This window comes from Actinomadura rifamycini DSM 43936 (genome assembly GCF_000425065.1).
GTDB classification, from domain to species: domain Bacteria; phylum Actinomycetota; class Actinomycetes; order Streptosporangiales; family Streptosporangiaceae; genus Spirillospora; species Spirillospora rifamycini.
Window position 1 is genome coordinate 490,433 of sequence record NZ_KE384300.1, and the last position, 113,370, is coordinate 603,802.

Annotated in this window: 112 protein-coding genes and 1 riboswitch (2 of these 113 only partly in view); of the genes, 82 read left to right on the plus strand and 30 right to left on the minus strand. The window is 74.9% G+C overall.

What is annotated here, in order from left to right; genetic code table 11:
• A protein-coding gene (coaBC, locus tag H505_RS0135680; protein WP_026405773.1) for a bifunctional phosphopantothenoylcysteine decarboxylase/phosphopantothenate--cysteine ligase CoaBC crosses the window boundary here: on the plus strand, nt 1-434 show its 3' portion. Its footprint begins 796 nt before the window's first position; the window shows 434 of its 1,230 coding nt (coding positions 797-1,230); the start codon falls outside the window, past its left edge; it ends in the stop codon at nt 432-434.
• 117 nt (nt 435-551) lie between these two features.
• A complete protein-coding gene (gene metK, locus H505_RS0135685; RefSeq protein WP_026405774.1) occupies nt 552-1,757 on the plus strand; it encodes a methionine adenosyltransferase in 1,206 nt (401 codons plus the stop codon).
• 52 nt (nt 1,758-1,809) lie between these two features.
• Here metK and H505_RS46520 read toward each other — a convergent pair whose 3' ends face one another.
• Nucleotides 1,810-3,477: an MFS transporter gene (locus H505_RS46520; RefSeq protein ID WP_245592718.1), complete on the minus strand. Its 1,668-nt coding sequence runs from the start codon at nt 3,475-3,477 to the stop codon at nt 1,810-1,812.
• A 205-nt stretch (nt 3,478-3,682) separates the two neighbouring features.
• Between H505_RS46520 and H505_RS0135695 the strand changes: the two genes are divergently transcribed.
• The 16 genes from H505_RS0135695 to H505_RS0135770 all read left to right on the plus strand — a co-directional run bounded on the left by H505_RS0135695 (nt 3,683) and on the right by H505_RS0135770 (nt 18,561).
• A complete protein-coding gene (locus H505_RS0135695) occupies nt 3,683-5,770 on the plus strand; it encodes a primosomal protein N' (RefSeq protein WP_084551182.1) in 2,088 nt (695 codons plus the stop codon).
• Between the two features lie 16 nt (nt 5,771-5,786).
• Complete coding sequence (locus H505_RS46525; RefSeq protein WP_157433254.1) at nt 5,787-7,568, plus strand: hypothetical protein; 1,782 nt, start codon at nt 5,787-5,789, stop codon at nt 7,566-7,568.
• Nucleotides 7,569-7,635: 67 nt separating this feature from the next.
• Nucleotides 7,636-8,181, plus strand: coding sequence for a peptide deformylase (gene def, locus H505_RS0135705; protein ID WP_026405776.1), 546 nt, complete (start codon nt 7,636-7,638; stop codon nt 8,179-8,181).
• Nucleotides 8,181-9,110, plus strand: a complete 930-nt coding sequence (gene fmt, locus H505_RS0135710; RefSeq protein WP_026405777.1) for a methionyl-tRNA formyltransferase — start codon at nt 8,181-8,183, stop codon at nt 9,108-9,110. The genes def and fmt overlap by 1 nt, the downstream gene beginning before the upstream one ends.
• Nucleotides 9,110-10,555 carry an RsmB/NOP family class I SAM-dependent RNA methyltransferase gene (locus H505_RS0135715; protein WP_026405778.1) on the plus strand — a complete coding sequence of 482 codons (1,446 nt, stop codon included), beginning with the start codon at nt 9,110-9,112 and terminating at the stop codon, nt 10,553-10,555. Before fmt ends, H505_RS0135715 begins: the two co-directional genes overlap by 1 nt.
• 60 nt (nt 10,556-10,615) lie before the next feature.
• A complete protein-coding gene (locus tag H505_RS52590) occupies nt 10,616-11,578 on the plus strand; it encodes a phosphatase PAP2 family protein (RefSeq protein WP_051301526.1) in 963 nt (320 codons plus the stop codon).
• 12 nt (nt 11,579-11,590) lie between these two features.
• Nucleotides 11,591-12,268 (plus strand): ribulose-phosphate 3-epimerase, encoded by a 678-nt coding sequence (rpe, locus tag H505_RS0135725; protein ID WP_026405779.1) that lies wholly within the window; start codon nt 11,591-11,593, stop codon nt 12,266-12,268.
• A gap of 5 nt (nt 12,269-12,273) precedes the next feature.
• A complete protein-coding gene (locus H505_RS0135730) occupies nt 12,274-12,909 on the plus strand; it encodes an HAD-IA family hydrolase (RefSeq protein WP_034521614.1) in 636 nt (211 codons plus the stop codon).
• A gap of 329 nt (nt 12,910-13,238) precedes the next feature.
• Nucleotides 13,239-13,463, plus strand: a complete 225-nt coding sequence (locus tag H505_RS0135735) for a hypothetical protein (protein WP_026405781.1) — start codon at nt 13,239-13,241, stop codon at nt 13,461-13,463.
• A complete protein-coding gene (locus H505_RS46535; RefSeq protein WP_051301527.1) occupies nt 13,460-13,843 on the plus strand; it encodes an STAS domain-containing protein in 384 nt (127 codons plus the stop codon). Before H505_RS0135735 ends, H505_RS46535 begins: the two co-directional genes overlap by 4 nt.
• A gap of 135 nt (nt 13,844-13,978) precedes the next feature.
• Nucleotides 13,979-14,109: riboswitch (FMN riboswitch) on the plus strand.
• Between the two features lie 71 nt (nt 14,110-14,180).
• Nucleotides 14,181-14,774: a riboflavin synthase gene (locus tag H505_RS0135745; RefSeq protein WP_026405782.1), complete on the plus strand. Its 594-nt coding sequence runs from the start codon at nt 14,181-14,183 to the stop codon at nt 14,772-14,774.
• A complete protein-coding gene (gene pnuC, locus H505_RS46540; RefSeq protein WP_034521343.1) occupies nt 14,771-15,424 on the plus strand; it encodes a nicotinamide riboside transporter PnuC in 654 nt (217 codons plus the stop codon). The genes H505_RS0135745 and pnuC overlap by 4 nt, the downstream gene beginning before the upstream one ends.
• Nucleotides 15,421-16,692 carry a bifunctional 3,4-dihydroxy-2-butanone-4-phosphate synthase/GTP cyclohydrolase II gene (locus H505_RS0135755; protein WP_084551184.1) on the plus strand — a complete coding sequence of 424 codons (1,272 nt, stop codon included), beginning with the start codon at nt 15,421-15,423 and terminating at the stop codon, nt 16,690-16,692. Before pnuC ends, H505_RS0135755 begins: the two co-directional genes overlap by 4 nt.
• Nucleotides 16,689-17,201 carry a 6,7-dimethyl-8-ribityllumazine synthase gene (ribH, locus tag H505_RS0135760; protein ID WP_026405784.1) on the plus strand — a complete coding sequence of 171 codons (513 nt, stop codon included), beginning with the start codon at nt 16,689-16,691 and terminating at the stop codon, nt 17,199-17,201. The genes H505_RS0135755 and ribH overlap by 4 nt, the downstream gene beginning before the upstream one ends.
• Before the next feature lie 45 nt (nt 17,202-17,246).
• Nucleotides 17,247-18,122: an ATP phosphoribosyltransferase gene (gene hisG, locus H505_RS0135765; RefSeq protein ID WP_026405785.1), complete on the plus strand. Its 876-nt coding sequence runs from the start codon at nt 17,247-17,249 to the stop codon at nt 18,120-18,122.
• Nucleotides 18,115-18,561 carry a PH domain-containing protein gene (locus H505_RS0135770; RefSeq protein ID WP_026405786.1) on the plus strand — a complete coding sequence of 149 codons (447 nt, stop codon included), beginning with the start codon at nt 18,115-18,117 and terminating at the stop codon, nt 18,559-18,561. The genes hisG and H505_RS0135770 overlap by 8 nt, the downstream gene beginning before the upstream one ends.
• A gap of 16 nt (nt 18,562-18,577) precedes the next feature.
• On the opposite strand, the gene H505_RS0135775 is transcribed toward H505_RS0135770, so the two are convergent.
• Nucleotides 18,578-19,219 (minus strand): hypothetical protein, encoded by a 642-nt coding sequence (locus H505_RS0135775; protein ID WP_026405787.1) that lies wholly within the window; start codon nt 19,217-19,219, stop codon nt 18,578-18,580.
• A gap of 138 nt (nt 19,220-19,357) precedes the next feature.
• Here H505_RS0135775 and H505_RS0135780 point away from each other — a divergent pair, with 138 nt between their 5' ends.
• The 4 genes from H505_RS0135780 (at nt 19,358) to H505_RS0135795 (ending at nt 23,325) form a co-directional block, all read left to right on the plus strand.
• On the plus strand, nt 19,358-20,242 hold the full coding sequence (locus H505_RS0135780; RefSeq protein ID WP_026405788.1) for an AAA family ATPase: 885 nt from the start codon (nt 19,358-19,360) through the stop codon (nt 20,240-20,242).
• Nucleotide 20,243: 1 nt separating this feature from the next.
• Nucleotides 20,244-21,371 (plus strand): vWA domain-containing protein, encoded by a 1,128-nt coding sequence (locus H505_RS0135785; RefSeq protein ID WP_026405789.1) that lies wholly within the window; start codon nt 20,244-20,246, stop codon nt 21,369-21,371.
• Nucleotides 21,372-21,617: 246 nt separating this feature from the next.
• Entirely contained in the window at nt 21,618-22,748 is a 1,131-nt protein-coding gene (locus H505_RS0135790) for an XdhC family protein (protein ID WP_026405790.1), read from the plus strand.
• Nucleotides 22,738-23,325, plus strand: a complete 588-nt coding sequence (locus H505_RS0135795) for a nucleotidyltransferase family protein (protein ID WP_026405791.1) — start codon at nt 22,738-22,740, stop codon at nt 23,323-23,325. The genes H505_RS0135790 and H505_RS0135795 overlap by 11 nt, the downstream gene beginning before the upstream one ends.
• On the opposite strand, the gene H505_RS0135800 is transcribed toward H505_RS0135795, so the two are convergent.
• The 4 genes from H505_RS0135800 to H505_RS0135815 all read right to left on the minus strand — a co-directional run bounded on the left by H505_RS0135800 (nt 23,303) and on the right by H505_RS0135815 (nt 26,932).
• Nucleotides 23,303-23,761, minus strand: coding sequence for a MarR family winged helix-turn-helix transcriptional regulator (locus tag H505_RS0135800; RefSeq protein ID WP_026405792.1), 459 nt, complete (start codon nt 23,759-23,761; stop codon nt 23,303-23,305). The genes H505_RS0135795 and H505_RS0135800 overlap by 23 nt on opposite strands.
• A gap of 40 nt (nt 23,762-23,801) precedes the next feature.
• Complete coding sequence (locus H505_RS0135805) at nt 23,802-25,019, minus strand: DUF6986 family protein (protein ID WP_026405793.1); 1,218 nt, start codon at nt 25,017-25,019, stop codon at nt 23,802-23,804.
• The gene (locus tag H505_RS0135810) at nt 25,016-25,921 is read right to left on the minus strand and encodes an aldose 1-epimerase family protein (RefSeq protein ID WP_026405794.1); all 906 of its coding nucleotides are present in this window, start codon (nt 25,919-25,921) and stop codon (nt 25,016-25,018) included. The genes H505_RS0135805 and H505_RS0135810 overlap by 4 nt, the downstream gene beginning before the upstream one ends.
• Before the next feature lie 69 nt (nt 25,922-25,990).
• Nucleotides 25,991-26,932 carry an oxamate carbamoyltransferase subunit AllH family protein gene (locus H505_RS0135815; protein WP_026405795.1) on the minus strand — a complete coding sequence of 314 codons (942 nt, stop codon included), beginning with the start codon at nt 26,930-26,932 and terminating at the stop codon, nt 25,991-25,993.
• Nucleotides 26,933-27,152: 220 nt separating this feature from the next.
• Between H505_RS0135815 and H505_RS0135820 the strand changes: the two genes are divergently transcribed.
• Together H505_RS0135820 and H505_RS46545 are read left to right on the plus strand one after the other, a co-directional pair.
• Nucleotides 27,153-28,895 (plus strand): PucR family transcriptional regulator, encoded by a 1,743-nt coding sequence (locus H505_RS0135820; protein ID WP_034521347.1) that lies wholly within the window; start codon nt 27,153-27,155, stop codon nt 28,893-28,895.
• 141 nt (nt 28,896-29,036) lie between these two features.
• The gene (locus tag H505_RS46545; protein ID WP_034521350.1) at nt 29,037-30,482 is read left to right on the plus strand and encodes a uracil-xanthine permease family protein; all 1,446 of its coding nucleotides are present in this window, start codon (nt 29,037-29,039) and stop codon (nt 30,480-30,482) included.
• Between the two features lie 121 nt (nt 30,483-30,603).
• On the opposite strand, the gene H505_RS0135830 is transcribed toward H505_RS46545, so the two are convergent.
• The 5 genes from H505_RS0135830 to H505_RS0135850 all read right to left on the minus strand — a co-directional run bounded on the left by H505_RS0135830 (nt 30,604) and on the right by H505_RS0135850 (nt 34,507).
• Entirely contained in the window at nt 30,604-31,443 is an 840-nt protein-coding gene (locus tag H505_RS0135830) for a polysaccharide deacetylase family protein (RefSeq protein WP_026405797.1), read from the minus strand.
• A 223-nt stretch (nt 31,444-31,666) separates the two neighbouring features.
• Nucleotides 31,667-32,512, minus strand: coding sequence for an ABC transporter permease (locus tag H505_RS0135835; RefSeq protein WP_233617937.1), 846 nt, complete (start codon nt 32,510-32,512; stop codon nt 31,667-31,669).
• Entirely contained in the window at nt 32,491-33,408 is a 918-nt protein-coding gene (locus H505_RS46550; protein WP_051301528.1) for an ABC transporter ATP-binding protein, read from the minus strand. The genes H505_RS0135835 and H505_RS46550 overlap by 22 nt, the downstream gene beginning before the upstream one ends.
• Before the next feature lie 99 nt (nt 33,409-33,507).
• Nucleotides 33,508-33,882 carry an FKBP-type peptidyl-prolyl cis-trans isomerase gene (locus H505_RS0135845; RefSeq protein WP_026405799.1) on the minus strand — a complete coding sequence of 125 codons (375 nt, stop codon included), beginning with the start codon at nt 33,880-33,882 and terminating at the stop codon, nt 33,508-33,510.
• Nucleotides 33,883-33,925: 43 nt separating this feature from the next.
• Entirely contained in the window at nt 33,926-34,507 is a 582-nt protein-coding gene (locus H505_RS0135850) for a uridine kinase family protein (RefSeq protein ID WP_026405800.1), read from the minus strand.
• Between the two features lie 49 nt (nt 34,508-34,556).
• Between H505_RS0135850 and H505_RS0135855 the strand changes: the two genes are divergently transcribed.
• The gene (locus H505_RS0135855) at nt 34,557-35,951 is read left to right on the plus strand and encodes an acyl-CoA synthetase (protein ID WP_026405801.1); all 1,395 of its coding nucleotides are present in this window, start codon (nt 34,557-34,559) and stop codon (nt 35,949-35,951) included.
• Nucleotides 35,952-35,976: 25 nt separating this feature from the next.
• On the opposite strand, the gene H505_RS0135860 is transcribed toward H505_RS0135855, so the two are convergent.
• A complete protein-coding gene (locus H505_RS0135860; RefSeq protein WP_026405802.1) occupies nt 35,977-36,552 on the minus strand; it encodes a TetR/AcrR family transcriptional regulator in 576 nt (191 codons plus the stop codon).
• Between the two features lie 89 nt (nt 36,553-36,641).
• Between H505_RS0135860 and H505_RS0135865 the strand changes: the two genes are divergently transcribed.
• The 14 genes from H505_RS0135865 to aroQ all read left to right on the plus strand — a co-directional run bounded on the left by H505_RS0135865 (nt 36,642) and on the right by aroQ (nt 49,039).
• Nucleotides 36,642-37,301 carry an NAD(P)-dependent oxidoreductase gene (locus H505_RS0135865; protein ID WP_026405803.1) on the plus strand — a complete coding sequence of 220 codons (660 nt, stop codon included), beginning with the start codon at nt 36,642-36,644 and terminating at the stop codon, nt 37,299-37,301.
• Nucleotides 37,302-37,431: 130 nt separating this feature from the next.
• The gene (locus tag H505_RS0135870) at nt 37,432-38,379 is read left to right on the plus strand and encodes an ABC transporter ATP-binding protein (protein WP_026405804.1); all 948 of its coding nucleotides are present in this window, start codon (nt 37,432-37,434) and stop codon (nt 38,377-38,379) included.
• A complete protein-coding gene (locus H505_RS46555) occupies nt 38,376-39,215 on the plus strand; it encodes an ABC transporter permease (protein WP_051301530.1) in 840 nt (279 codons plus the stop codon). The genes H505_RS0135870 and H505_RS46555 overlap by 4 nt, the downstream gene beginning before the upstream one ends.
• 39 nt (nt 39,216-39,254) lie before the next feature.
• Complete coding sequence (locus tag H505_RS48400; RefSeq protein WP_051301531.1) at nt 39,255-40,499, plus strand: sensor histidine kinase; 1,245 nt, start codon at nt 39,255-39,257, stop codon at nt 40,497-40,499.
• Entirely contained in the window at nt 40,496-41,101 is a 606-nt protein-coding gene (locus H505_RS0135885) for a response regulator transcription factor (RefSeq protein ID WP_026405806.1), read from the plus strand. Before H505_RS48400 ends, H505_RS0135885 begins: the two co-directional genes overlap by 4 nt.
• Before the next feature lie 62 nt (nt 41,102-41,163).
• Nucleotides 41,164-42,327: a pyridoxal phosphate-dependent aminotransferase gene (locus H505_RS0135890; RefSeq protein WP_026405807.1), complete on the plus strand. Its 1,164-nt coding sequence runs from the start codon at nt 41,164-41,166 to the stop codon at nt 42,325-42,327.
• Nucleotides 42,328-42,410: 83 nt separating this feature from the next.
• Nucleotides 42,411-42,956, plus strand: a complete 546-nt coding sequence (locus tag H505_RS46565; protein WP_034521356.1) for an RNA polymerase sigma factor — start codon at nt 42,411-42,413, stop codon at nt 42,954-42,956.
• Nucleotides 42,953-44,125, plus strand: coding sequence for a CU044_5270 family protein (locus H505_RS0135900; protein ID WP_026405808.1), 1,173 nt, complete (start codon nt 42,953-42,955; stop codon nt 44,123-44,125). Before H505_RS46565 ends, H505_RS0135900 begins: the two co-directional genes overlap by 4 nt.
• Before the next feature lie 69 nt (nt 44,126-44,194).
• Nucleotides 44,195-44,893, plus strand: a complete 699-nt coding sequence (locus tag H505_RS0135905) for an SseB family protein (protein ID WP_026405809.1) — start codon at nt 44,195-44,197, stop codon at nt 44,891-44,893.
• A 42-nt stretch (nt 44,894-44,935) separates the two neighbouring features.
• The gene (locus H505_RS0135910) at nt 44,936-45,691 is read left to right on the plus strand and encodes a phytanoyl-CoA dioxygenase family protein (RefSeq protein WP_026405810.1); all 756 of its coding nucleotides are present in this window, start codon (nt 44,936-44,938) and stop codon (nt 45,689-45,691) included.
• A gap of 99 nt (nt 45,692-45,790) precedes the next feature.
• Nucleotides 45,791-46,969, plus strand: coding sequence for a chorismate synthase (aroC, locus tag H505_RS0135915; RefSeq protein WP_026405811.1), 1,179 nt, complete (start codon nt 45,791-45,793; stop codon nt 46,967-46,969).
• Nucleotides 46,970-46,998: 29 nt separating this feature from the next.
• Entirely contained in the window at nt 46,999-47,511 is a 513-nt protein-coding gene (locus H505_RS0135920; protein WP_026405812.1) for a shikimate kinase, read from the plus strand.
• Nucleotides 47,511-48,587, plus strand: a complete 1,077-nt coding sequence (gene aroB, locus H505_RS0135925) for a 3-dehydroquinate synthase (RefSeq protein WP_034521638.1) — start codon at nt 47,511-47,513, stop codon at nt 48,585-48,587. Before H505_RS0135920 ends, aroB begins: the two co-directional genes overlap by 1 nt.
• Nucleotides 48,584-49,039, plus strand: a complete 456-nt coding sequence (gene aroQ, locus H505_RS0135930; protein ID WP_026405814.1) for a type II 3-dehydroquinate dehydratase — start codon at nt 48,584-48,586, stop codon at nt 49,037-49,039. Before aroB ends, aroQ begins: the two co-directional genes overlap by 4 nt.
• Here aroQ and H505_RS0135935 read toward each other — a convergent pair.
• Nucleotides 49,036-49,611, minus strand: coding sequence for a TetR/AcrR family transcriptional regulator (locus H505_RS0135935; protein WP_026405815.1), 576 nt, complete (start codon nt 49,609-49,611; stop codon nt 49,036-49,038). The two genes, aroQ and H505_RS0135935, sit on opposite strands and share 4 nt — an antisense overlap.
• A 158-nt stretch (nt 49,612-49,769) precedes the next feature.
• Here H505_RS0135935 and H505_RS0135940 point away from each other — a divergent pair, with 158 nt between their 5' ends.
• A complete protein-coding gene (locus H505_RS0135940; protein WP_026405816.1) occupies nt 49,770-50,435 on the plus strand; it encodes an enoyl-CoA hydratase-related protein in 666 nt (221 codons plus the stop codon).
• Between the two features lie 82 nt (nt 50,436-50,517).
• Nucleotides 50,518-51,564 (plus strand): LLM class F420-dependent oxidoreductase, encoded by a 1,047-nt coding sequence (locus H505_RS0135945; RefSeq protein ID WP_026405817.1) that lies wholly within the window; start codon nt 50,518-50,520, stop codon nt 51,562-51,564.
• Between the two features lie 83 nt (nt 51,565-51,647).
• On the opposite strand, the gene H505_RS0135950 is transcribed toward H505_RS0135945, so the two are convergent.
• A complete protein-coding gene (locus H505_RS0135950) occupies nt 51,648-53,150 on the minus strand; it encodes a flavin monoamine oxidase family protein (protein ID WP_034521358.1) in 1,503 nt (500 codons plus the stop codon).
• A gap of 122 nt (nt 53,151-53,272) precedes the next feature.
• Here H505_RS0135950 and H505_RS0135955 point away from each other — a divergent pair, with 122 nt between their 5' ends.
• The 6 genes from H505_RS0135955 (at nt 53,273) to H505_RS0135980 (ending at nt 58,183) form a co-directional block, all read left to right on the plus strand.
• Complete coding sequence (locus H505_RS0135955; protein WP_026405819.1) at nt 53,273-54,361, plus strand: M24 family metallopeptidase; 1,089 nt, start codon at nt 53,273-53,275, stop codon at nt 54,359-54,361.
• A 40-nt stretch (nt 54,362-54,401) separates the two neighbouring features.
• Nucleotides 54,402-54,959, plus strand: coding sequence for an elongation factor P (gene efp, locus H505_RS0135960; protein ID WP_026405820.1), 558 nt, complete (start codon nt 54,402-54,404; stop codon nt 54,957-54,959).
• 33 nt (nt 54,960-54,992) lie between these two features.
• A complete protein-coding gene (nusB, locus tag H505_RS0135965; protein WP_026405821.1) occupies nt 54,993-55,409 on the plus strand; it encodes a transcription antitermination factor NusB in 417 nt (138 codons plus the stop codon).
• A 114-nt stretch (nt 55,410-55,523) separates the two neighbouring features.
• Entirely contained in the window at nt 55,524-56,309 is a 786-nt protein-coding gene (locus H505_RS0135970) for a class I SAM-dependent methyltransferase (RefSeq protein ID WP_084551186.1), read from the plus strand.
• A gap of 32 nt (nt 56,310-56,341) precedes the next feature.
• Complete coding sequence (locus H505_RS0135975) at nt 56,342-57,607, plus strand: DNA polymerase IV (RefSeq protein WP_026405823.1); 1,266 nt, start codon at nt 56,342-56,344, stop codon at nt 57,605-57,607.
• A gap of 147 nt (nt 57,608-57,754) precedes the next feature.
• Nucleotides 57,755-58,183 (plus strand): DUF3040 domain-containing protein, encoded by a 429-nt coding sequence (locus H505_RS0135980; protein ID WP_026405824.1) that lies wholly within the window; start codon nt 57,755-57,757, stop codon nt 58,181-58,183.
• An 84-nt stretch (nt 58,184-58,267) separates the two neighbouring features.
• Here H505_RS0135980 and H505_RS48405 read toward each other — a convergent pair whose 3' ends face one another.
• The 4 genes from H505_RS48405 to H505_RS0135995 all read right to left on the minus strand — a co-directional run bounded on the left by H505_RS48405 (nt 58,268) and on the right by H505_RS0135995 (nt 63,092).
• A complete protein-coding gene (locus tag H505_RS48405) occupies nt 58,268-58,585 on the minus strand; it encodes a hypothetical protein (RefSeq protein ID WP_051301532.1) in 318 nt (105 codons plus the stop codon).
• Between the two features lie 178 nt (nt 58,586-58,763).
• Complete coding sequence (locus tag H505_RS46570) at nt 58,764-60,812, minus strand: transglutaminase TgpA family protein (RefSeq protein WP_051301533.1); 2,049 nt, start codon at nt 60,810-60,812, stop codon at nt 58,764-58,766.
• A 53-nt stretch (nt 60,813-60,865) separates the two neighbouring features.
• Entirely contained in the window at nt 60,866-62,152 is a 1,287-nt protein-coding gene (locus H505_RS0135990) for a DUF58 domain-containing protein (RefSeq protein ID WP_026405825.1), read from the minus strand.
• Between the two features lie 4 nt (nt 62,153-62,156).
• The gene (locus H505_RS0135995) at nt 62,157-63,092 is read right to left on the minus strand and encodes an AAA family ATPase (protein ID WP_051301575.1); all 936 of its coding nucleotides are present in this window, start codon (nt 63,090-63,092) and stop codon (nt 62,157-62,159) included.
• A 520-nt stretch (nt 63,093-63,612) separates the two neighbouring features.
• On the opposite strand from H505_RS0135995, the gene mraZ reads away from it, so the two are divergent.
• From mraZ to H505_RS0136090, 19 genes are all read left to right on the plus strand, one after another.
• Nucleotides 63,613-64,044, plus strand: a complete 432-nt coding sequence (gene mraZ / locus H505_RS0136000; protein ID WP_026405827.1) for a division/cell wall cluster transcriptional repressor MraZ — start codon at nt 63,613-63,615, stop codon at nt 64,042-64,044.
• A 233-nt stretch (nt 64,045-64,277) separates the two neighbouring features.
• A complete protein-coding gene (rsmH, locus tag H505_RS0136005) occupies nt 64,278-65,276 on the plus strand; it encodes a 16S rRNA (cytosine(1402)-N(4))-methyltransferase RsmH (RefSeq protein ID WP_051301576.1) in 999 nt (332 codons plus the stop codon).
• Entirely contained in the window at nt 65,273-65,983 is a 711-nt protein-coding gene (gene ftsL / locus H505_RS48410) for a cell division protein FtsL (protein WP_051301534.1), read from the plus strand. Before rsmH ends, ftsL begins: the two co-directional genes overlap by 4 nt.
• Nucleotides 65,984-66,537: 554 nt before the next feature.
• The gene (locus H505_RS0136015) at nt 66,538-68,253 is read left to right on the plus strand and encodes a peptidoglycan D,D-transpeptidase FtsI family protein (RefSeq protein ID WP_482146153.1); all 1,716 of its coding nucleotides are present in this window, start codon (nt 66,538-66,540) and stop codon (nt 68,251-68,253) included.
• A 93-nt stretch (nt 68,254-68,346) separates the two neighbouring features.
• Nucleotides 68,347-69,882 (plus strand): UDP-N-acetylmuramoyl-L-alanyl-D-glutamate--2,6-diaminopimelate ligase, encoded by a 1,536-nt coding sequence (locus H505_RS0136020; RefSeq protein WP_026405830.1) that lies wholly within the window; start codon nt 68,347-68,349, stop codon nt 69,880-69,882.
• Entirely contained in the window at nt 69,879-71,318 is a 1,440-nt protein-coding gene (locus tag H505_RS0136025) for a UDP-N-acetylmuramoyl-tripeptide--D-alanyl-D-alanine ligase (RefSeq protein ID WP_026405831.1), read from the plus strand. The genes H505_RS0136020 and H505_RS0136025 overlap by 4 nt, the downstream gene beginning before the upstream one ends.
• Complete coding sequence (gene mraY / locus H505_RS0136030) at nt 71,315-72,370, plus strand: phospho-N-acetylmuramoyl-pentapeptide-transferase (protein ID WP_026405832.1); 1,056 nt, start codon at nt 71,315-71,317, stop codon at nt 72,368-72,370. Before H505_RS0136025 ends, mraY begins: the two co-directional genes overlap by 4 nt.
• Nucleotides 72,355-73,827, plus strand: coding sequence for a UDP-N-acetylmuramoyl-L-alanine--D-glutamate ligase (murD, locus tag H505_RS46580; RefSeq protein ID WP_051301535.1), 1,473 nt, complete (start codon nt 72,355-72,357; stop codon nt 73,825-73,827). Before mraY ends, murD begins: the two co-directional genes overlap by 16 nt.
• 11 nt (nt 73,828-73,838) lie before the next feature.
• A complete protein-coding gene (ftsW, locus tag H505_RS0136040; RefSeq protein ID WP_026405833.1) occupies nt 73,839-75,122 on the plus strand; it encodes a putative lipid II flippase FtsW in 1,284 nt (427 codons plus the stop codon).
• A gap of 25 nt (nt 75,123-75,147) precedes the next feature.
• The gene (gene murG / locus H505_RS0136045) at nt 75,148-76,242 is read left to right on the plus strand and encodes an undecaprenyldiphospho-muramoylpentapeptide beta-N-acetylglucosaminyltransferase (RefSeq protein ID WP_026405834.1); all 1,095 of its coding nucleotides are present in this window, start codon (nt 75,148-75,150) and stop codon (nt 76,240-76,242) included.
• The gene (gene murC / locus H505_RS0136050) at nt 76,239-77,660 is read left to right on the plus strand and encodes a UDP-N-acetylmuramate--L-alanine ligase (RefSeq protein WP_026405835.1); all 1,422 of its coding nucleotides are present in this window, start codon (nt 76,239-76,241) and stop codon (nt 77,658-77,660) included. The genes murG and murC overlap by 4 nt, the downstream gene beginning before the upstream one ends.
• A gap of 229 nt (nt 77,661-77,889) precedes the next feature.
• Nucleotides 77,890-78,678 carry a cell division protein FtsQ/DivIB gene (locus H505_RS0136055; protein ID WP_245592719.1) on the plus strand — a complete coding sequence of 263 codons (789 nt, stop codon included), beginning with the start codon at nt 77,890-77,892 and terminating at the stop codon, nt 78,676-78,678.
• A 476-nt stretch (nt 78,679-79,154) separates the two neighbouring features.
• Complete coding sequence (gene ftsZ, locus H505_RS0136060; RefSeq protein WP_026405837.1) at nt 79,155-80,684, plus strand: cell division protein FtsZ; 1,530 nt, start codon at nt 79,155-79,157, stop codon at nt 80,682-80,684.
• Nucleotides 80,685-80,689: 5 nt separating this feature from the next.
• On the plus strand, nt 80,690-81,472 hold the full coding sequence (gene pgeF, locus H505_RS46585) for a peptidoglycan editing factor PgeF (protein ID WP_051301577.1): 783 nt from the start codon (nt 80,690-80,692) through the stop codon (nt 81,470-81,472).
• Nucleotides 81,469-82,182 carry a YggS family pyridoxal phosphate-dependent enzyme gene (locus H505_RS0136070; protein ID WP_026405838.1) on the plus strand — a complete coding sequence of 238 codons (714 nt, stop codon included), beginning with the start codon at nt 81,469-81,471 and terminating at the stop codon, nt 82,180-82,182. The genes pgeF and H505_RS0136070 overlap by 4 nt, the downstream gene beginning before the upstream one ends.
• A 102-nt stretch (nt 82,183-82,284) precedes the next feature.
• Nucleotides 82,285-82,812 (plus strand): cell division protein SepF, encoded by a 528-nt coding sequence (locus H505_RS0136075; protein ID WP_026405839.1) that lies wholly within the window; start codon nt 82,285-82,287, stop codon nt 82,810-82,812.
• Between the two features lie 21 nt (nt 82,813-82,833).
• Nucleotides 82,834-83,118 carry a YggT family protein gene (locus H505_RS0136080; protein WP_026405840.1) on the plus strand — a complete coding sequence of 95 codons (285 nt, stop codon included), beginning with the start codon at nt 82,834-82,836 and terminating at the stop codon, nt 83,116-83,118.
• A gap of 49 nt (nt 83,119-83,167) precedes the next feature.
• Complete coding sequence (locus H505_RS0136085) at nt 83,168-84,100, plus strand: DivIVA domain-containing protein (RefSeq protein ID WP_026405841.1); 933 nt, start codon at nt 83,168-83,170, stop codon at nt 84,098-84,100.
• A gap of 143 nt (nt 84,101-84,243) precedes the next feature.
• Nucleotides 84,244-85,581: a hypothetical protein gene (locus tag H505_RS0136090; RefSeq protein WP_026405842.1), complete on the plus strand. Its 1,338-nt coding sequence runs from the start codon at nt 84,244-84,246 to the stop codon at nt 85,579-85,581.
• Between the two features lie 42 nt (nt 85,582-85,623).
• On the opposite strand, the gene H505_RS46590 is transcribed toward H505_RS0136090, so the two are convergent.
• Both H505_RS46590 and ileS read right to left on the minus strand, forming a co-directional pair.
• Entirely contained in the window at nt 85,624-86,343 is a 720-nt protein-coding gene (locus tag H505_RS46590) for a DUF1707 SHOCT-like domain-containing protein (RefSeq protein WP_125620263.1), read from the minus strand.
• A gap of 172 nt (nt 86,344-86,515) precedes the next feature.
• Nucleotides 86,516-89,695: an isoleucine--tRNA ligase gene (gene ileS / locus H505_RS0136100; RefSeq protein WP_026405843.1), complete on the minus strand. Its 3,180-nt coding sequence runs from the start codon at nt 89,693-89,695 to the stop codon at nt 86,516-86,518.
• A gap of 658 nt (nt 89,696-90,353) precedes the next feature.
• Here ileS and H505_RS0136105 point away from each other — a divergent pair.
• From H505_RS0136105 to H505_RS0136115, 3 genes are all read left to right on the plus strand, one after another.
• The gene (locus tag H505_RS0136105; protein WP_026405844.1) at nt 90,354-90,752 is read left to right on the plus strand and encodes a TraR/DksA family transcriptional regulator; all 399 of its coding nucleotides are present in this window, start codon (nt 90,354-90,356) and stop codon (nt 90,750-90,752) included.
• A gap of 68 nt (nt 90,753-90,820) precedes the next feature.
• Entirely contained in the window at nt 90,821-91,438 is a 618-nt protein-coding gene (gene lspA, locus H505_RS46595; protein WP_051301536.1) for a signal peptidase II, read from the plus strand.
• Nucleotides 91,438-92,370: an RluA family pseudouridine synthase gene (locus H505_RS0136115; protein ID WP_026405845.1), complete on the plus strand. Its 933-nt coding sequence runs from the start codon at nt 91,438-91,440 to the stop codon at nt 92,368-92,370. The genes lspA and H505_RS0136115 overlap by 1 nt, the downstream gene beginning before the upstream one ends.
• Nucleotides 92,371-92,376: 6 nt before the next feature.
• On the opposite strand, the gene H505_RS0136120 is transcribed toward H505_RS0136115, so the two are convergent.
• From H505_RS0136120 to H505_RS0136130, 3 genes are all read right to left on the minus strand, one after another.
• Entirely contained in the window at nt 92,377-92,688 is a 312-nt protein-coding gene (locus H505_RS0136120; RefSeq protein WP_026405846.1) for an AzlD domain-containing protein, read from the minus strand.
• On the minus strand, nt 92,685-93,401 hold the full coding sequence (locus H505_RS0136125) for an AzlC family ABC transporter permease (protein WP_425248280.1): 717 nt from the start codon (nt 93,399-93,401) through the stop codon (nt 92,685-92,687). Before H505_RS0136125 ends, H505_RS0136120 begins: the two co-directional genes overlap by 4 nt.
• 94 nt (nt 93,402-93,495) lie before the next feature.
• Nucleotides 93,496-93,924 (minus strand): chorismate mutase, encoded by a 429-nt coding sequence (locus H505_RS0136130; protein ID WP_084551190.1) that lies wholly within the window; start codon nt 93,922-93,924, stop codon nt 93,496-93,498.
• Between the two features lie 305 nt (nt 93,925-94,229).
• Between H505_RS0136130 and H505_RS46600 the strand changes: the two genes are divergently transcribed.
• Together H505_RS46600 and dnaE are read left to right on the plus strand one after the other, a co-directional pair.
• Nucleotides 94,230-95,093, plus strand: coding sequence for an AraC family transcriptional regulator (locus H505_RS46600; protein ID WP_341849586.1), 864 nt, complete (start codon nt 94,230-94,232; stop codon nt 95,091-95,093).
• Nucleotides 95,094-95,219: 126 nt separating this feature from the next.
• Nucleotides 95,220-98,750 carry a DNA polymerase III subunit alpha gene (gene dnaE, locus H505_RS0136140; RefSeq protein WP_026405849.1) on the plus strand — a complete coding sequence of 1,177 codons (3,531 nt, stop codon included), beginning with the start codon at nt 95,220-95,222 and terminating at the stop codon, nt 98,748-98,750.
• A gap of 85 nt (nt 98,751-98,835) precedes the next feature.
• On the opposite strand, the gene H505_RS0136145 is transcribed toward dnaE, so the two are convergent.
• Nucleotides 98,836-99,537, minus strand: a complete 702-nt coding sequence (locus H505_RS0136145; RefSeq protein ID WP_026405850.1) for a DUF6882 domain-containing protein — start codon at nt 99,535-99,537, stop codon at nt 98,836-98,838.
• 128 nt (nt 99,538-99,665) lie between these two features.
• On the opposite strand from H505_RS0136145, the gene H505_RS50420 reads away from it, so the two are divergent.
• A complete protein-coding gene (locus tag H505_RS50420; protein ID WP_233617918.1) occupies nt 99,666-100,268 on the plus strand; it encodes a hypothetical protein in 603 nt (200 codons plus the stop codon).
• Here the strand turns inward: H505_RS50420 and ybaK are convergent.
• Together ybaK and H505_RS0136160 are read right to left on the minus strand one after the other, a co-directional pair.
• Complete coding sequence (gene ybaK / locus H505_RS48415; protein WP_026405851.1) at nt 100,152-100,658, minus strand: Cys-tRNA(Pro) deacylase; 507 nt, start codon at nt 100,656-100,658, stop codon at nt 100,152-100,154. The two genes, H505_RS50420 and ybaK, sit on opposite strands and share 117 nt — an antisense overlap.
• A 75-nt stretch (nt 100,659-100,733) precedes the next feature.
• Nucleotides 100,734-101,396, minus strand: coding sequence for an LON peptidase substrate-binding domain-containing protein (locus H505_RS0136160; RefSeq protein WP_026405852.1), 663 nt, complete (start codon nt 101,394-101,396; stop codon nt 100,734-100,736).
• 240 nt (nt 101,397-101,636) lie between these two features.
• Here H505_RS0136160 and hisD point away from each other — a divergent pair, with 240 nt between their 5' ends.
• Genes hisD through H505_RS46610 form a run of 8 tightly spaced genes read left to right on the plus strand, consistent with a single transcriptional unit; the run spans nt 101,637 to nt 107,821 of the window.
• A complete protein-coding gene (gene hisD, locus H505_RS0136165; protein ID WP_026405853.1) occupies nt 101,637-102,944 on the plus strand; it encodes a histidinol dehydrogenase in 1,308 nt (435 codons plus the stop codon).
• Nucleotides 102,941-104,029, plus strand: coding sequence for a histidinol-phosphate transaminase (locus H505_RS0136170; RefSeq protein WP_026405854.1), 1,089 nt, complete (start codon nt 102,941-102,943; stop codon nt 104,027-104,029). The genes hisD and H505_RS0136170 overlap by 4 nt, the downstream gene beginning before the upstream one ends.
• Nucleotides 104,026-104,619, plus strand: a complete 594-nt coding sequence (hisB, locus tag H505_RS0136175) for an imidazoleglycerol-phosphate dehydratase HisB (RefSeq protein ID WP_026405855.1) — start codon at nt 104,026-104,028, stop codon at nt 104,617-104,619. The genes H505_RS0136170 and hisB overlap by 4 nt, the downstream gene beginning before the upstream one ends.
• A gap of 2 nt (nt 104,620-104,621) precedes the next feature.
• Entirely contained in the window at nt 104,622-104,792 is a 171-nt protein-coding gene (locus H505_RS50845; protein WP_169528906.1) for a hypothetical protein, read from the plus strand.
• A complete protein-coding gene (gene hisH / locus H505_RS0136185; RefSeq protein ID WP_026405856.1) occupies nt 104,789-105,430 on the plus strand; it encodes an imidazole glycerol phosphate synthase subunit HisH in 642 nt (213 codons plus the stop codon). Before H505_RS50845 ends, hisH begins: the two co-directional genes overlap by 4 nt.
• 42 nt (nt 105,431-105,472) lie before the next feature.
• Nucleotides 105,473-106,192: a bifunctional 1-(5-phosphoribosyl)-5-((5-phosphoribosylamino)methylideneamino)imidazole-4-carboxamide isomerase/phosphoribosylanthranilate isomerase PriA gene (gene priA, locus H505_RS0136190; RefSeq protein ID WP_026405857.1), complete on the plus strand. Its 720-nt coding sequence runs from the start codon at nt 105,473-105,475 to the stop codon at nt 106,190-106,192.
• A complete protein-coding gene (gene hisF / locus H505_RS0136195; RefSeq protein ID WP_026405858.1) occupies nt 106,189-106,950 on the plus strand; it encodes an imidazole glycerol phosphate synthase subunit HisF in 762 nt (253 codons plus the stop codon). Before priA ends, hisF begins: the two co-directional genes overlap by 4 nt.
• Nucleotides 106,951-106,975: 25 nt before the next feature.
• Nucleotides 106,976-107,821, plus strand: a complete 846-nt coding sequence (locus tag H505_RS46610; RefSeq protein ID WP_034521371.1) for an ATP-grasp domain-containing protein — start codon at nt 106,976-106,978, stop codon at nt 107,819-107,821.
• Here H505_RS46610 and H505_RS0136205 read toward each other — a convergent pair whose 3' ends face one another.
• Nucleotides 107,822-109,567: a CocE/NonD family hydrolase gene (locus H505_RS0136205; RefSeq protein ID WP_051301537.1), complete on the minus strand. Its 1,746-nt coding sequence runs from the start codon at nt 109,565-109,567 to the stop codon at nt 107,822-107,824.
• A gap of 273 nt (nt 109,568-109,840) precedes the next feature.
• Between H505_RS0136205 and H505_RS0136210 the strand changes: the two genes are divergently transcribed.
• A complete protein-coding gene (locus H505_RS0136210) occupies nt 109,841-110,428 on the plus strand; it encodes a hypothetical protein (RefSeq protein ID WP_125619589.1) in 588 nt (195 codons plus the stop codon).
• Nucleotides 110,429-110,476: 48 nt separating this feature from the next.
• Here the strand turns inward: H505_RS0136210 and H505_RS0136215 are convergent, their stop codons facing one another.
• Nucleotides 110,477-111,667, minus strand: coding sequence for a winged helix DNA-binding domain-containing protein (locus H505_RS0136215; RefSeq protein WP_026405861.1), 1,191 nt, complete (start codon nt 111,665-111,667; stop codon nt 110,477-110,479).
• A 19-nt stretch (nt 111,668-111,686) separates the two neighbouring features.
• Nucleotides 111,687-112,031: a hypothetical protein gene (locus H505_RS0136220; protein ID WP_026405862.1), complete on the minus strand. Its 345-nt coding sequence runs from the start codon at nt 112,029-112,031 to the stop codon at nt 111,687-111,689.
• 142 nt (nt 112,032-112,173) lie between these two features.
• Here H505_RS0136220 and H505_RS48420 point away from each other — a divergent pair, with 142 nt between their 5' ends.
• Nucleotides 112,174-112,800 (plus strand): phosphorylase family protein, encoded by a 627-nt coding sequence (locus H505_RS48420; protein ID WP_051301538.1) that lies wholly within the window; start codon nt 112,174-112,176, stop codon nt 112,798-112,800.
• 90 nt (nt 112,801-112,890) lie between these two features.
• Here H505_RS48420 and H505_RS0136230 read toward each other — a convergent pair whose 3' ends face one another.
• A protein-coding gene (locus tag H505_RS0136230) for a hypothetical protein (protein ID WP_245592720.1) crosses the window boundary here: on the minus strand, nt 112,891-113,370 show its end. It continues 843 nt past the right edge of the window; the window shows 480 of its 1,323 coding nt (coding positions 844-1,323); its start codon lies beyond the right edge, outside the window; the stop codon is at nt 112,891-112,893.

Below are 113,370 nucleotides of genomic sequence, written 5' to 3' on the forward strand. Positions count from 1 at the left end.
CCGTCCTGGAGGCCGCCGGGGACGCCGACGCGGTCGTGATGGCCGCGGCCGTGGCCGACTTCCGGCCCGCCGCCTACCAGGGGTCGAAGATCAAGAAGACGCCGGGCGGCGAGCCGGAGCCGATCGCGCTCGTCAAGAACCCCGACATCCTCGCCGAGCTCGGCGAGCGCCGCCGCCCCGGCCAGGTGATCGTCGGGTTCGCGGCCGAGACCGACGACGTCCTCGCCAACGGCCGGGCCAAGCTCGTCCGCAAGCGCAGCGACCTCCTCGTCGTCAACCAGGTCGGCGAGAACCTCGCGTTCGGGACGCCCGACAACGCGGCGGTGGTGCTCGACGCGGACGGCTCCAGCGTCGACGTGCCGCGCGGCGCGAAGGAGGAACTGGCCGACACCGTGTGGGATCTGGTCGCCGCCCGCCTGAAACCTCGATCCTGATCGGTCCCGCTAGACTGCTGGGACCCTCGGGTCGCCCGGGCGAGGCGACCCCCGCCGAACCGAAGAACCATCCGTCCTGCGACGTCAGTCAGCAGCCGCTGCAAGGAGTTCACGTACGTGTCTCGCCGCCTGTTCACCTCCGAGTCCGTCACCGAAGGACACCCGGACAAGATCGCGGACCAGATCAGTGACGCGATCCTCGACTCGATGCTCAAGGACGACCCGACGAGCCGGGTCGCCGTCGAGACCATGATCACGACCGGCCAGGTGCACGTGGCCGGCGAGGTCACCACCGAGACCTACGTGGACATCCCGAGCATCATCCGGGAGAAGATCCTCGAGATCGGCTACGACTCGTCCAAGAAGGGCTTCGACGGCCACTCCTGCGGCGTGTCGGTGTCCATCGGCGCCCAGTCGCCCGACATCGCGCAGGGCGTCGACGACGCCTACGAGACCCGCTCGGGCGACGACCGCGACAAGCGCGGCGACGAGCTGGACCGGCAGGGCGCGGGCGACCAGGGCCTGATGTTCGGCTACGCCACCAACGAGACCCCCGAGCTGATGCCGCTGCCGATCACGCTGGCGCACCGGCTCGCGCAGCGGCTGTCGGCCGTCCGCAAGGAGGGCACCGTCCCCTACCTGCGCCCGGACGGCAAGACGCAGGTCACCATCGAGTACGACGGCGACCGCGGGGTCCGCCTCGACACCGTCGTCGTGTCGTCGCAGCACGCCCCCGACATCGACCTCAAGGAGCTCCTGACGCCCGACGTCAAGGAGCACGTGGTCGACCCGGTGCTGGCCGCGTTCGAGCTCGACACCGAGGGCTACCGGCTGCTGGTGAACCCGACCGGCCGCTTCGAGATCGGCGGCCCGATGGGCGACGCGGGCCTCACCGGCCGCAAGATCATCGTGGACACCTACGGCGGCATGGCCCGCCACGGCGGCGGCGCCTTCTCCGGCAAGGACCCGTCCAAGGTCGACCGCTCCGCCGCGTACGCGATGCGCTGGGTCGCCAAGAACATCGTGGCCGCCGGGCTCGCCGACCGCGCCGAGGTCCAGGTCGCCTACGCGATCGGCAAGGCGCACCCCGTCGGCGTGTTCGTCGAGACCTTCGGCACCGAGAAGGTCGACCCGGAGAAGATCGAGAAGGCCGTCGACGAGGTCTTCGACCTGCGTCCCGGCGCGATCGTCCGCGACCTCGACCTGCTCCGCCCGATCTACTCCCAGACGGCCGCCTACGGCCACTTCGGCCGTTCCGAGCCCGACTTCTCCTGGGAGTCCACGGACCGCGCGAAGGCGCTGGCCGCCGCCGCCGGACTCTGACGGACGCACCCGGCCCCGGACGCACCGCGCGTCCGGGGCCTTCGGCGCGCCCTCAGGACGGGCAGCGCGCGCCGTGCCGCAGGGCGCCGTACCGGGCCGCGAGCGTGTAGCGGCCCGCCGCCGGGGCCTCCAGCCGCACGAACCGGCCCTCGCGGCGCAGGCACGCGCCGCCGCCGACGTCCAGCCACGGCGACCAGGCGACCCGCACCGGCACCGACCCGGCGGCGGGCATGTCCACGACGAGCCGCCCCGCGTCCAGCCGCGCCACCGTGCCGGGCGCCCCCACCAGCGGCGTCGCGTGCCGCACGCGGAACAGCCGCCAGTGGTCGTCGCGCCACACCTCCGCCAGGTACGCCGGCTCCGACCGGACGAGCGCGGCCTCCTCCTCGGCCGCCCAGTCGACCTCCTGCGCCGGGAGCACCACCCACTTGACCGCCCACTCGTGCAGCCAGTCGCGGTACGACTCGGCGGTGAGCGCGCCCTCCTCGTAGAACAGCCCGTGCCGTTCTGCGTCGACCTGCCGGTTCCACCCCCGCGCCAGGACGAACCCGCGGGCCAGACCCGACGACTCCCAGTGCGACCGCAGCGGCACGACCTCGATGCGGCTCTCGTCCGCGTCCAGCGCCTCCAGCTCGGCGACGAGGCCGCGCGCGTGGTCGGCGGCGCGGGCCGCGGGCTCGGTGTGGACGAGGTCGTCCACGGGCTTCACGACCTGCCAGGCGGCCGTCACGACGAACGCCAGCGACAGCGCGGCCAGCCGCGCCCGGCCCCGCACGCACCCGACGGCGACCAGCAGGAACATGCCGCCGAACAGCAGCGACAGGCGCTCCACGTTGCTGCCCACCGGCGAGGGGATCAGCCACGTCAGCAGGATCCCGGCGAGGTACACGCCGGCGCCCAGCCGGACGAACCGCCACGTCGCGGGCGCGCAGACGAGGATCGCGAGGACGCTCGCCACCGTCGGGAGCACGATCGCGTCGAACGAGATCGGCTGCACCCCGCCGAACGGGAACAGCACGCTCGTCGTCCCGGACACCACCGGCAGCCCCGCCCCGACGGCGGCCGCGGCGCGGAACCGCCGGGTCAGCACCAGCGTGCCCGACAGCACCAGCAGGAACAGCCCCGCCACCGGGCTCGCCAGGGACGCGAGCAGGCTGCACGCGACCATTCCGGCGCCCCGCCGCGCGGGCGTGCCGCGCCGCGTGAACACCAGGGCGGTCGCCGCGAGCGCGAACGTCAGGCCGAGCCCGAACGTCGTCCGTCCGGAGGCGCTGTTGCAGGCCAGCGCGAACGCCGCCCACACCGCCGCGGGCAGCGCCACCGGCGCGCGGAACCGCACGAGCAGGTGCGCGGTCAGCACGGCCGACAGGACGCCCGTCACGGTCGCGACCGTCCGGATCCCGAACAGCGCCATCACGTACGGGGAGAGGACGCTGTAGGAGACGGGATGCATCCCGCCGTACCAGGAGAAGCTGTACGCGGCGCCGGGGTGCGCGGCGGCGAAGTCCGTCCAGGCGGCCTGCGCGGCGAGGTCGCCGCCCTCGGTCGCGAGCAGCAGCGCCCACGCCAGGTGCAGCACCAGGGCCGTCAGCGCCGCCGCCGTCACCGGATGCCGGGCGCTCGCGTACCGCCGCCACCCGGGCGCCGGCGGGCCGGGACGCCCCGCCCGCACGTCCCCGGCCAGGTCCTCCGCCCGCCCGGGCGCCCGCGCGACGCTCACGGGACCTGCCGGGACACGGTGGGGGAAAGGGGGAGGGGAGGCATCCGCCAATGATTCACGCAACCGCTCCCCGGCACAAAACGGACCGCTCGTCCCTTCCCTGCCCAGTCCGGGAAAGATCCCGCCTGTAGGCGGTGGGACGCGGGGGGCGCGGGCAGGGAGCGGTCCGGCGTCGGAGGTCGGAGGGGTCTGATAGGACGGGGACGTGACCAAGGCGGCCGGGGGAGACAGCGGGGGAGCGGAACTGATCCCCGGGCTCGCCGACCTGCCGCGGACGCCGGCGAAGACACCCGCCAAGACACCGGCGAAGCCGCCCAAGAAGGGCGCGAAGGCGCCCGCCGCGGAGCTGCCGGTCGCGCGGGTCGCCGTCGACATCCCGCTGCCGCACCTCGACCGGCCGTTCGACTACCTGGTGCCCGCGAAACTCGACGCCGAGGCGGTGCCCGGGTGCCGGGTGCGGGTCCGGTTCCGGGGCCAGCTCGTGGACGGCCTGCTGCTCGAGCGGGTCGCCGAGAGCGACCACCGGGGCGCCCTGATGTACGTGGAACGGGTCACATCGCCCGAACCGGTCCTCACTCCGCAGGTCGCCGCGCTGGCGCGGGAGGTCGCCGACCGGTACGCCGGGACGTTCGCGGACGTCGTGCGGCTCGCCGTCCCGCCGCGGCACGCCCGGGTCGAGGCCGAGCCGCCGCCGGACCCGCCGCCCCCGCTGGAGGAGGACGCGGGGCCGGGCCCGTGGGCCGAGTACCCGGCCGGGCCGTCGTTCCTCACCGCGCTGGCCGAGGGGCGGGCGCCGCGCGCGGTCTGGACGGCGCTGCCCGGGCCCCGCTGGACGGACGCGATCGCCCGGGCCGCCGCGACGGCGCTGCGCGCCGGGCGGGGCGCGCTGGTCGTGCTGGCGGACGGGCGCGACGTCGCGCGCGTGGACGCGGCGCTGGCCGAGGAGCTGGGGGAGGGGCGCCATGTCGCCCTCACCGCCGAGACCGGGCCCGCGGAGCGGTACCGCAGGTGGCTGGCGGTCCTGCGCGGCACGGCGCGCGCGGTCGTGGGGACGCGCGCGGCGATGTTCGCGCCCGTCGCCGACCTCGGCCTCGTCGTCCTGTGGGACGACGGCGACGACGTGCACGCCGAGCAGCACGCCCCCTACCCGCACCCGCGCGAGGTGCTGGCGCTGCGGGCGCACCGGTCGGGCGCGGCGGCGCTGTTCGGCGGGTTCACCCGGACGACCGAGGCGACCCGGCTGGTCGAGACCGGCTGGGCGCACGCGCTCGCCCCCGACCGGGCGCGGATCCGGCAGGTCATGCCGCGCGTCCGGTTCGCGGGGGAGGACGGGGAGCTGGCGCGGGACGCCGCCGCCCGCACGGCGCGGCTGCCGAACATGGCGTTCCAGGCGGCCCGGCGCGCCCTCGACGGCGGGCCGGTGCTGGTGCAGGTGCCGAGGCGCGGGTACGTGCCGGGGCTGGCGTGCGTCCGGTGCCGGACGCCCGCGCGGTGCGGCGCCTGCCAGGGGCCGCTGGCGCTGCCGTCGTCGCACGCCGCGCCGTACTGCCGGTGGTGCGGGCGGATCGCGGGCGACTGGCGGTGCGGGGAGTGCGGGTCCCCGCGGCTGCGCGCGATGGTGGTGGGCGCCAAGCGGACGGCCGAGGAGCTGGGCCGCGCGTTCCCCGGGGTGCCGGTGCGCACGTCGGGGCGGGACGCGGTCCTCGACCGGATCGGCCCGGAGCGGGCCCTGGTGGTGGCGACGCCGGGCGCGGAGCCGGCCGCCGAGGACGGGTTCGCGGCCGCGCTGCTGCTGGACGGCTGGGTCCTGCTGGGCCGCCCGGACCTGCGGGCCGCCGAGGAGGCGCTGCGCCGCTGGATGAACGCGGCGGCGCTCGTCCGCCCCGGGGGGCCGGTGGTCGTGGGGGCGGACGGGACGCTGCCGCCGGTGCAGGCGCTCGTCCGGTGGGACCCGGTGACGTTCGCGGAGCGGGAGCTGGCCGAGCGCCGCGAGGCGGGGTTCCCGCCGGCGGTGCGGATGGCGTCGCTGACCGGCGCGCCCGCCGCGATCCGCGAGCTGCTGGCCGACGCGCGCCTCCCGGACGGCGCGGAGGTGCTGGGGCCCGTGCCGGTGGCGGCGGCGCCCGGCGGGCAGCGGGCCGAGGGCCCCGAGCGGGAGCGCGCGCTCGTCCGCGTCGCGCCGCGCGACGGTGCGGCGCTGGCGCGCGCGCTGAAGGAGGCCCGCGGCGTTCGCAGTGCGCGGAAAGCGGCGGAGGCCGTACGCGTCGAGATCGACCCCCTGGAGCTGATCTGACCAATAGGGTGATCCGGTGGCCGATAACTGGGTGGAGTCGACCGACCGCGACCTGCGGCGGTGGGCGGACGAGCGCGGAGAGAAGCTCGACGAGCAGGGCACGCGGATCCTGCTGGAGCTGATGCGGGACGAGCTGGGACTGCCGGGCCCGGGGGAGCTGACCCCCGAACGGCTCCGGAGCCTCCTGCTGGAGGTGTTCCCCGAGGCGGTCGTCGCGGCCGCCGACGACGTCCCCACCGTGCTGGCGGCGCTGCGCGGCGTCGTCGCGTACCTGCGCGACTCCGGGGCGGTCACCGCGCCGGACGCGGCCGCGCTGGAGATGGAGATCGACCGCGCCGCGCCCGAGTTCACCGAGATCGTCGGCGACTTCGACGCCGCCGAGCAGCAGGCCGCCGCGGAGGTCGTGGCGGGGCTGATGCGGGCCGACGGCGTCGCCATGGACGACCGGGAGGCCGTGGAGAGCTGGGTGCGCGAGTTCGACAGCCTCCCGGAGGCGGAGCGGTTCGCGCGCACCGAGGAGTACCTGCGGGAGGTCGAGGAGCGCGTCGTCCCGCCGGTGCGGATCGCGCCGGAGGCCGAGCTGGCCGCGGCGGCGCGCGCGTCCCGGCTCACCGCGGCGGTCGTCGCGCTGGCCGAGTGGACGGGCGAGCGGGAGCTGACCGAGCACGAGACCCTCACCGACGGCGACGCCGCGGAGGCGCGCCGCGTCCTCGGGCTGAAGGCGCCGGACGACGGGGGCGACGGCGAGCTGGAGCGGCTCTGGTGGGCGGCGGCCGCCGCCGAGGCGATCGACGTCGAGGGCGGCCGCGCCGCGCCCGGCGCGGCGCTGGCGGGGCTGCGGTCCGCCGACGACGCCGTGCTGCTGGCCGCGTGGCTGCCGCTGTTCGACGCCGTCGCGGTGCCCGAGCACGACTACGAGGACGGGCTCGACGCCGGCGAGCTGGTGCAGAACGCGCTGACCGGCGTCCTGATCCACCTGTACGAGCAGGACGAGCCGACCCCGCCGGACGAGCTCGTCGCCGCGATGATCGACCACATCGGGGAGCAGTACGTGGTCGAGGAGGAGGGCGCGGCGATGTCGCGGCTCCTCGCCGACGCGTTCCGCCGCGAGCTGGACGTCCTGGCGGAGTGGGGGATCGTCGAGCCGGCCGGGGACGCGGGCGGCCGCGCGCTGACGCCGCTCGCCGTGTGGGCCGTCCGGGAGCTGCTGGTGGCCGACGGGTTCCTGGCGCCGGTCGTCGGCGACCTGGCGGACGCGACGGCGGCGGAGCTGGTCGCGGGCCTCGTCTGGCATCGCCCCGACACGGCCGACGAGGAGATCGGCGGCTGGCTGGACGGCCGGGACGCGTCCGCGGCCGCCGCGGAGCTCCTCGACGTCATGCGGACCGGCGGTCCGGGCGCCCGCAGCCTCGCGGCGTCCGTCCTGCACCGCATCGGCGCGGAGGCCGCGCCCGTCGTGCGCGCCGCGGCCGGGCATCCGCTCGCCGCGCCGTACGCGGCGATGTGGCTTTCGGCGGCGGGCGACCCGGAGGGCCGGGAGCTGACCCGCGGCGAGTACCTGTGGGTGTTCGTCGACACCGTCGCCGGGATGATGGAGGCCGCCGACCCGGCCGAGGCCGTCGAGGCCGCGCTCGCCGACGTCCCGGCGGACGCCGACATGGCGGCCATGGTGGACGAGCTGTGGCGGATCGAGCACCCGGACCTGGTCGAGGTGCTGGAGGCCCTCGGGGACCACCACCCCGACCGGACCGTCGCGAAGACCGCCCGCACCGCCGCCTACAAGGCGCGATCCGCCTGACGCCTCCGTAAACTGGACGGTACGTCCCACGATCGAGCGTTCGACCCTGCAGGAAACGGAGCCCTCCTTGGCCGTCAAGCCCATCCGCCTCTTCGGCGACCCCGTGCTGCGCACCCCCGCCGAGCCGGTGAAGGACTTCGACAAGGAGCTGCGCAAGCTCGTGAAGGACCTCACCGACACGATGATCGACGCCCCCGGGGCGGGGCTGGCCGCGCCGCAGCTCGGCGTCGGCCTGCGGGTGTTCACCTACTACGTGGACGACCGCCTCGGGCACGTCGTCAACCCCACCCTCGACCTGTCGGACGAGCAGGAGACCGACGACGAGGGCTGCCTGTCGCTGCCCGGCCTGGCGTTCCCGACGCCCCGCGCCGTCGGGGTCGTCGCGAAGGGCTTCAACATGCACGGGGAGCCGATCACGCTGGAGGGCACGCACCTGCTGGCGCGCTGCGTCCAGCACGAGACCGACCACCTGGACGGCGTGCTGTTCATCGACCGGATGGACCCGGAGCAGCGCAAGGCCGCGATGAAGGCGATCCGCGAGGCCGAGTGGTTCGGCGAGCCGGCGCCGGTCGTGAAGGAGTCGCCGCACCGCACGCTCGGGAAGGCGCTCTGATGAAGCTCGTCTTCGCGGGCACGCCCGGCACGGCGCTGCCGTCGCTGGACGCGCTGCTGGCCTCCGACCACGAGGTCGCCGCCGTCGTCACCCGGCCGGACGGGCGGTCGGGCCGGGGCCGCCGCGTCACCGCGAGCCCCGTCGCCGAGCGCGCCGCCGCCGCCGGGATCGAGGTGCTCAAGCCGGCGAAGGCCCGCGACCCCGAGTTCCTCGACCGGCTGCGGGAGATCGCCCCCGACTGCTGCCCGGTCGTCGCCTACGGGGCGCTGCTGCCCCGGGAGGCGCTCGACATCCCCCGGCACGGCTGGGTGAACCTGCACTTCTCGCTGCTGCCCGCGTGGCGCGGCGCGGCGCCCGTCCAGCGCGCCATCCTGCACGGCGACGACGTGACGGGCGCGGCCACGTTCGAGATCGAGGAGGGGCTCGACACCGGCCCGGTGTACGGGGTGCTGACCGAGCCGATCCGGCCGGACGACACCTCCGGCGACCTGCTCGGACGCCTCGCCGTCGCGGGCGCGGGCCTGCTGCTGGACACGATGAACGGCATCGAGGCGGGGGTGCTGGAGGCGCGCCCGCAGCCGGGCGAGGGCGTGTCGCACGCCCCGAAGCTCACCCCCGGCGACGCCCGCGTCGACTGGACGTCCCCGGCGCGGCACGTCGACCGGCTCGTCCGCGCGTGCACGCCCGCGCCGGGCGCGTGGACGGAGTTCCGGGACGCGCGGCTGAAGCTCGGCCCCGTCCGCCCGGCGCCGCCCGACGCGGCGCCGCTGCCGCCGGGGCGGCTGCGGGCGGGCAAGGCGGAGGTGCTGGTCGGGACGGCCACGCACCCGGTCGTCCTCGGCGAGGTCCAGCCGCCCGGCAAGCGGCCGATGCCCGCCGCCGACTGGGCGCGGGGCGCCGCCATCGACGGTGAGGACGCGCTGCACTGATGCCGCACACCACCCGCGGACACGGCGGAAACCGGAACGGCCGCGGCCGGGGCCGGGGCGACGGCGGCGCCGGGCGGCGCCCCGGCGGCCCGCGCCGCACCGGACGCCCGCAGGACCTCGTCCGCCGCACCGCCTTCGACGTCATCCGCGCCGTCGAGACCCGCGACGCCTACGCCAACCTGCTGCTGCCGGCCCGGCTCCGCGACCGCGACCTCACCGGGCGCGACGCCGCGCTCGCCACCGAGCTGACCTACGGGACGCTGCGCGGCCGCGGCACCTACGACGCGGTCCTGGCGCTGTGCAGCGACCGCGAGCTGCGCCGCATCGACGCCCCGCTGCTGGACGTCCTGCGGCTCGGCGCCCACCAGATCCTCGCGACCCGCATCCCGCCGCACGCCGCCGTCGGCACGACCGTGGAGCTGGCGCGCTCGGTCGCGGGGCCCGGCCAGGCGAAGTTCGCGAACGCGGTGCTCCGCAAGGTCGCCGGGCGCGACCTCGCCGGCTGGCTCGCGATCGTCGCGCCGCCGGACGCCGAGCCGGTCGCGCGGCTGTCGGTCGCGCACAGCCACCCGAAGTGGATCGTGTCGGCGCTGCGCGACGCCGTGGGCGCCGCCGAGATCGAGGACCTGCTCGCCGCCGACAACGCCCGCCCGCGGGTGACGCTCGTCGCCCGCCCCGGCCGCGCCGAGGTCGCCGAGCTGGTCGAGGCGGGCGCCGAACCGGCCCCGTTCTCGCCGTACGGCGCCGTCCTGCCGGACGGCGACCCGTCCGCCGTCGCCGCCGTCCGGGAGGGCCGCGCCGCCGTCCAGGACGAGGCGAGCCAGCTCGTCGCGCTCGCGCTCGCCGAGGTCCCGGTGGAGGGGCGCGACGCGCGCTGGGCCGACGTCTGCGCGGGCCCGGGCGGCAAGGCGGGCCTGCTGTCGGCGGTCGCGACGCGGCGGGACGCGCGGCTGGTCGCCGCCGACGTCCAGCCGCACCGGGCGGGCCTCGTGCGGGGCGCCGTGGACGGCCGCGCCGGGGTGCTCGCCGCCGACGGCACCGCGCCGCCGTGGCGGCCCGGCGCCTTCGACCGGGTCATGGTGGACGCGCCCTGCACCGGCCTCGGCGCGCTGCGGCGCCGCCCGGAGGCCCGGTGGCGGCGCGGTCCCGAGGCGGTCGCCGAACTCGGCCCGCTGCAGCGGCGGCTGCTCGCGGCCGCGCTCGACGCGACCCGGCCGGGCGGGGCGGTGGCCTACGTCACGTGCTCGCCGCATCTCGCGGAGACCCGCGTCGTGGTGGACGACGTCGTCCGCGAGCACGGCGGCGCCGAGCGGCTCGACGCGCCGGCCGTCCTGGCGGGGATCGCGCCGGGCCTCGCCGGCCTGGGCGACGGCCCGTACGCGCAGTTCTGGCCGCACCGGCACGGCACCGACGCGATGTTCCTGGCACTCCTGCGCCGGGTCTGACGTTCACCCTGACGAGGGCCCGGGTTCGCCGTCCAGCCCGGCCGCCGAGGAGGGGGGTCCGTGCTCACCGGCTTCATGCACGCGGTCTCGGCCGCGGGGAGCGCGGCCTTCTACGTCCCGCTGCTGGTGCTTTTGTACTGGTGTGTCGCACCGCGGCTCGCGGCGCGCGGCGCGGTGCTCCTGCTGCTGAGCGCGGTCCTGAACACGCTGCTCAAGCTGGTGTTCCACGATCCGCGGCCGTTCTGGACGGACCCGTCGGTCGAGGGGCTCGCGGCGCACTCGTCGTTCGGGATGCCGTCCGGCCACGCCCAGAACGGGATCGTCGCGTGGGGGTTCCTGGCGTCGCGGGCGCGGCGGCCGCTGCCGTGGGCGGGCGCCGTCGTCATGATCGTCCTGATCGGTGTCTCCCGCGTGTACCTGGGCGCGCACTCGGTGTGGCAGGTGCTGGCGGGCTGGGCGATCGGCGGGGCGCTGCTGCTGCTCGCGCTGACGGCCGGCCCCGCCGTGGTCGCGTGGTGGGGGCGGCAGCGCGTGCTCGCCCAGACGCTGCTGTCCCTGGGGGCGTCCCTGCTGCTGCTGGGCGTCACCTGGGTCGCGTTCCAGCCCGTCGAGGACTTCCGCTACCCCGCCGAGTGGCGGCGGGCCATCATCGAGGCCGGGGGCGACATCGAGGCGCCGAGCCTCACCCAGGCGGCCATGATCACCGGCGCCCTGGCCGGGCTGCTCGCCGGCCTGTCCATCGCCGCGCGGCGCGGCCTGCCCGGCCCCGGCGGGACGGTCCCGCGCGGCCTCGCCCGGATCGGTGTCGGCGTCGCGGGCGCCCTGCCGCTGCTCGCGCTGAACCTGCCGTTCGGGGGCCCGGACCCGGCCCGGGCGTTCGCCGTCCAGGCGCTCGTCGCCCTGTGGGTGACGGCCGGGACGGCCGCGGCGTTCGGCCGCCTGGGCCTCGCGGAGCGGGCGCGGCCCGATGTCGCCCCCGCCGTCACCCGACCGGGTGACGGACCGCCCGGCCCCCGGCAATAGACTCGTCGCATCATGGCTCCGCAGATCTCACCCAGCATCCTGTCCGCCGACTTCGCCCGACTGGCGGAGGACGTCGCGCGCATCGCCGACTCCGCCGACTGGGTGCACGTGGACGTCATGGACAACCACTTCGTCCCGAACCTCACCCTCGGGCTCCCGGTCGTCCGGTCGCTGCTCGAGAGCAGCGCTCTCCCGCTCGACTGCCACCTCATGATCGAGGACCCCGACCGCTGGGCCCCCCAGTACGCCGAGGCGGGCGCGGGCAGCGTCACCATCCACGCCGAGGCCGCCAAGGCCCCGATCCGCACCCTGCGCGCCATCCGCGCCGCCGGGGCGCGCGCGGGCCTCGGGGTGAACCCGGCCACGCCCGTCGACGGCTTCGAGGACCTCCTCGGCGAGATCGACATGCTGCTGCTGATGACCGTCGAGCCGGGCTTCGGCGGCCAGAAGTTCCTCGACGTCGTGCTGCCGAAGGTGCGCCGCGCCCGCGAGCTGATCAAGGGCCGCGACCTGCCGGTCTGGCTGCAGGTCGACGGCGGCGTCAGCGCCGAGACGATCGAGCGGTGCGCCGAGGCGGGCGCCGACGTGTTCGTCGCGGGCAGCGCCGTCTACGGCGCCGACGACCCGGCCGAGGCCGTCCGCCGCCTGCGCGGCCAGGCGGAGGAGGCGACCGCCAAGGCCGACTGGTGACGGGCGTGACGCGCCTGCCGTGCGCCGCCGTCCTGTTCGACGTGGACGGCACCCTGATCGACTCCACGCCCCTCGTCGAGCACGCGGCCCGGCGGTGGGCGCCCGAGTACGGCATCGACGCCGACGTGTTCCTCGCCGGTTCGCACGGCCGCCGCACCGGCGACCGCATCGCCGACTTCCTGCCGCCGGACCGCGTCGCCGAGGCCGCCGCGCGCCTCGACGCCCTGGAGGCGGCCGGGACCGACGGCATCACCGCCCTCCCCGGCGCCGTCGACCTCCTCACGGGCATGGACGGGCTGCCCTGGGCGCTCGTCACGTCCATGGACCGCGGGCAGCTCGCCGCCCGCGCCGCCGCCGCGCGGATCCCGCTGCCCGACGTGGTGGTCACCGCGGAGGACGTCCGGCACGGCAAGCCCGACCCCGCCGGCTACCTGCGCGCCGCCGGGCTGCTCGACGCCGACCCGGCCGCGTGCGTGGTCGTCGAGGACGCCCCCGCCGGGGTGGCGGCCGGGCGCGCCGCGGGCGCGACCGTCGTCGCCGTCACGACCAGCCATCCGCGCGAGGCCCTGGGCGAGGCCCACCACGTCATCGAGGGCCTGACGGCCGTCGCGCCGGGCCCGGACGGCCTCACCCTCGCCTGACGGCCCTCGCCTGCCCGCGGAGCGCCCGGCCGCGCACGTCCGGCCGCGCACGTCCGGCTGCGGGCGCGCGGCGGCGAAGCGACGACGGTGGGCCTCCACCGCCGCCGCTCCCCCCGCATCGACGCCGGGCCACCCGGCGGAAGGGGCGGCCGGGACCGGCGGAGTCACGCGCCGCCGCCGTCCCGCCGGCCTCCCTCGGGTTCGCCGACCGCGCAGACAACAACTAGCGTGAAAGTTGCCATAGGGCAACAGAGTCCGCCGCGCGGCGGGTTCCCGCGGAATCCGGCCGAAACGCGGTACGGGCGGGAACCGGAGGGCATTTCACCGTCATGAGACTGCGTTCCCCGGGTGCGACCGTTCCGGACGGCGCCGCCCGGACCGCGTGGCGGTCCCGAAGCGGCGGGGGCGGGCCCGGGGCCCCGGAGACCGTCACCGGAAGCCACGGCGAGGCGGCGTTCCTCGCCACGACCGCGTCCCCGGGCCCGGCGGGCGCCGGCGGCCGCGCCGGGCCCGGCACGCGCCCGTCCCGGACGGACGAGGAGGGAGAACCGTGAGCATCGCGCTGGACGTGACCGTCGTCGAGCGGCACGGACCGATCGCCGTGCTGGCCGTCGCGGGCGAACTCGACCTGAACAACGGCCCGCTGCTGGCCGACGCGGCGCTGGACGCCGCGGGCCAGGGGCACCCGCACGTGGTCCTGGAGCTGTCGCGGGTGCCGTTCTGCGACTCCAGCGGCCTGAACGCGCTCATCCGGCTCTACCGCCGGCTGCGCGCCGAGCAGGGCTCGCTGACGCTGGCCGCGGTGCCCGCCCGCCTCACCCGGCTGCTGAGCATGACCGGCATCGACCGGATCATCCCCGCGCACGCGGACGTCCCGGAGGCGGTGGAGGCGCTGCGGGCCGCGGCGGACCAGACCGACGCGGAGGCCCGCTGACCTGCCTTTTCTCCGTTCCGCGGGGCGGTCGGCCCGCCCTCCGGCGTGCCCGTGGAGGGCGGGCGCGGCCCCGGTCGTGGCGATTTTCACAGAAGCGGGGAATGCGAGGCATGGCACACTGGTTGGCAAGCATGAACGCGTGCTCCGGGGTCGGTGCAATTCCGAACCGGCGGTGACAGTCCGCGACCCGGCCGAAACCATCGGCCGGTTGACCCGGTGGAACTCCGGGACCGACGGTGAAAGTCCGGATGGGAGGCAGCGCGCGGTACGCCCCTGTTCAGGGGTGTAGTGGGCATATCTGCCGTACCCCGGAGCCTTTCGAGTAGGAGGCCCGGGAGTGTTCACCGGCATCGTCGAGGAGCTCGGCGAGATCGCGTCGATCGAGCCCCAGGGGGACTCGGTCGCGCTCGCGATCCGCGGCCCCCTCGTCACCCAGGACGCCGTCCACGGCGCGTCGATCGCGGTCAACGGCGTCTGCCTCACGGTCGTGGACGTCCGGGACGGCGTCTTCACCGCCGACGTCATCAAGGAGACCCTCGACAAGTCGAGCCTCGGCGCGCTCGAACCGGGCTCGAAGGTGAACCTGGAGCGTCCCGTCCGGCTGTCCGACCGGCTCGGCGGGCACCTCGTCCAGGGCCACGTGGACGGCGTGGGCGCGATCATCTCCCGGGAACCGGGCGAGCGCTGGGACGTCGTCACGGTGTCCCTGCCGGCCGACCTGGGCCGCTACCTCGTCGACAAGGGCTCGATCACGGTGGACGGCATCAGCCTCACCGTCGTCGAGGCCGGCGCCGACCGGTTCAGCGTCGCGCTGATCCCGACGACGCTCGCGCTCACCACGCTCGGCCGCAAGGAGCCCGGCGACCCGGTGAACCTCGAGGTCGACGTCGTCGCCAAGTACGTCGAGCGCATGCTGGGCGACCGCGCATGAGCTGGCTCGACGCGAGCTTCACCGTCTTCGGCGAGCACGTCCTGTGGACCGATCTCATCGGCAACGCGCTCTCCCTCGCCGTCGTGTGGCTCGCGATGCGCAAGACGATCTGGACGTGGCCGGTGCAGCTCACCGGCGCGCTCCTGCTCCTCGCGGCGTCCCTGCACGCCGACGTCCCCGGCAACGCGCTCAAGCAGGTGCTGTTCTGCGGCCTGGCCCTCTACGGGTGGCACCGCTGGACGAGCGGGCGGCGCGGCGGCGAGGGGCTCGTCGTCCGGCAGGCCACGGCCCGCGAGCGGATCGTGCTGGTCGCGGTGCTGCTGCTCGGCACCGCGGTCGTCGCTCAGCTGTTCACCCACCTGGCCTGGCTGGAGATCGCCTGGTCGCCGTGGGCGAACGCGTACATCTTCGTCGGCAGCGCGGTCGCGACGTTCGCGCAGAGCCGCGCACTGGTCGACTTCTGGGTCGTGTGGGTACTGGTCGACCTCGTCGGCGTCCCGCTGGCCCTCCAGTCCGGGCTGTACGTCTCCGGCGCCGTCTACGGGATCTTCTTCGTGATGGTGATGGCCGGGCTCCGCAACTGGCTCCGCGAGTCCCGGGAGGTCCGGGCCCCGCGCACAACCCCCGAGGACAAGGCGGTGACCGCATGAGCGGCAACGGGACCATCGACAACGGGATCATCGGCAACGGGACCGTCGGCAACGGAAACGGCGTCTTCGACGACATCGAGGCGGCGGTCGCCGACATCGCGGCGGGACGTCCCGTCGTGGTCGTCGACGACGAGGACCGCGAGAACGAGGGCGACATCATCTTCGCCGCCGCCAAGGCGACGCCGGAGCTGCTGACGTTCACGATCCGCCACACCAGCGGGGTCATCTGCGTCCCGATGGAGGGCGCCGACCTCGACCGGCTGCAGATCCCGCTGATGACCGCGCAGAACACCGAGCGGATGCGCACCGCCTACACCGTCAGCGTCGACGCCCGCGACGGCGTCACCACCGGCATCTCCGCCGCCGACCGCGCGAAGACGATCCGGGCGCTGTGCGACTCGGCGTCCGAGCCGCGCGACCTCGTCCGTCCCGGGCACATCTTCCCGCTGCGCTACCGCGAGGGCGGCGTGCTGCGGCGGCGCGGCCACACCGAGGCCGCCGTCGACCTCGCCCGGATGGCGGGCCTCGCCCCGGCGGGCGTCCTCGCCGAGGTCGTCAACGAGGACGGCACCATGGCGCGCCTCCCCGAACTGCAGGTGTTCGCCAAGGAGCACGGCCTCAAGCTGATCTCCATCGAGCAGCTCGTCGACCACCGGCGCCGCACCGAGCCGCTCGTCACCCGGGTCGTGGAGACCCGGCTGCCCAACCGGTACGGGACGTGGCGCGCCGTCGGGTTCTCCAGCGCCGTGGACGGCGGCGAGCACGTCGCGCTCGTCCTCGGCGACCTCGGGGACGGCGCCGACGTGCTGGTCCGCGCGCACTCCGAGTGCCTCACCGGGGACGTCCTGCACTCCGAGCGGTGCGACTGCGGCACCCAGCTCGACGCCGCGATGGAGCGCATCGCGCAGGAGGGCCGCGGCGTCGTGCTGTACCTGCGCGGCCACGAGGGCCGCGGCATCGGCCTGCTGGCCAAGCTGCGCGCCTACGCCCTCCAGGACGCCGGCTCCGACACCGTCGACGCCAACCTGGAGCTCGGCCTGCCCGCCGACGCGCGCGAGTACTCAAACGCCGCGCACATGCTGCGCGACCTGGGCGTACGCTCGATACGGGTGCTCACCAACAACCCGGCGAAGCTCCGCGGCCTGCACGGCTTCGGCCTGGACGTGCTGGACCGCGAGCCCATGCCGGTGGTGGTCACCGAAGACAACCGGCGCTACCTGACGGTCAAGCGCGACCGTCTCGGACACGACATCGAGGGACTCTCATGAGCGGCGCGGGACGCCCCGAGGACACCGTCGTCGACGCGGCCGGGCTCACGCTCGGCGTCGTCTGCACCCGCTGGCACGAGCCGATCACCGACCCGCTGCTGGAGCGGTCGCTCGCGGCCGCGAAGGCGTGCGGGATCGACCAGCCCGTGGTCGTCCGCGTCGCGGGCGCGCTGGAACTGCCCGTCGTGGCGCAGCAGCTCGCCCGCGACCTGGACGCCGTCGTCGTCCTCGGCGCGGTCATCCGGGGCGAGACGGCCCATTTCGACTACGTGTGCGACTCGGTGACGGCCGGTGTGACACGCGTCGCGCTCGACGAGTCGACTCCGGTGGGCAACGGAGTCCTCACATGTGACACCATTGAGCAGGCAATGCAGCGCAGCGGGCTGCCCGGCAGCCGCGAGGACAAGGGATGGGAGGCGACTGTGGCCGCACTCGACACGGCACTGACCCTGCGAGGTCTGCGGCATCACGGTCACGCCGGGTACGGCCTGGAGCATTCGGGCTCCTGAACGTCCCCGGAATCCCGTAACGCATCCCATCGAAAGGCAACTTCCGTGCTGTCACTCGTCCTGCCCAAGGGGTCGCTGGAGAAGGCGACCATGCAGCTGTTCGACGCCGCCGACCTCACCGTCCGGCGCGCCTCGGACCGCGACTACCGCGCCTCCATCGACGACCCGCGCATCGACCGCGTCCGCGTCCTGCGGCCGCAGGAGATTCCGACCTACCTCGAACAGGGCCTGTTCGACCTCGGCATCACCGGCCGCGACTGGATCACCGAGACCGACTCCGACGTCGTCAGCCTCGGCGAGCTGAAGTACTCCAAGGCCACGTCCAACCCGGTCCGCGTGATCATGGCGGTGCCCGAGGACGCGCCCTGGCAGAGCGTGTCCGACCTGCCCGAGGGCGTCCGGATCTCCACCGAGTTCCCCGCGATGACCGAGCGCTTCCTCGAGAAGCACGGCGTGAAGGCCCGGGTCGTCCCGTCCTACGGGGCGACCGAGGCGAAGGTCCCCGACATCGTCGACGCGATCGTCGACCTCACCGAGACCGGCTCGTCGCTGCGCAAGAACGGCCTGCGGATCCTCGACACGCTCCTCACGAGCTACACCGAGCTGGTCGCCAACCGCGAGGCGTACGAGGACGCGCAGAAGCGCGCCGCGATGGAGGACGTCGCCCTCCTGCTGCAGGGTGCGATCCGCGCGCGGGGCAACGTCCTGCTCAAGCTGAACGTCGCGCAGTCCGACCTCCAGGCCGTCCTGGACATCATGCCGTCGATGTCGTCGCCCACGGTCACGTCGCTCGCGGGGGGCGAGTCCAACGCGGTCGAGTCGGTCGTCGCCAAGCGCGGCGTGAACACGCTGATCCCGGCGCTGAAGGCCGCGGGCGCCCACGACATCCTCGAAATCCCCATCTCCAAGATCGTTGACTGAGACCCCGGCCCTGCCGACCGCGTGGCGTCCCCGCACCACCCGGCTCGTCGCCTACGCCACGGCGGGCGCGATCATCCTGGCGATGATCGTGCTCGCCGTGTTCGTGGCACCCCAGTTCACCGTCGTCGACCGCGTCCTGATGGTGCTGTTCGGCCTCGGCCTCGCGTGGGTCCTGCACATGCTGGCCCGCTGCCGCGTCACGGCGGACGAGGCGGGCCTCACGGTCGTCAACGCGTTCCGCACCCGGCGCCTCGAGTGGCCCGAGGTCCTCGACGTCACGATGACCGTCGGCGACCCCTGGCCGCGCCTCGACCTGTCCGACGGCACCGCGCTCGGCGTGATGGGCATCAACGGCGCCGAGAAGAAGCTCGCCGCCCGCCAGGTCGCCGAGCTGGCCGCGCTCCTCAAGGCCCGCGCCGAGGCGCCCGACCCCGACTGACCCGCCGCGGAAGGCGTCAGGCGGCCGTGGCGAGCGTGAAGGCCCCGGCGATCAGCAGGGCGGCCGCCCAGAGGCGGTCCAGGTCCCACCACGTGCGCTTCAGGATCGCCGAGCCGACGAGGTCGTAGACGAGCACCGCGACGACGCCCGCGACGGCGAACATCGCGAGCGTGTGCACGCCCGTCACGAAGATCCCCGCCGACAGCGCGCCGCCGGACGCGTCCGCGAGCCCATGGTGGTGGTGGCCCGCGGCGGGTGCCGCCGACGGGGCGAGCAGCGGCACCAGCATCAGCCCCGCGCCGTGCGCGGACGACATCACGAAGGACCAGCCCGCGAGCTGCCACAGCCCCACCGGGGCGGGGGCGCGGTGCGCCGCGCGGCGCCCGAGCAGCAGCCACGCCCCGAAGCCGACCAGCACGAGCCCGCCGCCCGCGGCCAGCGCGCGGGCGGGGACGACCGCGCCGAGCAGCGCGACGGCGACCGCGACGGCGCCGATGGACGCCGCGTGCCCCGCGGCGATCGCGGGCAGCGCCTGCACCACGAGCGGGCGGCTGCGCTCCTGCAGGCCGCGCGTCACCGCGAACAGCCAGCCCATCGCCGGGTTCAGCCCGTGGAACGCGCCGAGCGCCACGAGCGCGGCGAGCGAACCGTCGCGCATGCCCGTCCCTCTCCGTGCACCGTCCGTCGCGGTCAGCGTCCGACGGGGGGCGCGGGTTGTCCACCGGCGCGGAGGTGACAGTCGGGAAACCGCCCGCGCGCTCTGGGCGGGCGCGGTCACGGTGTATAGCCTGGCGATGTGGTGGCGGACACGGTGCCGGGCGGGGCGGTCGCCTCGCCGGCGGAGCTGGCGGGCCTGCTGGACCGGCACGACTACCTCTGCGACGAGGGGCTCGCCACGGCGTGCTTCCTCGCGCTGCGGATGGGGCGGCCGCTGTTCCTGGAGGGCGAGGCCGGGGTCGGCAAGACCGAGCTGGCCAAGACGCTCGCGCGGGCGCTGCGCGCGCCGCTGATCCGGCTGCAGTGCTACGAGGGGCTCGACGCGTCGCAGGCGCTGTACGACTGGGACTTCCCGCGCCAGATCCTGCACCTGCGGGCCGCCGAGGCCGCCGGGACGGCCGACGCCGCCCGGCTCGAGGGCGAGCTGTACGACCGCCGGTTCCTGCTGGCCCGCCCGCTGCTCCGCGCCCTGGAGACGACCCCGAGCGTCCTGCTGGTGGACGAACTGGACCGCGCGGACGACGAGTTCGAGGCGTTCCTCCTCGAGATCCTCAGCGACTTCACGATCACCGTGCCCGAGCTCGGGACGATCCGCGCCGAGCGCCCGCCGGTCGTGGTCGTCACGTCGAACCGCACCCGCGAGGTGCACGACGCGCTGAAGCGCCGCTGCCTCTACCACTGGCTCGAGCATCCGCCGTTCGAGCGGGAGGTCGCGATCATCCGGCGGCGGCTGCCGGACGCGACCGCGCACCTGGCGGGGCAGGTCGCGGACGCCGCGCGGCGGCTGCGCGGCGGCGGGCTGCTGAAGCCGCCGGGCGTCGCCGAGACCATCGACTGGACCGAGGCGCTGCTCGCCCTCGGCGCCCGCGAGCTCGATCCGGACGCGGCGGCGGTGACGCTCGGCGCCGTCCTGAAGTACCGCGAGGACCAGGAGCGCGGCGGCGCGCTGCTGGCCGGGGGCTGACATGGCCGGTGCCGACAGGGCGGGCACGGACGTGACCGGGACGCTCGCCGGGTTCGCCCGGACGCTCCGCGCGGCGGGGGGCGCCGCCGACCCCGCACGCCTCCAGGCGATGGTCGCGGCGCTGCGGCACCTCGACGTCCTCGACCCGTCCGACGTGTACTGGGCGGGACGCCTCACGCTGTGCGCGGGCCCGGACGACCTGCCCCGCTACGACCGCGCGTTCGCCGCGTACTTCTCCGGCGAGGCGCCCCGCCCGCCGCGCCGCCCCCCGGTGGCCGTGCGCCCCGCGCCGGTACCGGTGCCGGAGGCGGGCGGCGGCGACGCCGGGGACGCCCGGTCGGTCACCGCGAGCCCCGCCGAGGTGCTGCGGGACCGGGACGTGGCGCGGCTCGGGCCCGCCGAACGCGCCGAGGTCGCTCGCCTGATCGCGCTGCTGGACGCGGGCGCCGAGCTCCGCCGCTCGCGCCGGTTCGCGCCCGCGCCCGCCGGGCGGCCGGACCCGCCCCGGACCGTCCGCGAGACGCTCCGGCGCGGCGGCGAGACGGCGCTGCTGCGCCGCCGCGCGCCCCGCCCGCGCCCCCGCCGGCTCGTGCTGCTCGTCGACGTCAGCGGCTCGATGGCCCCGTACGCGGACGCGCTGCTGCGGTTCGCGCACGCCGCGGTGCGGTCCGGCGGCCGGACGGCGGAGGCGTTCACCGCCGGGACGCGCCTCACCCGCGTCACCCGGGAGCTGGCCGCCCGCGACCCGGACGCGGCGCTGGCGGCGGCGTCCGCGGCGATCCCCGACTGGAGCGGCGGCACCCGCCTCGGCGAGGAGCTGCGCGAGTTCCTCGACCGGTTCGGGCATCCCGGCATGGCCCGCGGCGCGATCGTCGTCATCGCGTCCGACGGCTGGGAGCGCGGCGACGCGGCCCTGCTCGGCGGGCAGATGGCCCGCCTGCACCGGCTCGCGCACCGGGTGATCTGGGCGAACCCGCACCAGGCCCGCCCCGGGTACGAGCCCCTCACCGCGGGGATGGCCGCGGCGCTCCCGCACGTCGACGCCTTCACGTCCGGGCACAGCCTCGCCGCCCTGGAGCACCTGGCCCGCCTCGTCGCGGGCACCGGAAGGACGGCCCCCCATGCCTGACGGCCCCCACCGCACCCGCAGCCGCCCGGCGGCAGAAGGCCGCGCCCCCGACCGCGCGGGCCGGCCGAACGCCGCACCCCCGCGCCGCCCGTTGCGCCATGCGGGGTTCGGGCGTGCCTGCCGGTGCGTGCGGGGAGCGACCTTTTTCGGTGCAGGGCGCGGTGGTGCCGGGTTGGCGGGGAAGATGGCGTGCGATGAGTGAAGTGCCGGACGACGTGGGTGGGGCCGTCGGGAGCGGAGGCGGTCATGCGTGACGTGCTCGGGGACGTGGGCGGGTGGTTCGCCGCCGGGGAGACGTTCGGGCTGGCGACCGTGGTGCGGACGTTCCGCAGCGCGCCGCGCCCGGCGGGGGCCGCGATGGCGGTGTCGGCGGGCGGGGAGGCGGCCGGCAGCGTGTCCGGCGGGTGCGTCGAGGGCGCGGTGTACGAGGTGGCGCGGGAGGTGCTGGCGTCCGGCGAGGCGGTGGTGCGGCGGTACGGGGTGAGCGACGACGACGCGTTCGCCGTCGGGCTGACGTGCGGCGGGATCCTGGACGTGCTGGTGGAGCCCGTCGGCCCGGAGTCGTTCCCCGAGTTCGGCGAGGTCGCCGCGGCCGTCGGGAAGGGCGATCCGGTCGCGGTCGCGACGGTCGTCGGGGGTCCCGGCCGGGTCGGCGCGCGGCGGGTGGTGTGGCCGGACCGGGCGTCCGGGACGCTCGCGCCCGGCGCGGCGCACGCGGCGCGGCTGGACGCGGCGGTCGACGACGACGCGCGGGGGATGCTCGCGCAGGGCGTCACGGGGGTGCGGCGGTACGGGCGGGAGGGGGAGCGGCGGCTGGACGAGCTGGAGGTGTTCGTGCACGCGTTCGCGCCGCCGCCCCGGCTGCTGGTGTTCGGGGCGATCGACTTCGCGGCGGCCGTCGCGCGGATCGGCCGGTTCCTCGGGTACCGGGTGACGGTGTGCGACGCGCGTCCGGTGTTCGCGACGCCGAAGCGGTTCCCGGACGCCGACGAGGTGGTCGTCCGGTGGCCGCACCGGTATCTGGCGGAGGAGCCGGTCGACGAGCGGACGGCGATCTGCGTGCTGACGCACGACCCGAAGTTCGACGTGCCGCTGCTGGAGATCGCGCTGCGCACGGAGGCCGGGTACGTGGGCGCGATGGGGTCGCGCCGGACCCACGACGACCGGCTGGCGCGGCTCCGGGAGGCGGGGCTCGGCGAGGACGAGCTGGCCCGGCTGCGGTCGCCGATCGGGCTGGACCTCGGCGCGCGGACGCCGGAGGAGACGGCGGTGTCGATCGCGGCGGAGCTGGTGCAGCTCCGCTGGGGCGGGTCGGGGCGGCCGCTGACCGAGACCGGGGGCCGGATCCACGGCGCGGAGCCGCCCGATGCCGGGTGAGGCGCCCCCGGCCGGGCTGCTGCTCGCGGCGGGGGCGGGCCGCCGGTTCGGCCGTCCGAAGGCGCTGCTGGAGCTGGACGGCGAGCGGCTCGTCGACCGGGGCGTGCGGATGCTGCGGGCGGCGGGCTGCGCGCCGGTGCTCGTGGTGTCGGGGGCCGCGGCCGTGGAGGCGGTCGGCGCGGTCGTGGTGCCGAACCCGGACTGGCGGGAGGGCATGGGGTCGTCGCTGCGCGCGGGGCTGGGCGCGCTGCCGCCCGGCTGCCCGGCGGTGGTCGTCGCGCTCGTCGACCAGCCGGGGGTGACGGCCGCGGCGGTCCGGCGGCTGATCGCCGCGTACCGGGACGGCGCGCGGATCGCGGTGGCGACCTACGGCGGCGCGCCGCGCAACCCCGTCCTGCTGGCGGGCGAGCACGTCGCGGCGGCGGCCGGGTCGGCGGTGGGCGACCGGGGCGCGCGGGCGTTCCTGCGCTCCCGGCCGGACCTGGTGACGCCCGTGCCGTGCGACGGCGTCGCGGTGCCCGACGACATCGACACCCCCGCCGACCTGGATGCCTTCACCCGTCGCGGGCCTCGGTGAGCGCGCGCTCGTAGGTCAGCAGGGTGTCGATGAACATCCGGCGCTCCGCGGGGGAGAGGGGTTCCAGGGCGGTGCGCCAGGCGCCCGCGCTGCGCCCCAGCCAGTCGTTGATCGCCGGGAGGTGCCGGGGGGTGACGGCGACGATGGCGCGGCGCCGGTCGGCGGGGTCCGTGCGGCGCTCCAGGATGCCCTGCCGGCCGAGGTCGCCGACCATGAGGCTGACCGTCGCGGGCGCGACCTCCAGCCGCCGCGCGAGCTCGTTGACGCCTAGCGGCCCGTCGAGCAGCAGGTAGGCGAGCAGCGACAGGTGCCGCGGCGCCAGGTCGAAGCCGGCGAGCTCGGGCGGCGGCTTGATGCGCTTGGCGGTCCCGACCAGGCGCGGCATGAGCAGCAGCATCGTGCGGACGCCCGCGTCCACGCTGTCCTCGGTCGGCATGCCTACGCTTCCAGACGGCTTTCGGTGCGGGGTCGGCGGGTCACGAGAGGGGCGGGACGTCGGACTCGTCGAGCGCGCCGCAGTCCACGGCGCGGCGCAGCCGGTCGGTGAGCGCCTCGATCGTCGCCGGCTCGTCCAGCACGCCGCCCTCGCCGCCGGACCGTTCCCGCCATGCCCGTACCCGCGCGATGACGTCGTCCACGCCCGTCAGGTGGTAGCCGTACACGACGGCGTAGCGGCTGGGCAGGTGCGCCGGGTGCAGGTCCCAGCCCTGGTGGAACCCGTGCCGCAGCGAGTGCCGGACGTGCGCGGCGTGCGCCGCCCAGGCGGCGTTGACCTCGTCGGGGCCCTCGTCGCGCGGGACGGTGTTGGTGGAGCCGTCCGACAGCCGCACCCCGGACCCCGCGAACCCGACCTGCATGACGTGCCGCGCGAAGTCGCAGGCCGGGTGGTCGAGCCGCTGCTCCTCCGGCGGGAGGCCGATGGCGGCGGTGTAGTCGTACACGCCGAAGTGCGCGCCGGTCAGCCGTCCCCCGGCGGCCCGCACGAGCGCGGGCGCCGCGACCCGCCCGTCCGCGTCGAAGACCGATTCGGGGGTCTCCACCTGGATCTCGAACCGCAGGATGCCGGCGGGCAGCCCGAGGGACGTCTCCAGCAGGTCCAGGTACTCGGTGAACAGCGCGACGTGCTCGGCGGACAGCACCTTCGGGAACGTGATCGTGAACCCGCCGGGCAGCCGGCCGAGCCGGTCCCGCAGCGCGGTGAGGAAGCCGTCCAGCGTCCGCATGGCCCGCTCGTGGCCGCCGTCGGCGAACGACCTGACCCGCAGCCCCCAGTAGTGGGGGAGCCCCTTCACCTCGTACGCGGCGGCCACGGCCTCGACGGCCTGGGCGACGTGCGCGTCCTCCTCGGCGTCGGGGCGGACGCCGTAGCCGTCCTCGAAGTCGATCCGGACGTCCTCGACCGGTTCGGCGGCCAGCTTGGCCGCGACCCGCTCGCGGACCCGCCCGGCCAGCTCCGGGTCGAGGCCGAACGCCGCCCCGAACGACCCGTCGCCCGGGGTGTGGGTGTTGAGCAGCCGCAGCGCCTCCGCGCCGAAGTCGGCGGGCGTCGAGGCGGCGAACCGGTCGGCCGGGACGTACACCGTGTGCACCGGCCGGCGGCCGTCGGCGCCGCCGGGCAGGCGCTCGCGGTGCGCGTCGCGGACGGCGGCGATGCGGGCGGACAGGTCGTCGAGCGAGGCAACGCTGAGATTCACCCCGCCATGATCCCCCAAGATCCGCTGATTGTGGCGCCGGGCGCGAGATCGATCAGCCCCTCGCCGGAGGCGAACGCGTTCGGCGGGCAGGTCATCGGCTCGACGCCCAGCCCGGTGCGCGGCTCCGGCGCCTCGTCGGCGGTGTAGACCTGCATCCAGGGGTGCGCCTCGTCGGACCACAGCCGCACGGACCGGCCGCCGCCGCTGAGCGTCGCCCAGCAGCGGCCCGACTCGTCCCGGTCGAGCTCCGTGTACACGTTGTCGATCTTCCGGTCGCCGAGGACGGGCCCGTCCCGCAGGTCCCAGCGGGTGCCCGTGACGTCCGCGGCGGGCCCGGACGGGATCATCCGGTCGTCCACCGGGACGTACCGGGCCGCGCCGAGCGTCGCGGTGCAGCGGTCGAGCGGTTCGCCGACCGTGAGGTACGGGTGGGCGCCGTGCCCGTACGGGGCGGCGGCGCTCCCCGCGTTGCGGGCGCTCATCCGGACGGTCAGGCCCGTGTGCGCGTCGAGGGCGTACTCGGCCTCGAGGTCGAGGCGGAACGGGTAGCCGGCCGAGCCGAGCAGCCGGTGCGCCAGCCGCACCCGGTGCGGCCCGTGCTCGGCGGCCGTCCAGGACGCCCACCGGACGAGCCCGTGGATCGCGCAGTCGTTCTCCGGCTCGGACAGGTCCAGCCGGTACTCCTTCCCGCCGTACTCGTAGCGGCCCCGGTCGACGCGGTTCGGCCACGGGACCAGCAGGCTGCCGAACGCCGCCGGGGCCGGCTCGTCCGCGCCGTGGGCCAGGACCAGCGGCCGTCCGTCGCAGGTCAGCTCGCGCAGGGTCGCGCCCGACTCGGTGACGACGGCCCGGTACGGCCCGGCGGCGAGCGCGTACTGCGCCCCGGTGATCATTTCGGTCATACCCGGACGTTACCCCAGCGCATGGGCCCGCACACGGCGCCGGACGCGCCGCCCGTCCACCGGCGCGGCTCAGCCGGCGCGGCACATCCAGCGGGGGCCGGTCAGCGCGACCGCCGCGCGGCAGCCGGCGAGCAGCCCGTGCGCCAGGTCGGTGCCGGAGGTGTGCCCCACGGCCAGCAGCCGCCGCACCGCCGGGCCCGGCGGCTCGGCCCCGGCCGCGCAGCGCAGCACCGCGCCGACCTCCGCGCCCGCGGCGCCCGCCGCCGCGCAGTGCAGCAGCGTCGCGGCGAGCGCGGTGGTGCGGGTGCCGGCGTCCGCGGTGACGGCGGCGCCCAGCCAGTCCGCCAGCCACACCGCGCGCCCGCCGGGGCGGACGGCGCCGCCCGCGTGCCGCAGCGCCACGAGCAGGCCGCACAGGACGTCGTCCCCGCTCGGGGTGAGGCCCGGCCCGAGCCCGACGATCCGCTCGGCGGCCTCCACCGCGCCCGCGAGGTCCCCGGCGGCGCAGCGGTCGGCGAGCAGGCCCGGATCGGGGTGGCCGGCCAGCCCGCCGCCGGCCATCCCGGCGTCCTCGCACGCGGCCTCCACGGCCCGCAGGTTCCGGGCGAGCGCGGCGGGATGGAGCGGCCCGAGGACGGGCGCGGGATCCCACTCGCGGCGCACCCGCACCGCGAACCCGCCGGTCTCGAACCGCCCGTCCCCGACGACCGCGTCGGCGCCCTCGCGCACCGCGCGGAACGGGTGGTCGCGGCGCGCCGCCGGGACGACCACGGCGTTCGGCATGCGGGCGGCGTCGGAGGCGACCACGGCCAGCACCCGCGGCTCCGGGCCGCCGCGCACCTCCGCGTACACGGCCGCCGGGAACACGGCGATGACGCGTGCGGGCCGGCGCGGCCCGTCCAGCAGCGGCCGCAGCGCCAGGCTCGCGGCGCCCGACCGGGGCGGGCGGGCGCCGGGCCGGGCGGGGAGCGGCGCGGACGGCGATGCGGGATCGCGGACGAGCGGGGTCACGGAACCTCCCGAGGCCGGTTGACGGGTGCCGCCGCGTCGTCGTCGACGGGGCGGCCCGGACTCTGCCGCGACGGTAGATCGCCGCTCGCGCGGGCCGTATGGACAAAGGTGCCAAGGCTTCTTGTCATTGTTCGCCTTTGTTGTCAGTGTTGATCAGGTACCGGTAGCGATCACGCCTTAACGGGCGATGTACGCACCAAAAGGCGAGGTGACCCCTGGCATGAGTTACATCAGCGCGGACCCGGGCCCACCGGCCCTGCGGCTCGCCAGCACCGGAACCCTGACCTACGGCCTGTCGGTCGGCGAGGTCCTCGGCGTCAGCACCCTGAACGGCGCCCGCCTCATCGCCGGCCGGGCCGGCCTCGACCGCGTCGTCCAGCGACTCAACGTGATGGAGGTCCCCGACGTCCTGTCGTGGGTCAAACCGAACGAGCTGCTCCTCACCACCGGATACCCGCTGCGCCACACCCCCGAGTCCTTCGACAACCTGATCGCCGACCTGGACGAGCGCGGCCTGGCGGCGCTCGCGATCAAGCTCGGCCGCTACCTGGACGCGCCGCCGCCGGAGATGGTCGCGCAGGCCGACCGGCGCGGCTTCCCGCTGATCCTGCTCCCGCCCGACGTCGGCTTCGACGACATCCTCAACCAGGTGCTGACCGACATCCTGAACCGGCAGGCGGCCGTGCTCGCGCGCACCGAGGAGGTGCACCGCGCGCTCGTCCAGATCGTGCTGTGCGGCGGCGGGCTGCAGGAGGTGGTCGACGAGGTCGCGTCGCTGCTGGACGTCGCGGTGGTCGTGCTGGACGGCGAGCAGCGCGTCCTCGCGGGCGCCGGGCCGGACGAGGACGTCGCCGCGATGCGGGCGTTCGACGCGGGCCGGCACGCCGCCTGCGGCCGCGGCGGCTGCGGCATCACCGGCGCGCACGGCACCGCCGACCACCTGGTCGTGCCCGTGATGGCGGGCGGCTTCGACCACGGCCGCATCGTCGCGTTCAGCCCCGGCGGCGCGCTGCGCGGCACCGACCTCGGCATCCTCGAACGCGCCGCGACCGTCACCGCGCTCGTGGTGACCAAGCAGCAGGCGGTCGCGGCGGTGGAGAGCAAGTACCGGGCCGACTTCCTGCGCGACGTCCTCGCGGGCCGCGCGGGCGACGACGACCGGATCATCGCGCACTGCGACGGCTTCGGCTGGGACCTCGACCGTCCCATGATGGTCGTGGTCGCCGAACTGGACGGGCGCGCCCGCGGCGGGGGCGGCGGGGGAGCGGGCGCGGAACCGGACGGCGGGGCGCGCGGCGGCCGCGGCGCCGACGAGCGGTCCGCGCAGGAGCGGCTCGCCGCGGCCTGGACGGCCGCCGCGCGGCGGCACGACCGCGGCGCGGCGGTCGTGAGCTTCGCCCACGAGGTCGTCGCGATCGTCGGCGGGGACGGCGACGGCTCCGCCGAGCTGCCGTCCGCGCCGGTGCAGACGATGATCAAAGAGGCGGCGGCGGTGTTCGCCGAGCACATGTCGGTGCGGCGGACGTTCTCCTCCGGCGTCAGCCGCACCGTGGGGTCCCCGGCCGCGCTGCCCGAGGCGTACGAGCAGGCCGTCAAGGCCGTCCGGGTGGGGCGGCAGCTCCACGGACCCGGGGCGCGCGCGCACTTCGACCAGCTCGGCGTGTACCGGCTGCTGAGCCTGGTGTCGGACCCGGAGGAGCTCCACGCGTTCGTCCGCGAGACCCTCGGCGACCTGGCGTCCGACGCCGAGCCCGAGCTGGTGGACCTGCGCCGCACCCTCCAGGTGCTGCTGGAGACCAACCTCAACGTCGCCGAGACGGCCCGCCGGCTCCACTTCCACTACAACACGCTGCGCTACCGCATCGGCAAGCTGGAGCGGATGCTCGGCGCGTTCACCGAGGACGCCCATCTCCGGCTCAACCTCACCCTCGCCCTTCACGTACTGCGCATGCGCGGTATCTGAGGGTAGCGGCAGTGCCCGGCGGACGTCCGGGGCCGCGCCGAACGCGCGCCCCCGGGCGGCCCCCGGTCCGTTCGCGCGGCCTCCCACCTGGTAGATCTACCCTGCCGCACGGCGCGGCGACGCAGGACCGGGAGGGACCCGATGAAGATCGGCTGGAAGCTGCACGGCGACGGGCGGACGCCCCCGCCGGGCGAGATCGTCCGTCCGGACGAGCGGCTGTCGTGGCCGCGCACCGCCGGGATCGGCGCCCAGCACGTGGTGGCGATGTTCGGGGCGACCTTCGTGTTCCCCGTGCTGATGGGCCTCGACCCGAACCTCGCGATCATGATGTCGGGGTTCGCGACGATCCTGTTCCTGCTGATCGTCCGCGGGAAGGTGCCGAGCTACCTCGGCAGCAGCGCCTCGTTCGTCGGCGTGGCCGCGGCGATCCGGGCGGGCGGCGGCGACAGCGCCACCGTGACCGGCGCGATCCTCGTCACCGGCGCCGTGCTCCTGATCGTCGGCGTGGTCGTCCACCTGCTGGGCGGCGACCTCATCCACCGGATCTTCCCGCCCGCCGTCACCGGCGCGGTCGTCATGCTGATCGGCTTCAACCTCGCGCCGGTCGTCGCCGACACCTACTGGCCGCAGGACCAGTGGGTCGCCCTCGCCACGCTGTGCTTCGCCGTCCTGTGCACGGTGCTGCTGCGCGGCTTCTGGTCGCGGATCGCGATCCTGCTCGCGCTCGTGTTCGGGTTCGCCCTCTCCTGGCTGCTGGACGTCCTCGCCGGGCCGGTCACCTCCGTGCTGCCGGGGCAGAACCTGCTGGACGCGGCGGGCCGCGCCTGCGCGTCCGAGGGCCCGTACTGCGTCGCCGCCCCGTTCGCGCACGACCGCGTCGACTTCTCCGCCGTGTCGTCCGCGGACTGGTTCGGGCTCCCGCAGCTGCACGGGCCCGACTTCAAGACGTCCGCGATCCTGCTCGCGCTGCCGCCGGTCATCGCGCTGATCGCGGAGAACACCGGGCACGTCAAGGCGGTGTCGGCGATGACCGGCGACGACCTGAACCCGGTGCTCGGCCGCGCCCTCGCCGCCGACGGCGTCGGCACCACGCTCGCGTCCGCGGTCGGCGGCGCGCCCACCACCACCTACGCCGAGAACATCGGCGTGATGGCCGCCACCCGCATCTACTCCACCGCCGCGTACTACGTCGCGGCGCTCGTGGCGATCCTGTTCGGGCTCTGCCCCAAGTTCGGCGCGCTGGTCGCCGCCACCCCCGGCGGCGTGCTCGGCGGCATCACGGTCGTCCTCTACGGCATGATCGGCCTGCTCGGCGCGAAGATCTGGGTCGAGAACCGCGTCGACTTCGGCGATCCGGTGAACCTCGTCCCGGTCGCGGCCGGCCTCATCCTCGCCATCGGGAACGTGACGCTGAACATCACCGACGACTTCCCCCTGGAGGGCATCGCGCTCGGCACCGTCGCGGTCCTCGTCGGGTACCACGCGCTGAACGCCGTCCGGCGGCCGGACGGCACGGGCGGCGGGATGATCGCGCCGGACGAGACCGAGATCGGCGGCCCGGTGCGCCGCCGTCCCGGCATGGAGTAGCGGGTCCGTGCCGGCGGGGCTGCTCGGGGAGCGGGGGACTCAACCCCGCCGGCGGGACGACGATAGAACGCGCCGCGCGGCCCGCGGCCCGTAACCGGAAATCCTCCGGATACGTCGGGATTCAGGACCCGCCCTGGTCGGGCGCGTTGCCGCCGAGCGACCGCGGCAGGTAGTTCTCCAGCGCCGCGGGCCGGAACCCGGCTTTCCTGATCTTGTCGAGGAACGCCTTGAACTGGCCCGCGAGCCCCTCGCGGAAGTGCATGAGGATGATGTCGCCGGGCTTGAACCCGTCGCCGCCGTCCCCCCGCGCGAACCCGTTGAAGCCCACGCCGGGCCCGGACGTCCCGTTGTAGTACTCGGCGGACCACAGGAGGAACGACTTCACGCCGCAGTCCTTCGACACCCGCCGGGTGGTCTCGTTGTAGCTGCCGAACGGCGGCCGGAACAGCGTCGGGCGCCGCCCGTACTGCTTCTGGATCGCGTCGGACGCCTCGCAGATCTCCTTCTTCTGCGCGTCCGGCCCGAGCGTCGCCATGTTCGGGTGCCCGACCGTGTGGTTCTCCATCGGCGACCCCGCCCGCTTCAGAGCCCAGAAGTACTGGCCGTGCCCGTCGATGTAGCGGGACGTCAGGAACGTCATGATCGGAACCTTCTCCTTCCGGACGAGGTTCACGAACTCGGCGTCGTAGACGTAGCCGTCGTCGATCGTCAGGAACACGACCTTCTCCGCCGTGTCGATGCTGTTGATCACCGGGGGCAGGCCGTCCGGCGCGGGCTTCGGCGGCGTCCACGAGCCGGGCTCGGGCGCCGGGAAGGTCCGGTCGGCGAGCGCCGCGGCGAGCCGCGACCGCGTCGACGGCCCGGACTCGCCGGACTGCGCGCGCACCACGGGCCAGCCGCCCGCCGTCACGCCGAGCACTCCGGCGGCGACCATCGCGATCACGGGCGTCTTCCCACGCATCGGCCGCGTTCTCCGTTCATCGAGCTGGATCCGGGGGTCCGTCGGCGCGCCCGCGCGGCCCAGCTCCCGGTGTCCGGGGCGGCGCGCGGCGAAACCGACGGGACATATCTGATCATGCCCGGACGCGCGACGCCGTAATTGCCCGATCTTCGGCGTGTATTCGACTGTCACCCGCGGGAAAGGAGACCGGCGGCGAAGCGCGCGGGAGGGGGCGGGTGGGCGGTCAGGCGTCGCGGTGTTCGAAGAGGAGGAAGGCGGCGGCGAGGAGGACCGCCGTGTAGATCGCGAACACGCCGAGGCCGAACCAGGGGGCGAGCAGGCCGGTCTGGTCGGCGGGGGAGAGGATCGCGCTCCCCGCGTTGGACGGCAGGTACTCGTTGACGGTCTCGCCCCACGAACCCGGCAGGAAGCCGCCCGCGATGCCGAGGACGAACAGGAGCACGAACACCAGCACGACCGACCCCGCCGTGTGCCGCAGCAGCGTGCCGAGGGCCAGCGCCATGACCGCGATCAGCGCTAGCCAGAGGCCGCCGCCGACGACCGCCCGCAGGATGCCGGGGTCGCCCAGCGAGCCGTCCAGGCCCTTCGCGGCGAGGACGGGCTGCGCGACGAGGAACGACGCGAACGTCACCGCGACGCCGACGACGAGCACGACCAGGGCGAGCACGAGCGTCTTGGCCGCGAGGTAGTGGGCGCGGCGGGGCACGGAGGTCAGCGCGGTCCGGATCATCCCGGTGGAGTACTCGGCCGTGATCACCAGCACGCCGAGCGCGCCGAACACCACCATCGCGAAGTAGAACGCGACCTGGATCGGCGTCATCGGCGTGAACGTGGCCCGCTCGGTGTCGCTCATCTGGTCGTAGGTCGTGCTGAACGCCAGCGCCCACAGCGCCGAGAAGCCGATGAGGACGACGGCCCCCGCGAGCAGCGTCCAGAACGTCGACTTCACCGTGCGGATCTTCGTCCACTCCGCGGCCAGGACGTGCCCGAACCGGACCCGGCGGGCGTCCCGGGAGGGCGCGGCGGGCGCGGGCGCGGGCGCGGCCGTCACGTCGGCGCCCCCGTCCACGCGTGGTACTCGACGGCGTCGCCGGTCAGCCGCATGAACGCCTCCTCCAGCGACGGCCGGACCAGGGCCAGCTCGTGCACCCGCAGCGCGTGGTCGGCGGCGAGGTCGCCGACCTCCGCCGCCGTCGCGCCGTGCACCAGCAGCGACCCGTCCGGCCCGTCCTCGAACCGCCGCCCGCCGGACGCCAGCAGCCGCGCGAGCTCGCCGAGCTGCGGCGACCGGACCCGGACGTGCCCGGCGGCGTTCTGGTCGATGAACTCCCGCATCCCGGTGTCGGCGAGGATCCGGCCGCGGCCGATCACCAGGAGGTGGTCGGCGGTGAGCGCCATCTCCGACATCAGGTGGCTCGACACGAACACCGTCCGGCCCTCCCGCGCGAGCCGCCGCATCAGCGTCCGGATCCACCGGATGCCCTCCGGGTCGAGGCCGTTCGCGGGCTCGTCGAACATCAGCACGCCCGGGTCGCCGAGCAGCGCGCCCGCGATGCCGAGCCGCTGCTCCATCCCGAGCGAGAACCCCCGGACGGGCCGCCGCGCGACGTCCCCCAGCCCGACCAGCTCCAGGACCTCGTCCACGCGCCGCCGCGGGATGCCGTTGCTCTGCGCGAGGCAGCGCAGGTGGTTGTAGGCGCTGCGGCCGCCGTGCACCGCCGTCGCGTCCAGCAGGGCCCCGATCTCGCGCAGCGGCGCGCCGAGCGAGCGGTAGTGGACGCCGTTCACCGTGACGTCCCCGGCCGTGGGGCGGTCGAGCCCGAGGACCATCCGCATCGTCGTCGACTTGCCCGCGCCGTTCGGCCCGAGGAATCCGGTGACGCGGCCGGGCACGACGGTGAACGAGGCGTCGCGGACGGCGGTGGTGGTCCCGTACCGCTTCGTCAGCCCCCGCGCCTCGATCACTCCGGGCTGATACCGAACCGTCCGGCCCCGGAAACGGCGACGGCGGGCACCCGGGGTGTTTTTCACCCGCGGATTGCCCGCCGTTTTACTCCCGCGGGGTCAGCTCACCGCCACGAGGTCCACCACGAAGATCAGCGTCTCGCCCGGCTTGATGGCCGGGCTGGGGCTGCGGTCGCCGTAGGCGAGGTGCGGGGGGATGACGAGCTTGCGGCGGCCGCCGACCTTCATGCCGGGGATGCCCATGTCCCAGCCCTTGATCATGCGGCCGGCGCCGAGCTCGAAGTCCAGCGTGGAGCCGCGGTTCCAGGACGCGTCGAACTCCTCGCCGGTGGACCACGACACCCCGACGTAGTGCATCGACACCTGCGAGCCCTTCACGGCCTCCGGGCCGTCGCCCACGCTGATGTCGGTGATGTCGAGCATCGAGGGCGGCTGACCCTCGGGGAAGTCGATCTCGGGGCGTTCCAGCGCCATGAACGGGCTCCAGCCTGTCGTCCGTCGGATGAAAGGGATCAGCCTACCGGCGGGCGCGGAGCCGGTGGGCGAGGTCGGTTCCGTCGAGCCGCAGGTCGGCCCGGTGCCGGGTGCCGTCCGCGGCGAAGTGGGCCGCCTCGCGCACGGACCAGCCGTCCCACGCGTCCGCGAACGCCGGCCCGTCCCGGTCGAGGACGCGGGAGCGGCGCAGCGCGCGCGGCGCCTCGATCCACACCCGGTAGGCGGCGGGCGACCCGGCCCACGCCGCGCCGACCCCCTCGGCCAGCAGGACGGGCGCGGGCGGGATCTCCTCGGGCGGCCCGTACGCCTCGCGGTGCCAGTGGAAGCGGCGCAGGACGGCCGGGCGGCCCTCCCGCAGCGGCGCCAGCACCGCCCGCTCGAACGGCTCCCACCAGGTCAGCGGGTCGGCGTCCCACGGCACGCGGAAGTCGTCGGACCGGACGACCGGGGCGCCCGCCAGCACCGCGGCCAGCCGTCCCGCGAACGTCGACTTGCCCGCGCCGCTCGGCCCGTCGACCGCGACGATCCGCACCGGCCCGCAGGACGGCGGCAGCGCCAGCAGGCGCGCGGCGAGCGCCGGGTAGGTGGTCGCGGTCTCCGGCATGGACGGCATACTTCCAAATGCTCATCCGACGACCGGAAGGGGGCGGGGGATGGACCTGCTCGGGGAAGCGGGCGGCCCGGTGCGCGTGGCGGGGCGGGAGCTGGCGCGGGACGAGCTGCTGCGCCGGGCGTCGGCCGTCGCCGCCCGGATCGGCGGGGCGGACGCGGTCGCGGTGCACGCCACCGCGTCCCTGGAGACGGTCGTGGCCGTCGTCGGCGGGCTCCTCGCGGGCGTCCCGGTGGTGCCGGTGCCGCCCGACTCGGGCCCGGACGAGCGGGCCCACATCCTCGGCGACTCCGGCGCCGCGCTGCTGCTCGGCGCGCGCGGCACCGCGGTCCTCGACGGGGAGCCGCCGCTGGTGCCGGTCGACGACCTGCCGCCGGGCGACGCCGGACCCGGCGGGCCCGCGCCGGACGCGACCGCCCTGATCCTCTACACCAGCGGGACGACGGGCGCGCCGAAGGGCGTGCTGATCTCCCGCGGCGCGATCGCCGCGGGCCTCGACGCGCTCGCCGGCGCGTGGGCGTGGACCCCCGACGACGTCCTCGTGCACGGGCTGCCGCTGTTCCACGTGCACGGCCTGGTCCTGGGTGTCCTCGGCGCCCTGCGCGTCGGGTCGCCGCTCGTCCACACCGGGCGGCCGACGCCCGAGGCGTACGCGGCGGCCGCGCGGGACGACGGCGGCAGCCTGTTCTTCGGCGTCCCGACGGTCTGGTCGCGGACGGCCGCGGACGCGGCGGCGGCGGAGGCGCTGCGCGGCGCGCGGCTGCTGGTGTCCGGGAGCGCGCCCCTGCCGGTGCCCGTCTTCGAGCGGCTCGAGGGCCTCACCGGGCACCGTCCGGTCGAGCGGTACGGCATGACGGAGACCCTCATCACCGTCAGCGCGCGCGCCGACGGCGAACGGCACCCGGGGTACGTGGGCACGCCGCTGCCCGGTGTGGAGACCCGGCTGCGGGCCGAGGACGGCGCGGACGTCCCGGCCGACGGCGAGACGCCCGGTGAGCTGCACGTCCGCGCGCCGCTGCTGTTCAAGGGGTACCTCAACCGGCCCGAGGCGACCGCCGCGGCGTTCACCGCCGACGGCTGGTTCCGCACGGGCGACATCGCCGTCATCGCCCCGGACGGGCGGCACCGCATCGTCGGCCGCGCCTCCACCGACCTGATCAAGAGCGGCGGCTACCGGATCGGCGCGGGCGAGGTGGAGAACGCGCTGCTGGCGCACCCCGCGGTGCGGGAGGCGGCCGTCGTCGGCACCCCGCACGACGATCTGGGCGAGCAGGTCACCGCCTACGTCGTCGCGGACGGCGTGGACGAGCGCGGGCTGATCGACTTCGTCGCCGGGCGGCTGTCGGCGCACAAGCGGCCCCGCGCCGTCCACCTGGTCGGCGGGCTGCCGCGCAACGCGATGGGCAAGGTGGTGAAGACCCGGCTCGGCGGGCACTGACGCCCCGGAAGGTCAGGGGAGCAGGTCAGGGGAGCAGGGACGGGAGCAGGGGGCGCACGAGGTCGCGGGCGTCCGACTCGGGCGGGTCGGCCGCCGCGGCGCCCTCGGCGAAGTAGCGCAGGAAGCCCTGCTGGAAGCACGCGCCGAGCAGCAGCGCGGCGGCCGCGGCGGTGTCGGCGTCCGCGGCGACCCGGCCGAGGCCGCGTTCGGCGTCGAGGTACTCGGCGAGCTGGCGGACGGGCACGTGCGGGCCCGCCCCGTACTTGCGCAGCGACTCGCGGGTCGCGGCCATCAGCGGCGGCTGCGCGACCATGGACGCCATCATCGGGAACGCGCGCCGGTAGAACCGCAGCCCGTTGTGCGCCACGGCCACGAGGTTCGACTCGACGGTGCCGAGGCCGGGCTCGCCCGTGACCGTGAACGCGGGCATGCGCTCCTTCAGGACCAGCATCATGAGCTCGTCCTTGTCGCGGAAGTGCTTGTAGAGCAGCGCCTCGGAGTACCCGGCCGCCCGGGCGATCTCCTTGGTGGTGGCGCGGGCGACGCCGCGCTCGCGCATCACGTCGGCCGCCGCGTCCAGGATCCGCTCCCGTGCGCTCATCCGGCTCCCTCCGCTTGACAGGTGAGTGAATGCTAACCCAATCTAGGGGTGAGTAAAGATTCACTCACCCTCTTCCACCAGGAGGAACCATGCGACTCACGGTCTTCGGGGCGACCGGCGGCACCGGACTGCAGGTCGTCCGCCGGGCCCTCATCAAGGACCACCGCGTCACCGCGGTCGTGCGCGACCCGTCCCGGCTGCCCGCCGACCTGCGCGACCGCGCCGGCGACGGCGCGGCCCTGGAGGTCGTCCGCGCCGACGTCATGGACCCCGGCGCCATCGAGGACGCGGTGAAGGGGAGCGACGCCGTCGTCACCGCCATCGGCACCCGCGAGGGCCGCACCCCCACCACCGTCTGCGAGGACAGCACGCGCAGCATCACCGCCGCGATGGCGGCCGTCGGGGAGCGGCGGTTCCTCATGGTCAGCGCGTCCGGGTTCGCCAACGGACCCGGCGACGACCCGCTCACCCGGTACGTCGTCAAGCCGATGCTGCTGAAGCCGATGCTCAAGCACGCCTTCGCCGACATGGCCCGCGCCGAGGACGTCGTCCGCGCCTCCGGCCTCGACTGGACGATCGTCCGGCCGCCGCGGCTCACCGACGGCGACGGCAAGGGGCGCTACCGGGCCGCGGTGGACCGCAACGTCCTCGGCGGCTTCACCCTCGCCCGCGCCGACCTCGCCCTCGCGCTGCTGGACCACGCCGCCGACCCGTCCGCGATCGGGCACGTCGTCAGCGTCGGCGGCTGACGGCCCCCGCGGCGGCCCCCGGCCGACCAGGGCGGATGACAACCGTCATACCGATCGGCTGACAACCGCCGGGCGAAGCGGTGATAGCCGCTTCTACCGGCGGGGCCGCGCTCCCCGCGACGCTGGGGGCATGCATCCGAACCAGGTGATCCACGTCGACGGGCTGCGCCAGCGGTACGGCGACCACGAGGCCGTCTCCGGCGTCTCGTTCGAAGTCGGGGAGGGGGAGCTGTTCGCGCTCCTCGGCACCAACGGCGCCGGCAAGACCACCACCATGGAGACCCTCGAGGGGTTCCGCCCGGCGCACGCGGGCACCGTCCGGGTCCTCGGCCGCGACCCGCACCGCGAGCGCCGCGCCGTCCGCCCGCAGATCGGGATCATGCTCCAGGAGGGCGGCTTCTTCAACGACCTCACGGTCGCCGAGACCACCGCCCACTGGCGCGGGTTCACGCCCCGCGCGCGGCCCGCCGCCGAGGTGCTCGCGCTCGTCGGGCTGCAGGACCGGGCGGGCGTGAAGGTCCGGCAGCTGTCCGGCGGGCAGAAGCGCCGCCTCGACCTCGCGCTCGCGCTCCTCGCCCGTCCCCGCGTCCTGTTCCTGGACGAGCCCACCACCGGCATGGACCCCGAGGCCCGGCACGCCACCTGGCGGACCGTCCGGGACCTGGTGCGGGACGGCACCACCGTGCTGCTCACCACGCACTACCTGGAGGAGGCCGAGCAGCTCGCCGACCGGCTGGCGATCATGCACCGGGGAGCGATCGAGCAGACCGGCACCGTCGCCGAGGTCGTCGCCGGCCACGGCGACCGCATCAGCTTCCAGGTGCCCGAGCGGCTGCGGGTCCGCGAGCTGCCGCTGCTCGGCGGCGCCGCCGCGGACATCGCCGTGGACGGCGGCCGCGCCACCGCCACCTACACCGTGCGCGGCGACGGCATGCAGGCCGGCCTGTACGAGCTGCTGCGCTGGGCGGACGCCGGCGGCATCGCGCTCGACGGACTGCAGGCGCGCAGCGCGTCCCTCGAGGACGTCTTCCTCCGCACCGCCACCGCCGCCGCGACCCCCGAAGGAGCCTCCCGATGACCCTCGCCGCCCCCCGCCGGCCCCGGTTCGCCCCGCCCGCGGTGTCGCCCCGGTCCCTGGCGCGCGTCGCGCGGTTCGACGCCGTCCTGCTCTACCGCAACCGCACCGCGCTGTTCACCGTCTTCGGCCTGCCCGTGATGTTCATCGCGATGCTGGTCCCGATGAGCGGCCAGGAGATCGACGGTGTGGACGGCGCGCTGCTGCAGGGCACCGGCCACCTCGCGTTCTTCCTCATCTTCGCGGTCTTCATGAACCTGGTGAACGTGTTCACCGCCCGCCGCGAGGACCTCACCCTCAAGCGGCTGCGCGGCACCGCGCTGTCCGACGCCGAGATCCGCGGCGGCAGCGTCCTCACCGCGACCGCGGCGTACGCGGCGCAGGCGCTGCTGCTGCTCGTCGTGCTCGGCGCGGCGTTCGGCGGCCGGTTCCCCGCCGACCCGCTGCTGCTCCTCGTCGGCCTCGCAGGCGGAGTGACCGTCTTCGCCCTGCTGGCCTTCGCGGTCTCCGGGCTCACCCCGAACGCCGAACTCGCCCAGCTCACCGTCCTGCCGATCATGTTCGGGTGCATGGCGGGCGGCGGCGTGATGTTCCCGCTGGACGCGCTCCCCGACGCCCTGGCCGCTGCCTGCCGCTGGCTGCCGCTGACCCCGGTCGTCGAGATCACCCGGACCGCCTACTTCGGGCAGGACTTCGCGGGCGCCTCCGAGCACGCCGCGGTCGGCTTCGCCGGCGGATGGGCCGCGTGCCTCCAGTCCTTCGCCGCGCTCGCCGTCTGGGCCGCGCTCGGCGCCGAGGCGGCCAAGCGCTGGTTCCGCTGGGAGCCGCGCCGCGGTTGAGCGGCGGATACCGTACTCGGGGGGGAAGGAGGTCCGGTCATGGCGGTCGCCACGAAGGCGGAACTCGAAGAGCAGAACGCGGTGCGGCTGGAGCGCTACCGCAAGGTGACGCAGCGGTCGTTCATGATGGCCGGGGTCTCGTTCATGGCCGTCGGGCTGGGGGCGCTCGGCCCGTCCTACGCCGAAGGCCACATCGGGCTGCCCCTGGTCCTGCTGGCCGTCACCGGCCTCGGCCTGCTGCTGTGGTTCTACCTGCGGCTCGTCCGGACGGGCCTGGACGGCGGGGCCGCGCGCCGCGACATCGTGCTCAGCGGCGCGGTGACCGCCGGGCTGGGCGCGATGATCCTGACCAACCCCGTCTGGTGCGTCATCCCGGCGTTCTGGGTGTCGGCGGTGGTGCTGTCGCCGGTGAACCGCCGCCAGATCACGGCGCTGTGCGCGGGGACGGCGGCGTACTGCGCGGTCCTCTCCACGATCTCGGCCGGACGGCGCATCGAGGGCGAGAATCCGACCTGGTACCTGGTCCTGCCCGGCTTCTTCGTCCTCTTCCTGGCGACGTGCCTGCTCGTCGCGTGGGTCAACCGGTACCAGCGCCGCATGTGGGACATGCACCTGGAGGCGTACGCCGCCCGCGACGCCGTCGCCCGGCTCGCCGTCACCGAGGAGCGGCTCCGCTTCTCCCGCGACCTGCACGACCTGCTCGGCCACAGCCTCTCGCTGATCGCGGTGAAGAGCGAGCTCGCGATGCGGATGGCCGAGAACGACCCGGCCCGCGCCGGCGCCGAGATGGCCGACGTCCGCACCGCCGCCCGGGAGGCGCTGCGGGAGGTGCGGGCGGCCGTCCGCGGCTACCGCGCCGTCGAGCTGGACGCCGAGCTGGCCGGGGTGCGCGCGGTGCTGGAGGCGGCCGGGGTCCGCTGCGAGGCCGACGAGCCCCCGGCGGACCTGCCGTCCGAGGTCGGCGCCGTGCTCGCCTGGGTGATCCGCGAGGGCGCCACCAACGTGATCAAGCACAGCGAGGCCCGCCGCTGCACCGTCGCTCTGACCGTCTATGGTCATGCCGTGGTCCTGGAGATGCGCAACGACGGCGTCCGCGCGCGCGGCGCCGGGTCCCCCGGGTCGGGCCTGACCGGGCTGGAGGAGCGGGTCGCCGTCCTCGGCGGCGAGTTCGGCGCCGGACGGCACGGCCGCGACGGCTTCCTGCTGCGGGCCGTCGTCCCGCTGCCCGCCGGGGACGCCGGCCCCGCGGCCGAGCCCGTCCCGGCGGCCGGGAGGGAGCGGTGATCCGGGTCCTGCTGGCCGACGACGAGCACCTCATCCGGGGCGCCGTCGCCGCGCTGCTCGGCCTGGACCCCGACCTGGAGGTCGTCGCGGAGGTCGGCCGCGGCGACGAGGTCGCCGCCGCCGTCGCCGCGAACGACCCGGACGTCGCCGTCCTCGACATCGAGATGCCCGGCGCGGACGGCCTCGCCGTCGCCGAGGAGCTGCGCTCGTCCGGCGCCCGCTGCGCGGTGTGCATCCTCACCAGCTTCGGCCGCCCCGGCTACCTGCGCCGCGCCATGGCCGCCGGGGTCCGCGGGTTCGTCCCGAAGGACGCCCCCACCGAGGAGCTGGCCGCCGCGATCCGCAAGGTCCACGCCGGGGGCCGCTACCTGGACGCCGAGCTCGCGGCCGCCGCCATGGAGGCGGGCGACAACCCGCTGACCGACCGGGAGCGCGAGATCCTCCGGCACATCGCCGCGGGCGCCGACACGTCCGGCATCGCCGGCCGCCTGCACCTGTCGGAGGGCACCGTCCGCAACTACCTGTCGTCCGCGATGGGCAAGCTCGGCGCGTCCGGCCGCCTCGCCGCCGTCCAGACCGCCCGCGAGATGGGCTGGATCTGACCGCGGCCTCCCCGCGCCCGCGGGACCGGGCCTCGCGCGGGGCGGCCGTCTAGTCTTGTGGCGTGACTGAGCCACTGGTCGAGCGGATGCGGGAATTCGGCGAGACGATCTTCGCCGAGATGTCGGCGCTGGCGGTCCGGACGGGCGCGATCAATCTGGGGCAGGGCTTCCCGGACGAGGACGGCCCGGCGGCCATGCTGGACATCGCCGTGGACGCCGTCCGGAACGGGGCGAACCAGTACCCGCCGGGCCCCGGGATCGGCGAGCTCCGGGAAGCCGTCGCGGCGCAGAGGCTCGACCGGTACGGGCTGGCGTACGACCCGGCGACCGAGGTGTTCGTCACCGTCGGGGCCACCGAGGGCATCGCCGCGTCCGTCCTCGCGCTCGCCGAACCGGGCGACGAGGTGATCGTCTTCGAGCCGTACTACGACTCCTACGCGGCCGTCGTCGCGCTCGCCGGGGCCGTCCGCAGGCCGGTCACGCTGCGGCCCGTCGAGGGCCGGTTCACCTTCGACCCGGACGAGCTGCGCGCCGCCGTCACCCCGCGCACCCGGCTGATCCTGGTGAACTCGCCCCACAACCCCTGCGGGACGGTCTTCACGCCGGACGAACTGGAGACGATCGCCGCCGTCTGCCGCGAGCACGACCTCGTCGCCGTCACCGACGAGGTGTACGAGTACCTGACGTTCGACGACGCCGTGCACGTCCCCCTCGCGACCCTCGACGGGATGCGGGAGCGGACGGTGTCGGTGTCGTCGGTCGGCAAGTCGTTCTCCGTCACGGGCTGGAAGACCGGCTGGGTGACGGCGCCCGCGCCGTTCGTCCGGGCCGTCCAGTCGGTGAAGCAGTTCCTCACGTTCGCGGTCAGCGCCCCCTACCAGCGGGCCGCCGCGTACGCGCTGGCCGGCGAGACCGCGTGGGTCGAGGAGCTGCGCAAGTCGCTGCAGGGCAAGCGCGACCGGCTCGTCACCGGGCTGGAGGCCGCCGGGTTCGACGTCTACCGGCCGCAGGGGACGTACTTCGTGCAGGCCGACATCCGGCCCCTGGGGTTCACCGACGGCAGGGAGCTGGCGCGGGCGCTCCCCGAGCGGGCGGGCGTCGTCGCGGTCCCGACGCAGGTGTTCTACGACCGGCCCGACGCGGGCGCGCACTTCGTCCGGTTCGCGTTCTGCAAGAAGGACGAGGTCATCGACGCGGCCGTCGAGCGGCTCGCGCGGCTCCGCTGAGAAAGCGGGGGCGCGCCTGTAAGAGCGGCGCCGCGGGCGGGATTACGTGACGACATGATCCCGACCCCAGACGGGAGTCCTCCGTGGATGATCCCGAGTCACGGTTCACGCGGCTCTACGACGAGCACCACCGGCGCGTGCTGGCGTACGCGCTGGCCCACGCGGAACCCCACACGGCCGAGGACGTCGCGGGCGAGACGTTCCTCATCGCCTGGCGGCGCCTCGACCAGGTCCGCGACCCCGCCCTGCCCTGGCTGCTCGGCGTCGCCCGCAACCTGCTGCGCAAGCAGTACGACCGGGGCCGCCGCGGCCGCGCCCTGACCGAGCGGATCCGGGCGCTCACCACGTCCGCGGACCTGGCGGCGTGGGACGTCGCCGAGCACGTCGTCGAACGCGCGGCGGCGCTCGAGGCCGTCGCGGCGCTGCCCGAACGCGACCTGGAGCTCCTGACCCTCGTCACCTGGCACGGCCTGGACTCCCGGGAGGCCGCGAAGGTCGTGGGCTGCTCGGTTCCGGCCTTCGCCGTCCGGCTGCACCGCGCCCGCCGGCGGCTCGCCCGCGCCCTGGACGCCGCGCCGGCGCCCGCCCCCGCCCGCCCCGTACCGGTCGCCGGGGAGGCGGCCCGATGAACACCGGAGACGACATGCAGAACCGCAGCACCGCCGAGCGCGCGCTGCACGCGCTCAAGCCCGCCGCCCTGGACGGCCTGGCCCGCGACGCCCACGAGCGGCGCCGCGACGACGACCTGGCCCGGATCATGCGGGCCGCCCCGGAACCGGCCGTCCGGCGGTCGAGGGCGCGCCGGCCCGTGCTGCTGATCGCGGGCGCCGCGGCGGCCGCGTGCGCCGCCGCGGGGGCCGTCGTCGCGGTCGGCGGCGGCCCGGCGCCCGCCCCGCCGGCCGCGACCGCGTCCCGGCCGGTCGACGCGCGCTCCTTCCTGCTGGCGAGCGCCGACAAGGCCGAGCGGACGCCCGCCGCGACCGGCCGGTACTGGTACACCGAGATCACCACCGCCTCGGTCATCGACACGAAGACCGACCCCGGGGCGCGGCGCCCGTCCCCCGGGGCCCGGCCCGGCGGGCGGGGGGACAAGCGGGGGGACAAGCTGCCCTACACCTACGAACTGCGGCGCGGGGAGCGGTCCTGGATCGCCCGGGACGGCGACGACCCCAGCCGGACGGTCACCGGCATCGACGCGAAGGCCGTGTTCCCCACCCCCGAGGACGAGGCGGCGTGGAAGCGCGCCGGGTCCCGAGCTCTGGTCCCGCCGGAGCTGCGGCGGGAGTCGGTGAACGACTACGACATGGCGATCCGCTACAGCATCGGCGACGAGGGCCTGACGATGGCGGAGCTGCGGAAGCTGCCGGACGACGCGGCCGGGCTGGAGGCGGAGCTGCGCCGCCGGTTCGACGCCGACGCCCGCCGGGTCGAAGCGGGCACCCGCACCGCCGACCCCGAGGTCCGCCGGTTCATCGAGCGGACGCGGCTCTCGTTCTCCGAGTACGTCTTCGCGGTCGCCGCGGACCTGCTGGCGGGCCCGCTCACCCCGGGCACGAAGGCCGCGCTGTACCGGGTGCTGGCCGCGCGGCCGGACGTCCGCTCGCCGGGCACGGCGACCGACCCGCTCGGCCGGCGCGGCGTGGCGCTGGTCCTGCCGTTCACGGGGGAGGGCCCGGCGGTCGAGTCCCGGCTGATCGTCGACCGGGAGTCGGCGGAGCTGCTCGCGTACGACTCCGGCCGCCTGACGATGTCGTACGGGCGCACGGGGTGGGTCGACCGGATCGGCGCGCGTCCCTGACGGGGGCGTGCACGGGGAGTATCCGGTTCGGCACCCCCGGCGGTCGCGGGAAGTTATAGCCTTCCCACCGTGTCCGGACTGACGATTCCCCAGCCCCAGTTCCCCGACGACGACGGCGGCGCCGACCCCCGGCTCTGCGAGGCGCTCGCGGGGTACGCGGCGGGACGGGTCGGCCAGCACACCGTCCTGCGCCGGCTGCAGGGCGCCCGGCTGCTGGTGCCCGTCGTCGCGATCCTCACCGAGGAGGAGGACGTCGCGCCCGGCGAGCTGCGGCGGGAGAAGTCGAGCGACATGGCGCTGCCGCTGCTGACCGGCGAGGACGGGCGCCGCGGCGTGCTCGGGTTCACCTGCACCGAGACGATGAAGGCGTGGCGGGCGGACGCCCGGCCGGTGGCGGTGCCGGCCGGCCAGGCGTGCCGCGCGGTGCTGGACGAGAACGCCGACGCCCTCGTGATCGACGTGGCGGGGCCGGTGCCGTTCGCCGTCGACGGGCTGCGGCTGCACCTGCTCGCCGAGGGGCGCCCGATCCCCGCGCCGCACGAGGACCCGGACGTCCTCGCCGCGGTGGAGGCCGCGTTCGGTTCCGACGAGGCGGTCGCGGGGGTGCGGGTCACCGAGGGCACGTCCGCCGAGCTGGCCGTCCGGTTCGCGGTGAGCCCGGGGCACGACGAGCGCCGCACCGTCCAGCGGGTGTCGGACCGGCTCGCGGAGGTGCTCCGCGGCCGGATCGTCGGCGGCGTCGAGCTGAGCGTCGTCCGCCGCGCGTAAAACCGTTCGACGCCGCTTCGGCCGGGCCGCCATCCTGGCCCGATGGACGACTCCGGCATCGACGCCTTCCTCACCGACGGGTACCTCAAGGTCACGGAGGCGTTCCCCCGCGAACTCGCCGACGAGTGCCGGGACGTCCTCTGGCGGGACACCGGCTGCGACCCGGACGACCGCGCGACCTGGACCCGGCCCGTCGTCCGGCTCGGCCACTACGCGCAGGAGCCGTTCCGGGCCGCCGCGAACACCCCCCGCCTGCACGCCGCGTTCGACGCGCTCGCCGGGGAGGGCGGCTGGACGCCGCAGGGCGGCCTCGGGACGTTCCCGGTGCGGTTCCCGAGCGCGGAGGAGCCGGGCGACGACGGCTGGCACATCGACGCGAGCTTCCCCGGCGACGACCCGTCCGACTTCATGGCCGCCCGCGTGAACGTCGCGTCCAAGGGGCGCGCGCTGCTGATGCTGTTCCTGTTCTCCGACGTCGGCGAGGACGACGCCCCCACCCGGATCCGCGTGGGGTCCCACCTGGACGTCCCGCCGATCCTGGAGCCCGCGGGCGACCGCGGCCTGGCCTTCATGGAGCTCGCCGAGCGCGCCGTGCCCGCCACCGGGCACCGCCCCGTCGCGTACGCGACCGGACGGGCGGGCGACGTCTACCTGTGCCACCCGTTCCTGGTGCACGCCGCCCAGCCGCACCGGGGCGCGGAGCCGAAGTTCATGGCGCAGCCGCCGCTGCTGCCCGCGGGCCCGGTCCGGGACGACTCGCCCGTCGCCGCCGCGATCCGCCGGGGCCTGTCCGCCTGACCCGTCCCGACCCGGTCCGCGGGGCCGCCGGGGCGCCGGCCGTCTCAGCTGATGGACGCCGGTCTCGGGGAGGCGTCCGGCGCCAATAGGATTCAGGGCATGCTGCGCTGGTTGACCGCGGGGGAGTCCCATGGCCCGGCCCTCACCGCGATCGTGGAGGGCCTTCCGGCCGGTGTGCGCGTGACTTCGGCGGACATCGCCGAGGACCTGCGCCGCCGGCGGCTCGGGCACGGGCGGGGCGCCCGGATGAAGTTCGAGCAGGACGAGGTGCGGATCCTCGGCGGGGTCCGGCACGGGGTGACGCTCGGCGGCCCCGTCGCGATCGAGGTCGGCAACACCGAGTGGCCCAAGTGGGAGACGGTGATGGCGGCCGACCCGGTCGACCCCGAGGTGCTGGCGGCGCAGGCGCGCAACGCGCCGCTGTCGCAGCCGCGGCCCGGCCACGCCGACCTCGTCGGCATGCAGAAGTACGGGTTCGACGACGCCCGGCCCGTCCTGGAGCGGGCGAGCGCGCGGGAGACCGCGGCGCGGGTCGCGCTCGGCGCGGTCGCGAAGGCGTTCCTGAAGCAGGCGCTCGGCGTGGACGTCCTCAGCCACGTGATCGCGCTCGGCGAGGTGTCGGCGCCGGACGGCGTCCTGCCCGAGCCCGGCGACCTGGCGGCGGTCGACGAGAGCCCGGTGCGGTGCTTCGACGCGGCCGCGTCCGCGGCGATGGTCGCGCACGTCGACGAGGTGAAGAAGGCCGGCGACACGCTCGGCGGCGTCGTCGAGGTGCTGGCCTACGGCCTGCCGCCCGGCCTGGGCAGCCACGTGCACTGGGACCGGCGGCTCGACGCCCGGCTCGCCGGGATCCTCATGGGCATCCAGGCGATCAAGGGCGTGGAGGTCGGCGACGGGTTCACCACCGCGCGGCGGCGCGGGTCGGCCGCGCACGACGAGATCGAGGGCTCCGACGCGGGCATCCGGCGCCGGACGAACCGCGCGGGCGGCGTCGAGGGCGGCATGACGACGGGCGAGCCGCTGCGCGTCCGGGCCGCGATGAAGCCGATCTCCACGGTGCCGCGCCGCCTCGACACCATCGACGTGAAGACCGGGGAGCCCGCCAAAGCGATCAACCAGCGCAGCGATGTCACCGCCGTGCCGGCCGCCGGGGTGGTCGCCGAGGCGATGGCGGCGCTGGTGCTGGCTGACGCGGCGCTGGAGAAGCTCGGCGGCGACTCCGCCGAGGAGACCGCCCGCAACCTGCGCGGATACCTGTCCTCCCTGACCATCAAGTGAACGACCATCGAGTGAACGGGGCCTCCTGCATGACGCGACCCAGGGCCGTCCTGATCGGGGCGCCGGGCTCGGGCAAGACGACGGTCGGCGCGGCGCTCGCCGAGCGGCTCGGGGTGTCGCTGCGCGACACCGACGCCGACGCCGAGGCGGCGGCCGGCAAGCCGATCGGCGAGATCTTCATCGACGACGGCGAGGAGCGGTTCCGGGAACTGGAGCGCGCGGCCGTCGCGGCGGCCCTCGCCGAGCACGACGGCGTCCTCGCGCTCGGCGGCGGCGCCGTGCTGGCGCCGGAGACGCAGGAGCTCCTCGCCGGGCACACGGTCGTGTACCTGCGGGTCGGCCTCGCGGAGGCGGTGAAGCGGGTCGGGCTGGCGTCGGCGCGGCCGCTGCTGGTGCTGAACCCGCGCAGCCGGATGCGCAAGCTCCTGGAGGAGCGGCTGCCGGTCTACGAGCGGCTGGGGACCGTGCACGTCGACACCGACGGGCGCGAGCCCGCCGAGATCGTCCGGGAGATCGCCGAGGCCCTGGAGACGGACGCGTGATCGTGCCGGCGCGGGTGCGCGTGGAAGGCGCCGACCCCTACGACGTCGTCATCGGGACGGGCGTGCTGGCGGAGCTGCCGGGCCTGCTCGGCGACCGCGTCCGGACGGTCGCGGTCGTGCACGCCGAGGGCCTGCCGGAGATCGCGCGGCCGGTGTGCGAGGCGCTGGAGAAGGCCGGGCACGCGGTGCACGCGCTGCCCGTCCCGGACGGCGAGGCGGCCAAGGAGGCCGGGGTGCTCGCCGGGCTGTGGTCGGCGTTCGCGCGGCTCGGCATGACCCGGACGGACGCGATCGTGGGCGTCGGCGGCGGCGCGACCACCGACCTCGCCGGGTTCGCCGCCGCCTCGTGGCTGCGCGGCGTCCGCTGCGTGCTGGTGCCGACGACGCTGCTCGGCATGGTCGACGCGGCGGTCGGCGGCAAGACCGGCATCAACATCCCCGAGGGCAAGAACCTCGTGGGCGCGTTCCACCCCCCGGCCGGGGTGCTGTGCGACCTCGCCGCGCTGGTGACGATGCCGCACGAGGACTACGTCAGCGGGCTCGCGGAGGTCGTCAAGGCCGGGTTCATCGCCGACCCGGTCATCCTCGACCTGGTGGAGGCCGACCCGGAGGGCGCGGCGCGCCCGGACGGCCCGCACACCCGCGAGCTCGTCGAACGGGCCGTCCGGGTGAAGGCCGAGGTCGTCGGGGCGGACCTGAAGGAGAGCGGCCTGCGGGAGATCCTCAACTACGGCCACACGCTCGCGCACGCGATCGAGAAGGCCGAGGACTACCGCTTCCGGCACGGCCACGCCGTCGCGATCGGCATGGTGTACGCGGCCGAGCTGGCGCGCCTCGCCGGGCGGCTGGACGCCGCGGACGTCGCGCGGCACCGGTCCGTCCTGACGCCGGTGGGGCTGCCGGTGGCGTACGCGGCGGACGCGTGGCAGGGGCTGCGGGCCGCGATGGCGATCGACAAGAAGTCGCGGGGCGCCACGCTGCGGTTCGTGGTGCTGGACGGCGTCGCGAAGCCGGGCCGCCTGGAGGGCCCGGACGAGGAGCTGCTCGCCGCCGCCTACCGGGAGGTCGCCCGATGAGCCGGGTGCTGGTGCTGAACGGGCCGAACCTCGGGCGTCTCGGGACGCGCGAGCCCGACGTCTACGGCGCGACCACGTTCGAGGGGCTGGCGGCGCTGTGCCGCGACGCCGGGCGGCGGCTGGGCCTCGAGGCCGACGTGCGGCAGACCGACGACGAGGCCGAGCTGATCCGCTGGGTGCACGAGGCCGCCGACGAGCGGCTGCCGGTCGTGCTGAACCCGGCGGCGTTCACCCACTACTCGTACGCGCTGCGCGACGCCCTCGCGCAGCGGACCGCGCCGCTCGTCGAGGTGCACATCTCCAACCCGGCGGCGCGGGAGGAGTTCCGGCACACCTCGGTCGTGGCGGGCGTCGCGACCGGCACGATCGCCGGGTTCGGGACGTTCTCGTACGTCCTGGCCCTGCAGGCGGTCGTCGAGCTGCTCGCCGGGGAGGCGGGCGGGCGGGGCTAGGGTCCCTCGACGGCCGCGCGGGTCATGGCCTTGAGCTCGGCGACGACGTCGTCGAGCGGACGGACGTCGCGGTGGGCGCGGCACAGCACGGTCGCGCCCTCGACGGCGGCGACGATCAGCCGCGCGAGGCTCGCCGCCCGGTCGTCCGGGACGCCGGCGTTGCCGAGGCCGGTGGCGAGGGTGTCCTCCCAGCGGCCGAACGCGGCGGCGGCCGCGGCGGCGAGCTGCGGCGCGTCGTCGTGGCACTCCACGGTGACGGCCACGATCGGGCAGCCGGCCCGGAAGCCGCTGCGGATCAGCACCTGGCGCCACCAGCCGACGAAGGCGTCCACGGCGGACGCCGCGTCGCCGCCCTCGGTGGCCGCGACGATCCCGGCGTTGAGGAACTCCCCGGCGTAGCGGACGGCCTCCTCGGCGAGCTGCGCCTTGCCCTCGGGGAAGTGGTGGTAGATCGATCCGCGCGGTGCGCCGCTGTGCGCGATGACGTCGCGGAAACCCGTGCCGCTGTAGCCGCGCTCGCGGAAAAGGTAGGCGGCGCTGCGGACCATGCGCTCCCGGCTGTCGGACCCCATGCCACCAATTATGACATTCATCATAAGCAACGCGCATTGACCATGACGATCGTCATAGGAAACGCTCATTATGTCGAACGTCATACTTGCCTGGGAGGCGGGTGGGACGTTCCACCGACCAGCGGCCCGGGTCCGGGCAGGAAAGGCGAGGAGACCTCGTGATCGACCTCCAGCGTGACGGCGACGTGTTCGTCCTGCGCCTCGACGCGGGCGAGAACCGGTTCGGCCCCGACTTCCTCGACGCCGTCGAGGGGGCGCTCGACACCGTCGCCGCGGCGGACGGGCCGCGCGCCCTCGTCACCGTCGGGACGGGCAAGTTCTTCTCCAACGGCCTCGACCTGGAGTGGCTGGGCGCCCACCGTGACGAGTTCGAGGGGTACCTCGGCCGCGTGAACGGCCTGTACGCGCGGCTGCTCGAACTGCCCGCGCCGACCGTCGCGGCCGTCAACGGGCACGCGTTCGCCGGCGGCGGGATGCTCGCCCTCGCGCACGACTTCGCCGTCATGCGCACCGACCGCGGCTACTTCTGCCTGCCCGAGGTCGACCTGGGGATGAGCTTCACCCCGGGGATGAACGCGCTGATCACGGCCCGGCTGGCGGCCGGGGTCGCGCACGAGGCCATGATCACCGGCCGCCGGTACACCGCGGCGGAGGCCCTGGCCGCCGGGATAGTGCAGCGCACCGCCGCCGAGGACGAGGTATTGCCCGCGGCCGTCGAGTGGGCCGCGTCCCTGGCGGGCAAGGACGGGAAGGTCGTCGGGCGGATCCGGCGCGACATGTACCGCGGCGCGCTGCGGGCGCTGCGGGGACCCGCGCTCGGCTGACCCCGCCGCTGGGCGGAGGCCGCCCGGCGGGCTAGGTTGTGTTCGACTGGAATCGGATTCGGTAAATCGGGAAGGGGTGCCGATGCGCATCGGGATGGCCCTCAACTACGCGGGCGGTTTCAAAGAGACCGTCGAGGAGCTCGCCGACTACGAGAAGGCCGGGCTCGACATCGTCTACATCGCCGAGGCCTACAGCTTCGACGCGGTCAGCCAGATGGGATTCATCGCCGCGAAGACCGAGCGGCTGGAGATCGCGTCCGGCATCCTCAACATCTACTCCCGCACGCCCACCGCGCTCGCGCAGACCGCGGCCGGCCTGGACTACGTCTCCGACGGCCGGTTCACGCTCGGCATCGGCGCCTCCGGCCCGCAGGTCATCGAGGGCTTCCACGGCGTCCCCTACACCGCCCCGCTCGGCCGCACCCGCGAGATCATCGAGATCTGCCGCAAGGTGTGGCGCCGCGAGCGGCTCCAGCACCAGGGCAAGCACTACACGCTGCCGCTGCCCGAGGGGCAGGGCACCGGTCTCGGCAAGCCGCTCAAGCTGATCAACCACCCGGTGCGCGAGAGCATCCCGATCATGGTGGCCGCGATCGGCCCGAAGAACGTCGAGCTGACCGCCGAGATCGCCAACGGCTGGGAGCCGATCTTCTACATGCCGGAGAAGGCCGCCGACGTGTGGGGCGCGTCCCTCGCCGCGGGCAAGGCGAAGCGGGACGCCTCGCTCGGCGAGCTCGACGTCGTCGCGCAGGCCACGCTCGCGATCGGCGACGACGTCCAGGGCTACCTGGAGTTCGGCCGCCCGATGGCCGCGCTGTACATCGGCGGCATGGGCGCCAAGGGCAAGAACTTCTACAACGACCTCGCCCGCCGCTACGGCTTCGAGAAGGAGGCCGAGGAGATCCAGGACCTCTACCTGGACGGCAAGAAGGACGAGGCCGCCGCGAAGGTCCCGCAGGAACTGCTCGAGAAGATGTCGCTGATCGGCAGCGAGGGGCACGTCCGCGAGCGGCTCGCCGCGATGAAGGAGTCCGGCGTCACCACCCTCAACGTGGCCCCGATCGCCGGCGACCACAAGGGCCGCCTCGCGCTGATCGAGAAGGTCCGGGAGATGGCCGCCGGCCTCTGACCCGGAGCCTTCGACCCGGAGCCTTCGACCCGAGCCGCACCGCCCGCGGGGGACCGGACGCGCGCGTCCGGTCCCCCGCGCGGTCACAGCGCCGCGTCGACCTCCCGCGCCGCCCGCTCGCCCGACCGGACGGCGCCGTCCATGTAGCCCGTCCAGTAGTCGGACGTCTCGGTGCCCGCCCAGTGGACGGGCCCGCACGGCGCGCGCAGCGCGGGGCCGAAACCGGTCAGGACGCCCGGCGGCGCGAGCCCGACGGGACCGCCGCCGCTCCACGTCTCGTTGTCCCACCGCATCATCGCCGTCCCCACCGGGTTCTTCGCCCTGTCGCCGAACAGCCTCCCGAACGACTCCAGCCCCGCCGCCCGCACCTCCTCCTCGGACGCGGAGTCCAGCCGCCGGACGTTGTCGTGGTTGATGAATCCCATGAGGATCCCGCGCGACCCGTCCGGCGGGCTGTTGTCGAACGTCACGTCGATCGCGCCGCTGTCCGCCAGCGCCTGCCCGGTGAGGTTCTCCTCCCGCCAGAACGGCGTGTCGTACACCCCGACGAACTTCGCGACCGAGCCCATCGGGTAGCGCTGCATGAGCTGGGCCCGGGCCGCCGGCAGCCCCGGCGAGAAGTCGATCTTCCCCGCGATCGCCGGGGACATCGCGACGACCGCCCGCTTCGCCGACACCGTCACGCCGTCCGCCGTCACGGTCACGCCCCCGCCGCCGGTCTCGACCGACCGCACCGGCGCGTTGTAGCGGACGGCGTCGCCGAGCCGGGCGGCCAGCCGGACCGGCACCTGCTCCGGCCCGCCGGCGAACCGCAGCTCCTGCGCCCCGTCCCGGGTGTTGATCAGCCGGTCGATCGACCCGGGCTCGTCCGGGTTCCCGGCGGCGGCCGCGTAGTGCAGGACGTACAGCAGCGACACGTCCCGCGACCGCGCCGAGAGCGTCGAGCTGACGAAGACGTCCATGAGGAAGCGCGCGCCGGAGCTGAGGGAGTTGGAGCGCGACCAGGTGTGGAACGTCTGCGCGTCCCACTCGTCGGCCTTGGCCGCCTTCCACGGCTCGCCCACGGGGACGTCCTCGATCATCCCGCCGAGCCGCAGCAGCGCCAGCTCCAGGTCGATGACGCCCCAGTCCGGCGGGACGGCGCCCAGCAGCCCGTCCGTCGCGTACAGCGACCGCCGCCCGTTGCGGAAGTAGACGTTGTCGCCCTCGTTGTAGGTCGGAAAGGTCGCGACGCCCATCTCCTCGGCGAGGGCGGCGATGCGGTCCTGGGTGGGGCCGATGAACTCGGCGCCGCCCTCGGCGGTGGTGCCGTCGCCTAGCGGCAGCCCGTACACCCGGCCGCCGGGCCGGTCGCGGGCCTCGAGGACGACGACGGACCGGCCCGCCGCGACGAGGTCGCGGGCGGCGGTCAGGCCCGCGAGGCCCGCGCCGACGACCACGACGTCGGCGGACAGGCGGGCGGCGGACGGCGCGGTGCGGGGCGCGGTGCGGGCGGCCGCGGGAGGCGCGGCGGCCGAGGCGGCGACGGCCCCGGCGGCGGTGAGCGCGCCGGTGCCGAGCAGGCGGCGGCGACTGACTCCTGTCACGGAATCCCTCCTGGGGGAAGACCAGAGCGGGGGGACGGAAGATCACGCGGCGGCTCACGCTAGCGGCGGCGGACCACGAAGTCGAGGCTTCTTCATGTTTCGCGATGCTCTAGAGTCCTCCCATGGGGGAGACGCACACCGGACGTCGCCGCCGCCTGGCCGAGTACGCCGCCGCGCACGACGCGGACGCCGTCCTGGTCACCCGGCTCGTCAACGTCCGCTACCTGACCGGGCTCGCCAGCTCCAACGCCGCGCTGCTCGTGCCCGCGGGCGCGCCCGCCGTGCTCGCCACCGACGCCCGGTACGCCGGGACGGCCGAGCGGATCGCCCCCGAACTGCCGCTGGTCCGCGACCGGAAGACGGCCGCCGCGCTCGTCGCGCGGGCCGCCGCGGACGGGCACGCCCGGCTCGGCTTCGAACCCCACGCGCTCACCGTCGAGCAGCACACCGCGCTCGACGCGCAGGCCCGCGCGGCCGGCGTCGCGCTCGTCCCGCTCGCCGGCCGCCCCGTCGAGGAGCTGCGGCGCGTCAAGGACGAGGGGGAGATCGACCTCCTGCGGGAGGCGTGCGCGATCACCTGCCGCGCCTTCGACGCCGTGCTCCCCTCGATCGCGCCCGGACGCACCGAACGCGAGATCGCGATCGCGCTCGAGCGCGCCATGGTCGACCTCGGCGCCGAGGGCCCCGCGTTCGCCTCGATCGTCGCGTCCGGCCCGAACGGCGCCGTCCCGCACCACCGCCCGGGCCCCCGCGAGCTGGAGCGCGGCGACCTGCTCACCATGGACTTCGGCGCCCTCTACGGCGGCTACCACGCCGACATGACCCGCACCGTCGCGATCGGCGAGCCCGCCGGGTGGCAGCGCGACCTGTACGGCCTCGTCCACCGCGCCCAGCTCGCCGGGATCGACGCCGCGCGGCCCGGCGCCGAGACCAAGGCGGTGGACGCCGCCGCCCGCGACGTCGTCAAGGCGGCCGGGCACGGCGACGACTTCACCCACGGGCTCGGGCACGGCGTGGGCCTCGAGATCCACGAGGCACCGCTCATGGGGTACGACGAGACCGGTAAACTGACGGACCGAGTTCCGATCACCGCAGAGCCGGGGGTCTACCTCGCGGGCCGCGGCGGGGTCCGCATCGAGGACACGTTCGTGGTACGGGCGGACGGCCCGGAGCTCCTCACGACGACGACAAAGGACCTGCTCGTCCTCTAGACGAGCGCGAACGCGGGTCCGCGACCGGGAGAACAACGCAGTGGCGACGACGAACGACCTGAAGAACGGCATGACGCTGAACCTCGACGGCCAGCTGTGGACCGTCCTGGAATTCCAGCACGTCAAGCCCGGCAAGGGCGGCGCGTTCGTCCGCACCAAGCTCAAGAACGTCCTGTCGGGCAAGGTCGTCGACAAGACCTTCAACGCCGGCACCAAGGTCGAGGTGGCCTCCGTCGACAAGCGGGAGATGCAGTACCTCTACCGCGAGGGCGACGACTTCGTGTTCATGGACACCGAGACCTACGACCAGCCGCAGATTCCGGGCACCGTCGTGGGCGACGCCGCGGACTACCTGCTCCCCGAGCAGAACGCGGTCATCGCCTTCAACAACGACAATCCGCTGTACGTCGAGCTGCCCGCCGCCGTCGTGCTGGAGATCACCGAGACCGAGCCGGGCCTGCAGGGCGACCGCTCCACCGGCGGCAGCAAGCCCGCCACGCTGGAGACCGGCGCCCAGATCCAGGTCCCGCTGTTCATCACCACCGGCGAGAAGGTCAAGGTCGACACCCGCTCCGGCGACTACCTCGGCCGCGCCTGACGTCCGCCGGCGAGCGGAGCGAGAGCGAGACACATGAGCGCGCGCACCAAGGCGCGGAAGCTGGCGCTGGACATCCTGTTCGCGGCCGAACTCCGCGAGGAGGAGCCGACGGCGGTGCTGGCCGCCCGCGGCCGTCCCAACCAGGACGAGCTGGCGGAGTACCCGCACGCCGTACGGCTGATCGAAGGCGTCCAGGAGCGGCGGGAGCGGATCGACGAGCTGCTCGCGACCTACGCCACCGGCTGGACGCTGGAGCGGATGCCGGTCGTCGACCGCAACATCCTGCGGATGGGCGTGTACGAGCTGCTGTGGGTCGACGACGTCCCGGACGGCGTCGCGGTCAGCGAGGCGGTCGGGCTGGCCACCGAGCTGTCCACCGACGAGTCCCCGCGGTTCGTCAACGGCCTGCTGTCGCGCCTGCAGCAGCTGAAGCCGTCGCTGGCGCTCTGACCCGGCCGCGGGCGTCCCCGTGGGCGCCGTCCCCGCGGCCGGGGTCCGCGCCCGGGGCCGGTGCGCCCGGGAGGTCGCGGACGGCCGCCGTCCGGACGACTAGGGTGGGGTGCGATGAGCGACGTTAGGGGAGTGGCCGTGGCCGGCCGGCAACTGAAGCGGACACGGGGCGGCGGCCGCGTGCGCAACGCCGTCCTGTGGGAGGCGCTGCGCTCGGTCCTGGAGCGGATCACCCCGGAGGCCGGGGCGAGCGACATCGTGGACGTGGGCGGCGGGACCGGCGGCTTCGCCGTGCCGCTCGCCGAACTCGGGCACCGCGTCACCGTCGTGGACGCCAACCCGGACGCGCTCGCCGCGCTGGAGCGCCGCGCCGCCGAGTCCGGGGTGCGGGTCCGCGCCGTCCAGGGCGACGCCGTCGACCTGCCCGACCTGCTCGGGCCCGACGCCGCCGACCTCGTCCTGTGCCACAGCGTGCTCGAGTACGTCGACGACCCGGCGGCGGCGACGGCGGCGCTCACCGCGACCGTCCGGCCCGGCGGGTCGGTCAGCCTGCTCGCGGCGGGGCAGCTCGCCGCGGCGCTGTCCCGCGCGGTCGGCGGGCACTTCGACGACGCCCGGCGGGTCCTGGCGGACGCGTCCGGGCGGTGGGGCGACGGCGACCGGACGCCCCGCCGGTTCACCCGGGAGACGCTGACGGCCCTCGCCGAGGGCGCCGGCCTGCGGGTCGCCGAGTTGCACGGCGTGCGGATCTTCGCCGACCTGGTGCCGGGCGGGATCTCCGACGGCGACAGCGACTCCGCCGAGGCGCTGCTCGCGCTGGAGTCCGTCGCCGCCGTCCACCCCGTCCTGCGCGACCTGGCCGCCCAGCTGCACCTCGTCGCCGACAAGCCGGCGGCCTGAGCGCCGGTGCGAACCTCCCGCGGAGTCGTCCCGTGAGCCGCAAGCAGCAGCTCCACCGGCCCGGCCCGCAACCCGGGCCGCCCGCCGACGACACCGGCTGCGCGATCCTGCACGTCGACATGGACGCGTTCTTCGTGAGCGTCGAGCTGCTGGACCGCCCCGAGCTGCGCGGCCGCCCGGTGATCGTGGGCGGCGCGGGCGCGCGCGGGGTGGTGTCGGCGGCGTCCTACGAGGCCCGCGAGTACGGGGTGCACTCGGCGATGCCGATGACGCGCGCGCGGCGGCTGTGCCCGCACGCGGTCGTCCTGCCGGTGAGCCACGGCAAGTACTCCCGGGTGTCGGCGTCGGTGTTCGAGCTGTTCCGGTCGGTGACGCCGCTGGTGGAGCCGCTGTCGCTGGACGAGGCGTTCCTGGACGTCTCCGGGGCGGTGCGGCGGCTCGGGCGGCCGGCCGAGATCGCCCGGAGCATCCGCGAGCAGGTCCGCGCCCAGCAGGGCATCACGTGCTCGGTGGGCGTGGCGAGCACCAAGTTCGTCGCCAAGCTCGCCTCCACCCGCTGCAAGCCGGACGGGCTGCTCGTCGTGCCCGCCGACGGCGTCGTCGAGTTCCTGCACCCGCTGCCCGTCGCGGCCCTGTGGGGCGTGGGGGAGCGGACCGAGCAGGCGCTCGCCCGCCTCGGGCTGCGGACGGTCGGGCAGCTCGCGCAGGTCCCCGTCGCGACCCTCCAGCGGGAGCTGGGCAACGCGCTGGGCGCCCACCTGCACGAGTTGGCGTGGGGCCGCGACCCCCGCGACGTCGTCGCGCACAGCCCCGACAAGAGCGTCGGCGCCGAGGAGACGTTCGAGACCGACGTGGACGACCCCGAGGTGATCCGCCGGGAGCTGCTGCGGCTCGCCGAGCGGGTCGGCGAGCGGCTGCGCGCGGGCGGGCACGCGGCACGCACCGTGAGCGTCAAACTGCGGATGGCGAACTTCAAGACGATCACCCGCTCCCGCACCCTCGCGGAGCCCACCGACCTCGCTCGTGTGATCTACATCACAGCGTGCGGGCTCTATGAGGGGGCCGGGCTGGAACGGGTACGACTCCGCTTGGTCGGGGTGCGGGCGGAGAACCTGCTCCCCGCCGGCGAGGCCCCCCGTCAGCTCGCCCTCGACGAACCGGAGAGCGGATGGCGTGAGGCCGAGCGAGCCATGGACCAGGTCGCACACCGGTTCGGCCGCGGCGCGGTCCGCCCCGCCGCGCTCGTCCGGCGTGCGGAGGACGGTGACGGACGTGACGGTGGTGACGGGAGACGATGAAGAAACACGGTGAAGTGTCCGAACGGCCCCGCACGGCGGGCCGTCCGCTTTCGTCCGCCCGTCAGTGCTCGTATTCTGGGCATATCACCGTTGACGTTCCCGTCCTGCACCGGATACCCCGTCGCGGGGCTGTCGTTGGGAGGCGCCGTGCCGCTGTCTGAGCACGAGCAGCGCATGCTCGAACAGATCGAGCAGCAGCTGTACGCCGAGGATCCGAAATTCGCGCACGCGGTCCGCTCGACCAACCCGCAGGTCCACTACAAGCGGCGGATCGTCAAGTCCGCCGTCGGTTTCGTCGTGGGCGTCGGCGTGCTGATGGCCGGACTCGTGATCAATGCGGGGGCGGCCACCATCGCGATCAGCGTGGCCGGCTTCCTGCTCATGCTGGCCTCCTCCCTGTGGGCCCTCACGAGCTGGAAGCGGATGGCCGGCATCGGCGACGAGCCCGCCCGGCCGAGCCGCCGCGGACGCGAGGGGCGGCAGGGCGGCCGCCAGAACCGCCAGGACCGCCCGAAGGGCTCCTTCATGGAACGCATGGAAGAGCGCTGGCGCCGCCGCACCGAGGGCGACTACTGAGCCCGGGCGCGGACCCGGAACCCGCCTCCGCGCCACGGCACTCCCGGAACCCGGGCGGCACCGCCGCCCGGGTTCCGCGCATCGTCACCCGCGCCGGACCCGCTCGCCCAGCGCCCGCAGCCGCGCCACCGGACCGTCCGGCCGGGCCGCCAGCGCCGCCACCCGGTCCCCGGCCGACCGCAGCGTCCCGCGCGCCTCCGCCAGCGTCGACGGCGGCAGCAGCCGCGCCCGCAGCCGCGCGCGCCGCCCGGCCGCCGCCGCGACCGCGTCCCGCACCGTCCGGACGTCCGCCCGCAGCCGCTCCGGCGGCTCCGCCGAGCGCCGCCGCGAGTACCGCGCCAGCTCCTCCGCGCGGGCGATCCGGCGCAGCGCCTGCGCGCCCGCCGCGTCCAGCTCCAGCACCTCTCCGAGCCGCCGCGCCGCCGCGCGCGGCGAGTCCCCGGCGCGCCACTCCAGCCCGTGGTCCAGGGCGTCCGCGCGCAGCTCCCGCCACGCCGCGTGCGCCGCGTCCGCCGGATCCTGCGCCCGGGAGCCCGCGCCCGCCGCGCCCGGCCCGGCGGGCGGCGCGCCGGGCGCGCCGTCACACCTGACCCCCCCCGCCGGCGGGGTCCGCCCCGGCGCCGGCGAGCCCCGCCCACCGGCGCCGCCGCGCGACCAACCGCGCCACCGCCGGGACCGCCAGGGCCGCCAGGACGAGCAGGCCGCCCGCGGCCCACGGCAGCGCCGGGAAGCCGCCCTCGTCCTCCTGCGGCCGCGCCGCCGCGTCCTGCGGCCGCGCCGTCGCCGCACCGGTCGGCGAGTCCTGCGCCGCCGCCGGATCCTCGTCCGCCGACGACCCCGAGCCGCTCGAAGAGGACGTCCCCGCGTCCGCCCCCACCCCGGTGGACGCCACGGGCGTGCTGTAGGACGGCGCGGTCGCCGTGCCCTGCCCCTGGAGACCAGACGGGGTCGGCTCGAACCGCACCCAGCCCGAACCCGGGAAGTACAGCTCCGGCCACGCGTGCGCGTCCCGCGACCGCACCGTCCACTCGTCCGGGCCGCTCTGCACCCCGGACGTGTACCCGAGCGCCACCCGCGAAGGGATCCCCAGGATCCGCGCCATCAGCGCCATCGAGGCGGCGAACTGCTCGCAGTACCCCCGCTTGCTGTGCAGCAGGAAGTCCACCAGGTCGCTGCCGCGCTTGGGCGCGGGCGCCGACAGGTCGTAGGCGAACCCGCCCGTGTCGGTGAACCACCGCTGCAGGCTGACGGCCTGGTCGTGCGCGCTCGACGCGCCCGCGGCGACCCGGCGCGTCAGCGACCTGACCTCCTGCGGGATGTTCTGCGGGAGGGCGGTGTAGCGGCGGACGACCTCCGCCGGGTAGCCCCCGGCGTTCTCCAGGTCGTCGCCGCTCGGCTGCGGGACCTCGCTCTGCACGGTGTAGGTCCGGCCCCCGGCCGAATCGCTCAGGGAGTAGACCATCAGCGATTCCGCGTCCACCCGCCAGTCGCCGTCGATCGACACCCGCGTCGGCGCGTACGGCAGCGGCAGGAACGTCATGTCCCGCACCTCGCCGCGGACCGACACCTCCGTCGTCACGTCGCGGGACCGGCCGGACGACAGCCCCGGCGGGTCCGGGAGCCGGTCGCCCTCGCGCAGCCGGTCGTCCGGCCGGCTGCGCAGCTTGCTGTAGGTCCACCGGCCGCCGTCGAACCGGTCCAGCGCGTACAGGCGCAGGTAGCCGGGGCCGATCGGGTCCCGGGTGCGGTAGGTCAGCACCACCGAGTCGTCCAGTTCGGTCAGCTCCCGCTTCAGGCTGACCAGGGGGTCGGGGGTCGTCACCGTCCGGGTGTCGCCGCCCGACCCGCCGCGCAGGTCCAGGATGCCGCGCTGCTGCAGGCCCGGCACCGCCGTCGGCAGCGCCACCGCGACGGCCACCGCGCCGAGCGCGATCCGGCGCCCGCCCGACGTCGCCGTCCCCGCGAGCGCGCCGGGCAGCGCGTCCCCGCCGCCCGCGCCGTCCCCGCCGGCGCCCGTCTCGCGGGGCGCCGTCCAGCGCCGCCGCGCCACCAGCGGCCCCCAGCCGCCGACCTGCTCCCGCGAGTCGGCCATCAGCAGGATGAGGAAGCCGAACGCCCCCACCGCGAACGGCACCCAGCCGACGCCCTCGTCCAGCACCGCCGCCGGGACGCTGTACATCGCCAGCAGCGGCAGCCCGGCGGGCGCCGCCCGGCGCAGCCCCACCGCGAGGAAGTCCACCAGCACCGCGACCGCCCCGACGCCCGCGGCCGTCAGCAGCTCGATCCCGGGCAGCACCGGCACCGGCGCGGCGTACCGGTTGGCCGACTCCCAGCCCGTGCCGACCAGGTCCGCGAGGCGGCCCAGCGACGCGGGCGTGGGAACGACCCCCAGCAGCGACTCCGACGCGGCGTAGAACAGGTTCAGGCCCAGCAGCAGCCCCAGCAGCCCCGCGAACGGCTGCAGCGGCGCGGGCACCCGCAGCCGCCGGGCGGCCAGCCCGCCCGCGGCCACCGCGGCCACCGCGCCGAACGCCCCCCCGAACCAGCCCGCCGACTCGAACAGCGGGGCCAGCCCCACCGCGCCGGCGAGCGTCGCCAGCGCGGCCGTCATCGTCATCCGCAGCCTCATGACCCGCCCTCGTAGCAGTCAGCTCGCATCGATCGGCCCGCCCCGGCCCGTCCTCAGCCCGCGCGGGCCGGGTCCTCGCCGGCCCGCGCCCACACGTCGGCCAGCTCCGCGGCCGTCCGGACCGTCACCACCCGCCATCCGCCGGCGCGCAGCAGGTCCTCCGCCCGCCGCGGCGCCCCGCCCGGGCTCCCCGCGGCGGCGTCCCCCGCGCCCGCGTCCCCGCCGGCCTCCGCGCGCGGCTCGCCGACCAGCACCGCCACGCGGGTCGCGCCGGTCCAGCGGGACGCCACGGTCCCGGCGTCCTCGGCCGACAGCGCCCCGAACACCGCGATCACCAGGCCGCCGCGCTCGCCGCCGCCCGCGCCCGCGAGCGCGAGCGCCTCCGCGGGCAGCGCGTCGGCCGATGACCTGCGGACCACCGCCAGCGCGTCCAGCAGCAGCCCCTCGAAGGCGCCGTCCGCCGACGCCGCCGCCGGCAGCTCCTCGCCGGCGTCCGTCACGTACCGCAGCCGCATCCCCGTCCGCACCAGGTGGACGCCGATCGACGCGGTCACCGACACCGCCCGCTCGAACGTCCCGCCCGGCCCGTCGCCCCAGTGCGCGCGGCGGCGGGTGTCGAGGAACAGCGTCCCGCTGCTCTGCCAGTGCTGCTCCTCGCGCCGCACCATCAGCTCGCCGCGCCGCGCCGTGGACCGCCAGTGCACCCGGCGCAGGTCGTCGCCGTGCCGGTAGTCGCGCGGCGCCACGTCGTCCTCGCCCGCCGCCGCCACCGCCCGGGCGAGGCTGTCGCCGCCGCCCGTCCAGGCCCCCGACAGCCGGCCCGGCCGCAGCGGCACGACCTCCGGCGTCACGGTGAGGGAGTCGCCCGCGCTGAAGGAGCGCACCAGCTCCACCATCCCGAACGGATCGGTGAGCCGGACCGTCAGCGGCCCCACCCGGTACCGGCCCCGCGCGTCCGCCCGGACCCGGTACCGCAGCTCACGCGACCCCTGCGGCTCGATCCGGTCGATGAGGAACCGCGCCCGGCCGCCCAGCGCGTACGGGATCCGGTCCTCCACCATCAGCAGCCCGCTCGGCAGCCGCGACACATTCTCCAGCCGCAGGTCGATCCGCGACTCCCGGCCCACCGGCAGCCGCGCCGGCGCCAGCCGCCGCGCGCACGCCAGCCGGTAGCGGGTGCGCGCCACCGCGAACGTGCACAGCAGCGGCAGCACCAGGACGAGCACCCCGGCGCGCAGCAGGTCCCGCTCGCCGAGCACGAACGCGCACGCGATCGCGGTCGCGCCGGCGGCGACGAACGACCGCCCGCGCGTGGTCAGGCCGGCCAGCGCTCTGCGCACCCGGTCACCTCCGGGGGGCGGGGACCGGCAGCCGGCGCACCAGGTCGGCGACGACGTGCTCGGACCGCCGCCCGTCCACCTGCGCCTCCGTGGTCGTCAGCATCCGGTGGGCCAGCACGGGGACGGCCAGTTCCTGGACGTCGTCGGGGATCACGTAGTCGCGGTCGTCCAGCGCCGCGTACGCCCGCGCCGCCTTCACCAGCTGCAGGGTGGCGCGCGGGGACGCGCCGAGCCGCAGCTCCGGATGCGCCCGGGTCGCGGCGATGAGGTCGATGACGTACTGCCGCACGTCCGGGGAGACCTCGATGCCCCGCACCACCTCGATCAGCTCGCGGACGTCCGTGGCGTGCGCGACCGGGGCCAGCCGGTCCAGCGGGGACGAACGGCCGTGCACGTCCAGCATCTCCAGTTCGGCGGCGGGATCCGGGTACCCCATCGAGATGCGGGCGGTGAACCGGTCGCGCTGCGCCTCCGGCAGGGGGTAGGTGCCCTCCATCTCGACCGGGTTCTGCGTAGAGATCACCATGAACGGCGGCTCCAGCGCGTACGTCGTGCCGTCGACCGTGACCTGCCGCTCCTCCATGCACTCCAGCAGCGCCGACTGCGTCTTCGGGGACGCGCGGTTGATCTCGTCGCCGACCACGATGTTCGCGAACACCGGGCCCGGCTTGAACTCGAACTCGCGCAGCTCCTGGTTGTAGGCGCTGACCCCGGTGATGTCGCTCGGCAGCAGGTCGGGCGTGAACTGCACGCGCCGGACCGAGCAGTCCACCGACCGGGCGAGGGCTTTGGCCAGCATCGTCTTGCCGACCCCGGGCACGTCCTCGATCAGCAGGTGCCCCTCCGCCAGCAGGACCGTGAGCGCGAGCCGCACCGCCGCCGGCTTGCCCTCGATCACCGATTCCACGGCGCCCCTGATCCGGCCCGCGACCTTCGCCAGGCGCTCGAGCCCGGGCCCGGGCTCCGCGCCGGCCGGTTCGCCGCGCGCGGCGGAGCGGGGGGATTCGCCGTGCGTTCCTACTGCCACCAAACCTCCTCAGCCGTCCGGCCGCGTGGGTGCCCGGCAGGGCCCGCGGGCCCGGCAGGACCCGTCCCCGGAAAACGCGGCCCCGCTTGCCGCGGGCGGTGCCGCGCTCCAACGCGCCACCCAAACAGACAGTACGTCGTCGCGATCGTCGTCGCGATGTTCACGGCGGACGTGAGCCCGGCATGTGTCGATCTCGACGGGTTCACGGTGGGACGTCCGTGAATCGGAGCGGCCGCCGCCGCGCGCCCGCCCGGCATCCGGCGCGCGGGAGGCCCCCTCGGCGCCCCACTCCGCACCACCCTTCCTGACCTGCGCTTTCTTCGTCGATCTTGTTCGGCCGAAGCGGTTTTCGTTGTTGACGGTGGGGAAGAGTGGAGTAGAGTGGGGCGCCGTGGGGGGCGGTAGCGTCCCTTGCGGCGCGGGAGGTGGGCCGGTGTTCCTCGGCACCCATTCACCGCGTCTCGACGACAAGGGACGGCTGTTCCTGCCGGCGAAGTACCGCGAGGAGCTGTCGGGGGGATTGGTGATCACGAAGGGCCAGGAACGCTGCCTGTACGTCTTCCCCATGGCGGAGTTCCAGCGCATCACCGAGGCTCTGCGCGCCGCGCCGGTCACCGAGAAGGCGGTACGCGCCTATAGCCGCGTCTTCTTCGCCAGCGCGTCCGACGAGGTTCCCGACAAGCAGGGTCGCATCACCATCCCGCAGCCGCTGCGCACTTACGCGGGTCTCGCCAAGGAGTGCACCGTGATCGGGGCGAACACGCGCCTCGAGATCTGGGACGCCCAGGCATGGGAGACCTATCTCGAGCAGGAGGAGCAGGTCTTCTCCGATGTCTCGGAGGAGGTGTTGCCAGGGATCCTCTGAGGTGAACGACTCGTCGGTCCGACGACCGGCACTGGCCCGCGTTCGGCCAGGTCTCCAGCCGCTCTCCAGCCATCTGGCGCAGCTTCCCCGGTGCCAGGCGGCGACCCCCGCGCAGGCGCGGTGAACTTCCTCCAGGGCAGCGGATGGGGACCTGGCCGGGCGAGGCCGCCGCCGGGGGGCGGACACGGTCCGGACCGGCGATGCTGCACAGAACCGCGAGCGAGTGGCAGCGCATGGGGGGTTTCGACATGGACGTGGGCGACCACGCGGCCGGGGCCGGTCACGTACCGGTCATGCTCGGTCGCGTCCTGGAACTGGCGGCGCCCGCGATCGACGCCGTCCCGCGCGACGAGACGCCCGTGCACATCGACGCCACCCTCGGCATGGGCGGCCACGCCGAGGCGATGCTCCGCGCCCACCCGCGGCTGCGCCTCATCGGCCTCGACCGCGACACCACCGCGCTGGAGCGCTCCGCCCGGCGCCTCGCCCCCTTCGGCGACCGCGTCGTCCTCGAGCACGCGGTCTACGACGAGATCCCGCGCGTGCTGCGCCGCCTCGGCGTGCCCGCCGCGCACAGCGTCCTGTTCGACCTCGGCGTCTCCTCCCCGCAGCTCGACGAGGCCGACCGCGGCTTCGCCTACTCCTACGACGCCCCCCTCGACATGCGCATGGACCGCACGCAGGGGCTCACCGCGGCCGACGTCGTCAACGACTACCCGCCCGCCGAGCTCGCCCGCATCCTGCGCGAGTACGGCGAGGAGCGGTTCGCCCAGCGCATCGCCGCCGCGATCGTCCGGGAACGCGAGCGCGAGCCGCTGGAGACCACGCGGCGGCTCGCCGACCTCGTGCGCACCGCGATCCCGGCCGCGACCCGCCGCACCGGCGGCAACCCGGCCAAGCGCACCTTCCAGGCGCTGCGCATCGAGGTGAACGGCGAACTCGACACCTGGCGCCGGGCGCTGCCCGCCGCCCTGGACGCGCTCCCGGTCGGCGGCCGGGTCGTCGTCCTCAGCTACCACTCCCTCGAGGACCGCATCACCAAGCAGGTCCTCGCCGCGCAGGCGACCGACACGACCCCGCCCGGCCTGCCGGTCCCGCTGCCCGAGCACGAGCCGCGCTTCCGGCTGCTCACCCGCGGGGCCGAGCTGCCGACCGACGAGGAGACCACCACCAACCCGCGGGCCGGATCGGTGCGGATGCGCGCCGCCGAGCGGGTCCGGGAGGCGACATGACGACCACCAGCCGACGTCCGCCGCGCACGCCGCCCAAGGGGAAGTCCCCGGCGCGGCGGGCTGCGGCGAAGAAGCCGCCGAAGGCCGCCGAGGAGACCAAGGCCCCGACCAAGGCTGCCAAGGCGACCAAGGCTCCGGCCAAGGCGGCCAAGGCGGCCAAGGCTGCCAAGGCTCCGGCCAAAGCGGCGGCCGAAACCGCGGCGAAGAGCGCGACCAAGCGCGCGGCCAAGGCCGCCGCGGCCGGGACCGCGGTCAAGGCGCCGGCCGCGCGGGCGTCCAAGGCCAAGGCCAGGGCCGAGGTCGCGCCCCGGCGGGCGGGGCAGTCGCCGCCGCGCACCCCGTTCATCCTGCTCATCGTCGGCCTGCTCGGCGGCGCCCTCGTCAGCCTGCTGCTCCTGAACACCGTCCTGGCGAAGGACGCCTTCACCCTCACCCGGCTGCAGCAGAGCAACGAGCGCCTCGCCGAGCGCGAGCAGGAACTCGCCCTCGACGTCGCCCGGGGCCGGTCGCCGGAGAACCTCGCGAAGATCGCCGAGAGCCTCGGCATGAAGCCGAACGAGGTCCCGGTGTTCTTCGACACCGACACCGGCCGCCCCAGCGGCCAGGAGATCCGCCCCGTGCCGCACGCGGACGCCGCGGCGGCCGGCGCGGCCAGCGTCATCGGCGTGCCGGGCACGGTCGTCCCCGGCGACGGGGCCGCGCGGTGACCCAGGGGCCGGGACGCGGCGCCGGGCCGTCGCCCGGCCGCGGGCGCGGCCCGCAGGGCCGCGGCTCCCGGGGATCGGCGGGCCGGGACGGCAAGAGCGGCCCGGGCGCGGCGCGCGCGTCCGGGCGCACCGACGGGACGGGCGGTCGCGGGGGTCCGCGCCGCCCGGCCCGCGGCGCGACGCCCCCGCCGCGCTCGTCCGAGCCCGCCAAGCCGTCCGGCAAGAGCGGCCCGAAGAAGCCGGGCGGCGCGAAGGGCGCGGCCAAGCCGGCCTCCGCGAGATCCGCCTCCGCGAAGACCGCCGCCCCGAAATCGAGCCCCGCCAAAACGACCTCCGGCAAGGCCGCGGCGCCCAAGGGCGGCTCCGCGAAGAAGGGCACCGGCACCGCGGCGGGCAAGCGCACCCCGGTGGCGTCGCCGCAGGGGCGCGCCCCCGCCCGGCCCCGCAAGGGCGCCGACAAGGGGCCCGGACGGACGCGCCGGCCGCGGCGCGGCGGCGGTTCGGGCCCGCCGCGCGGCCCGCGGCACCGCGGCGTCTTCGACCGCCGCGACCCGCTGAAGCGCCTCAACATCGGGCTGCTCGCCGTCGCGTTCGTGCTGTCGCTGTTCGCCGGGCGCCTCGTCCAGCTCCAGACCATCGACGACGACCGGTACGCCGAGCTGGCGCTGCGGCAGCGGGTCAAGGAGATCGAGCTGCCCGCCCTCCGCGGCGAGATCACCGACGCCAAGGGCAACCCGTTCGCGATGACGGTGGAGGCCCGGTCGGTGTTCGTCGACCCGTCGATCATCGAGCCGGGGAAGCGGCAGGAGATCGTCAACGCGCTGGCGCCCACCCTCGGCCTCAACCCCGCCACCGTGATGAAGGCGGTCAGCAAGCCCGACACCCAGTTCGTGTACCTGGCGCACGGCGTGCGCCCGGAGAAGGCCCGCATGATCAACGATTGGGGTTTCGCCGGGATCGGGACTTTGCCGGAGTATCGCCGGGAGTATCCCAACGGATCGCTGGCCGCGGGCGTCATAGGTTTCGTGAACGACTCGGGCAAGGGCGCGGCCGGGATCGAGGCCGCGATGAACGACGTGCTCGCGGGCCGCGACGGCCGGCAGCGCGTGGAGCTGAGCCTCGAGGGCCAGCACATCCCGATGGGCGAGGACCAGAAGCAGGCCCCCGTCCCGGGCCGCAGCATCCGCCTCACCCTCCTGCAGGACCTGCAGTACAAGGCGCAAGAGGCGATCACGCGGCAGGTCAAGGCGACCGGCAGCGAGGGCGGCAGCGTCATCGTCATGGACCCGCGCAGCGGCAAGATCCTCGCGATGGCGTCCGCGCCCGGCTACGACCCGAACCGCTACGGCGCGTCGAAACCCGACGTGTGGGGCAGCCCGCTCGTCCAGCGGGCCTTCGAACCCGGCAGCACCGGGAAGGTCGCCACGGCCGCCGCCGTCCTCGAGCACGGCGGCGTCACCCCGCAGACCCCGTTCACCGTGCCCGACCGCATCAGGCGCTACGAGCTGTTCCGCGACTCGCACCCGCACCCCACCGAGCGGCTCACCTTCGCCGGCGTCCTCGCCGAGTCCAGCAACGTGGGCACCATCCTGGCCGCCGAGCGGATCAGCGAGAAGCAGCTCTACGACACGCTGCGCGAGTTCGGCTTCGGGGAGAAGACCGGCCTGAACCTGCCCGGGGAGACGGCCGGGAGCCTCCGCCCGCCCGACCGGTGGTCCGGCACCGACCGGCACACGATCGCGTTCGGGCAGGGCCTCTCGGTGAACGCCGTGCAGATGGCCAGCGTCTACGCGACGATCGCCAACGGCGGCGTCCGGGTCGAGCCGAGCCTCATCGCCGGCACCGTGGACGAGGACGACGAGTTCGACCCCGCGGACGGTCCGGAGACCAGGCGGGTCGTCAGCGCCCGCACCGCGCGGCAGATCAGCGACATGCTGGAGGGCGTCACCACCGAGGAGGGTACCGCGCCCAAGGCGCAGATCGAGGGGTACCGGGTCGCCGGCAAGACCGGCACGGCCGAGCGGATCAACCCCGACACCGGGGCCTACCGGGGCGGCGGCTACGTCGCCTCGTTCGCCGGATTCGCCCCGGCCGACGACCCGCGGCTCGTCGTTCAGGTCGTCCTGGAGAACCCCAGGCGCGGCAGCCACTATGGTGGCGACGTCGCGGCCCCGGTCTTCCGGGACGTGATGGGCTTCGCGCTGCAGACCCAGAAGATTCCGCCGACGGGAAGCGAACCGCCGACGATCCGGACCCACGCGCGGGACTGATCGCAGCGAGTACCCTTCCACGCCGTGAGTCCACCGCCGAACTCATCGCCCGCACCGCGGCGGTTCCGTTCCGATTCCACCGAAAGTCACGTCATGCGTCCGACCACCAATCCGGCCCGCCCGCTGAGCGGGCTCGCGGAGCTCTTCGGGATCGAGGCCGGTGACCTGGGGCGGACGTCCGCCACCGGGATCACGCACGACTCCCGGGCGGTCCGGCCCGGCGACGTCTACGCGGCGCTGCCGGGGACCCGCGCCCACGGCGCGCAGTTCGCCGAGCAGGCCGCGCGGGCCGGCGCGGTCGCCGTCCTCACCGACCCCGCCGGGCACGAGCCGGCCGCCGCGACCGGCCTGCCGGTCCTGGTCGTCCCGGACGTCCGCGCCCGGCTCGGCGCCGCGGCGTCCTGGGTGTACGGGGAGCCCGGCCGCGACATCACCCTCATCGGCGTCACCGGCACCAGCGGGAAGACCACCACGGTGTTCCTCGCCGAGGCGGGGCTGCGCGCCGCCGGGCTCGAGACCGGCCTGGTGGGCGGCGTCGAGATCCGCGCGGGCGGCGACACGGTGCCGAGCGCGCTCACCACGCCGGAGGCCACCGACCTGCACGCGCTGCTGGCGATGATGCGCGAGCGCGGCGTCGGCGCCGCCGCGATGGAGGTGTCCAGCCACGCGCTCGTCCAGGGCCGGGTGGGCGGCGCCCGCTACGAGGTCGCGGTGTTCACGAACCTGTCCCAGGACCACCTGGACTACCACCCGACCATGCAGGACTACTTCCTCGCGAAGGCCCGGCTGTTCACCCCCGAGTACTCGGGCGTCGGCGTGGTCAACCTCGACGACCACTACGGCCGCGAGCTGCTGGAGATGGCCACCGTCCCGACCACGACGTTCTCCGCGTCGGGCGACCCGGGCGCCGACTGGCGCGCCGAGGACGTGCGCCTCGGCGCCGACGGCGCCGCGTTCCGCGTCGTCGGGCCCGGCGGCGTCGAGGCCGACGCGGGGGTGGCGCTGCCCGGCCCGTTCAACGTCGCGAACGCGCTCGCCGCGATCGTCGCGCTGGTGGAGGCCGGGATCACGCTGCAGGCCGCCGTGCGGGGCGTCGCGTCCTGCCCGGGCGTCCCCGGACGGCTGGAGCGGGTCGACGAGGGGCAGGACTTCACCGCCCTCGTCGACTACTCGCACAAGCCCGGCGCGGTCGAGGCCGTGCTGAACGCGCTGCGCCCGGTCACCGAGGGGCGGCTCGCGATCGTCCTCGGCTGCGGCGGCGACCGCGACCGCGGCAAGCGCCCGCTCATGGGGGAGGCCGCGCTGCGGCTGGCCGACATGGCGTATTTCACGAACGACAACCCGCGGTCGGAAGATCCACTGGCCATCCTCGGCGCTATGGTCGAGGGCGGGCTCAAGGTGCCGCAGCCGCAGCGGGCGCACGTCGTGGTGGAACCCGACCGTGCCGCCGCCATCGCGCTGGCCGTCGGCCGGGCCCGTCGCGGCGACGTCCTGGTCATCGCGGGCAAAGGGCACGAGCAGGGCCAGAACGTGGCCGGCGAGGTGCATCCGTTCGACGACCGCGAGGTCGTCCGCGCCGCGCTGCGGCGCCACATGGGTGAGACGAGAGGGGCGGGGACGCAGGCGTGATCCCACTTCCGCTGTCGACGATCGCGGAGATCACGGAGGGGACCGTGCACGGCGGCCCCCCGGACGCCGTGGTGCGCGGTCCCGTGGTCGTCGACTCCCGTGCGGCCGAGCCGGGCGCCCTGTTCGCGGCGCTGCCCGGCGAGCGCGCCGACGGCCACGACTTCGCCCCCGCCGCGCTCGCGGCCGGGGCCGCCGGGGTGCTCGCGCTGCGCCCCGTGGACGGGCCCGCCGTGCTGGTCCGCGACGTGCAGGAGGCGCTCGGGCGGCTCGCCCGGGGCGTGCTGGAGCGGCTCCCGGACACGACCGTCGCCGCGGTCACCGGGTCGGCCGGCAAGACCTCCACCAAGGACCTCATCGCGCAGGTCGTCGGGCGCGCCGGGCCGACGGTGTTCCCGCCCGGGTCGTTCAACAACGAGATCGGGTTGCCGCTGACGGTGCTGCGCGCCGACGCAGGCACCCGCCACCTGGTGCTGGAGATGGGCGCCCGCGGCGTCGGGCACATCGCCTACCTCACCGGCATCGCGCGGCCCGACATCGGCGTCGTCCTCAACGTCGGGACGGCGCACGTCGGCGAGTTCGGCGGCCGCGAGATGATCGCGAAGGCGAAGGGCGAGATGGTCGAGGCGCTCGCGCCCGGGGGCACCGCGGTGCTCAACGCCGACGACCCGCTCGTCGCGGCGATGGCGTCCCGCACGGCCGCGACCGTCGTCACGTTCGGGCGGTCGCCGGACGCGACCGTCCGCGCCGCGGACGAGACGCTGGACGAGCGGGGCCGCGCCCGGTTCACGCTGGTCACCCCCGAGGGGGCGGTGCCGGTCGCGCTGCGCCTGCACGGCTCGCACGCCGTCCCGAACGCGCTGGCCGCCGCCGCGGCCGCCCGCGCCGCCGGGATCGCGCCCGCCGACGCCGCCGCGGCGCTGTCGGAGGCCGAGCCGGTCAGCCGGTGGCGGATGGAGGTCGCCGAGACCGCCGACGGCGTCACCGTCGTCAACGACGCCTACAACGCCAACCCGGACTCCACGCGCGCCGCGGTCGACCTGCTCGCCCACATGGCCCGCGGGCGCCGCGCCTGGGCCGTCCTCGGCGAAATGGCCGAACTGGGCGACTCGTCCGCGTCGGAACATGCCAAGATCGGGGAGCATGTCGCCCGCAGCGGCGTCGCCGGCCTCATCGTCGTCGGCGCGAACGCCGCGGCGATGGCCGAAGGGGCCGCACGGGCGACGTCATGGACGGGAGAGTGCGTGCAGGTGGATGACGTCGGCGCGGCGGTGGCCGCGCTCAGCGAGCGGCTCGCGCCGCGGGACGTCGTACTGGTGAAGGGATCGCGGGTGACCGGTCTGGAACGGGTCGCCGAGGGCGTCCTGACCGGTCGGCGCGGGACGGGCGCGACGGCCCCCGCCGCCGGCGACCGGGGTGACGCGGAGGCCGCCCGATGACCGACATCATGATCGCCGCCGGGGTGTCGCTGGTCTTCGTGGCGCTGGGCACCCCGGTGTGGATCAGGATCGTCAACCGGCTCGGCTACGGGCAGATGATCCGCGACGACGGGCCCGAGGCCCACCTCACCAAGCGCGGCACCCCCTCGATGGGCGGCACCGTCTTCATCGTCGGCTCGCTCGTCGGGTACGCGGTGTCCCACCTGGTGACCGGGAACGCCCCCACGGTCTCCGGGATCCTGGCGCTGTTCCTGATGACCGGACTCGGGCTGGTCGGGTTCGTCGACGACTACATCAAGGTGTTCAAGCAGCGCAGCCTCGGCCTGCGCAGCGGCGCCAAGATGATCGGGATCATCCTGGTCGGCGTCGTGTTCGCGGTCGTGTCGCTGCGCTTCCCCAACGGCTACGACGTCACCCCCGCCTCCGCCCACATCTCCTTCCTGCGCGACTTCGGCCCCTCGATCGGCCCCTACTTCTTCGTGCTGTGGGCGCTGCTGCTCATCGCCGCGATGTCCAACGGCGTCAACCTCACCGACGGGCTGGACGGCCTCGCCGCCGGCCCGGCGGGCATGGTGCTGGCCGCGTACGTGGTCATCGGCAACTGGCAGCTGCGCAACAGCTGCTCCGCCGCCCTCGCCCCCAACTGCTACAGCGTCCGCGACCCCTTGGACCTCGCGGTCGTCGCCGCCGCCGTGCTCGGCGGCGTGTTCGGCTTCCTCTGGTGGAACGCCCCCCCGGCCAAGATCTTCATGGGCGACACCGGCTCGCTGGCCCTCGGCGGCGTGCTGGTCGCCCTGGCCATCCTCACCCGCACCCAGCTGCTGCTCGCGATCCTCTGCGGGCTCATCGTGATGATCACCCTGTCGGTGATCATCCAGGTCGGCGGGTTCAAGATGACCGGGAAACGCGTGTTCAAGATGGCGCCGCTGCAGCATCACTTCGAGCTGTCCGGATGGGCCGAGACCACGATCGTCGTGCGGTTCTGGCTCATGTCCGCCCTGTTCGTCGGGATCGGCATCGGCCTGTTCTACCTGGAATGGATGCCGAAGTGACGAACGGTCCCTGGGACGGGCTGCCGGTGTGCGTGGCCGGGCTCGGCGTGTCCGGCGCGGCCGCCGCGCGGGCGCTCGCCGCGCGCGGCGCCCGCGTCACCGCCGTGGAGGCCCGCGACGACGCGGAGCGGCGCGCGCTCGCCGCCGACCTGGAGGCCCGCGGGGCCGCGGTCAGGCTCGGCGACGGCGACGCCCTGCCCGCGGGCACCGAGCTGGTCGTGACCTCGCCGGGCTGGCGCCCGGACGCCCCGCTGCTCGCGGCGGCGGCCGCCGCCGGCATCGAGATCATCGGCGAGGTCGAGCTGGCGTGGCGGCTGCGCCCGGCCGAGGGCGCGGCGCCCTGGCTGGCGATCACCGGGACGGACGGCAAGACCACCGCCGTGCGGATGCTGGCGGGCATGCTCGCCGCCGCCGGGCACGACGCCCTCGCCGTCGGCAACGTCGGCACCCCCATCGTCGAGGCGGTCGCGGAGAAGCACGACGTCCTCGCCGTGGAGCTGTCGAGCTACCAGCTGCACTGGTCGAGCTCGCTCGCCCCGGCCGCGTCCGCCGTCCTCAACGTCGCGCCCGACCACCTCGACTGGCACGGCTCCATGGACGCGTACGTCGAGGCCAAGGGCAAGATCTACGCGCCCGGCTGCGTCGCCGTCCACAACGCCGACGACGCGACCTCCACGGCGCTCGCCGAGAACGCCGCGGACGTCGAGCGGCGCGTCGGGTTCACGCTGCGGGTGCCGCGCCCCGGCGAACTGGGCGTCGTCGAGGACCTGCTCGTCGACCGGGCGTACACGGAGAACCCGGCGACCGAGGCCGCCGAGCTGGCCGCGCTCGAGGACGTCCGCCCGTTCGCGCCGCACAACGTCGCGAACGCGCTCGCCGCCGCGGCCCTCGCCCGCGCCTACGGGGTGCCGCCCGAGGCGGTCCGGGAGGGGCTGCGCGCGTTCGTCCCCGACCCGCACCGCATCCAGCACGTCGCCGACGTCGACGGCGTCGCCTACGTCAACGACTCGAAGGCCACCCAGCCGCACGCCGCCGCGGCGTCCCTGGCGGCCTACGAGCCGATCGTGTGGATCGCGGGCGGCCTGCTGAAGGGCCTGGACGTCGACGACCTGGTCCGATCGTGCGCCGCGCGGCTCCGCGGGGTCGTGCTGATGGGCCGCGACCGGCACCGGCTCGCCGAGGCGCTCGCGCGACACGCGGCGGATGTCCCCGTCGTGGACGTCGCCGACACCGACACTGGGGCGATGGAACGCGTCGTCACCGAAGCCGCCGGGCTCGCCCGCCCCGGCGACACCGTGCTGCTCGCCCCCGTCGGGGCCTCCTTCGACATGTTCGCCAACTACCCGGCCCGCGGCGACGCGTTCATCGCGGCCGTCGAACGGCTCGCCGCCGCCCGCGGCGCGGCCGGCGGCGGCGGTGCCGCCGGGCCGGCGGACGGTTCCCGGAGCACCCGGTAGGGCACGGCGCGATGGCCTCCACATCGGCCGGTAGCGCATCGGCCGACCGGGCGGCGGGCGACCGCCGGACGCGGCGGTTCGGGCCGCGCGAGCGCGCGGTCGCCGCCGTCGGACTGCTCGACCGCCCGCTGACGTCCTACTACCTCGTCCTCGGCTGCACGATCCTGCTGACGGCGCTCGGCCTGACGATGGTGCTGTCGGCGTCCAGCGTCGAGCAGCTCCAGGCGACCGGCTCGGCGTACACGCTGGTGCAGAAGCAGGCGCTGTGGCTGGTGATCGGGCTGCCCGGCATGTGGCTGGCGTCCCGCCTCCCGGTGAAGACGTTCCGCGCGTGCGCCTACCCGCTGCTGCTGCTGTCGATGGTCGCGCTCGCGCTCGTCCTGGTGCCCGGCCTCGGGCGCAGCGCGTGGGGCGCGACCCGCTGGATCGACCTCGGGCCCGTGCAGATCCAGCCGTCCGAGCCCGCCAAGCTCGGCCTGGTGCTGTGGGGCGCCGACCTGCTCGCCCGCAAGGAGCGGCTCGGGCACCTCACCGAGTGGCGGCCGCTGCTGGTGCCGCTGCTGCCCGGCGCCGGGTTCCTGGTGCTGCTGGTCATGCTGGGCAGCGACCTCGGCACCACGCTGGTGCTGCTGACGATCTTCCTCGCGCTGCTGTGGGTGGTCGGCGCGCCCGGACGGCTGTTCGTCGGGATGGCCGGCATGGTGCTGCTGCTCGTGGCGATCCTCATCATCGTCGAGCCGTACCGGATGCAGCGCCTCACCGGGTTCCTCGACCCGTCCGGCAACACGCTCACCAGCAACTACCAGAGCCTCCAGGGGCTGTACGCGATCGCGTCGGGCGGCATGTTCGGCATCGGGCTGGGGGAGAGCCGCGCCAAGTGGGACTACCTCCCGCACGCCGAGACCGACTTCATCTTCGCGATCGTGGGGGAGGAGCTCGGGCTCGCCGGCACCCTCGTCGTGCTGGGCCTGTTCGGGCTGCTCACCTACGCGGGCCTGCGCATCGCCAAGCGCGTCCAGGACACCTTCACGCGCCTCGCCGCCGCGGGCGTCACCGCGTGGCTCGTCGTCCAGGCCGTCATCAACATCGGCGCGGTCATCAACGTCCTGCCCATCACCGGGATCCCGCTGCCGCTCGTGTCCTACGGCGGTTCCGCGCTGATCCCGACCCTGCTCGCCCTGGGCATGCTGCTCGCCTTCGCGAAACGGGAGCCCGGCGCGAGACAGGCACTCTCCGCACGGGGCCCCGGACCGGTCGTGAGGGCTCTAAGCTGGCTAGGGCTGGCACGTCGGTGATTTTCATGAGGAGTTGTCAACGAGCATGAGGGTTGTCCTGGCCGGCGGCGGCACCGCCGGACACATCGAGCCCGCCCTGGCCCTCGCGGACGCGCTGCGCCGCAACGACCCGAACACCGGGATCGTGTGCCTGGGGACCGAGCGCGGCCTGGAGACCCGGCTGGTCCCGCAGCGGGGGTACGAGCTCGCCCTGATCCCGCCGGTGCCGCTGCCGCGCACGCTGACCCCCCAGCTGCTGACGGTGCCCGGACGGCTGCGCGGCGCGATCAACGCGGCGGCGTCCGTCATCGACCAGGCGCAGGCCGACGTCCTCGTCGGCTTCGGCGGCTACGTCGCCACGCCCGGCTACCTCGCCGCCCGCAAGCGCAAGATCCCGATCATCGTGCACGAGGCCAACCCCAAGCCGGGCCTCGCCAACAAGCTCGGCGCCCGGTTCACCGAGCACGTCGCGGTGTCGCACGCCGACTCGCCGCTGCCCAACCCGACGTTCGTCGGGATCCCGCTGCGCCGCGAGATCGCCACGCTGGACCGGCTCGCGATGGGCGACAAGGCCCGCTCGTACTTCGGCCTGCTGCCCGACCTGCCCACCCTGCTGATCTTCGGCGGGTCGCAGGGCGCCCGGTCGCTCAACCAGGCCGCGGTGGCCGCCGCGCCGTACTTCCGGCAGGCCGGCATCCAGGTGCTGCACATCGTCGGGCCGAAGAACACCGAGGAGCCCGAACCGGTGTCGGGCGGACCACAGTACGTGACCATCCCTTACTGTGACCGCATGGACCTCGCCTACGCCGCCGCCGACATGGCCATGTGCCGCGCCGGCGCGATGACCTGCGCGGAGCTGGCCGCGGTGGCGCTGCCCGCGGTGTACGTGCCGCTGCCCATCGGCAACGGCGAGCAGCGGCTGAACGCCGAGCCGATCGTGGCCGCCGGCGGCGGGCTGCTCGTCGACAACGCCGAGCTGTCGCCCGACTGGATCGCGCACAACCTGCTGCCCGTCCTGGCCGACCCGGCCCGCGTCGCGAACATGTCGGAGGCCGCCGGGCGGATGGGCCGCCGCGACGCCGACGCGGCGCTCGCGCAGATGGTGTACGACGTGGTCCGCTCGGCGGGCGCCGCGCGATGAGCCTGATCGATCCCAGCGAGGTGGTTCCGGCCGGGGAGCTCGGCCGGGTGCACTTCATCGCCATCGGGGGCGCCGGGATGTCGGGCATCGCCCGGATCATGCTGCGGCGCGGCATCCCCGTGTCCGGCAGCGACGCCCGCGACTCCGAGCTGCTCGCCCAGCTCGGCGGGATGGGCGCCGACGTGTTCGTCGGGCACGACGCCGCGCACCTCGGGGACGCCGACACGGTGGTGGTGTCGACCGCGATCCGCGACGGCAACCCCGAACTCGTCGCCGCGCGCGAGCGCGGCCTGCGGGTCCTGCACCGCTCCGCGGCGCTCGCCGCGCTGATGGCCGACCGCCGCGCCGTCGCGGTCGCCGGCACGCACGGCAAGACCACCACCACGTCGATGCTCACGGTCGCGCTGCAGCACGCGGGCGCCGACCCGTCCTACTGCATCGGCGGGCAGCTCGTCACGACCGGCCTCGGCGCCGACGAAGGCACCGGCGACGTGTTCGTCGCCGAGGCCGACGAGAGCGACGGGTCGTTCCTGATGTACACGCCGCGCATCGCCGTGATCACCAACGTCGAGGCCGACCACCTCGACAACTACGGCGGCTTCGAGAAGGTCAAGGAGAACTTCGCCCGCTTCGTCGACCGCGTCGAACCGGGCGGGACGCTCGTCGCCGGCGCCGACGACCCGGTCGCGATGGACCTGGCCGAGCGCGCGCGCGAACGGGGCCTGACCGTCCGGACGTACGGGGAGGCGGAGGGCGCCGACCTGCGCGTGACCGGATTCACCCCCCGCGGCCTCGGCTCCCGGTTCCGGATCGACGGGGTCGGCGAGGTCGCGCTCGGCGTGCCGGGCCGGCACAACGCGCTCAACGCCACCGCCGTCGTCGCGGTCGCGCAGGCCCTCGGGCTGGACGACGCCGCGGTGCGGGACGGCCTCGCCGCGTTCGGCGGCGCGATGCGGCGGCTGGAGCCCAAGGGCGAGGCGGGCGGCGTGGAGGTGTTCGACAGCTACGCCCACCACCCGACCGAAGTGACCGCCGACCTGGACGCCACCCGCGACTACACGCGCGAGAAGGGCGGCCCGGGGGACGATGGGCCCCGCATCATCGCGGTGTTCCAGCCGCACCTGTACAGCCGCACCCGCTTCTTCGCCGACGAGTTCGGCGCCGCGCTCGGCCTCGCCGACGTCGCGGTCGTCCTCGACGTGTACGGCGCCCGCGAGGACCCGGAACCGGGCGTCACCGGCAAGCTCGTCGCCGACGCCGTCCCGCCGGGCACCGAGACCGTGTACGCGCCCGTCCGGGACGACGTGCCCGGGATCGTGGCGTCGCTGGCCCGGCCCGGCGACCTCGCCATCACGCTGGGCGCGGGGGACGTCACCGCCCTCGGCCCGCTCATCCTGGAGCGCCTCGCGTCCCGCTGACCGACGTCCGGAGCGAAGCGGAGGACGGCGGTCAGCTGTTTTTGTCGGGGGGTGTGGGGGGTTGTCCCCCCACTGGTGTGGCGACCGACGTCCGGAGCGGAGCGGAGGACGGCGGGCGGCTGTTCGGGCCCGCGTCATGGGAGCAGTCGACGGTGTCGGGGCGCGGGGGTGACACGCCGGGGGCGGCGCGGTCGGCGGCCGGCCGCGGCATCACTGCCAAGCTTGGGTCATGAGCGAGTCGCGCACGGGTCGGCGCGAGCCCGACAGGGAGGCCGACATCGACGCCGACATCGACGCCGACATCGAGCCGGGGGCGGAACCCGAGGCGGAAGCGCGGGCGGGGAGCCGCTGGAAGGCGGTGTTCGTCGCGCTGCTGGTCGTCGGGATGCTCGGCGCGGTGACGTGGGTGCTGCTCGGCTCGCGCCTGCTGGTGGTGCGGCACGTGGAGGTGAGCGGCACCGACCTGGCGCCGCGCGACCGGATCACGGCCGCCGCCGGCGTCGCCCTGGGCGTGCCGATGGCGCGGCTCGACACCGGCGAGATCCGCGCCCGCGTGGAGCGGCTGCGCGAGGTCGAGTCGGCCGAGGTCGAACGGCGCTGGCCGGGCACGGTCCGGATCGTCGTGGACGAGCGCGTCCCCGTCGCGGTGTTCGAGCACGGCGGGCGGTACCACCGGATCGACGGGCACGGCGTGGTCGTCGCCGACGGCACGGCCCGCCCGTCGGGGCTGCCCACGCTGAGCGTCGGCGCGCCCGGGCCGTCCGACGCGTCGACCCTCGCGGCCCTGCGCGTCCTCACCGTCCTGCCGGACGCGCTGCGCGGGCTGGTCGCCGAGGTCGAGGCGACCGCGCCCGAGACCGTCACCCTGTACCTGAACGACGGGCGGACGGTCGTGTGGGGCGCGGCCGAACGGGCCGAGGAGAAGGTCAGGCTGCTGGAGGCCCTGCAGCGGACCGCGGCGGGACGCGCCGTCCAGAAGGTGGACGTCAGCTCGCCGGACGTCCTCATGACGAGCTGACCTCGCGGCCGGTTCGGGAGACGGTTCGGCTCCGGTGCGTGTGTCGGAGCGCGCGGCGCCGTCCGATGGGGCACGCTGGACGGGCCGGCCGCGCACGGGGCCGGTGGATTGGGACGGCAGAGACCGATGATTCGGACGTTGTACGGCGGGACGGTGCGGGGAACGGCCCCCGTGGGAGGATGTCTCCCGCACCGAGGGCGTCGCCAACCTGGGCAAACCGGCGCTGAGTGCGACACGCCGGTGGAGTTCGGGGGAGGTTAGTTGACCCTGGCGGTAAGGCCGCCCTACTGTCCGTATCAGTCCTCAGGTTGACATAACTGTAAGCCTCAAGTTGAGGGTGAGGGTTGAGGCGGCCCGGTCCGGCGGACCGGACGCTCCGGCTCGCGCCAATTGCACACAGGTCAGGAAACACCGCGGCGGCACGGTCGGCAGACCGGTCAGGCGGTCGGATAGAGCGAGCGGAAAGGCCCCTCGTCGTGGCAGCACCGCAGAACTACCTCGCGGTCATCAAGGTCGTCGGCATCGGCGGCGGCGGCGTCAACGCCGTCAACCGGATGATCGAGGAGGGACTCAAGGGCGTCGAGTTCATCGCTATCAACACGGACGCCCAGGCGCTGCTGATGAGTGACGCCGACGTGAAACTGGACGTGGGCCGGGAGCTCACCCGGGGCCTCGGCGCCGGCGCGAACCCGGACGTGGGCCGCAAGGCGGCCGAGGACCACCGGGAGGAGATCGAGGAGGTCCTCAAGGGCGCCGACATGGTGTTCGTCACCGCCGGTGAGGGCGGCGGCACCGGCACCGGCGGCGCGCCCGTCGTCGCCAACATCGCGCGCTCGCTGGGCGCCCTGACGATCGGCGTGGTCACCCGCCCGTTCAGCTTCGAGGGCAAGCGCCGCGCGATGCAGGCCGAGGCCGGCATCGAGACGCTGCGCGACGAGGTCGACACCCTCATCGTCATCCCCAACGACCGGCTGCTGTCGATCTCCGACCGGCAGGTCAGCGTCCTCGACGCCTTCAAGGCCGCCGACCAGGTGCTCCTGTCCGGTGTCCAGGGCATCACCGACCTGATCACCACCCCGGGCCTGATCAACCTGGACTTCGCGGACGTCAAGTCCGTCATGTCCGGGGCCGGCTCGGCGCTCATGGGCATCGGCTCCGCGCGCGGCGACGACCGCAGCGTCGCGGCGGCCGAGATGGCGATCTCCAGCCCGCTGCTGGAGGCCAGCATCGACGGCGCCCACGGCGTGCTGCTGTCGATCTCCGGCGGTTCCGACCTGGGCCTGTTCGAGATCAACGAGGCCGCCCAGCTCGTGTCGAACGCCGCGGCGACCGACGCCAACATCATCTTCGGCGCGGTCATCGACGACGCGCTCGGCGACGAGGTCCGCGTCACGGTGATCGCCGCGGGGTTCGACGAGGGCCGCCCCACGAAGCCGGCCCCGGAGCCGGACCACCGTAAGACGCCCCCGCCGCCGCGCCCGGCACCGCCGCCGCCCCCGAGCTCCGCGCCGGCGCCCGCCGCGCCCGCCCCCGCGGCGCCGCAGAACCCGATCCCGAGCCGGGTCGGGCGCTCGGACGCGACCGGCCCGCAGCAGGCCCCGCAGCACGGGCAGCAGCACGCGCAGCAGACGGTCGCGCAGGCCGCCGCCGCTCCGCAGCCGCCCGCCCAGCCGCCGGCCCCGGCGCCGCGGACCGAGCCCGAGCGGCCCCAGCCGCCCGCGCCGCCCGCCGCCGACGACCGTCCGGTCGCCGGCCGGCCCGCGCCCCGCGACGAGGCCGCGCACAGCCCCCCGCCGGCCGAGCCCCCGGCGCAGCCCGCCGACCAGCGCGCCGGCGAGCAGCCGCAGCGTCCGCCCGCCCCGCGCCCCGCCGCCGACCAGCCCTCGCGCGTGCACGCCGGCGAGAACGACGGCGGCCCCGCCGCCTCCGGCAAGCGCCCGCCGCGCCGCGTCGTGTTCGACGAGGAGGACGACCTCGACGTCCCCGACTTCCTGAAGGGACCGTGACCCCCATCCACGGCGACACCGCCCCCGACGGCTCCGGCTCCGCCGCCTTCGCCTTCGCCCTCGGCGACGGCGTCCGCGCGGCGTTCACCGGCCGCGCCGGAGGCGTGAGCGAAGCCCCCTTCGACTCCCTCAACCTCGGCGGCGCGGTCGGCGACGACCCCGCCGCCGTCCGCGGCAACCGGAAGCGGGCCGCCGCCCGCCTCGGCGTCGATCCCGCGCGCACCGTCTGGATGCGGCAGGTGCACGGCGCCGACGTCGCGTACGTCACCGCCCCCGAAGACCTCGCCGACACCCCCGTCGACGCGATCGTCACGACCGTCCCCGGCCTCGCCCTCGCGGTCCTGGTCGCCGACTGCGCCCCCGTCCTGCTGGCCGACCCCGCCGCCGGCGTCGTCGGCGCCGCGCACTCCGGCCGCCCCGGCACCGCCGCGGGGGTCGTCCCCGCGCTGCTGGACCGGATGCGCGAGCACGGCGCCGACCCGTCCCGGACGGCCGCCGCCATCGGCCCCGCCGCGTGCGGCGGGTGCTACGAGGTCCCGGCCGCGATGCGCGACGAGGTCGCCGCCGCCGTGCCCGCCGCGCGCGCCACCACGTCCCGCGGCACCCCCGGGCTCGACATCCGCGCGGGCATCGCCGCGCAGCTCGCCGCGGCGGGCGTCACCGACGTCCGGACCGACCCCCGCTGCACCATCGAGGACCCGGACCTCTTCTCCTACCGCCGCGACGGCCGCACCGGCCGGTTCGCCGGCTACGTCTGGCTGACCGAACGCGAGGAACGCCCCCAGTGACCCCCGACGAGCGCCGCGCCGAACTGGCCGACGCCCTCGCCGCCGTCCGCGCGCGGGTCGCCGCCGCCTGCGCCGCCGCGGGCCGCGCCGAGGACGAGATCACGCTGATCGCGGTGACGAAGACCTTCCCCGCGTCCGACGTGCGGCTGCTGGCCGGACTCGGCCTCACCGAAGTCGGCGAGAACCGCGACCAGGAGGCCCGCCCGAAGGCCGCCGACTGCGCCGACCTGCCCCTCACCTGGCACTTCGTCGGCCGCCTGCAGACGAACAAGGCCCGCGCCGTCGCGGGCTACGCCGACGTCGTCCACTCGGTGGACCGGGCCCGCCTCGTCCGCGCGCTGTCGGACGCCGCCGACCGCGCCGGCCGGACGCTGCGCTGTCTGGTGCAGGTCTCCCTGGACGAGGCCGAACGGCGGGAGGGGCGCGGCGGCGCCGCACCCGGGGACGTCCCGGGCCTCGCCGACGCGATCGCGGAGGCCCCCGGGCTGGACCTCGGCGGGGTGATGGCGGTCGCGCCGCTCGGCGCCGACCCGGCGCCCGCGTTCGACCGGCTCGCGGAGGTCGCGGCGGGGGTCCGCCGAAACCATCCGGGTGCTTCGATCGTTTCCGCGGGTATGAGCGGTGATCTGGAACAGGCGATCGCGTGCGGCGCGACACACCTCAGGATCGGTACGGCGTTGCTCGGCGGCCGACGGGCAATCGTCAGGTAATGTCCCCCCAGTGGGACCTGCCGGAACGCGGGCCACGCAGACGGACGGTCACCCGCGGCGACGGACGCGCCGGAGCCGCGGCCACAGGACACGGAGGGGCGTATGGCCAGCGCGATGCGCAAGATGGCGGTCTACCTCGGCCTGGTGGAGGACGACCGTTACGACGACAGGTACGACGAGTACGACGTCTACGACGATGAGACCGACCCCGGGGAGGGGCGCCGCCGCGAGGACGAATCCGGCGGTCAGCTTACCCGAGCCGAGGACGAACCGGACCGTGATCGGGAGCATCACGCCCCGTCCACCGTCGAGCGACGCTCCGTGGCGCTCTACGAGAGCGGTACCACCGACCTTGCGCGCATCACTACGCTGCACCCGAGGACCTACAACGAGGCGAGGACCATCGGGGAGCACTTCCGTGAGGGAACACCGGTGATCATGAACCTGACCGAGATGGTCGACAGCGACGCCAAGCGTCTCGTCGATTTCGCGGCGGGTCTCGTGTTCGGCCTGCACGGGAGCATCGAGCGTGTTACGAACAAGGTGTTCCTCCTGTCGCCCGCCAACGTGGAGGTGACGGCGGAGGACAAGGCCCGTATGGCAGAACGAGGGTTCTTCAACCAGAGCTGAGATCCAGATGCGAGAGTATCCGTGAACATCGTTTGGGCCGCGATCGAGGCCGTACTGATCCTCTTCCTCCTGCTGCTGATCGGGAGGTTGATCCTGGAGCTCCTGCAGCAGTTCGCCCGGCAGTGGCGGCCGACGGGGGTGGTGCTGGTGATCGCCGAGACGGTCTACACCGTCACCGACCCGCCGCTGAAGTTCCTGAGGCGTTACATTCCGCCGGTACGGCTGGGTAACGTGTCGCTGGACCTCAGCTTCACCGTCCTCTTCTTTGTGGTCTGGATCTTGATCATCTTCGTACCGGGGCTCTGATCGGATACCGTCCTTTGGGACAGACTCCAAGCGCGCCAAGGAGACGAACATGCCGCTGACACCCGCCGATGTGCGGAACAAGCAGTTCAGTACCACCAGGCTGAGGCCGGGGTACGACGAGGAGGAGGTGGACGCCTTCCTCGACGAGGTCGAGGCCGAGCTCGACCGCCTCATCCAGGAGAACGAGGAACTGCGGGCCAAGCTGGCCGAGTGCCTTCGCGGCAAGGTTCCCGCCATGGCCGCTCCCATCGTGGAGCCGAAGCCGGACGTCCAGAAGATCCCCGAGCCCCCCCGGCCCGAGCCGCAGCCGCCGGCGCCGCCCCAGCCGATGCAGCAGCAGCCCGAGCCCGAGCCCGCCCTCGGCGGCCTCGGCATGGCCGCCGCGCCGTCCGGCGGCGAGGACAACATGGACACCGCCGCCCGCGTGCTCGCGCTGGCGCAGCAGACCGCCGACCAGGCGATCGCGGACGCCCGCCGCGAGGCCGACGAGACGCTCGGCCGCGCCCGCCGCGAGGCGGAGGAGATCCTCGGCAAGGCCCGCCGGCAGGCCGACCAGATCGTCAGCGAGGCCCGCTCCCGCGCCGAGGCCCTCGACCGGGACGCCCAGGAGCGCCACCGCCAGGTCATGGGCTCGCTCGTGCAGCAGCGCGAGGAACTCGAGCGCGAGGTCGACAACCTCCGCGCGTTCGAGCGCGAGTACCGCAGCCGTTTGAAGGTGTACCTGGAGGGCCAGCTCCGCGACCTCGAGGCCGGCAGCACCGAGACCGGCGCGTTCGCGGCCGTCCCCGGCGCCCCCGGGCAGCCGCAGAACTCCGGTCCGCAGACCGGCCCGCAGAACGCCGTCCCGCAGGGCGAGAACCGCAACGGCGCGGCCCCCGGCGGCTTCCCGCCGCCGGCCGAGCACGGCCCGCAGCAGGTGCAGCACTCGGCGACCGGCGCGTTCCACTCCGGTGGGGACAACCCGCCGCACGAGAGGCGCTGACGCGGGCACCGCAGGCGATAGGGTCTTTCCGTCCGCCGCGCCGAGGATGGCACCGCCGCCATCCCGGCGGCGCCGCGGCGGGTCGATCACCGGGCCCTCGGGCGGCCCGGAGCCGAGCGGTCTGAACGAGGGGGAGAGACCCTGTGATCATCCTGAGTGGCGTGCTCGTGGTGGCGGCCATCGCCCTGCTCGTCGCGGGAATCGTCGCGGGCAACGGCGACAGCGCCCAGGTCTTCGGCCTGGACGCGCTGGTGGTGATCTACATCTCCATCGGCGTCAGCATCGTCTCCGCACTGTGCCTGGCCATCGGGGTGTTCCTGCGGCGCAAGGAGCTGTTCGGCCCGGGCGTCTCCACGGCGCCCGCGAAGAAGCGCAAGCCGCGCCGCGAGAAGCGCGCCAAGCCGGTTCCGGCCGCGACCGCCGCCGCCCCCGGGGCCGCCAAGCCCGCCGGGGCGCCGGAACCGCACGACGACGCCGTCGAGATCCCGGCCCAGCCGGTCGACGTGCCCGACGACGCGCTGGTGTTCGTCGTCCGCGGCCGCAAGCGCTACCACCTGGACACCTGCCGCCAGCTCGCCGGCCGCGAGACCGAGGAGCTGACCTACGCGGAGGCCCGCGAGGAGGGCTTCAGCTCCTGCACCGCCTGCATGCCGGACACCGCACTGGCGGCGCGCGCCAAGACGGAGCCGAAGGCCGGCGGGGACAAGGAGCCGAAGCCCGGCCAGGGCAAGGAGCCGGTGAAGGCCGCGGAGCGGTCCGGCGCGGAGGAGAACGGCCTCGCGGGCCTCGCCCGCCCCGCCCCGACGTCGCTGGACGTGACCGCGGAACTGCCGCGCGACGACGCGGGGGAGAAGCCGAAGCGCACCCCCGCGGGCCCGACGCTGATGGACCTGCCCGTCGCCGACCTCGTCCAGGAGAAGCCCCGCGAGTCCGAGAAGCCCGCCGCGCGGGACCGGGCCGCCGAGGGCGAGCAGGACGGGCGTAAGAAGACCGGCCTCGAGAAGACCGGCCGCGAGAAGACCGGTAAGGCCGAGACGGCGGAGAGCGCGGCGCCGGAGCCGGCGAAGGACGACGCGAAGCCGGAGAAGGCGGAGACGCCGGAGAAGACGGAATCGCGGGCGAAGGCGGAGAAGGCGGAGAAGGCGGCGGGTGAGGCGTCCCCGGCGGACGCCACCGCCGAACTCGACACGGCCGCTCCGCGTCCCCGTGGCGCCGGGGAGCCGGACGAGACCGCCGAGGTGCCGCGGCAGGCGTCCGAGCCCGCCGCCGAGGAGTCCGCCGCGGCGGAACCGGACGGCGACGACCCGCAGGTCCGCATCCTGAGCGGCACCAAGCGCTACCACCGCACCGACTGCGCCCTCATTGAGGACATCGGTGACGAGGCGGACGACCTGGAGGCGCTGTCCCGCACCGAGGCGAAGGCCCGCGGCTGCACGCCCTGCCTCGTCTGCCAGCCGGACCGCGAGCGCGCCCGCGACTGACGTCCGTCCCGCCGGTGTCCGTCCCGCCGCCGGCCGTCCCCGTCAGTGGTGGCGGCGGCGGTGGTGCTCGGTCAGCCGGTGGTGCCGCTCGGTGTGGCGGTCCATCGCCCGGCGGTGCCGCTCCTCCAGCCGGTCGCGCCGCGAGCCGGGCTCGTCGGCCTCCTTGCGCTCGACGGTGACGCCGGAGAGCAGGACCAGCCCGGTCAGCCGGACCACGGGGGCGTCCGCGTCGACGACGTCGTCCTCGGGCAGGGAGTTCCCGCCGAGGACGGCCGTGGTGGAGTCGACGACCCGCACCCCCGGCGGCACGGTGAGGGCCACGCCGCCCATGACCGCCGTGATGTTCAGCGTGACCTCGGAGGAGCTGAGGACGGCGCGGCGGAAGTCCAGTTCGATGCCGCCGAGCAGGGCGACGACCGTGGTGTGCTCCTTCACGAGCCAGCGCCCGGAGCGGGTCGCGCCCGATAGGACGGCCACGACGCTCCCCGGGTGCTCGGTGGGCGGCGCGGCCGGCGCGCCCTCCTTGCGGAGGTTGACGCGCGGGCCGGGCGCCGCACCCGAGGGCAGGTCGCTGAGGAGGGGCTCCAGGTCCGCGTAGGTCTTGGCGCGGTACGCGGCGTCGATGCGCTCGGCGTGCTCCTCGGCCGTGATCCGCCCCTCGGCCAGGGCCTCGCGGAGGCGGTCGGCGACCTCGTCGCGGTCGGCGTCGGACGCCCGCAGCCGTGCGGGGTCCTGTCCGGATGGGTGCTCGGGAAGGTTCACCCGTCCATCATGGCAAAACGCGATGCATCTCGAAAACCCGTGATGCGGCGCCGTCCCGTTCCGGCCGAAACTTACTTTGTCAAGGCGGTGGCCGGTGGGGCACCGCGGGGGGGGAGGGACGAGGAACGCGGGGGTTCCGGGAGGGGTCGTCCCGGCCCGGAACCCCCGCGGATCACACCGCTTTACGGAGCCAGTAGCCGAGGCCCAGCTCGTCGTCGCGCCCGCCCTCGACGCCGTCGGGGCGGCCCTCGGCGACGGACGTGGCGAGGACCTCCGCGGCCAGCTCGGCGCCGTGGGCGCGCAGCGCCTCGGCGAGGTCGGTGCCGGCGGCCTCCCACCACAGCTCGATCCGGTCGGTCACCTCGAGCCCGGCGGCCTTGCGGGCCTCCTGGACGAGCCGGACGGCCTCGCGCACGAGACCGGCGCGGCGCAGCTCGGGCGTGATCGTGAGGTCGAAGGCGATGGTCTCGCCCGCGGCGCTCTCCACCGCCCAGCCGCTGCGCGGCCGCTCGGTGACGATCACGTCGTCGGCCGTGAGGCGCACGGTGCCGAGGTCGGCGGCGTCCACCTCGGCGGCGCCGTCCTCGCGCAGGGACCGGACGAGCGCGGCGGCCTCGGCGGACGTGACGGCCTTGGCGACCTTCGGGGTGTCCTTGGCGTACCGCTTGCCGAGCTCGCGGAAGTTCGGCTTGACCTCGTACTCGACGAGGTCGCCGCCGATGGAGGAGAGCTCCTCGAACGCCTGGACGTTCAGCTCCTCGGCGATCTGGGCGCGCAGCTGCTCGGGCAGGGCGGCCCAGCCGGCCGCGCCGACGAGGGCGCGGCCGAGCGGCTGGCGGGTCCGGACGCCGCTCGCGGCGCGGGCGGACCGGCCGAGCTCGACGAGCCGCCGGACGAGCGCCATCTGCTCGGTGAGCACGGGGTCCAGGAGGTCCTCGCGGACGGCCGGGAACTCGGTGAGGTGCACCGACTCGGGCGCGTCGGCGGGCCGGACGACGTCCCACACGTGGTCGGTGACGAACGGGACCATCGGCGCCATGAGGCGGGTGAGGGTCTCCAGGCACTCGTACAGGGTCGCGAAGGCGGCGGCGCCGTCGGGCGTCTCGGGGCCCTCCCAGAACCGCTTGCGGGAGCGCCGCACGTACCAGTTGGACAGGTCGTCGACGAACTCGGCGAGGCGGCGCCCGGCGCGGGCGGTGTCGAACCGGTCGAGGGCGGCGTCGACCTCGCCGACGGTGCGGTGCAGTTCGGCGAGCGCCCACCGGTCGAGGAGCGGGCGGTCGGCCGGGTCGGGCGCCTCGCCCATCCGGTCGGGCGTCCAGGCCCGGCCCTGCGCCGCCGCGGCGTTCGCGTACAGGACGAAGAACGACGCGGTGTTCCAGTAGGTGAGGAGCACCTTGCGGACGATCTCCTCGAGCGCGCCGTGGCCGACCCGGCGGGACGCCCAGGGCAGACCGTTGGCGAGCATGAACCAGCGGAGCGCGTCGGCGCCGTGCTCGTCCATGAGCGGGATCGGGCGGAGCACGTTGCCGAGGTGCTTGCTCATCTTGCGGCCGTCCTCGGCGAGGATCAGCCCGAGGCACAGGACGTTCTCGTAGGACGACCGGTCGAACACGAGCGTGCCGACGGCCATCAGGGAGTAGAACCAGCCGCGCGTCTGGTCCTGGGCCTCGCAGATGTACTGCGCGGGGTAGGACGCCTCGAAGACGTCCTTGTTGCGGTGGGGGGCGCCCCACTGGGCGAACGGCATCGAGCCGGAGTCGTACCAGGCGTCGATCACGTCGGGGACGCGGCGGGCCTCGGCGCCGCAGGACGGGCAGGGGAACACGACGTCGTCGACGTACGGGCGGTGCGGGTCGAGCGCGGACATGTCGGAGCCGGCGAGCTCGCCGAGTTCGGCGAGGGACTCGACGCAGGTGACGTGCTCCTCGTTCGCACCGCAGACCCACAGCGGCAGGGGGGTGCCCCAGTAGCGGCTGCGGGACAGCGACCAGTCGACGTTGTTGCGCAGCCATTCGCCGTAGCGGCCGTGCTTGACGGTCTCGGGGAACCAGTTCGTCTTCTCGTTCTCCTCGAGCAGCCGGTCCTTGATCTGCGTGGTGCGGATGTACCAGGCGGGGAGCGCGTAGTAGAGGAGCGGCGTGTGGCAGCGCCAGCAGTGCGGGTAGCTGTGCTCGAAGTGGCCGCCCCGGTAGAGGAGTTCGCGGGCGCGCAGATCGTCGGTGAGGGCCTCGTCGGCGTCCTTGAAGAACTTCCCGCCGACCAGGGGCACCTCGCGCAGGAACCGGCCGTCCGGCCCGATGGGGTTGACGATGGGCATGCCGTAGTTCTTGCAGACGGTCATGTCGTCCGCGCCGAACGCGGGCGCCTGGTGGACGAGCCCCGTGCCGTCCTCGACGGTGACGTAGTCGCCGAGGACGACGTAGTGGGCGTCCGGGATGTCGACGAGGTCGAACGGGCGCCGGTACGGGGTCCGTTCGAGTTCGGTGCCCCGGTAGGCGGCGAGCCGTTCGGCGCCCTCGCCGAGGACCTGCTCGACCAGGGGTTCGGCGACGACGAGGACCTCGTCGGACCCGGCGGGCCGTGCGGCGACGTAGGTGACGTCGGGGTGGACGGCGACGGCGGTGTTCGACACGAGCGTCCACGGCGTCGTCGTCCAGATGAGCAGGGCGGCGCCGAGGTCGGCGAGCGGGCCGGACGTCACCGGCATCCGCACGTACACCGACGGGCTGGTGACCTCCTCGTACCCGCCGGGCTGGCCGAGTTCGTGGTCGGACAGGCCGGTGCCGCAGCGCGGGCAGTACGGGGTGATGCGGAAGTCGCGGAACAGCAGCCCCTTGTCGAAGATCTGCTTGAGGGACCACCAGACGGCCTCGACGTACTGGGGGTCCATCGTGCGGTACGCCTGGGCCGTGTCGACCCAGAAGCCCATCCGCTCGGACATCTCCTCGAAGGCGTCGACGTGCCGCAGGACGGACTCGCGGCAGCGGGCGTTGAACTCCGCGACCCCGTACTCCTCGATGTCCTTCTTGCCGGTGAGGCCGAGTTCCTTCTCCACGGCGACCTCGACGGGCAGGCCGTGGCAGTCCCAGCCGGCCTTGCGGGGGACGTGGTAGCCCTTCATGGTGCGGTAGCGCGGGAAGACGTCCTTGAAGACCCGGGCTTCGACGTGGTGCACGCCGGGCATGCCGTTGGCGGTGGGCGGCCCCTCGTAGAACAGCCAGCGGGGGCCGGACGCGGTGCGCTCCAGCGACCGCTCGAAGACCTTGTTCTCCTGCCAGCGGCGCAGCATGTCCCGCTCGAGGGCGGGCAGATCGACCTGCGCGGGCAGTGGCCGGAAACCTCGGCTCACGGTGGCGGACCTCCGGATCGACGTGAAAACGAGCCTGCACGTGTCCGGAGGGACGAGACGCGCGCCCGGATCGTCCGGACGGGCCCCGCGGTACCACCCTCCTTGACCGCGCCGGGACGGCGCGGACCGCTTCGTTCGAGCCGCGGCGACCGGGTCTACTGGGCCCCGTGCGGTCGGGGCGGTTCTTCCGGAGGGCTCCGGGGTGATCAGACCGCCGTGCCGGCCCCCGGGCTCGCACCGTCCCCGGGTCGCTCATGGCTGCGTGCGGCGGCAGGTGTCCCCATCATCGCCTGCTGCGGCTGCGTGTCCCCGACTTTAACGCACCGGGGGGCCGTCCTCTTCCGGTTATCGGCGGGACGGCCGTTCGTCCGCCATGGTTCCTTTCCGAGGATTCGGTGATCCCTGGGGTTTCCGGAAACTCGGGCGAGGGGCATAAGCGGTCGGTAACGATCCGAGGTCGTCGTCGACCTTGCCCGTGAAGGGGGACACCATGCCCGGACTGCCCACCGAGGCGATCAGCGTGACGGAGGCCGGCGCGGCGGCCGGGACGGGCGAGACCCGCGCCGGGGCGGCGACGAAGACGAAACCGGCGGCGAAACCGGCGGCCCGGCCGCGGGGCGTCGGGAAGGCGCGGCGGGGCGCGGGGGCGCGCGGCGCGGTGCCGGACGCCGCGGGCCTGCCGGTCCGCAAGGGGGAGGAGCTCTGGACGCCGGACGAGCTGGCGGAGGTGCGGGCCGGGCTGGAGGAGCAGATCACGGAGTTGCGCGCCGACATCGCCACGTCGGCGAGCCAGATCGCCGAGGGCGACCCCAGCGAGGGCGCCGGCGACGACCAGGCCGACGCGGGCGCGAAGACGTACGCGCGCGAGCACGAGCTGGCCCTCGCGTACAATTCGCAGGACCTGCTCGCGCAGAGCGAGCGGGCCGTCCAGCGGATGGACGCCGGCACGTACGGCATCTGCGAGGTCTGCGGTGAACCGATCGGCAAGGCGCGACTTCAGGTGTTCCCCCGTGCGACCCTGTGTGTGACATGCAAACAACGCGAGGAACGTCGCTGAGCGACTCAACGAACCCAGAGGGCGAGGCCGGGGAATCCACGGGATCTCCTCGGCCGCGCCGTGTCGGCGTGCTGGCCGTGGTGGCCGTCCTGGCGCTCGCCGCCGACATCGTGACCAAGATCGTCGTGGTGGCGACGCTCCAGAACGAGGAGCCGATCCGGCTGCTCGGCGGGCTGCTCACGCTGCGCGAGACCCGCAACAGCGGCGCCGCGTTCTCGATCGGCACCGGCTACACGATCGTCTTCACCCTGATCGCGTCCGGGGTGGTCGTGGCGATCATCTGGACGGGCCGCAACCTGCGGAGCCTGCCGTGGGCGGTCTGCCTCGGCCTGATGCTCGGCGGCGCGCTGGGCAACCTGGTGGACCGGGTGTTCCGTGCGCCCGCGCCGCTGGAGGGCCACGTCGTCGACTGGATCCAGGTGCCGAACTGGCCGGTGTTCAACCTGGCCGACTCGGCGGTGGTCTGCGGCGGCGTCCTGGCCGTGATCCTGGCGGCGCGCGGCCTCCAGCTGGACGGCACCCGCATCACCGGCGACAAGGACGGCGAGGACGGCGAGGGCGGCGCCGCCGCGGCGGCCGAGCCCGCGAAGCCGAAGCCGTCCGATGCGAAGCCGTCGGACGCGGAGCCGACCGACGCGGAGCCCGCGGAGGAGCGGGACGCGCGGACGCCGGGGGACGAGTCCTGATGGGCGAGACGCGCAGCCTCCACGTCCCGGACGGGCTGGAGGGGGAGCGGGCCGACGCGGCGCTGTCGCGGCTGTTCGGGCTGTCCCGGGGCCGGGCCGCCGACATCATCGCCGCGGGCGATGTCCTGCTGGACGGGCGCGCGCTGGAGACCAAGTCCGAGCGCCTGCAGGCGGGGACGTGGCTGGAGGTGACGCTGCCGCCGCCGCCCGCGCCGCCCGCGCCCGTCGCCGAGCCGGTCCCGGGGATGGGCATCCTGTTCGAGGACGACGACATCGTCGTGATCGACAAGCCGATCGGCGTCGCGGCGCACCCCACGACCGGCTGGACGGGCCCGACCGTCCTCGGCGGGCTGCTCGGCGCCGGGCACACGATCGCGACGAGCGGCGCGTCCGAGCGGCAGGGCATCGTGCACCGGCTGGACGCCAACACCACGGGCGCGATGGTGGTGGCCAAGAGCGAGAGCGCCTACTCGCACCTCAAGCGCGCGTTCCGCGACCGCCGCGTCGACAAGCGGTACCGGGCGCTCGTCCAAGGCCATCCGGACCCGTTCCGCGGGACGGTCGACGCGCCGATCGACCGGCACCCGTCGGGCGACGGGCGGTTCGCGGTGGTGGCGGGCGGGAAGCCGTCGGTGACGCACTACGACACGGTCGAGGCGTTCCGGGCGGCGACGCTGCTCGACATCGGGCTGGAGACGGGCCGCACGCACCAGATCCGGGTGCACATGTCGGCGATCAAGCACCCGTGCGCGGGCGACCACCTCTACGGGGCCGACCCGACGCTGGCGGCGCGCCTGGGCCTCACGCGGCAGTGGCTGCACGCCGCGCGGCTCGGGTTCGAGCATCCCGCGACGGGCCAGTGGGTCGAGTTCGAGAGCCCCTACCCGGACGACCTCGCGCGCGCGCTCGAGATCGTCGAGTCGGAGTCCTGAGCGGGCTCACGCCCCCAGCAGCCGGAGCCCGGCGGTGGTCGCGGCCGCGATGCCCAGCACCACCAGGAACGGGGCGCGCAGCAGCAGCGCCGCGACCGCCGCGCCGAGCCCGGCGATCCGGGCCGGGTCGAACTCCAGGGACCGCCCGTCGGCGAACGCCTGCACGGCGATCAGCGCGGTCAGCAGCGCGACCGGGACGAGTTCGGTGAACCGCCGCACGCGCGGGTCGTCCAGCACGGACTGCGGCGCGACGAGCCCGGCGAACTTCAGCGCGTAGCAGCCGAGCGCGGTGGCGAGGACCGCGATCCAGACGCTCATGCGGACTCCTCCCGGCGGAGCAGGGCGGGCAGGACCGCCACGGCGGCGAGCATGACGGGCACCCCGGGCGGCAGCAGCGGCGTCGTCGCGAGCGCGACGGCGGCGGCCGCGAGCGCCACCCGGGCCTCGGTGCGCCCGGCGGTGAGGCGCGGCCACAGCAGCGCCAGGAACGCCGCCGGTCCGAGCACGTCCAGGCCGAGGGCGTCCGGGTCGCCGATCCGCCCGGCGCCGACCGCGCCGGCCAGCGTGGTGAGGTTCCAGGCGACGTAGATGGTGATCGCCGTCGTGTAGAAGCCGGCGCGGGCGGACGCCTTGTCCGGCTGGGCGGTCGCGACGGCGGTGGTCTCGTCGATGACGACGTGCGCGGTGAGCGGCAGCCGCGCGCCGCGCACGTCGAGCGTCCGCGCGAGCCGCAGCCCGTAGAGGGCGTTGCGGCCGCCGAGCAGCACCGCGCCGAGGGATCCGGCGACGAGGCCGCCGCCCCCGCCGATGACGCCGATCAGCGCGAACTGGGACGCGCCGGTGAACGCCAGCAGGCTCAGCACGCACGCCTGCGCGACGGTCAGGCCCGCGGTGACGGCCGCGGCGCCGAACGCCAGGCCGGACACGCCGACGGCGACGCCCACGCCCAGGCCGTCCCGGATCGCCGCGGAGCGCGCGTCGCCGGACGGGGCCGCGGCGTCGCCGTCCCTCCGGGTGTTCGCCATGGTCATGCCTCCGACGTTAGGCGGGGCCGCGCGGGGCGTATTGAACGTTCTTGCGGCCTTCCCGCTCGGTGCTTCCGTGCGGCGCCCGTCACACGTCCGGTCATGTGCGGGACGCCTCGACCGCGTCGAGTCCGGCCTCGATGACGGCGGTCATGATCCGGGCGAGCCGTTCGGCGCCCAGCGACGGCGCGTGCTCGGCCATCGCCGCGGCGATGGCGCGCTCGCGCTCGGGGTCCCGTCCGGCGAACCCGCCGACGGGCTTGAGCCGCTGGACGACGCCCGCGACGGCGACGCGGCGCTCCAGCAGCGCGGCGAGCGCGGCGTCGATCCCGTCGATGGCGGCCCGCGCGTCCCCGACGGTCGTGAGTCCCGCCACGTCGGGCAGGACGACCCGCACCACGTCCGCACCGTCGCCCGCGCCGGTCGGGGCGGGGACGCCGGGCGGTGCGGCCGCGGAAGGTGCGGCCGCGGGGGGTTCGGTCGCGGGGGGTTCGGTCGGCGTGCCGGGGGCGGTGACCGGGTCGTTCATGTGCGCGTTCCCTCTCTGGCGGGCCCCGGTCGGGGCGGGCCGTGAAGGGGGAGTCCGGGCCGCCCGGTCGGGGAAGTGTCGTTCCACGAGAAAAGGCAGAGCCCAGGGGGGGCTCTGCCTCGGCCGGCTCCGGGGGTCGTCGCTCAGGTGCGCGCGTCGACCGGCTCGGTCGGAGCCGGCTCGGTAAACGCGGTATAGCGACGGTCCATGCCGACGATGGTAGGCGGGACGGCCGGGGGCGCGTCAAATCCCGGGACGGCTCGTCTCGTGTCGTGAGACAGGAGGCGGTGGCTAGCATGTCGGGCATGGGGGGAGAGGTCGCGCATTACTGGCGGCATCCCGCGCTGCCCGACGTCGGCCTGCTGCGGGCACGGTACGTGACGCACCGGTTCTCGCGGCACGTCCACGACGGGTACGCGATCGGGGTCATCCTCCGCGGGGTGGAGGAGTTCGAGCATCCGGGGGGCATCGAGCGGGCCGGGCGCGGCGCGGTCGTCGCCGTCAACCCGGGCACCGTCCACACCGGGCAGGCGGGGGAGCCCGACGGCTGGGCGTACCGCATGACCTACCCGTCGGTCGCGGTCCTCGCGGAGATCGCTGCCGAGCTGGGCCTGCCGCGCGGCACGCCCGCGTTCCCGAGCCCGGTCCTGGACGATCCGGACGCGGCGCGGCGGCTGCGCGCCGTCCACCGGGCGGGGGAGCGGGGCGACGCGCTCGCCGCCTCCACGATGCTGCGGACGGCCTACGCGGCGTTGCTGCGGCGGCACGCGGCCCGGTACCCGGCGGCCGGGGCGCCGGCCGCGCCGCCCGCCCTGCCGCGGGTGGTCCGGGACGCGCGGGACCTGCTGCACGCGCGCCTGGTCGACCCGCCGGCGCTGGAGGAGCTGGCCGCGGCGGTCGGGGCCCGGCCGTTCCCGCTGCTGCGGGCGTTCCGGGAGGCCACGGGCCTGCCGCCGCACGCGTACCTGAACCAGGCGCGGGTCCGCGCGGCGGCCGCGCTGCTGGACGAGGGGCTGCGGCCGGGCGAGGTCGCCGCCCGCACCGGGTTCGCCGACCAGGCGCACCTGACGCGCCATTTCAAGCGCACCATGGGCGTCCCGCCGGGCGCCTACCGGGCCGCTCGGGGGTTCGGGAGTGTCGGGTCCCGGGAGACCCGAGAAGAGGGTTAAGGTTTCAGGACCGCGTCGCCCCGGAGCTCCCGTCCGGGCCGGCGATCTTCCCCCGGGACCGACGGCGACACCGCGTGCCGACCGCACGCGGGCGGTCGCATGCCACGAGCAGGAGGTGCGCCAGGCATGGCCGACTCTTTCGTCCATCTGCACGTTCACACCGAGTACTCCATGCTGGACGGGGCCGCCCGGTTGAAGCAGATGTTCGAAGAGGTCGGGCGGCAGAAGATGCCCGCGATCGCGATGACCGACCACGGCAACATGCACGGGGCCTTCGACTTCCACAAGCAGGCCACCGCCGCGGGCGTCACCCCGATCATCGGCATCGAGGCGTACATGGCGCCCGAGTCGCGGTTCCACAAGAAGAAGGTCCAGTGGGGCGAGCCGAGCCAGAAGCGCGACGACGTCTCCGGCGGCGGCCTGATCAACCACATGACGCTGTGGGCGCGCAACAAGGCGGGCCTGCACAACCTGTTCAAGCTGTCGAGCCGGGCCTACACCGAGGGCTTCGTCTTCAAGTACGCCCGGATGGACGAGGAGCTGCTCGCCGAGCACGCCGACGGGGTGATGGCCACGACCGGCTGCCCGTCCGGCAAGATCCAGACGCGGCTGCGGCTCGGGCAGTTCGACGAGGCGCTGAAGGCGGCCGCCACGTTCCAGGACATCCTCGGCAAGGAGAACTACTTCCTGGAGCTGATGGACCACGGGCTCGACATCGAGCGCAACGTCCGGCAGGGCCTGCTCGACATCGGCAAGAAGCTGAACATCCCGCCGGTCGTGACGAACGACTCGCACTACACCCACGAGTCCGAGGCGACGGCGCACGACGCGCTCCTGTGCGTCCAGGTCGGCAAGCAGCTCGCCGACCCCGACCGGTTCCGGTTCAACGGCAGCGGCTACTACCTGAAGACGGCGGACGAGATGCGCGGCATCGACTCCTCGGACGCCTGGCAGGAGGGCTGCCGCAACACCCTGCTGATCGCGGAGCGGGTCGAGCCGGAGGGCATGTTCGAGTACCACGACCTCATGCCGCGGTTCCCCGTCCCCGAGGGCGAGACCGAGGAGACGTGGTTCCGCAAGGAGGTCTGGAAGGGCCTGGAGCGGCGCTTCCCGGAGGGGATCCCCGAGGAGTACACGAAGCAGGCCGAGTACGAGATGGGCGTCATCCTCGGCAAGGGGTACCCGTCCTACTTCCTCGTCGTCGCCGACTTCATCATGTGGGCCAAGGAGAACGGCATCCTGGTCGGCCCCGGGCGGGGCAGCGCCGCCGGCTCGCTCATCGCGTACGCGATGGGCATCACCGACCTCGACCCGCTCCCGCACGGCCTGATCTTCGAGCGGTTCCTGAACCCCGAGCGCGCGTCCATGCCCGACATCGACATCGACTTCCCTGAAGACCGGCGGGCCGAGGTCATCAAGTACACGACGGAGAAGTGGGGCGCCGACAAGGTCTCCTTCATCGCCACCTTCGGCACCATCAAGGCGAAGGCCGCCATCAAGGACGCCGGCCGCGTCCTCGGCTTCCCCTACGCCCTCGGCGACCGCATCTCCAAGGCGTTCCCGCCCGCGGTCATGGGCAAGGACATCCCCCTGTCGGGCATCTTCGACGAGAAGCACCCCCGGTACGGCGAGGCGGGCGAGCTCCGCAAGCTGTACGAGGAGGAGAACGACGTCAAGCAGATCATGGACCTGGCGCAGGGCCTGGAGGGACTGATCCGGCAGACCGGCGTGCACGCCGCCGGGATCATCATGTCCGGTGAGACGATCACCGACCACGTCCCGATCATGCGCCGGGACGCCGACGGCGCGATCATCACGCAGTTCGACTACCCGACCTGCGAGACGCTCGGCCTGCTGAAGATGGACTTCCTGGGCCTGCGGAACCTGACGATCATCGACGACGCGCTGCAGGGGATCAGGAAGAACAAGGGCACCGAGGTCGACCTGCTCGCGCTGCCGCTGACCGACCAGCCCACCTACGACCTCCTCGCCCGCGGCGACACCCTCGGGGTGTTCCAGTTCGACGGCGGGCCGATGCGGGCGCTGCTGCGGCTGATGAAGCCCGACAACTTCGAGGACATCTCCGCCGTAGGCGCCCTGTACCGGCCCGGCCCGATGGGCGCCAACTCCCACACCAACTACGCGCTCCGCAAGAACGGCCAGCAGGAGATCACCCCGATCCATCCCGAGCTGGAGGAGCCGCTCAAGGACATCCTCGGCACGACCTACGGCCTGATCGTGTACCAGGAGCAGGTCATGGCGATCGCGCAGAAGGTGGCGGGGTACTCGCTCGGCAAGGCGGACCTGCTGCGCCGCGTCATGGGCAAGAAGAAGAAGGCCGAGCTGGACGCGCAGTTCGAGGGCTTCGAGGCCGGGATGATCGAGCGCGGCTACTCCAAGGAGGCCGTCAAGACGCTGTGGGACATCCTCGTCCCGTTCTCCGACTACGCGTTCAACAAGGCGCACTCCGCCGCGTACGGGCTGGTCTCCTACTGGACGGCCTACCTGAAGGCGAACTACCCCGCCGAGTACATGGCGGCGCTGCTGACGTCCGTCGGCGACGACAAGGACAAGAGCGCCCTGTACCTGAGCGAGTGCCGCCGCATGGGGCTGAAGGTGCTGCCGCCGGACGTCAACACCTCCGAGGCCGACTTCACCCCGCTCGGGGACACCGAGATCCGGTTCGGGCTGTCGGCGGTCCGCAACGTCGGGACGAACGTCGTCGAGGGCATCGTCGCGGCGCGCCGGGAGAAGGGCGCCTACACCGACTTCAACGACTTCCTCAACAAGGTCCCGCCGATCGTGTGCAACAAGCGGGTCGTGGAGTCGCTGATCAAGGCGGGCGCGTTCGACGAGCTCGGCCACGAGCGCAAGGCCCTGCTGATGGTGCACGAGCAGGCCATCGACTCGGTCATCGACATCAAGCGCAAGGAGGCCATCGGGCAGGACTCCCTGTTCGGGGCCCTGGAGGACGAGAGCGGCGAGGACGCGTTCGCCGTCGCGATCCCCGAGGACGAGGAGTGGGACAAGACGACCCTCCTCGCGTTCGAGCGGGAGATGCTCGGCCTGTACGTCTCCGACCATCCGCTGCTCGGCGTCGAGCACATCCTGGAGCGCGAGGCCGACTGCGCCATCGCGTCCCTCAACGAGGGGGAGCGGCCCGACGGCCAGATCGTCGTCGTGGCGGGGCTGCTGTCGGGCCTGCAGCGCAAGGTCACCAAGCAGGGCAACTCGTGGGCGATGTTCCAGCTGGAGGACCTCGCCGGCTCGATCGAGGTGCTGTGCTTCCCGTCGGCGTACCAGCTGTGCTCCACGCTGCTCGCCGAGGACGCGATCCTGATCGTCAAGGGCAAGCTGGACCGCCGCGAGGACGTCGCGAAGATCATCGCGATGGAGGTCACCCAGCCCGACCTGACGGTCACCGACGCGATCGGGCCGCTGTCGGTCAGCCTGCCGCTCAACCGCTGCACGCCGCCGACCGTGTCGCGCCTCAAGGAGGTGCTGACCACCCACCCCGGTTCCGCCGAGGTGCACCTGCACCTGCAGAACGGCCCCCGCACGACGGTCGTCCGGCTCGACGACCGGCTCCGCGTGTCGCCGTCCCCCGCGCTGATGGGCGATCTGAAGCAGCTCCTCGGCCCGTCCTGCCTCGGCTGACCGCCCAGGGCCCGGCGTGCGGGACGCCGGGCCCGGCGGGAACCGGGTGGCGGGGCCCGCTGCGTCGGGGAGGCCGGGGCCCGGGTCAGCCGCCGAGGCCGGCCGGGCTCAGCTCGGACCGCCAGTCGAGGAACCGGCCGAGGCCGTCGAAGTGGACGCGGGCGCGGGCGCCGGGCGCCAGCACCTCGGTCTCCATGTCGGTCTGCCGGTACCCGACGCGGTGCTCGGCGAGGAACCCGGCGAGGGTGAGCCGCGGCTCGTGCGGGAACAGGCCGGTGGCGTCCTTGAGCAGCCGCGGCACGGTGACCGGGTCGAAGGACGTGGCGGGCACCCGGGGGTCGTCGACGTGCAGGTACGCCGAGCCGCCGTCGTAGCCCGCGTTGATGTAGCCGCCGCCGCGCAGCACGCCGCCCGCGGCCATCGCGATCAGCTCGCCGCCGTGCCCGGCCGTGCCCTCGTACCAGGACAGGTCCACCTCGGGGGTGGTGAACTCGGTGATGCCCAGCCGTTCGCCGACCGTCCGGACGACCAGCGTCGGGGCGACCGCGGGGTGCTCGTCGCCGAACTGCGGGTTCGCCCACCCCCACAGCCAGGTGCGCTCGCGGACGGCGTAGCTGCCGAGCAGCGAGACCCGGACCGTGACGCCGCCGCTGGTGTAGGTGCGGGCGGTGAGGTCGGCGCTCCAGTCCTCGCGGGGCAGGAATTCCGCGAGCGCCTCCTGCCGCTGCAGGACGACGGCCGCCAGGGCGGCGCCGAGGCGTTCGAACGCGGGACTGAATCCGGACATGTCGGGCACACTATCCCAGTGGTCGAGGCGGGTGCGGGCGTCGCGAGACCGCCCTTGCATTGTCGATCGGTTGACCACGGCAGGCTAGTCTTTCGCCGACAGCGGAGTCTCGGATGGGAGCGGGCGAGGTGCGCGGACCGACCGGTAGACGCGTGGCGGCCGGGCTGGTCACGACCCTGATCATGGCGGTGCTCGGGCCCCTCGCGGGGCTGCTGTGGGCGGCGACCGCGCCCGAGGTGACATATGTCATCTTCCGCGGCGACACCTACCTCGCCGACCCCGAGAGCCAGGCGCCGATCGGCACCGACCTGCGGTTCGCGCTGATCGTCCTGGCGGCGGGCGCGCTCTGCGGCGGCGCCGCCTACCTGGCGGGGGGCCGCGGCAACGACATCGCGCTGCTGCTCGGCCTGGCCGCGGGCGGCGTCCTCGCCGGGCTGCTCGCCTGGCGGACCGGCCACATGATCGGCCTGGACGAGTTCCGCGCCGCGGTGCGCGCCGCCGCCGACCGGGAGCGGGTCGCCGGCGTCGCCGAGCTGCGCGCCCGGGGACTGCTGGTGTGCTGGCCCGTCGCCGCGGTCGGCGCCTACGGCGTCCTCGAACTGGCCGTGCGGCGGCTACCCGCGCGCGACGGCCGCGACCCGGGCGCCGGTGAGGCGGACGAGGTCGGCGGGGCGCAGCTCGATCTGGAGTCCGCGCCGACCGGCGGAGACGTAGACCGTCGGGAGGGCTGAGGCCGACGCGTCCAGCACCGTCGGCAGCCGCCGGCGCTGCCCGAGCGGGCTGATCCCGCCGACGACGTACCCGGTGGCGCGCTCGGCGTCGCGCGGGTCGGCCATCTTCGCCCGCTTGCCGCCGGCGGCCGCGGCCAGCGCCTTGAGGTCCAGGCTGCCCGAGACCGGGACGACGGCGACGGTGAGGTTTCCGTCCACCTCGGCCAGCAGGGTCTTGAAGATGCGGTCGTGCGGGATCCCCAGCGCGTCGGCGGCGGCCGCCCCGTAGGACTCGGCGTCGGGGTCGGGCTCGTAGGGGTGCAGGGTGTGCTCGATCTTCGCCTTCGCGGCGGCGACGGTGGCCGGCGTCCCGCCGCCTCCCTGCTTCCCGCCGGACTTCGTCTTGCCCATGGGCCGAGTCTCTCGCACCCGTCCACCGGTTTTCCGCGTGCGGGGCCGCGCGGCGGCGCCGGCCGCGGCGGCGCGTCAGTTCGGGTGGAACGAGCCGTCCAGGAACTGGCCGGCCGGGAGGGTCGGCAGCGACGCCAGGATGCGGTTCTCCCGCAGCAGCAGGTCGCGCTCGGCGCGCAGCCGCAGCGCCGCGTCCTCGCACTCCAGGACGCGCTGCTTCTCGTGGCCGTCCAGGATCAGCGAGGACGCGATGAGGTACGACAGCCGCACGGGGTCGGCGGGCAGCTCGACCTCCTCGGCGGGTCCGGCGCCCGCGGTGCGCAGCCGCTCCAGGTACCGGCCGAACAGCCAGCGGACGTGCCGCGCGGCGGGCGCCGGGTCGGTCCCGGGCTCCTCGGGGAGGAACTCGACCTCGCCCTGCAGGTAGGGGCGCGACCGGTCCAGCTCCTTGAGCCGGAACCGGCGGGTGCCGACGGCCACGACGTCGTACCGCCCGTCCGGGTGCCGCGTCGTGTCGTGGATCTCGGCGAAGCACCCCACCCCGGACAGCCGGCGCGCCGCGTCGTTGCCGACCTCGTGCCCCAGCTCGATGTTGACCACGCCGAACCCGCGCGGTTCGGGCGCCTCCAGGAGGTCGGCGACGAGGCGGCGGTAGCGTTCCTCGAAGAGGTGCAGCGGCAGGACCAGGCCCGGGAACAGCACGGTGCCCAGGGGGAAGAGGGCGATCCGCTCCGTCACGCTGTGTCTCCTGTGCTCGCGGGGGGCGCCCGCCGGTGTGGACGCACTCCACAGCAGCCTACGTCCCCGCCGATGATCTTGGTAAGCATCGGTTTTTCAGATTGTGAAGCGGGAGTCACCCCGGCGGGCGCGCGACGGGACGGCGCGGCGGGACGGCCCCGGCGTGGCGTGCGTCTCTCGTGCGTCTCGGCACGTGAGACGGGGCGCGAGGGGGCGGGCGCACTCCGTAGACTGGGCGGCGTGATTTCCCGTATCGACCTGCGCGGCCCGCTGCCCGGCGAGCTGCGCTCCGTGCTGCCCCGTGCCGAACTCGACGTCGAGGCCGCCCTGGACAAGGTGCGGCCCATCTGCGACGACGTCCGCCATCGCGGGTCCGCGGCGGTCCGGGAGCACACGAAGACCTTCGACGGGGTCGAGCTGGAGAGCACCCGCGTCCCGGTCGCCGAGATCCACCGGGCCCTCGCCGAGCTCGACCCGAAGGTCCGCGACGCCCTCGAGGAGAGCATCCGCCGCGCCCGCATCGTGCACCGGGCGCAGCGCCGCACCGACGTCACCACGCAGGTCGTGCCGGGCGGCACCGTCACCGAGCGGTGGATCCCCGTCGGCCGCGTCGGGCTGTACGTCCCGGGCGGCCGCGCCGTGTACCCGTCGAGCGTCGTCATGAACGTCGTCCCCGCGCAGGAGGCGGGCGTCGGGTCGCTCGCCGTCACCTCGCCCCCGCAGGCCGAGTTCGGCGGGCGGCCCCACCCGGCGATCCTCGCGGCGTGCGCGCTGCTCGGCGTCGAGGAGGTGTACGCGGCGGGCGGCGCCCAGGCGATCGCGATGTTCGCCTACGGCACCGACGAGTGCCCGAGCGCCGACCTCGTCACCGGGCCCGGCAACGTGTACGTCGCCGCCGCGAAGCGGCTGCTCAAGGGCGTGATCGGCATCGACGCCGAGGCGGGCCCGACCGAGATCGCGGTCCTCGCCGACGGCACCGCCGACCCGGTGGCCGTCGCCGCCGACCTGATCAGCCAGGCCGAGCACGACGTGCTCGCCGCCGCCGTCCTCGTCACCGACGCGCCCGAACTGGCGGACGCGGTCGAGACCGAGCTGAAGGCGCAGGTCGCGCGGACGAAGCACGTCGAGCGGATCACCGAGGCCCTCGCGGGCCGCCAGTCCGGCATCGTCCTGGTCGACGACGTCGAGGCCGGGCTGAAGGTCGTGGACGCCTACGCCGCCGAGCACCTGGAGATCCACACCGCCGACGCGGCCGCCGTCGCCGCGCGCGTCCGCAACGCCGGGGCGATCTTCATCGGGCGGCACGCGCCGGTGTCGCTCGGCGACTACCTCGCCGGGTCCAACCACGTGCTGCCCACCGGCGGGGGCGCCTGCCACTCCTCCGGCCTGTCCGTGCAGGCGTTCCTGCGCGGCGTCCACGTCGTCGAGTACGACCGCGACGCGCTCGCCGCCGCCACCGGCCGGGTCGTCGCGCTCGCCGAGGCCGAGGACCTGCCCGCGCACGGCGCCGCGCTCAAGGCCCGCTTCGACTGGGAGATCCCGTCGTGACCGACCTGTCCGACCTGCCGCTGCGGGACGACCTGCGCGGCCGGAAGCCCTACGGCGCCCCGCAACTGGACGTCCCGTACGCGCTGAACACCAACGAGAACCCGTACCCGCCGTCCGAGGCGCTGGTGAAGGCGCTCGGCGAGGCCGTGGCGGACGTCGCCGGCACCCTCAACCGCTACCCCGACCGCGACGCGGTCGCGCTCCGCGCCGACCTCGCGGCGTTCCTCGACGCCGACACGCCCGGCGCCGGGATCACCGGCCGCCGGGTGTGGGCGGCGAACGGCTCCAACGAGATCATCCAGCAGATCCTGCAGGCGTTCGGCGGCCCCGGCCGCACCGCGCTCGGGTTCGAGCCGTCCTACTCGATGCACCCGATCATCACCGCGGTGTCCGGCACCCGGTGGGTCGACGCCGCCCGCGACACCGACTTCGGCCTCGACCCGGCCCGCGCCGTCGCCGCCGTCGAGGAGCACCGCCCCGACGTGGTGTTCCTGACGTCGCCGAACAACCCGACCGGCACGTCGCTGCCGCCGGAGACGATCGAGGCCGTGCTGGACGCCGCGCCCGGCATGGTCGTGGTCGACGAGGCGTACGCCGAGTTCCGCCGCGCCGGCACCCCGTCCGCGCTGACGCTGCTGGACGGACGGCCCCGCCTGATCGTCACCCGCACGATGTCCAAGGCGTTCGCGATGGCGGGCACCCGCCTCGGCTACCTCGCCGCCGACCCGGCCGTCATCGACGCGCTGCTGCTGGTGCGGCTCCCGTACCACCTGTCGGCCGTCACGCAGGCCGTCGCCCGCACCGCCCTGGCGTACGGCGGCGAACTGCTCGGCACCGTCGACGCGCTGCGCCGCGAGCGCGACGACCTCGTCGCGTGGCTGCGCGGCGAGGGCCTCGCGGTCGCCGATTCCGACGCCAACTTCGTCCTGTTCGGCCACTTCCCGGACCGGCGCCGGGTCTGGGAGGGCCTGCTCGAGCGGGGCGTGCTGATCCGCGAGGTCGGGCCGCCCGAATGGCTGCGGGTCAGCGTGGGCACCCCCGACGAGATGGCGGCGTTCCGCACCGCACTGAAGGAGAGTCTGTGACGCGCAAGGGCAGAGTCGAGCGCGGGACCAAGGAGACCCAGGTCCTCGTCGAGATCGACCTCGACGGGACCGGCCGGGTCGACGTGGCCACCGGCGTGGGGTTCTTCGACCACATGCTGGCGCAGCTCGGCAAGCACGGGTCGTTCGACCTCACCGTCAAGACGACCGGCGACCTGCACATCGACAGCCACCACACGATCGAGGACACCGCGATCGCGCTCGGCCAGGCGTTCCGCGAGGCGCTCGGCGACAAGGCCGGCATCCGCCGGTTCGCCGACGCGTCCATCCCGCTGGACGAGGCGCTCGCCCAGGTCACCGTGGACGTCTCGGGCCGCCCGTACCTCGTGCACGTCGAGCCGGACGGCATGGCCCCGATGATCGGCCCCGAGTACGACACCACGATGACCCGGCACGTGTTCGAGTCGTTCGTGTCGAACGCCCGGGTGGCGATGCACGTCCACGTCCCGTACGGGCGCAACGCCCACCACATCGTGGAGGCCCAGTTCAAGGCCCTCGCCCGGGCGCTGCGCGACGCGGTCGCGTTCGACCCGAAGGTGCACGGCGTGCCGTCCACGAAGGGGGCCCTGTAACCGTGGAGATCGGCGGCCTGGAGTTCACCTACGCCAACGTCGCGATCTTCGCGGTGGCGGTGTTCCTGCTGGCCGGGGTGTACAGCTTCGTCAAGCAGGGCCTCAAGATCGCCGCGGTGATCGTGTTCGTGCTGGCCGCGATGGCGTTCGCCGGGGGAGTGATGTGGCTGTGAGCCGCCCCGAGATCGTCGTCCTCGACTACGGGTCGGGGAACCTGCGGTCCGCCGAACGGGCCGTGGCCCGCGCGGGCGCGTCCGTCACCGTCACCGCCGACCGGGACGCCGCGCTGGACGCGGACGGCTTGGTCGTGCCGGGCGTCGGCGCGTTCGCCGCCTGCATGGCCGGGCTGAAGTCCGTGCACGGCGACCAGATCATCGGCCGCCGGCTCGCCGGGGGGCGGCCCGTGCTCGGCATCTGCGTCGGCATGCAGATCCTTTTCTCCAAGGGCATCGAGCACGGCGTCGCCACCGAGGGCTGCGACGAGTGGCCCGGCACCGTCGACCGGCTCGACGCGCCGGTCGTCCCGCACATGGGCTGGAACACCGTGGACGTCCCCGCGGGCTCCGCCCTGTTCCGCGGCATCGAGGACGCGCGGTTCTACTTCGTCCACTCCTACGCGGCGCGCCGCTGGGAGCTGGAGCCCGACCCGACCGGACGCATCGCGCCGCCGCTCGTCACGTGGGCCGAGCACGGCGACCGGTTCGTCGCCGCCGTGGAGAACGGCCCGCTGTGCGCCGCGCAGTTCCACCCGGAGAAGTCCGGCGACGCGGGCGCGGAACTGCTGCGCAACTGGCTGTCCACCCTTTCCTGAACACGTCCGCCGATAGGTTTTCCGCATGACTGGGGTTCCCGCATGACTCTGACGCTCCTTCCCGCCGTCGACGTCGCCGACGGACAGGCCGTGCGCCTCGTCCAGGGCGAGGCCGGCACCGAGACCTCCTACGGCGCCCCGCTGGAGGCCGCCCTGGCCTGGCAGGAGGCGGGAGCGGAGTGGATCCATCTGGTCGACCTGGACGCCGCGTTCGGCCGCGGCTCCAACCGGGAGCTGCTCGCCGAGGTCACCGGCAAGCTCGACGTGAAGGTGGAGCTGTCCGGCGGCATCCGCGACGACGCGTCCCTGGAGGCGGCGCTCGCGACCGGCTGCGCCCGCGTCAACATCGGCACCGCCGCGCTGGAGAACCCCGACTGGTGCCGCAAGATCATCGCGTCGCACGGCGACCGCATCGCCGTCGGCCTGGACGTGCGCGGCACCACCCTCGCCGCCCGCGGCTGGACCCGGGAGGGCGGCGACCTGTGGGAGGTCCTCGCCCGCCTCGAGGACGACGGCTGCCCCCGCTACGTCGTCACCGACGTCACCAAGGACGGCACCCTGCGCGGCCCGAACACCGACCTGCTGCGCGACGTGTGCGCCCGCACCGACAAGCCCGTCGTCGCGTCCGGCGGCGTCTCCTCCCTGGACGACCTGCGCGCCATCGCCGCGCTCGTCCCGGACGGCGTCGAGGGCGCGATCGTCGGCAAGGCGCTGTACGCCGGGGCGTTCACCCTCGAGGAGGCCCTGGAGGCCGTCAAGTGACCGTCGCCGTCCGCGTCATCCCCTGCCTGGACGTCGACGCCGGGCGCGTCGTCAAGGGCGTCAACTTCCAGAACCTGCGGGACGCGGGCGACCCGGTCGAGCTCGCGCACCGCTACGACGCCGAGGGCGCCGACGAGCTGACGTTCCTCGACATCACCGCGTCCAGCGCCGACCGCTCCACCACCTACGACGTCGTCCGCCGCACCGCCGAGCAGGTGTTCATCCCGCTGACGGTCGGCGGCGGCGTCCGCACCGTCGACGACGTCGACCGGCTGCTGCGCGCGGGCGCCGACAAGGTGTCGGTGAACACCGCCGCGATCGCCCGCCCCGAGTTCCTGCGGGAGGCGGCGCACCGGTTCGGCTCCCAGTGCGTCGTGCTGTCGGTGGACGCGCGCCGCGCGCCCGGCACGCCGTCCGGGTTCGAGGTGACCACCCACGGCGGGCGCAAGGGCACCGGCATCGACGCGGTCGAGTGGGCCCGCCGCGGCGCCGAGCTGGGCGTCGGCGAGATCCTGCTGAACTCGATGGACGCCGACGGCACCAAGAACGGCTTCGACCTGGAGATGCTCGCCCGCGTCCGGGAGACCGTCGCGATCCCGGTGATCGCCAGCGGCGGCGCCGGCGCGGTCGGGCACTTCGCCCCCGCCGTCGAGGCCGGCGCCGACGCCGTCCTCGCCGCGAGCGTCTTCCACTTCGGCGATCTGAAGATCTCCGAGGTCAAGGACGCCCTGAGCACCGCCGGACACCCCGTCCGCTGACCCGGAGGACCCCGGAGAACCCCCCATGCGCGTCGCCCTCGCCACCTGCTCCTTCCTGCCCGACGGCAACGACGACGTCCGCGCCCTCGCCGCGGCCCTCGACGGCCTCGGCGTGCGCGCCGAGCCCGCCGTCTGGGACGCCGACACCGACTGGTCCCGGTACGACCTCGTCGTCGTCCGCACCACCTGGGACTACACGCACCGCGCGGACGAGTTCCTCGCGTGGGCCGACGGGCTCCCGCGTATCCTCAACCCCGCGTCCGTGCTGCGCTGGAACACCGACAAGCGGTACCTGCGCGACCTGGCCGACGCGGGCGTCCCGGTCGTCCCGACCCGCTGGGACCCCGACGACGTCCCGTCCGACTGGCCCGAGTACGTGGTCAAGCCCGCGGTGTCGGCGGGGTCCCGCGACACGGCCCGGTGGAGCACCGCCGAGGCCGGGGCCGCCCGCGCGCACCTGCGCGGGCTCCGCGACGCGGGCCGCACCGTCATGGTGCAGCCGTACCTGTCCGGCATCGACACCGCGGGGGAGAAGGCGCTGGTCTTCCTCGACGGCGAGTACAGCCACGCCGCCCGCAAGGCCCCGATCCTCGCCCCCGGCGCGGGCGTGCAGGGCCTCGTCGTCCCCGGCGACGGCCGCGGCGCCGTCACCGGAGCCGTCGCGACCGCGGCCGAGCTGGACGTCGCGCGCCGCGCCCTCGCCGCCGTCCCGGGCGCCCCCGACCTGCTCTACGCGCGGGTGGACCTCGTCCCCGGGCCGGACGGCGCGCCGGTCGTCCTCGAACTGGAGCTGGCCGAGCCCAACCTGTTCCTGGCGCACGGCGACGACGCGGTGGGGGTCCTGGCGAAGGCGATGCTGGCGCGGCTCTGATCAGGTCCCGTCGCGGATGAGCCGCTCCTCGGCCTCCGGGTCGGGGTCGGCGCACTCCGGGGACGCCTCGACGACCGGCAGCAGGATCGCCGAGGGGTGGTCGGGGTCGTGGAAGACCTCCTGGTGTGCGGCGACCATCGCGCGGGCGGTGACGAGCGGCTCGCCGGTGCCCGGGTTCGCCGCGACCTTCGGGTGGGCGCCGCTCGCCACGTGCACCCGGACGCGGTGGCCGCGGCGGAACCGATGGCCGGTCGGCCACAGGTCGACCGCGATGCGGCGGATCCCGTGGGTGCCGACGGGCTTCTCGGCGGCGGCCGGGAGCCGCAGGCCGCCCTCGCACACGTTGCGGGACGCGCCGTCCGGTCCCACGTCGCAGAGCCGGACGACGAAGTCGGTGTGCGCGCGGTCGGACCGGACGAACAGGTCGGCGGCGAGCGGCCCGATGACGTCCAGGTCCCGGTCGAGGACGGGCGAGGTGAACACGAGCACGTCGTGCCGCCGCTCCAGCGGCCGGTTGTCGACGGGCCGGGAGCTGCCGAGCAGCGTGGGGCCGCCGAGCGCCGGGGTGGGGTGCTCGGGGTCGAACCGGTAGGCGCTCGGCCGGGAGCGGCGCGGGCCGTCGGGGCCGAGCCCGCCGCCGGGGTGCAGGTGCCAGCGCTCCTGCCGCATCCCGGGCGGCGGCCAGTCGCGGTAGTCGCGCCACTCGCGGGCGCCCGTCACGTACACCCGGACGGGGGCGGGGCGCAGGCCGGACGGGTCGCCGAGCAGGTGCGCGCGGAACCAGGCGAGCGACTCCCGCAGCGACACGATCCCGTGCCGGGGGTCGGTGTGCCACCAGGGGCCGATCGTGAGGTAGGGCCGGTGCCCCGCGGCCCGCAGCGCCAGGTAGTCGCGGATCTCCCACGGCAGGAACACGTCGAACCAGCCGCCGAGCAGGTGCACCGGCGCCGCCACCTCGCCGACGGTGCCGCTGAAGTCGCGGGTGTCCCAGTAGCCGTTGTCGGCGCCCTGCGCGGCGAGGAGGTCCTGGTAGAAGCGCATCACCTCGCCGCCGGTGAGCACGTCCAGCTCCGACAGCGGACGGCCCGACGCGGCGGCCCGCGCCACCCTGCGGCGCGCGAGCAGCGGGCCGGTCAGCAGGCCGAGCGGCTGCTGCTGCTGGTGCGTCAGGTTCGTCCAGGTCAGCGTGGACTCCAGCGCGAACGACCCGCCCACGTAGGCGGCGTCCCGGAACGAGGACGCCGTGACCTGCAGCGACATCGCCTTCAGCTCGGGTCCGGCCTCGGCCGCGGTCGCCCACGCGGTGTACCCGAGGTAGCTGGCGCCGTAGGTCGCGAACGACCCGTTGAACCACGGCTGCCGCTTCAGCCACTCGACGGTGGCGAGCCCGTCGTCGCGTTCGCTGCCGAGCGGGTCGAACTCACCGCCCGAACCGAACGTCCCGCGCGCGCTCTGCGCGACGAGCTGGAACCCGAACGGGACGAACAGCAGCCCGTTCGCCAGCGCGGCCGGGCCGCGCCGCCCGTACGGGGTGCGCACGAGGATCGTGGGCGGCGGTTCCTTCGCCGCGGCCGGGATGTACCGGTCGGCGAGCAGGGTCACGCCGTCCCGCATCGGGACGGGGATGTCGCGCTCGACGGTGTAGCGGGGCAGTCCGGGCGGCCGGGGCAGCCCGGGCGGGCGCGGGAGCCCGGGCGGGCGGGGGATCCGGATCGGCGGAGTGGGCAGTCGGTCCCACGGGGCCATGTTCCCTCCCCTGTCCTGGCCGTTATGTGCTTTCACGACCATACGTAACCGTTCATGCCGCGCCGAATCCCCGCCGTCACACCGGTCACGGCCGTCCGGCGGGCACCAGGGGCCCCGGCGGAACCCGTTCCGAACCGCGTTCGGGACAGGTGGCGGGTGCCGGGGCGGCCCCCCGTCTGGTGGACGGGCCCTCCGGATGAGATCGTGGACGGGACCGATCCTGATCAGGGGGAACAGCAGGGGGACGCCATGTGGCCAGGGGCGAATCTGCCGATGGGAACGCCGCCCGTGGGGGCGGCCGGCTCGGCCGGGCCGCCGCCGCCCATCCGGCCCGCCGCGGGCTGGTACGCGCTGCCGATCGCCTTCGGCGTCCTGGCCGTGCTGGTCTTCTTCGGCGCGTTCGCGCTGCTGTGGACGGACTCGGAGGTCGCCGACGGGCCCTCGTCGGAAGGCCCCGAGTCGGGCGTGACGCTCCGCCTGGAAGAGGGGTACGGCTACTTCGTCTACGTGCGGGCCGGCGCTTCGGAGCCGCAGTCCTGCGCCGTCGTGGCGGGGGAGCGGACGATCCCGGTCCGGCTGACCACGGAGCACTCCTGGGTGGCGTCGGACGTCGAGAACTACGCGTACGCGGCGACGTTCACCTCGCCGGTCACCGGGCAGGCGCAGGTGGCGTGCCAGGGGACGGGCGGCTGGATCCGGGTGCAGCCGGACGACGCGTCCCTGCTGTACCTCGGTTTGGCGTTCTTCCTGTCGCTGGGGTTCGTGGTCGTCGCCCTCGCGTCGCTGCCGGTGATCATGCTGCGGCGCAGCGCGGCCCGGCGCCGCGCCGCCGCCGTGACCGGCCCGCCCTACCCGTACTGACGCCCGCGTACCGGCGCCCGCGCGAGGGCGCGCGCCGCGGCCGGCGGGTCAGGAGCAGAGTTCGCGTTCGAGGGGCGTGCGGAACCTCGGGACCGCGCGGACGTCGCCGTACCAGGCGGCGATCCGCTCGGCCTCCCGCTCGGCGGCCGCGCGCGCCTCGGCGCCCGCGTCCTCGAGGAAGCGCAGCGCGATCTCGCCGTCCGGCCGCTGCGCCCAGCCGCCGACGACGCAGCCGTCCCACCAGACCGTCGGGCCGATGTTGCCGTTGCGGTCGAACAGCGCGGGACGGTGCTCGCCGAGGAACCAGTCGCGGTCCTGCCAGCCCATCGGAGTGGGGTCGAGGGCGGGCAGCAGCGCCGCCCACGGTTCGGGGGCCCCGACCGGCTCCAGGTCGTCGGCGAGGACGATCCCGGTGGTGCCGCCGAGGTCGACCTCGGTGGTGTCGAGCGGCGCGAGCGCCTTCTTCACCTGCGCGGCCGTCCAGCCGGTCCACCACTTGAGGTCGGAGACGGGCGCGGGCCCGAACGCCCGCAGCCACCGCTCGACCAGTCCGGTGCGGGCGTCGTCGGCGGGCATCGGCGCGATGCCGCCCGGCAGCCACGCCTCGACGGGCGCCCACCGGTACTGGCTGCTGGTCCACGACCCGTTCGGGCGCCCCCGCACGATGCGGCCCGCGCAGCCGAGGACGACCAGCACCCACGTGGTGATGCCGGTGGGTCTGGAGTAGGACTTGCCGGGCGCCGGGTCCACCCGGGTGCGCAGCAGCGGCTCGTCCGCGCTGAGCTGCGCGCCGGTCGCCTCGCCGCGCGCCAGCAGCGCCCGGTGCGCGGCCTCCTCGACCTCGGCGAACCACGCGGGGACGTCGGTGAGCCCCGGGTCCCGGTCGAGGAGGCCCTTCTCGATCATGCGGGCGTAGGTGGCGCGCTGCTTGACCGCGAGCGCGTCGGCCGTGGACGCCTGCAGGACGGGCACCAGCTCGGTGGGGGCGACGAACATCGTCCGCCGCATCGCCAGCATCCGCAGCAGCGTCCGGTCGTCGTAGAGGGCGCGCTCGACCGCCGCCGGGTCCGCCCGCACGCTGCGCGCCGCGACGGACAGGAACACCGTCGCCGGGTCGGTGGCGTGCAGGACGACCAGGGAGCGGGCGATGTCCGGGACGTCGTCGGTCCTGGACATCGCGGCCAGCCTGTGCCGTCGCCCGAGCCGGGCGCGCCGCTCCGCGACGCTCATCGAACGCATGTACGAGAGTGTAGTCCGGTCAGGGGTTCGCGGTGATCTCGACGACGACCTTGTCCTGCGTCACCGACTTCACCGAGACGTCGAAGCCCTCGGCCTCCTCGCCCTGCTCGCCGTCGCCGACCGGGAGGGTGATGTTGTTGCCCTCGATGGCGAGGGTGACGGTCTCGCCCTGGACGCTGACGAGTTCGGCGTCCACGCCGAGGATCGACGCGCTCGCCTCGACGCCCCGGTCGAAGGTCACGGTGCAGGAGTTCACGCCGCAGTCGGTCTCGGCGTTCGTCGCGCTGCACGCGGCGACCGCGCCGAAGGGCAGCAGGAGAACGGGGAGGATGGCCAGCTTCCGCCGGGCAAGCGAGTTGGTCATGGAGGGAGTCTAAGAGGGCGGGCCCCGGCCGGTCGCCCTCCGGGAGGCTGAACTTCGCGATGCGAAAGTAGTACCGGACGGTGACGCTCGCCGGGCGCGCCCCGGCTGGAACGGCGGGCACCGCCGTGATCTTCTGGAACGTGTGCGGGAGGACGCCGCCGCGCCCGGCGGGCTCGTCGTCTGCGCCGCGCTGCGCCTGGAGGCCCGCGCGGTGCGGCGCGGCCTCGCCCGCGCGCCCGTCGTGGTCGTCGGCTACCGGGCCCGCCGCGGGCCGCCCGCGTCCGGCGGGGTCCTCGCGGTGGTGGGGTTCGGCGGCGCGCTGGACGCGCGGCTGCGCCCCGGGGACGTCCTGGTCGCGGACGAGGTCCGGGGCGCCGGGCCGCCGGTGCCGTGCCCGCGGCCGCAGGCCCTCGCGGACGCCCTGGCGGAGGAACTGGCGGACGCCCTGGCCGGCGGCCCGGCGGGGGAGCGGGCCCGGGCGGGGGCCGGGGTGCTGGTCGGCCCGCTGCTGACCTCCCCGGACGTCGTCGGCGGCGCCGGACGGGCCCGGCTGGCCGCGCGGGGCGCCCGCGCCGTCGACATGGAGACGGCGGTGCTCGCCGCGGCGGCGCCGGGCCGCCCCATCGCGGCCGTCCGGGTCATCGTGGACGGGCCGCGCCGGCCGCTGTGGAGCCCGGGCACGCTCGTCCGGGGCGCGGCCGCCTGGCGGACCCTGGCGCGCATCGGCCCGGCCCTGGAGCGCTGGGCGGCGGCACCGGACGGCCCGTAGCGCGTCGGCCGGGCACCGGACGGCGCGCGAGCACGGCGCGCGAGCACGGGGCGGGGGGCCGGGAAGGCGGGAACCGGCGGGACGCGGGGGTCAGCCGACCGCGCGGGCGGCCGCGGCGGCCCGCACCTCGGGTTCCTCTGCCACGTCGTGATGCAGGCGTTGCAGGCGCAGGCGCGTGTCCCGGGTCAGCGGCGCGGACCGCGCGGCCTCCTCGCGGACGTCCGACTCGCAGTCCCACAGCCCCTCGACGGCGTAGGACTCGGCGGTGTGCGGCGCGGTGCGGGCGAGCGCGGCCAGCAGGCGCGGCCGCAGGTAGGCGTAGGTGGATTCGGTCCAGGCGTCCTTCAGCAGCGGGACGGCCTCGCCGGCGCGCAGCCGCCCGAGGCCCTCGACGGGACTCGCCGCCCCGCCCCATTCGCGTTTCTCGACCGTCTCCCGTAGCTCGTCCATCAGCAGGGGGATGTCCTGCCGGGTTCCGTGGCGCGCGAGGATCCGCAGCCCCACGTCCTCGCACCCGCCCTTCGCGGCGGCCCACGCGCGCGCCCGCGGCAGCGTCTCCGGCCCGTACTG

What these genes read in the sequence shown, in the direction of transcription:
- fmt (WP_026405777.1), top strand. Translation starts at nt 8,181, where the DNA reads ATGAAGCTCGTCTTCGCGGGCACGCCCGGCACGGCGCTGCCGTCGCTG.
- H505_RS0135715 (WP_026405778.1), top strand. Translation starts at nt 9,110, where the DNA reads ATGCCGCACACCACCCGCGGACACGGCGGAAACCGGAACGGCCGCGGC.
- rpe (WP_026405779.1), top strand. Translation starts at nt 11,591, where the DNA reads ATGGCTCCGCAGATCTCACCCAGCATCCTGTCCGCCGACTTCGCCCGA.
- H505_RS0135735 (WP_026405781.1), top strand. Translation starts at nt 13,239, where the DNA reads ATGAGACTGCGTTCCCCGGGTGCGACCGTTCCGGACGGCGCCGCCCGG.
- pnuC (WP_034521343.1), top strand. Translation starts at nt 14,771, where the DNA reads ATGAGCTGGCTCGACGCGAGCTTCACCGTCTTCGGCGAGCACGTCCTG.
- H505_RS0135755 (WP_084551184.1), top strand. Translation starts at nt 15,421, where the DNA reads ATGAGCGGCAACGGGACCATCGACAACGGGATCATCGGCAACGGGACC.
- ribH (WP_026405784.1), top strand. Translation starts at nt 16,689, where the DNA reads ATGAGCGGCGCGGGACGCCCCGAGGACACCGTCGTCGACGCGGCCGGG.
- H505_RS0135775 (WP_026405787.1), bottom strand. Translation starts at nt 19,219, where the DNA reads ATGCGCGACGGTTCGCTCGCCGCGCTCGTGGCGCTCGGCGCGTTCCAC.
- H505_RS0135785 (WP_026405789.1), top strand. Translation starts at nt 20,244, where the DNA reads ATGGCCGGTGCCGACAGGGCGGGCACGGACGTGACCGGGACGCTCGCC.
- H505_RS0135790 (WP_026405790.1), top strand. Translation starts at nt 21,618, where the DNA reads ATGCGTGACGTGCTCGGGGACGTGGGCGGGTGGTTCGCCGCCGGGGAG.
- H505_RS0135795 (WP_026405791.1), top strand. Translation starts at nt 22,738, where the DNA reads ATGCCGGGTGAGGCGCCCCCGGCCGGGCTGCTGCTCGCGGCGGGGGCG.
- H505_RS0135800 (WP_026405792.1), bottom strand. Translation starts at nt 23,761, where the DNA reads ATGCCGACCGAGGACAGCGTGGACGCGGGCGTCCGCACGATGCTGCTG.
- H505_RS0135810 (WP_026405794.1), bottom strand. Translation starts at nt 25,921, where the DNA reads ATGACCGAAATGATCACCGGGGCGCAGTACGCGCTCGCCGCCGGGCCG.
- H505_RS0135820 (WP_034521347.1), top strand. Translation starts at nt 27,153, where the DNA reads ATGAGTTACATCAGCGCGGACCCGGGCCCACCGGCCCTGCGGCTCGCC.
- H505_RS46545 (WP_034521350.1), top strand. Translation starts at nt 29,037, where the DNA reads ATGAAGATCGGCTGGAAGCTGCACGGCGACGGGCGGACGCCCCCGCCG.
- H505_RS0135830 (WP_026405797.1), bottom strand. Translation starts at nt 31,443, where the DNA reads ATGCGTGGGAAGACGCCCGTGATCGCGATGGTCGCCGCCGGAGTGCTC.
- H505_RS0135845 (WP_026405799.1), bottom strand. Translation starts at nt 33,882, where the DNA reads ATGGCGCTGGAACGCCCCGAGATCGACTTCCCCGAGGGTCAGCCGCCC.
- H505_RS0135850 (WP_026405800.1), bottom strand. Translation starts at nt 34,507, where the DNA reads ATGCCGGAGACCGCGACCACCTACCCGGCGCTCGCCGCGCGCCTGCTG.
- H505_RS0135855 (WP_026405801.1), top strand. Translation starts at nt 34,557, where the DNA reads ATGGACCTGCTCGGGGAAGCGGGCGGCCCGGTGCGCGTGGCGGGGCGG.
- H505_RS0135860 (WP_026405802.1), bottom strand. Translation starts at nt 36,552, where the DNA reads ATGAGCGCACGGGAGCGGATCCTGGACGCGGCGGCCGACGTGATGCGC.
- H505_RS0135865 (WP_026405803.1), top strand. Translation starts at nt 36,642, where the DNA reads ATGCGACTCACGGTCTTCGGGGCGACCGGCGGCACCGGACTGCAGGTC.
- H505_RS0135870 (WP_026405804.1), top strand. Translation starts at nt 37,432, where the DNA reads ATGCATCCGAACCAGGTGATCCACGTCGACGGGCTGCGCCAGCGGTAC.
- H505_RS46555 (WP_051301530.1), top strand. Translation starts at nt 38,376, where the DNA reads ATGACCCTCGCCGCCCCCCGCCGGCCCCGGTTCGCCCCGCCCGCGGTG.
- H505_RS48400 (WP_051301531.1), top strand. Translation starts at nt 39,255, where the DNA reads ATGGCGGTCGCCACGAAGGCGGAACTCGAAGAGCAGAACGCGGTGCGG.
- H505_RS0135900 (WP_026405808.1), top strand. Translation starts at nt 42,953, where the DNA reads ATGAACACCGGAGACGACATGCAGAACCGCAGCACCGCCGAGCGCGCG.
- H505_RS0135910 (WP_026405810.1), top strand. Translation starts at nt 44,936, where the DNA reads ATGGACGACTCCGGCATCGACGCCTTCCTCACCGACGGGTACCTCAAG.
- aroC (WP_026405811.1), top strand. Translation starts at nt 45,791, where the DNA reads ATGCTGCGCTGGTTGACCGCGGGGGAGTCCCATGGCCCGGCCCTCACC.
- H505_RS0135920 (WP_026405812.1), top strand. Translation starts at nt 46,999, where the DNA reads ATGACGCGACCCAGGGCCGTCCTGATCGGGGCGCCGGGCTCGGGCAAG.
- aroQ (WP_026405814.1), top strand. Translation starts at nt 48,584, where the DNA reads ATGAGCCGGGTGCTGGTGCTGAACGGGCCGAACCTCGGGCGTCTCGGG.
- H505_RS0135935 (WP_026405815.1), bottom strand. Translation starts at nt 49,611, where the DNA reads ATGGGGTCCGACAGCCGGGAGCGCATGGTCCGCAGCGCCGCCTACCTT.
- H505_RS0135945 (WP_026405817.1), top strand. Translation starts at nt 50,518, where the DNA reads ATGCGCATCGGGATGGCCCTCAACTACGCGGGCGGTTTCAAAGAGACC.
- H505_RS0135955 (WP_026405819.1), top strand. Translation starts at nt 53,273, where the DNA reads ATGGGGGAGACGCACACCGGACGTCGCCGCCGCCTGGCCGAGTACGCC.
- nusB (WP_026405821.1), top strand. Translation starts at nt 54,993, where the DNA reads ATGAGCGCGCGCACCAAGGCGCGGAAGCTGGCGCTGGACATCCTGTTC.
- H505_RS0135970 (WP_084551186.1), top strand. Translation starts at nt 55,524, where the DNA reads ATGAGCGACGTTAGGGGAGTGGCCGTGGCCGGCCGGCAACTGAAGCGG.
- H505_RS46570 (WP_051301533.1), bottom strand. Translation starts at nt 60,812, where the DNA reads ATGAGGCTGCGGATGACGATGACGGCCGCGCTGGCGACGCTCGCCGGC.
- rsmH (WP_051301576.1), top strand. Translation starts at nt 64,278, where the DNA reads ATGGGGGGTTTCGACATGGACGTGGGCGACCACGCGGCCGGGGCCGGT.
- ftsL (WP_051301534.1), top strand. Translation starts at nt 65,273, where the DNA reads ATGACGACCACCAGCCGACGTCCGCCGCGCACGCCGCCCAAGGGGAAG.
- H505_RS0136020 (WP_026405830.1), top strand. Translation starts at nt 68,347, where the DNA reads ATGCGTCCGACCACCAATCCGGCCCGCCCGCTGAGCGGGCTCGCGGAG.
- mraY (WP_026405832.1), top strand. Translation starts at nt 71,315, where the DNA reads ATGACCGACATCATGATCGCCGCCGGGGTGTCGCTGGTCTTCGTGGCG.
- murD (WP_051301535.1), top strand. Translation starts at nt 72,355, where the DNA reads ATGGATGCCGAAGTGACGAACGGTCCCTGGGACGGGCTGCCGGTGTGC.
- ftsW (WP_026405833.1), top strand. Translation starts at nt 73,839, where the DNA reads ATGGCCTCCACATCGGCCGGTAGCGCATCGGCCGACCGGGCGGCGGGC.
- murG (WP_026405834.1), top strand. Translation starts at nt 75,148, where the DNA reads ATGAGGGTTGTCCTGGCCGGCGGCGGCACCGCCGGACACATCGAGCCC.
- murC (WP_026405835.1), top strand. Translation starts at nt 76,239, where the DNA reads ATGAGCCTGATCGATCCCAGCGAGGTGGTTCCGGCCGGGGAGCTCGGC.
- H505_RS0136055 (WP_245592719.1), top strand. Translation starts at nt 77,890, where the DNA reads ATGAGCGAGTCGCGCACGGGTCGGCGCGAGCCCGACAGGGAGGCCGAC.
- H505_RS0136075 (WP_026405839.1), top strand. Translation starts at nt 82,285, where the DNA reads ATGGCCAGCGCGATGCGCAAGATGGCGGTCTACCTCGGCCTGGTGGAG.
- H505_RS0136085 (WP_026405841.1), top strand. Translation starts at nt 83,168, where the DNA reads ATGCCGCTGACACCCGCCGATGTGCGGAACAAGCAGTTCAGTACCACC.
- H505_RS0136115 (WP_026405845.1), top strand. Translation starts at nt 91,438, where the DNA reads ATGGGCGAGACGCGCAGCCTCCACGTCCCGGACGGGCTGGAGGGGGAG.
- H505_RS0136120 (WP_026405846.1), bottom strand. Translation starts at nt 92,688, where the DNA reads ATGAGCGTCTGGATCGCGGTCCTCGCCACCGCGCTCGGCTGCTACGCG.
- H505_RS0136125 (WP_425248280.1), bottom strand. Translation starts at nt 93,401, where the DNA reads ATGACCATGGCGAACACCCGGAGGGACGGCGACGCCGCGGCCCCGTCC.
- H505_RS0136130 (WP_084551190.1), bottom strand. Translation starts at nt 93,924, where the DNA reads ATGAACGACCCGGTCACCGCCCCCGGCACGCCGACCGAACCCCCCGCG.
- H505_RS46600 (WP_341849586.1), top strand. Translation starts at nt 94,230, where the DNA reads ATGGGGGGAGAGGTCGCGCATTACTGGCGGCATCCCGCGCTGCCCGAC.
- dnaE (WP_026405849.1), top strand. Translation starts at nt 95,220, where the DNA reads ATGGCCGACTCTTTCGTCCATCTGCACGTTCACACCGAGTACTCCATG.
- H505_RS0136145 (WP_026405850.1), bottom strand. Translation starts at nt 99,537, where the DNA reads ATGTCCGGATTCAGTCCCGCGTTCGAACGCCTCGGCGCCGCCCTGGCG.
- ybaK (WP_026405851.1), bottom strand. Translation starts at nt 100,658, where the DNA reads ATGGGCAAGACGAAGTCCGGCGGGAAGCAGGGAGGCGGCGGGACGCCG.
- priA (WP_026405857.1), top strand. Translation starts at nt 105,473, where the DNA reads ATGACTCTGACGCTCCTTCCCGCCGTCGACGTCGCCGACGGACAGGCC.
- H505_RS46610 (WP_034521371.1), top strand. Translation starts at nt 106,976, where the DNA reads ATGCGCGTCGCCCTCGCCACCTGCTCCTTCCTGCCCGACGGCAACGAC.
- H505_RS0136205 (WP_051301537.1), bottom strand. Translation starts at nt 109,567, where the DNA reads ATGGCCCCGTGGGACCGACTGCCCACTCCGCCGATCCGGATCCCCCGC.
- H505_RS0136210 (WP_125619589.1), top strand. Translation starts at nt 109,841, where the DNA reads ATGGGAACGCCGCCCGTGGGGGCGGCCGGCTCGGCCGGGCCGCCGCCG.
- H505_RS0136215 (WP_026405861.1), bottom strand. Translation starts at nt 111,667, where the DNA reads ATGCGTTCGATGAGCGTCGCGGAGCGGCGCGCCCGGCTCGGGCGACGG.
- H505_RS0136220 (WP_026405862.1), bottom strand. Translation starts at nt 112,031, where the DNA reads ATGACCAACTCGCTTGCCCGGCGGAAGCTGGCCATCCTCCCCGTTCTC.